Below are 111,311 nucleotides of genomic sequence, written 5' to 3'. Positions count from 1 at the left end.
CACGTGGGCAGCTCGCCGGCCGGCAGGTCCTTCGCGAGACCGTGGGCGACGTCGATGCGGAAGCCGTCGACCCCGCGGTCGGACCAGAAGCGCAGGGTGTGCAGGAAGTCGTCGCGGACCTCGCGGTTCGCCCAGTTCAGGTCGGGCTGCTCCTTCGCGAAGTTGTGCAGGTACCACTGGCCGTCGCCCACCGCGGTCCACGCCGGGCCGCCGAAGATCGACACCCAGTCGGCCGGCGGCTCCTGCCCGTCCGGGCCGGTGCCGTCGCGGAAGACGTAGCGGTCCCGCTCCGGGCTGCCCTTCGGTGCCGCGAGGGCCTCGCGGAACCAGGCGTGCCGGTCGCTCGTGTGGTTCGGCACGATGTCCACGATCACGCGGATGCCGGCGCCGTGCAGCGCCGCGACCATGTCGTCGAAGTCGGCGAGCGTGCCGAGCCGCGGGTCGACGTCGCGGTAGTCGTCGACGTCGTAGCCGCCGTCGGCGAGGGCGGACGGGTAGAACGGGCTGAGCCAGACCGCTTCGATGCCGAGCGAGGCCAGGTACGGCACGCGGCTCGTCACACCGGGCAGGTCGCCGGTGCCGTCGCCGTCCGCGTCGGCGAACGAGCGCGGGTAGACCTGGTAGACGCTCGCCTGACGCCACCACGTCTCGTCGGTGGTGGTCGCAGCGGGCTGGGCGAGGGTGTCGGTCACGTCGGGCCTTCCGTCGTACGTGGGAGTGGGAGTGGGAGTGGGAGTGGGGGTGGGGGTCGTGGTCGTGGCGGTCTTCGGCTCGGTCACTTGATGGCGCCCTGCGTCACCCCGGCCATCACCCACCGCTGGGTGACGAGGTAGACGATGATCGCCGGGGCCATCGCCATCAGGTACGAGGCGAAGGACACGTTGTAGTTGTTGCTGAACTGGGTCTGGAACATCTGCTGCAGCACCGGCAGGGTCTGCAGCGCCGGGTCGGAGGTGATCAGCGACGGCATCACGAAGTCGTTCCAGGACGCGAGGAACGCGAAGATGCCGACGGTGGCGCTCATCGGTGCGAGGAGCGGGAACACCAGTCGCCAGAACACCTGTCCCGTGCTCGCACCGTCGATGCGTGCACTCTCCTCCAGTTCGGCCGGGATCGACCGCAGGAACGCGGTGAACAGCAGCACGCTGAAGGACAGTTGGAACATGACGTGCAGGATCGCGACGCCGAGCGGGTTGTCCAGGTGCGCCAGGCCGGTGAGCTTCACCTGCGAGAGTGCGAGGACCGGGAACGGCAGGAACATCGCGGCGAGCAGGTAGAAGAACGACCAGCGGAACAGCCGGCGCTCCCAGTTCCGGGCGATGGCGTACGCGGTGAACGACGCGAGCAGGATCGTCCCGGCGACGGTGATCGCGGCGATGAGCACCGAGACGCCGAACGCCCGCGGGAAGTCGGTGAGCTCCCACGCCTGGACGAACCCGTCGACGCTGAACGGCGCCGGCAGCGAGAACGCGTCGCCGTCGACGGCCTGGCTCGTGGTCTTGAACGCCATCGTCACCGTGACGTACAGCGGGACGAGGACGGAGAGCGCGCACAGCACGAGGACGATCGTCACCGGCCAGTTGGCGCGGTCGCCACGGCCGCCGCCGCGTCGTCCGGCGGTGCGGTCGGCGTCCACGGAGCGGATCGACCCGGTCGCGGTGGTGCCCGGTCGGAGGGGTGCCTGCATGGTCATCAGAGCGCTGCCTTCCCGCGGGTCGCCCGCAGCTGGATCACGGCGATCACGACCGCGATGACGAAGAAGATCGTCGCGTTCGCCATCTGGTAGGCGTAGTCGCCACTGCTGAAGCCCTTGAAGATCGACATCGCGACGCTGGTCGTCGCGGTACCGGGGCCGCCGTCGGTCAGGCCGACGATGATGTCGTACGAGTTGAGGAAGTTCTTGAACCCGATCACCAGGTTGATCAGGATGTAGCCCGCCGTCAGCGGGGCCGTGATCGACACGAGCTGCCGCCAGGAGCTCGCGCCGTCCAGGGCGGCGGCCTCGTACACCTCGCCGGGGATCGACAGGACCCCGGCGATGTAGATGAGGAGCGTCGACGGGATCGCCTGCCACGCGGTGACGACCACGATCGCGACCCACGCCAGGTCCGGGTTCGCGAGGATGCTCTGCTCGAGCGGCGCGAAGCCCAGTGCGGTGGCGAGCGCCGGCAGCGAGTTCGCGAACAGGAACGAGAACACGTAGGCGATGACGATGCCCGAGATCACCATCGGCAGGACGAACACCGCCCGGAGCGCGATCTTCCCGCGCACCTTCGACGTCAGCGCGATGGCGAGCAGGAACGCGATCGCGTTCACGACGAGGACGGTGGCGAGCGAGAACCCGATCGTGAACAGGTACGCCTGCAGGATCGCCGGGTCGGAGAACACGGCGACGTAGTTGGTGAGCCCGGTGAACCGGAACTCGCCGAACCCGACGGAGTCCGTGAAGCTCAGCACGATGCCCATCACCGCCGGCAGCGTGATGGCGAGCGTGAAGAGCACCAGTGTCGGGACGAGGAAGACGAGGAAGAGCGGTTCGACGCGCTTCCGGCGTCCGCGGCTGCCGGCCTGGAGGCGCGGTGCGGCTCCGCCCCGTCGGCGGCGGTCCGCCGTCGTGATCGCTTCGGTGGTCGTGGTGGCCAAGGTCGTCTCCTTACGCGGCCGTGCGGAGCGCGAGCCGCGCCCAGTCGCCGTCGAGGGTGCGGAGTTGCGGAGCGGGGGCACCGCCGAAGGCGATGGACTGCAGGTAGTTCGCCACCGGGATCTCGGCGGGTATGAGCTGCGAGGCGCCGAGGGAGAAGGCGGCGCGGTCGTACGAGTCCTGCATGCCACGGAGAGCGGGGTTCGACACCGGTGGGGAGTCCTTGCGGACGCCGAAGCCGTTGTTGTCGGCGTTGTACCGGTCGCTGACCGCCGGGCTCATCAGGAACGACAGGAACTCGCGCGCGGCCTCTTGCTTGCGCGACGCCTCCGGGATCCAGAGCCCCAGGTCGACGTTCACGCGCACCTTGTTGTCCGCGGCGTCGTCGGTCGCGGGGAACGGGAAGGTGCCGAGCGCGACGTCCTTGTTCGACTTCGCGATCTCGCCGAGCGCCCACGGTCCCTGCAGGTACATCGCGGCCTTCCCCTGCGCGAACGCCAGGTTCCCGTCACCGTACCCGCGGCTCGCGGCGCCCTTCTGGTGCCACTGGAGCAGGTCCACCATGCGGTCCACGGGCGCCGCGAAGTCCTTCTCGAACGAGACACGGGAGCCCTTGCCGACCCGGGTTCCCTCGCGGTCGAGCGCGGCGAAGGTCTGCTGCAGGTCGAGCATGCCGCCGACCGAGTAGTCGAACATGCCCTGGGCGATCGTCCAGTTGTCCTTGTACGTGCCGTACATCGGGGTGATGCCGGCGCGGACGAGCCGCTCGCACACGTCGCGGAACGCCGACCACGTGGTCGGCACCTCGAGCCCCTGGTCGGCGAAGATCCGCTTGTTGTAGATCACGGACGCCGCCGTCACCGAGTAGGGCAGCACGCTGGTGCGGCCCGGGTAGTCGGCCGTCTGCTGCATGAGCGGCCACAGGTCCGGGTTGATCGTGTCCTTCTCGGGCAGGTCCGACAGGTCCGTCAGGGCGCCGTGCTCGACGAACGAGACCATCGCGTAGTTGTAGTTCAGGCACCCGAGGTCCGGCGGCCGGTTCCGGACGAAGTTCGCGGACATGTTCGACGTCGAGTCGCGGACCACGCGGATCTTCGACTGGCTGTCGTGGAACTTCGCGATGACGTCGTCGAAGTAGCCGATGACCTCGGGCTTCGACACGTAGAAGGTGATCGTCTCGGGTCGGCTGCTCGAACCGCCGAGCCGGGCGCACCCGGCGAGTGCCAGGCCCGCGCCGATGCCGCCGGCCCCGAGGAGGAACCCGCGGCGGCTGAGTGCGGCGGTGTCCCTGGTGGTGGCGTGTGGTCGCACGTCGTCTCCGTCCGTCCGGACCCGGCGTCCCTGCCGTCCCGGTCAGCGAACCGGCGTCGGTGCCGGCTCGCGACACTTAATCTACTCAGAAAATCTAATCGCGCAAGCAATGTTCCCCGCGGTAGGGTCAGCGCATGTCCCGACGCCGTGAGCCCGCTCGTGCGACCAGCGCCGAGACGGTCCTGGCGTCCGCGTTCGACGCCGCCGCGTTCACCGCGACCGAAGCCATCGACGCCACCGGCCTGACCCGCTCGACCGTCCTCGCCGCGTGCGCCGAGCTCGTCCGGCTCGGGTGGCTCCGCGACCTCGACGACGCCCGGGCTGCGGGGGAGGAGTACCGGAAGGGCCGACCCGCCCGCCGCTACGAACTCGACGCGGGAGCCGGGGTGGTCGTCGGGGTCGACGCCGGGCAGCACCGCGTCACGGCGCTCGTCGCAGACCTGCGCGGGACGGTGCTCGCACGGGCCGAGGGCGCACTCGGCGACGCCGGTCTCGAGGTCCCGGTGCGCCTCGGCGTCACGGCCGACACCGTGTCCAGGGCGCTCGCCGACGCCGGGGTCGACCCGACGCGCGTGCTCGTGACCGTCATCGGCATCCCCGCGCCCGTCGACGCCTCGGGTGCGTCGCCGGACGACGGCGGGTTCTGGAACCGGATGAACCCGGGCTTCGCCGACGTCGTGCCGCACGGTGTCGTGGTCGTCGAGAACGACGCGAACGCGGCGGCCCTCGCCGAACGGCCGTCCTCCGGGGACGCCTCGTTCGCGGCGCTGCTGTCCGGTGAGCGCTTCGGCGCCGGGCTCGTCGTCGACGGGGTCCTGCTGCGCGGGGCGCGCGGTGGTGCCGGCGAGCTCCGGGTGCTCGACCTGGTCGACGGTGTGGCGTCCTCCGACGGCATCGGTCGCACCGCACGCACGCTCGTCCGGCAGGCGCGGGCGGCGGGCCGTGTCGGCGCGTCCTCGCTCCTCGGCGGCGACGAGGAGCCCGACGCCGCGGCCGTCCTGACCGCCGCCGCACTCGGCGACGCGGTCGCGGTCGGGATCGTCGACGCGCTGGGGGATCGTCTGGCGCGGGTCTGCGTGCTGCTCGCGAGCCTGCTCGACATCGACCGCGTGGTCGTCGCCGGGGCGATCGCGGACGCGGTCGAGCCGGTGATCGACCGGGCACGGGCGCACCTCGCGGCGTGGGAGTACGACCCGACGCCGGAGGTCGTGGCCTCCCGGCTGGGTGGCGACGTCGTCGTGCTCGGGGCGCTGGCGCTGGCGCTCGACACCGTCCGCGCCGACCCGATGGCGTTCCCGCTGCCGGCCGCGCAGCCGGTCCCCGCAGCCTGACCGCCGCGCCGCCCGAGCACCCGTTGACACCGCGCCCGCGCAGTGCCACGCTGCTTGCGTGTTGACGTTGCCATGAGCGTGCCAGGGGGCACGCGGGAGCGCCGACGACCGGCACGACGACGTCGTCGTGCCGCTGCAACGATGCAGTCAGGGAGAACCCATGCACACCTCGACCACCCCACGCCGACGCCGCCTCGTCGGCACGCTCGCCGTCGTCGCCGGCGCCACCGCGCTCGCCCTCGCCGTCCCCGGCACCGCGACCGCCGCCCCGGCCGCGACCGCCGCGGCGCCGGCCCACAGCCGTCCGAACCCGGCGCCCGCCCTCGACCCGACGCAGTTCCACGGCGTCAACTGGGCCGACCCGCGGGACAACTACGTGAACGGGCCCGTCGTCCCCTCGGGGCTCTCGACGTCGGACGACTACCGCACCGTGTACAAGACCTCGGAGCGGATCGTCCGCGAGTTCCGGAAGGACCTCGGCGCCGACACCGTCCGCCTGCCCGTCAACCCGTACTCGGTCGGCACGACGTGGTGGACGTCCTACAAGGGGGCGATCGACGCTGCCCGGCACCAGGGCGTCAAGGTGGTCCTCGGCTACTGGGAGGGCAGCGACGCCAGCAAGGACGGCAAGGTCGACGACCCCGCCGCCTGGACTGTCATGTGGGACACCCTGACGAGCACCTACCGCGGTGACGCCGGCGTGTACTTCGAGCCGATGAACGAGCCGTTCGGCTACGCACCCGCCGACTGGATCCAGGTGGCCACCGACTGGGTCGACCGCTACACGGCCCGTGGGATCCCGCGCGACCGCGTGTTCGTCAGCGGCACCGGCTACAACGACCACGTCGACGCGGTCTGCGCCGCGCCGGCACTCGCCGGGACCTACGTGTCGCAGCACTTCTACGGGTTCTGGGGCACGCACGACGCCGCGGGCTGGGCCGCCGATTTCGAGAGCCGACTCGGCGACCAGGCGTGCAGCGCCCGCACCGTCCTCGACGAGTTCGGCGTGCCGATGACCACCGGGATCGACTACCGCGGCTCCGCGACGACCGGCAACGCCGACGCGGACAACTCGGTCGCCTTCCTGCAGACGGTCACGACGATCGTCCGCAAGCGGCACCTCGGCGCCGTGTACTGGCCGGGGCTGCGCACCGGTGACACCTACAGCCTCGAAGAACTGCAGGGCGCCGGGTCGCACGTGGAGCTCGCGGTGACGAACGAGTCCGGGCTCGCCCTGCTGCGGTGGGCCTGGGGCGAGGGCGAGCGCGCGCCCTTCGGGACCCGCTGACGCGACCACGGACCGGGACGCGCGACGCGACCACGGACCGGACGGGAGGCACGGTGCCAGCTGGCACCGTGCCTCCCGTCCGTGGGGTGGTCACGTCGGCGACGGATCAGCGCCGGACCGGCGCCAGTCGCTGCAGCTGGGTGACGTGTCCCGGCTCGAGCTCGTCGAGCGTGGCGACGCCGAGCAGGCGCATGGTCCGCTCGATCTGCTCGGAGAGGATCTGGATCATCCGGTCGACACCGGCCTCGCCGCCGGCCATGAGGCCGTAGAGGTAGGCGCGGCCGACCATCGTGAACCGGGCGCCGAGCGCGACCGCGGCGACGATGTCGGCGCCGGACATGATGCCGGTGTCGAGGTGCACCTCGGTGTCCGCACCCACCTCCCTGACGACCTCCGGGAGCAGGTGGAACGGGACAGGGGCGCGGTCGAGCTGCCGACCGCCGTGGTTCGACAGGGTGATGCCGTCGACCCCCATCGACGCCAGGCGCTTCGCGTCCGCGAGGGACTGCACGCCCTTCACGACGACCTTGCCGGGCCACTGGTCCCGGATCCACGCCAGGTCCTCGTAGGTGACCGTCGGGTCGAACATGTGGTCCAGCAGCTCGCCGACCGTGCCCGACCACCGGTCGAGTGACGCGAACGCGAGGGGTTCCGTGGTGAGGAAGTCGAACCACCACCACGGCCGGGGGATCGCGTTCACGATGGTCTTCACGCCGAGCTGTGGCGGGATCGAGAACCCGTTGCGCTTGTCTCGGAGGCGTGCGCCCGCGACCGGGACGTCGACCGTGACGAGCAGCGTGTCGAACCCGGCCTTCGCGGCCCGGTCGACCAGCGCCATGCTCTTGTCGCGGTCCTTCCACATGTAGAGCTGGAACCAGTTCCGGCCGTGCGGGTTCGCGTCACGGACGTCCTCGATCGCCGTGGTGCCCATCGTCGACAGCGAGAACGGGATCCCCGCCCGCCCCGCGGCCCGGGCGCCGGCACGCTCACCCTCGGTCTGCATCATCCGCGTGAAGCCCGTCGGCGCGATCCCGAACGGCAGGGCGGTCGGCGCGCCGAGCACCTCGCGGGAGGTGTCGACCTTCGAGACGTCGCGCAGGATCGCCGGGGTGAACTCGATGTCCTCGAACGCCTGCCGGGCACGGGCGAGCGAGATCTCCGCCTCCGCCGCGCCCTCGGTGTAGTCGAACGCCGCCTTCGGGGTGCGGCGCGCGGCGATCCGGCGGAGGTCCCAGATCGTCAGCGCGGACTCGAGCCGCTGCCGCCGACCCGGCAGCGCGGGCTTCTTGAACTGCATCAGCGGCGCCAGGTCGTGCACGGTCGGCAGCTGCCGCCGGACCCGGACCCGGTTCGTCGACGGGGTTCCCGGCGTCGGTGCCGGAGCCCCGGTCGCCGGGTCGACGCGGTGCTGGTCGTCGGTCGAGGTCATACAGACATCCTATGTCTGTGTGGGATCGTTGGCGAGGGTGATGCTGCAGGGGCGCGCTCTCGGGCAACGAGTGCGCTGCGCCAACGCGTCGACGGAGCCGGGGATGTCGCGAGACGTCCGATCAAGCTCCCTCCCGCAAGACGCAACGTCGGCGGGTTCTCGCAGCGAAGTACCGCTGCGAGAACCCGCCGACGTTGCGTTTCGCGATCGCCGGAGCCCGCGAGCGCCAGCGCCGGTCAGCGGGGGAGCGCGGCCAGGACCTCGGCGGCGCGGGCGGCGTCCTCGGCGCTGACGTCCAGGTGCGTCACGAGCCGGACGGCCCGCGGTCCGAGCTGCATCACCCGGACGCCCCGCTCCGCGGCCCCGGCGACGAACGCCCCCGGGTCGGCGACCTCCGCGAACACGATGTTCGTGTCGACGGTCGCCGGGTCGACGTCGAGCGCCGCGGCCAGCGCCCGGGCGTTCGCGTGGTCCTCGGCGAGCCGGTCGACGTGGTGCCGGACGGCGTACCGGCCCGCGGCGGCGAGGAACCCGGTCTGCCGCATCCCCGCGCCGTACCGCTTCCGCCAGACCCGCGCGGCTGCGACGTGCTCCCGGGAGCCGACGAGCACCGAGCCGACCGGGGCACCGAGGCCCTTCGACAGGCAGACCGACACCGTGTCGAAGCCGGCCGCGAGCTCGCGGAGCGGGGTGCCCGACGCCACGTGCGCGTTCCACAGCCGGGCGCCGTCGAGGTGCACCGCGATGCCGTGCTCCCGCGCGTACGCCTGCACGGCCCGGACCTGGTCGAGGGGCTGCACGGTGCCGCCACCGAAGTTGTGGGTGTTCTCGACCGCGATGGCCGTCGTCGACACCGAGTAGGCGCCGGCGTCCGGCTCCGCGATCGCCTCGACCGCCGCGGCCACGAGTCGTCCGCGCTCCGAGGCCCACGTTCGCGTCGTGATGCCGGAGAACACCGCGGCGGCACCGAGCTCGGCCCGCACGACGTGGGCGCGGACGTCGGCGAGCAGCTCCTCGCCCGGGGCGACGTGCAACCGCAGCCCGAGCTGGTTCGCCAGGGAGCCGGTCGGGGTGAAGAGCCCGGCCTGGTGCCCGAGCAGGTCGGCGACCTCGCGCTCGAGGGCGTTCGTCTCCGGGTCCTCGCCGAAGACGTCGTCGCCGACCTCGGCGCCGGCCATCGCGGAGCGCATCGCCGGGGTCGGTCGGGTGACGGTGTCGGAGCGCAGGTCGATCGGGGCGTCGGTCACCAGGCAACGCTAACGCGCCGTTCAGATCGTCGATGCGCGACGCCGCTAGCGTGGCGCCATGCAGCAGCCAGCCGCGGGGTCGCTCCGCATCCTCCACCTCTCCGACACGCACCTGACCGGCGACGGTGCACTCCACCAGGGGTCCGTCGACACCACCGCGGCGCTCGACGCCGTGCTCGCCCACGTGGACGGCGTCCCGGGCGTCGGGCTCGTCGTCGTGTCCGGCGACGTGTCCGAGGACGGCAGCCCGGAGTCCTACCGGACCGTCCGGGAGCGCGTCGGCGCCTGGGCGGAGCGGCACGGCGCGGCGTTCGTCGCGGTCCCGGGCAACCACGACCTGCGCGAGGGCTTCCGTCAGGTCCTGGCGAACGGGCACGTCCTCGGCGAGGGCGGCCGGCCGCTCGCGCACACGATGGAGCACACCCCGCCGGAGGTCCCGGTCTCCGGACAGTCCACCGTGCACGGCTTCCGCATCGTCACCGTCGACACGAGCGTCCCCGGCGCCGGCTACGGACACCTCGACGAAACGGCGCTCGAGCGGCTCCGGACCGCGCTGACCGGCGAGCCCACGGAGCACGGCACGGTCGTCGTGCTGCACCACCCGCCGGTGCCGTCGCCGACGCTCCTGCACGAGGCGCTCCGCCTGCAGAACCCGGAGGACCTCGCGGAGGTGCTCGACGGCTCGGACGTCCGGGTCGTCCTCGGCGGCCACCAGCACCACCACGCCGTCGGGTCGCTCGGCGGGATCCCCGTGCTCGTCGCCCCCGGGGTGGCGAACGACACCGACGTCGTCGGTCCGTACGACGAGGAGTCCGCCCACGTCGCCGCCGGTGCACTCATCGTGGACGTCGCGCCGGACGGCTCGGTGTGGTCCACCCCGGTGCGCGTCCCCCAGCCGGACGCGGATCCGCTCGCGTTCGCGCTGGACGCCGAGACGGTCGCGCGGATCGCGGAGCAGGCCGGCCCGCGCTGAGCGCGCGGCACGGGCCGGTCCGCGCAGGGCTGACGCAGGCTCGGTCGCGCGGGCCGGGCTGCGCGGGCCGGGTCGCGCAGGCCGAGTCGCGCAGTCCGGGCCACGCGGACCGGCCCGGCACGGACCGGACGGGAGGCACGGTGCCGGACCGGCGCCGTGCCTCCCGTCCGTCCCGTGCTCGCGTGGGGCGACCGCGCCCACGGGAGGGGACCCGTCGAGTACCCCGCGCTCCCGGACACCGTCCCGGCGGCGCGAGTACACCGGGGGTCATGCAGACGGAAGGAGTCCCTCATGCGCATCGGTAGTGCCGTGCAGTACGACCGGTACGGCGGGTTCGACGTCGTCGACCTCGTCCCGCAGGAACGTCCCGAACCCGGACCCGGCGAGGTCGTCGTCGAGGTCGTCGCCGCCGGCCTGAACCACGTCGAGCGGTTCCTCCGCGAGGGGAAGCTCCGCGACCACATCGACCTCGCGTTCCCGGCCCACCAAGGCGTCGACTTCGCCGGCATCGTCAGCGCACGCGGCGCCGAGGTCAAGGACCTCAAGGTCGGCGACGAGGTCATGGGACACGCCCCGGACGGCGGCGCGCACGCCACGTGGGTGCGCGTGCCGCGCGGCGCGGTCATCAAGAAGCCCGAACACGTCGGTTGGGAGGTCGCCGGTGGGCTGTACCTCGCCGGAGCGACCGCCGCGACGATCGTCCGCGGCCTGCGCCTCGGCCCCGAGGACACCGTCGTGATCAGCGCCGCCGCGGGTGGGGTCGGGCACATCGAGTGCCAGCTCGCCCACGACGCCGGCGCGACCGTGATCGCGCTCGGCAGCCCGCGGAACCACGACTACCTGCGCCAGATCGGGACGCTGCCCGTGGCCTACGGCGAGGGCGAGGAGGACCGCATCCGCCAGATGGCGGCCGGCCGACCGATCACCGCGTTCATCGACAACCACGGCGGGGGCGGTGCGGCGGACCTCGCGAAGCGTCTCGGCGTGCCGTCGGAGCGGCTCGTGACCTCCGAGCACCGCCGCGACGTCGAGCTCCGCTTCCTCCGCGCCCCCGCGGACGACGAGGAAGCGCGCGACCTGCTCGTCATGCTCGCCAAGGCCGTGCAGGACCGGCGCGTGCAGGTGCTCATCTCCGGCTTCTACCCGTTCGAGTTCATCGTGGACGCGTACGAGGACCTGGCCGAGATGCGCTCCCGCGGCAAGGTCGTGATCGGCATGCAGACCGTCGAGACCGGTGCACGCCTCGACTGGTACCGCTCAGAGAAGGCCCGGGACCTGCGCGACCGCTACGGCGAGCAGCGCGGTGCCGACACCGAGACGATGGCGGGCGGGAGCGCGTCACCCGCGTCCTGAGCGAGGTCCGTCCACGACGACGAGACGGTCCGGCCCCGCGGGGTCGGACCGTCTCGTCGTTCGACCGTCGCTAGCTCAGGACGTCCTTCGTCGCGAACCGGCCGTACGCCAGCGCGCCGAACACCGCGACGTACCCGAGCTGCAGCAGCGCGTTCTGCCCGAACGAGTCGAACGCGATCGGGTCGCGGAGCAGGTCTCCGAACCCGAGCCACAGGTGCGAGAACAGGAACGGGTGCAGCCAGTCGAGCTGGGGGAGCTGGTCGAGCACCTGCGACACCCCGGCGAGCACGACCGTCGCCGCCATCGCCCCGACCGGGACGGTCGTGAGCGTCGACGCGAACAGGCCGATCGCGGACAGGCCGAGCATCGACAGGGTCACGTAGAGCGCGAGGAGCACGGCCCGGCCGGCGTACGACCAGCCGTCGACCTGGGTCCCGGACAGCAGCGTGACCGGGCCGATCGGGAACAGCAGTGCGCCGATCGCCGCGCCGACGAGCACCACGAGGAGCGTCGCCGCCAGGCTGAACGCGACCGCCCCGACGTACTTCACGACGATGAACCGGAGCCGGCCGGTCGGTGCGACGAGCAGGTAGCGGATCGTGCCGTGGTTCGCCTCGCCGGCGACGGTGTCCCCGGACACCACCCCGACCGTGAGCGGCAGGAACAGCGGGATCGACACCGTCAGGGCCGTGAAGGCTACGAAGAGCCCGTTGTTCGTGATGTCGCCGAGGAACGCGGGGCCGCGGTCGCTCGGGTCCGTGGTCATCCGGACGGCGATCGCGATGAGTACCGGCACCAGTGCGAGCGCGCCGAGCATCGCCCACGTCCGACGTCGACGGAACAGCAGGGCGAGCTCAGACCCGAGCAGCGCGAAGGTGCGGGGACGGGCGCGCGGTGCCGGCGCCGGTGGCTCGGGCGCGGTCGTGGCGTGGTCGGCGGGTGCGGTGTCAGGCAGCGACATCGAAGCCCTCCCCGGTGAGTGCGACGAACAGGTCCTCGAGCGTGCCCCCGCCGACCGTCAGGCCGCGGAGCCGGACGTCCGCGCCGACGAGCTCGGCGGCGATGGTCTCGGGCAGGACCTCGGCGGGCAGGTCCGCGACGAGCACGTCGGCGCCGGTGTCCCGCCGCGGCACGAGCCCGAGGCGCGTGAGGACGGTACCGGCCTGCCCGACGTCCGGCGTCCGGACCGTGACGGTGCGTGCCCCCGCGGACCGCAGCTCGTCGAGGGTGCCCTGCGCCACGATGTGCCCGGTCCGCATCACCGCCGCGTGCGTGCAGACCTGCTCGATCTCGGCGAGCAGGTGGCTCGAGACGAACACGGTGGTGCCGTCGTCGGCGAGGGAGCGGATGAGGTTCCGGACCTCACGCGTGCCCTGGGGGTCGAGACCGTTCGTCGGCTCGTCGAGCACGAGCAGGTCCCGCGGCGCGAGCAGGGCGTTCGCGAGTCCGAGGCGCTGCTTCATGCCGAGGGAGTACGCGTGCGCCTTCTTGTCCGCGGCGTGCGTCAGACCGACCCGGTCGAGTGCTGCGGCGACGCGGTCCTTCCGGGTGCGCGGGTCCGTGGTGGGGTCGGCGGCGTCGAAGCGCACCAGGTTGGCGCGGCCGCTGAGGTACGGGTAGGACGCCGGCCCCTCCACCAGGGCGCCGACCCGGGGGAGTACCTGGGCCCGGGCGTCGGGCATCGGCTGCCCGAGCACCTCGATGCGCCCGCTCGTCGCCGAGGACAGCCCGAGCAGCATCCGGATCGTGGTGGTCTTGCCCGAGCCGTTCGGCCCGAGGAACCCGAACACGGCGCCGCGGGGCACCGCGAGGTCGATGCCGTCCACCGCGCGCTGGCGGCGGAACACCTTGACGAGCGACTCGGTGCGGATCGCGAGGTCGGCCGGGGTCACGTGGCCCGGGCTCACTTCGCCGCGGCCACCAGGGCGGACACCGGCACCGCGCCGGCGTAGACCCGGCCGTCGTCGGTCAGGTACACCGACACGAGCGAGGTCTGCAGCGCACGACCACCGTCGACCGGCTTCGTCAGCTGGTCGAGCAGCCCGGAGCCGTCCGCGCCGAGCTTCGTCCGGTCGGCGGTGCCGGCCGGCAGCTCGACGACGGCGTCCCACCCAGAGCCCGTGACGGTCGGCGCCGTCCCGGAGCGGTGGTCGCCAGACCCGTCCCGCTTCCCGTCCCCGTGCCGCGGCGCGTCGGAGAGGTCCTTCGTGGTGACGTCGACGCCGCTCGGCGGGGTGAAGTCGAACAGCCGTGCCGCGGGTGCACCGTAGTCGAGGCTCGTGAACCCGACCTGGAACGCCGGGTCCTGCTGCCCGGCGGCGAGGACCGTGGCGCGGAGGGGGAGCCCGGTCTGCTGGTCGACGGCGAGCCGGACGCTGCCGACCAGCGTGTCCGAGGACTTCGGCGTGAGCGTGACCTGCCAGGCGTCGTGCCCGGCGACCCGGACGGCCGTGGGCTTCGACACCGTGGTGGACGGGGTGATCGCGTCGATCGCCCGCTGCGCCACGTCCGCCGGGGTGGTGGCGCCGTCCGTCGGCGCCGCGGCTGCGGTCCGCTCCGGCAGGACGACGTGCGTCGCGGTGCGCTCCTTCGAGTCCCACGTCCAGACGTCCGAGCCGTTGCGGACGACGTCCTGCTCGGCGAGCTGCTGCGTGAGCTGGAAGCGCTGCTTGTCCGGGCCGTCGACGTACACCCGCGCGGTGTGCGAGGCGGTGAGCAGCCCGAGGACGTCCGAGGCGTCGCCCTGCAGCGAGGACCCGCCGCTGCCGGAGGGGAGCTCGGGCAGCCCGAGGTCGCTCGTCTGCGACAGGGCGCCGGAGTACTGGGCGTCCTTCGCGGCGGCCACGCTCGCGAGCACGGACGCCGCGGTCGGGTCCGTGCCCGCGACCGGGTCGTTCGCGGCGTTGGCGATCACGGGGGCGGCGACCGCGGCGGCGACGACGACCGGCGCGACGACGGCGGGCAGCCAGGCTGACTTCTTCATCGGGATCCCCTCGGGAGCGAGCACGAGCGCCGAGTCCACCACCGTGGAGCTCGGAGCGTGGGGGTACCGTACGTCCGGCAACCGACAGCCGGCTGGGGATCGTCAGCCGGCCGTCGGTCACGAGGACCGCGGTGGGGGATCGTCGATCAGGACCGCTCGTAGGCGCTGATCGCCGCGACCTTCTCCGCGCTCGGCGACCTCGGGTCGAAGCGGTGGCCGAGCCACTCCCGCACGAGCCGCCGTGCCAGCTCGATGCCGACCACACGCTGCCCGAGGCACAGGACCTGGGCGTCGTTCGAGCACACCGACCGCTCGACGCTGAACCCGTCGTGCGCGGTCACCGCCCGGATCCCGGGGACCTTGTTCGCGCTGATCGCCACACCGAGGCCGGTGCCGCACACGAGCAGCGCGCGGTCAGCAGCACCCGACGCGACGAGCCGAGCGGCCTCGACCGCGACGTGCGGGTACGCGGTGTGCCCGTCCGCGTCGACGCCGACGTCGACGACGCTGGCGACGCGGTCGTCCTGCTCGAGGTCCCGCTTGAGGACCTCCTTGTGCTCGAAGCCGGCGTCGTCCGAGCCGATCACGATGCGGAGCGTCACGCGCCCACCTCCTGCTGTCGGACGCGGTCGGCGAGGACCTCGCCGACCGCGGTGAGCACCATGCCCATCGAGGTCGCGCCGGCGTCGGGCGTCCCGAGACTCTTCGCGGCGAGCGGCCGCGCACGACCGACCCGCGGCTGCAGGTCGGCCGTCGCCGCCGCCCGCTCCACCGCCGTCTGTGCGGCTGACGTCCAAGCACTGGCGAGGGGAACGCCGGCCGTGACCTCGGTGCGGAGGTGCTCGACGAACGGGAGCAGTGCATCGAGCATGGTCTTGTCACCGACGGCGGCACCGCCCAGCTGCACGATCGCGTCCGCGAAGGCCTGGACCGCGTCGACGACGTCGGGCGGTGTGACGACCTCGGTGTCGTCGCCGAGCGCCCGGCCGAAGGCCTCGAGCGCTGCACCCCACAGGACGCCGGACGTGCCGCCGGCAGCTGCGGCCCAGGCCGTGCCCGCGGACCCGAGCACGAACGCGCCGCCGGCCTCCGGGCCGCACGCCTCGGCTGCGCGACGAGCGGCCCCGATGCCGCGCACCATGCCGCGACCGTGGTCGCCGTCACCCGCGACGGCGTCGATGCGGCCGAGCTCGTCCTCGTGCTCGCGCAGGACCTCGTCCATGGCCCGGACCGCCGTCGCGGCGACCGCGCCCGCGCGACGAGCGGCCGGGGTCGCGCAGGGGACGACGACCGTGTCGGTGCGGGTCTCGGTCTCCGAGGTGTGCGTCACGAGTCCGGCCACCGCCGCACGCACCTTCCGGAAGGCCGGCGTGTAGGCGTCGGCGCGCCAGAGCGGCTCGAGCTCGTCGTCGAGCCACTGCAGGGTGAGGGAGCAGCCGCCCATGTCCAGGCTCGTCACGAGCTCGCCGACCTCGGGCTCGACGACGTGGAGCCCCGCGCGCTCGAGCAGCGGGAGCACCCGGCCCCAGAGCAGGAACAGTTCCTCGTACTTGGTGTCGCCGAGTCCGTTGAGCACCGGGGCGACGCGCTCTCCTGCGCCCTCGGGACGCTCCGCGAGCAGCCGGTCGACGAGCATCGACGCGAGCTCGGACGCGGGCAGCAGCGGGACGTCCCGGATGCCGGGTTCGCCGTGGATGCCCAGACCGAGCGCGAGGTGGCCCGCCGGGAGGCTGAAGAGTGGGTGCCGCGCGCCGGGCAGCGTGCACCCGGAGAACGCGACGCCGATGGTCCGGGTCGCCGCGTTGCAGCGCCGGCCGAGGCGTTCGACCTCGTCGAGGTCCGAGCCGGCCGCCGCCGCCGCACCGAGGGCCTTGAACACCGCGAAGTCGCCCGCGATGCCCCGGCGTCGCTGGACGTCCGATGCGGATGCCACGTCGTCCGTCACCGCGACGATCCGGGTGTCGATGCCCTCGGCACGGAGTCGTTCTGCGGCCAGACCGAAGTTCATGGTGTCGCCGGCGTAGTTCCCGAACGCCAGGACGACGCCGCGACCCTGGTCTGCGGCCTTCGCGACCGAGTAGACCTGGGCGGCCGACGGGGACGTGAAGACGTTGCCGACCACGGCGCCGGAGGCGAGGCCGGGACCCACCAGCCCGCAGAAGGCGGGGTAGTGGCCGGAGCCGCCGCCGACGACCACCGCGACCAGTGGGTGGGCGTCGACCGGGCGGAGCGCGACCACGCCGCCGTGCACCGGGCGGACCCGGTCTGCGTACAGCGCGGTCCACCCCGCGAGTTGGTCCTCGGCGAAGTCGTCAGGAGCGTCGTGGATGGCGGTCATGGTGCGGGGAACTCCTCGCGTCGTCCGGAGCCCGACGGTCCGCGGGCCGTCGCCGACCGTAACCCACTGGTATCCACATCTACGACTCTGGATTCTGGTATGTTCCTCGACGGTCGGGAACCCGGCCGAGGACACGACGCACTGGAGCGACCATGACCGCCGACACCGCACGCACGCCCGACGCCCTCAGCTCGCTGCGACCCGGTCCGACCAAGGTCGACCTGACGAACGACCTCTCCGGACGGTCCGTCGTCGTCACCGGTGGCGCCTCGGGGATCGGCGCGGCGATCGCCACGGCCGCGGCGTGTCGCGGAGCCAGGGTGGCCGTGCTCGACGTCCGGGACGACGCCGCGTCGACCGCTGCGGCTGGACTGCCGCGGGTGTCGGACGGTGCGCACCTCGGGCTCGCGTGCGACGTCACGGACGACGCTGCGGTCGACGCCGCGGTCGAGGCGGTGGTGGCCACGCTCGGCGCACCCGACGTCCTCGTGAACTGCGCCGGGATCGTCGCGCTCGCACCGGCCGAGTGCCTGACGACCACGGACTGGGACCGCACCCTGGCCGTCAACCTGACCGGGGTGTTCCGGGTGACGCGGGCGGTCGGCCGGCACATGCTCGTCGCCGGCCACGGACGCATCGTGTCGATCGCGTCGCAGGCAGCCCACGTGGCGCTCGACCAGCACGCGGCCTACTGCGCCTCGAAGGCCGGGCTCCTCGGCCTCACCCGAGTGCTCGCCGCCGAGTGGGGTGGGCGCGGTGTCACGGTCAACACGGTCTCGCCGACGGTGGTCCTCACCGATCTCGGTCGCGCTGCCTGGGCGAACGAGCGCGGTGTCCGGCACCAGGCCGAGATCCCGACCGGCCGCTTCGCGACACCGGAGGAGATCGCGGCGACCGTGCTCTTCCTCGCGCGGGACACCGGCATGGTGAACGGAGCGGACGTGCGCGTCGACGGCGGCTACACCGTCCGCTGATCCGGGCTGGCTACGATCGTGGCGGCTCGACGACTCGCCGGGCCGCCGTCACCGGCACGACCGAGGGAACGAGCGCGCATGTCCTCCGAGAGCACCGCGGGCGCGGAGGGCACCCGGACCCGCTTCCCGCTCGACACCGTCTACCAGGCGGCCCGGATGTACTACCTCGAGGACGCCACGCAGGCCGAGATCGCCGACCGGCTCGGGGTGTCCCGCCCGACCGTCAGCCGGCTCGTGTCCGAGGCCCGGAAGGCCGGGCTCGTCAAGATCGAGGTCGTCGACCCCTTCCTCGACGACACCGCGGCCCTCGGCGAGCGGCTCCGCACCGCGCTGGGGCTGCAGGCCGTGCACCTCGCCCCGGTCACGCACGCCGCGACGCTCGGCGCCGACCTCGCCGCCCCGGTCGCCGCGGCCGTCGAGCGGATGGCCCTGCAGCCCGGTGACGCCGTGCTCGTGTCGTCCGGCAGTACCGTGCACGACATCGCGCACACCGGGATGCCGCCGATGCCCGGGGTGCAGCTCGTCCCGACGGTGGGCGGGCAGGCCGACCCGAACCGCCACTTCCAGACGAACGAGATCACCCGCGCCGCGGCCGAGCGGTCCGGGGCGATCCCGGCCTTCCTGTTCGCGCCGGCGCTCCCGGGTCCGGCGCTCCGGGCCTCCCTCGACGAGGACCCCGCCTTCCAGCACGTCGTCGGCCTCTGGGGACGGGCGAAGGGCGCGCTGCTCGGCATCGGCGCACCGGTCGTCACGCGGCACGCGCTGGCTCGCGGGCTCCCGGTGGACGACGCGGTGCTCGACCGGGCCGTCGGCGACGTCTGCCTCGACTTCTACGCGGCGGACGGCAGCAGCATCGTGTTCCCCGGGAGCGACCGCATGGTGCGGACCTCGCGCGCCGTCCTCGCCGCCGTCCCGCACGCGGTCGGCGTCGCGGTCGGTGCGGTGAAGGTCCCGAGCATCCTCGGCGCCGTGCGCGCCGGCCTGGTCAACGAGCTGGTCACCGACGCGGCGACCGCCCGGGCGCTGCTCGACGCGCGCGCCTGACCGTGCCCGCCGCGGTCGTGTCCGGCGCGACCCACCACCGGACGGGAGGCGCGGGGCGGGCCCGCACCGTGCCTCCCGTCCGTCAGACGGCCGCGTCCCGCGACGCGCGCCGCACGTCCCACAGGTGGTGCACCGGGTCGTGCGCGAAGTACGTGGCGAGCGTCGCGACCGTGAAGACGCTGCCGTCCGACCGTCGACCGGTCCGGCCGAGCGCCGTCTCCGGGACGGCCGCGAACGCGCTCGCGGCGCGCTCGCCCGCCGCGACGAGCTCGGCGGCGACCACTGCCGGGTCCTGCTGGTCGTATCGGTCCGCGACGGCCGTCGCGTCCTGGTCCCAGTCGGGGAACGCGGGGTCGTCCTCGGTGAGGAGCAGGCCGAGCCGCTCCGTCATCCTCCGGTGCACGTCGCGGACGTGCGCGCCGTACTCCAGGGGACTCCAGGTGCGGTCGTCGGGGCGGGTGCGGACGTCCTCGCGGGCGAGCTCGGCCGGCCAGGCGGCGGTGTTCTCCGCGAGGATCCGCGGGACCTCGCGGAACGCGACCGTGCTGCCGTCGAAGCCGCACTCGGGGCACGCGGCGTCGACGACCCACGTCCAGTTCTTCTGCTCGGGTTCGATGGGCACGAGCCCGACGTTACCGTCCCGTGACCTTCCGACACATCCGCACGAGCGCGGCGATCGGGCGTGACCCCCGTCCGGGTGACACGCCGCTGGCTGGGAATCCCCGCACAGTGACATGTCGGTCGCTCGGTAACGTCGGCCGCTGTCCTCCGGGCCGGTGCCGCCGGTCCCGGCCAGCACACCCCGATCCCCGAGGAGTTCCAGGATGGGTCCCGACCCCAGCAGTACCAGCACCCGACCACGTCGACGGCTGCGCGTGAGCGACGTCACCGTGGTCGACAAGAGCATGATGCGGCGGGCCGTCAGCGGCATGGTCGTCGGCAACACCATGGAGTGGTACGACGTCGGGGTCTACGGCTACCTCGCGGTGACGATGGGCCAGGTCTTCCTGCCCACCGCCGCGTCGTCGGTGCAGATCCTGTTCAGCCTCGGCGTCTTCGCCGCGACGTACGTCGCGCGGCCGCTCGGTGGCATCGTGTTCGGTCGGCTCGGCGACCGCCTCGGCCGGCAGAAGGTGCTCGCCACGACGCTGATCTTGATGGCGTCGTCGACGTTCCTCATCGGGGTGCTGCCCGCCTACGCCACGATCGGTGCCCTCGCCCCCGTGGTGCTCGTCGTGCTCAAGCTCGCGCAGGGGTTCTCGACGGGTGGTGAGTACGCCGGTGCCACGACCTTCGTGACGGAGTACGCCCCGGACCGCCGCCGGGGGTTCTTCGCGAGCATCCTCGACTTCGGCAGCTACATGGGCTTCGCGCTCGGCGCCTCAGTCGTCACCGTGCTGCAGCTCACGCTGGGCTCGGCGACCATGACCGCGTGGGGCTGGCGCGTGCCGTTCCTGCTCGCCGGGGTCATCGGGGTCGTCGCGATCTGGTTCCGCCTGCGCATCGAGGAGTCGCCGGTGTTCCAGGCGACGCAGGCCGCGCAGGAGGCCGCCGCCTCGTCCCGCGAGGCCGCGGCGGGCGGGCGTCCGACGAGCGTCCTGGCGATGGTGCGTGACCACTGGCGGCCCATCGTCATCGCGATCATGCTCGTCGGCGCCTCGAACACCGTCGGCTACGCGCTGACCTCGTACATGCCGACCTACCTGACCGACTCGCTCGGGTACTCCGCGATCGACGGGACGCTCCTGACGATCCCGGTGCTCGTCCTGCTCGCCGTGATGCTGCCCCTGGCCGGGCGGCTGTCCGACCGGATCGGCCGCCGCACCGTGATGTGGATCGGCGCCGGGACGACCGTCGTGCTCGTGGTGCCGGCGTTCCTGCTCATCGGGCACGGGGCGCAGTGGTCGACGCTCGCCGGGCTCGGGCTGCTCGCGCTGATGACCGCTCTGTGGGTGTCGAACCAGGCCGCCTCGCTCCCGGCGCTGTTCCCGACCGCGACCCGGTACGGCGGCATGGGCTTCGCGTACAACATCGCGATCGCGGTCTTCGGCGGGACGACACCGCTCATCGTGCAGGCGCTCCTGACCGTGACCGGGGACCAGCTCGCGCCGGCGTACTTCCTCATGGCGATGAGCATCGTCGGGGCCGTGGGGGTGCTCTGCATGCGGGAGTCGTCGCAGCGGCCCCTGCCCGGGTCGATGCCCGCGGTGGAGTCCGAGGCCGAGGCGCGCGAGCTCGTGCTGACGCAGGACACCAACCCGAACCTGGACCTGGGCGACCTGCCCTTCGCCGCACACGACGAGGTGGCGGCGGGCCGCGGCTGAGCTCTGCGCGGCGGTTCGCCCCGCCCCGCGCCCCGCGGCTGAGCCAGACGCGGGGCGCCGCTGTCAGTCGTGCGAGTGCGCGTCGAGCGCGGGCCAGATCGGGAACGGGTCGGCCCAGGAGCGCCACGACCCCGGGCCGGAGAGCAGCTCCTCGGGGGTGAGCAGGGCCCCGTCGAGGGCGCGTTCGATCCCGTGCACGTCCAGTCGTTCGCCGACGAACCAGATCGCCTGCCCGACCGGGGCGTCAACGTCCCACGACGGGTTCGCGGTCGGGTCGAGCGCGAGCATCGCCCCGAAGCTCGACCACGAGCCGACGTGGTCCGGACGGGACGCCAGCCGGAAGAAGCCCCGCGACCGGAGCACGCGCCCGTTCACCCCCGGCGCGAGGTCCTCGGCGATCACCTCGGCCAACCGCCCCGGGTGGAACGGCAGCGGCTCCCGGTAGCGCAGCGTCACGAGTCCGTCGCCCGGGCCCCGTCCGGTGTCGGCGCGTCCGGCGTCGCTCGAGAGTGCCCGCATCCACCCCGCGCCGGCCGCGAGCAACCGTGCGGCGCCGCCGTTCGACGCGGGCAGGTCCTCGGCCGAGCGGATCGTCTGCAGGGCGACGATGACGGCGTGCGGTGCGAGCCGGTGCAGGAGCGCGACCAGTGCTCGACGGCGGCGGCCGGACAGGGGGCCGAGCCGGTCGAGGGCGATCACGGTCGCGTACTCCACCGCGTCCGCGACCCGTTCCGCGGCGACGAACGCGTCGTCGACCTCCGACCAGAGCAGGTGCGCCACGTCGTCCGCGCGGAGCACCGTGACGACGTGACGGAGGACGCGGTCGTCGCCGGTCTCGGACCGGGCGGCGTTCGCGAGCAGCATCCCGACGGCGCGGACGTCGGTCCCGGGCGCCAGGGTGGCGACGAGACCGTGCTCGGCCGACGGTCCACAGACCCGGTCCAGCTGGTCGGCCCTGGCGGCGATCGACCGGGCGGCCGCGAAGGCGCTCCCCGCGACGTGCACGCGGTGGCCGACGGTGCGGTCGGTGACGAGCCGGTCGGCGACGAGGCGGAGGTCGTCGTCGTGGAGCGCGGTGACGAGGGTGATGGCGGCGGGTCGCATGACGGGTACCCTACATGACAACCGTTCTCAACAAGAGAACCCGACCAGGAGGCGCCATGAAGGTCCGCAACTCGCTCAAGGCACTGAAGAAGATCCCCGGCTCGCAGATCGTGCGCCGACGGGGGCGGGTGTACGTCATCAACAAGCGGGACCCGCGATGGAAGGCGCGGCAGGGCTGACGTCGGCGGCCCTCCCTAGGGTGGGTCCATGCGACTCCTGCTCATCCGTCACGGTCAGACCCCCGCCAACGTGGACGGCGTGCTCGATGCCGCCGTCCCCGGTCCGGGGTTGACGGACCTCGGGCAGCAGCAGGCCGCGGCGCTGCCGGGCGCCCTCGCCGACCGTGGGATCGAGCGGCTCTTCGTCTCGACCCTGGTCCGCACCCAGCAGACGGCTGCGCCCCTCGCCGCCGCGCTCGGGCTCGAGCCGGTCGTGCTCGACGGGCTGCGCGAGATCGAGGCCGGCGACACCCAGGGCAAGCGCGACCGGGTCTCGGTGCAGCTGTACATCTCGACCGTGCACGGCTGGTCGGCGGGCGACCGGGCCAGCCGGATGCCCGGCGGCGAGAGCGGCGAGGAGTTCTTCGCCCGATACGAGGGCGCGATCCGGCAGGTCGAGGCCACCGGCGTCGCGGTCGCCGCGGTCGTCAGCCACGGCGCGGCGATCCGGACGTGGGCGAGTGCCGTCGCGCAGAACACCCCGGACGAGTTCGGGACGAAGCGCAACCTCGAGAACACCGGCATCGTCGAGCTCGAGGGCTCGACCGCCGACGGGTGGCGCCTCGTCGACTGGGAGGGTGAGCCGGTCGGCGGCGACGAACTCGTCGACCGCACGGCGCAGGACCCGACCGGCGAGCGGTTCTAGCGCGGCGAGGCGCACTCGTCGCTGCGAGACGCCGCCGGATCCGGCGGCGTCTCGCGGGCGAGGCGGCGTCTCGGCGCCGGGCGCGGCGTCGCGCTGCAGCAGACGTGACCACACGACGGACGGGAGGCACGGTGCCAGCTGGCACCGTGCCTCCCGTCCGTGGGGTGGTCGCGACCGACTACGCGGGCTGCGCCGCCGACGTGTGCAGCGGCACGATCACACCGTGCGACTCGCGCAGGACGTCGAGCGTGCGCTGGACCTCGTCCGCGCGCTCCTCGGCCGTCCAGCCGAGCGCACCAGCGAGGACGTCGGCCAGCTCGTCGAGCAGGTCGATCGTGACGCCGCCGACGAACGCCAGGTTCGTGCGACGGAGCACCACGTCCACCAGGTGGACCGCCTGCTCGTGCTCGGCGAAGTACGCGACCTCGGCGCGGGTGAGCGACGGGTCGGACTCGAGCGGCTCGACCGGGCCGTCGGTCAGGACGTCCACGACCTCGGCCGCACGGGTGCCGTAGCGCTCGAGCAGGCCGTCGACGAGCTGCTCGTCGAGACCGTCCCGGTGCGACTTGATCCACAGCGCGCGCTGGGCGTCGGTCGTCGGGAAGTCCTTGCCGCCGCCGATCGGCATGCCCGTCGTGTCGACCTTCCGGTCCACACCGAGCTTCGTCGTGACGTCCGAGGACAGGTGCGCGGCGAGGGCGCGGAACGTGGTCCACTTCCCGCCGACGAGCGAGAGCACGGTCGTGCCGGGCAGGCCGGCGATCGGGGTGTCGACGATCCGGTAGTCGCGGGACACGAAGCCGGGTGCGGTGTCCTCGTGGCGGGGGAGCGGGCGGATGCCGGAGTAGCGGTACACGATGTGGTCGCGGTCGAGCGCGATCTGCGGGAAGACGTGCTTGACGAGCCCGAAGAAGTAGTCGACCTCCTCCTCGGTGCACACCGCCGGCTGCGACGGGTCGGCGTCGATGTCCGTCGTGCCGATGAGCACCCGGCCCTTCAGCGGGTAGATGAGGACGATGCGGCCGTCGTTGTTCTCGAAGAACAGCTCGCGGCCCTTCGTCGCCTCGAGGAGCTCGGGGTTGTCGACGACGATGTGCGAGCCCTTCGTGCCGCCCATGAACTTCGTCTCGCCGCCGAACGCCTGGTTCGTCAGGTCGGTCCAGGGGCCGGAGGCGTTCACGACGACCTCGGCCGAGAAGACGAACTCCTCGCCGGTCTCGCGGTCGCGGAGCACGACACCGCCGTCGCGGGTGCCGGCTGCCTCGACGTAGTTGACGGAGCGGGCGCTCGCGGCGCTGCCGGAGCCCTTCGCCGCGGCGAGGCCGTCCTTGAGCACGTCGAGCGCCAGGCGCTCCGGCTCGTGCACGGACGCGTCGTAGTAGGTGCCCGTGTACTTCAGGTCCTTGTTGAGCGCGGGCATGTCGGCCAGCGCGGCCTTCTTCGTGAGGAAGCGGTGCTTCGGCACCGAGCCGCCGTCGCGCGAGAAGGAGTCGTAGATCGTCATGCCGATCTTGATGAGCGCGGCGCCGCGCTCCTTGGTCGAGCGCTGCTTGTGCGTGAGCATGCGCAGCGGGGCGTTCATGATGCCGGAGAAGGTCGAGAAGATCGGCATCGTCGTCTGCAGCGGCTTCACGTAGTGCGGCGCGATGCGGATCAGGCCGTTGCGCTCCTGCACGCTCTCGCGCACCAGGCGGAACTCGCCGTTCTCCAGGTAGCGGATGCCGCCGTGGATCATGTGGCTGGACGCGGCCGAGGCGCCGCCGGCGTAGTCGCCGCGCTCGACGAGCACGACGTCGACGCCCTGCAGGGCGAGGTCGCGGAAGGTGGCGATGCCGTTGATGCCGCCACCGACGATGAGGACCTGGGCGTTGGGGCGCTCGGTGAGCGCGGTCACCGTGTTCCGGGGCTGCGTCTTCTTCGACATGGTGCGTCGCTTCCTTGGGTCGGTTCCGTGGGGTCGACTCCGATCGTGCGCCTCGGTGGGAGGTCGGGCAACCTGCGTGCACGAACGTGCAGCACACCTGTCGCTGCGGCCCGGCACGGGGCCGGGGAGCGGACGGGAGGCACGACAGGGGTTGCAGAGGCCGTGCACGTCCGTGCATGCTCGGTTCCCATGAGCGATGCTGCGCAGCCGATGCGGACCCAGCAGGCGCTGCGCGCCGCACACCTGTACTACCTGCAGGACCTGACGATGGACGCCATCGCGGACGAGCTCGGCACCTCGCGGTCGTCGGTCTCGCGGTTGCTGAAGTACGCCAGGGACACCGGGCTCGTGGACATCCAGATCCGCTCGCCGCTCGACCAGGCGGCAGCGCTCAGCCGGAACATCCGGGCGCGGTTCGGCGTGCACGCCCACGTCGTGCCGGTGCCGGACCACACGAGCGACGTCGACCGGCTCGAGCGTGTCGCCCTGTCCGCCGCGCGCATCCTGACGCAGTACGTCGAGTCGAACATGGTCGTCGGCATCTCGTGGGGCTCGACCGTGAGCGCGGTGAGCCGGTACCTCGTGCCGAAGACGACCCACGGCTCGACCGTCGTGCAGATCAACGGTGCGGCGAACACCCGGACGACCGGCATCGTCTACGCGTCCGAGATCCTGCGGCGGTTCGGCGAGGCGTACGGCGCGTTCGTGCAGCAGTTCCCCGTCCCGGCGTTCTTCGACGACCCGGCGACGAAGGAGATGCTCTTCCGCGAGCGCTCCATCCGCCGCGTGCTCGACCTGCACGAGCGGATGGACCTCGTCGTGTTCGGTGTCGGCGCGCCGCAGGCCCCGGTGCCCTCGCACGTGTACTCCGGCGGGTACCTCGACCCGGCCGACCGCGACGAGCTCGCGCAGGCCGAGGTCGTCGGCGACGTCTCGACGGTCTTCTACCGGGCGGACGGGTCGTGGAAGGACATCGGCGTGAACGCGCGCGCCGGCGGACCCGACCTCGACACGATCAAGCGGGCGCCCCGCCGTGTGTGCGTCGTCGCGGGCCGGGGGAAGGCGGCGTCGCTCAAGGGCGCCCTCGCCGCGGGGCTCGTGACCGACCTGATCCTGGACGAGAGTGTCGGGCAGGCGATCCTCCAGCCTTAGGTCAGTTCCTGACCGACTCGATGTCGGTGGTGCGCCCTAGGCTCCGGTGCATGGTGTTCTCTCGTGCGACCCAGCCGGCGACGGCGCCCGTTCCGGGTGTCCCGACGTCGCCGGACGTCTCCGACGCCAGCCGACAGGACGACGGTCGGCGCCGTGACGCCCGCTACTTCCGGCGCCTCGCCGGGACCGACATCGACGAAGCCCTCGCCTTCTTCACGGGCGACTACGACTTCCGGGCGCCCCGCGTCCGCCGGACGCACACGCAGCAGCACTGGGACTTCGCGGGCGTCGGTGACGCGCGGATGTCGCTCCGGTCCTCGCGGCTGCTGGTCGACCTGCAGACCGAGAGCATGGTCGACGACGAGTTCCTCGTCGCGTGGATGCGCTCGGGCACGAGCACGATCACGTTCCAGGGACGCGAGCACGCGCTCGAGCCCGGCGTCCCGGTCGTGCTGCCCTTCGCCGAGGCGTACGCGCTGCACCACCGGGACATCGGGCTGAACCTCGTGCACCTCGACCGCGACTTCGTGCGGTCGGTGGTCGGCGAGGACGACTTCGCGTTCGAGCCGATGCGCCGCCCGACGGCCGAGGGGCTGCGCGCCTGGCAGTCCGTCGTCCGTGCGCACTCCGGCACCTGGCTCGACGTCGAGCACGACCTGACGCCGATCGTGCAGCGGTCCATCGCCGAGTCGTTCGTCGCCGCCGCCGTGCAGGCGTTCCCGCGACGGGACCGCTGGCGATCGTCCGTCACCGGCTCGGGGCCCGAGCACGACCGGCTGCGACGCGCGCTCGAGTACGTGCACGCCCACGCCCGCGAACCCATCGGGACGACCGAGATCGCCGAGGCCGCCGGGCTCAGCCCCCGTGGCCTGCAGCAGTCGCTCCGGCGCCACCTGGACCAGACGCCGGGCGACCTGCTCCGGAGCGTCCGGCTCGACGGTGCCCGGGTGGACCTGCTCCGCGCGGACCGGGACGCCACGAACGTGGCGGAGATCGCCCGCGCGTGGGGCTTCGGGCACCTCGGACGGTTCTCGGCGACCTACCGGGCCCGGTTCGGCGAGCTCCCGAGCGAGTCGCTCCGCACCCGCTGATACCGGGCACGTGCTCGGTCGGCGGCGTGCGGCTCGGTAGCGTGGCGCGCATGGACACCGTCGTCACCGCCCTCCGCTCCGCCCTCGCGGACCCGGACGGCGCCGTCGTCCGCACCGACCCGGCAGTGCTCGACGCCGCACGGACCGACAAGTCCGGCTGGAGCGCACCCGACGGGCCGACCGCCGTGGTCGAGGCCCGGTCGGTCGCCGACGTCCAGGCCGTCCTCCGGACCTGCTCCGCGGCGCGGGTGCCGGTCGTTCCACGGGGCGCCGGCACCGGGCTGGCCGGCGGGGCGAACGGCACCGAGGGCTCCGTCGTGCTCAGCGTCGCCCGGATGGACCGCATCCTCGACATCTCGGTCGCCGACGAGTACGCCGTCGTCGAGCCGGGCGTCCTGAACGGCGCCCTCGACGCCGCGGTCGCCGAGCACGGGCTGCGCTTCGCCCCGGACCCGGCCAGCGCGGCGATCTCGACCGTCGGCGGCAACATCGCGACGAACGCCGGCGGCCTGCGCTGCGTCAAGTACGGCGTGACGCGCGAGGCTGTGCTCGGACTCGACGTGGTCCTGGCGGACGGCCGGCTCGTCTCCACCGGACGCCGCACGGTGAAGGGCGTCACCGGCCTCGACCTGACGGCGCTGTTCGTCGGCTCGGAGGGCACCCTCGGGGTGGTCGTCGGAGCGACCGTCCGGCTCGTGCCGCTGCCGGCCGGAGCGCCCGCGACGCTCGGGGCGGTGTTCCCGACCGTCGCCGACGCGGCCCGCGGTGCCGCGGCCGTCGTCACCGGCGCGAGCCGGCCGTCGACGGTGGAGCTGCTCGACGCGGCCGCCCTCGCGGGCATCGCCGCACACCTCGGACCGCAGGTGCTGACCGAGACGCTCGGGAGCAGCTCGGCGGACGGGGCGTTCCTGCTCGTCGAGTTCGACGGGCCGGACGCAGCGCAGGCCGCGCTGGGAGCCGCACCGCGCCTCCAGGCCGAGGGCGGCACCGTGCACCACGCGACGTCCGCCGTGGAACGCGAGCGCCTGCTGACCGTCCGACGGTCCTTCCACCCGGCCATGGAGGCGCGCGGCCGGGTGCTGATCGAGGACGTCGCGGTGCCGCGGAGCCGGCTCGCGGAGATGTTCGAGCGGGTCGAGGCGATCGGGCGCCGGCACGGCGTGGCGATCCCGACTGTGGCGCACGCGGGAGACGGCAACCTGCACCCGAACTTCGTCTTCGCGGGGGACGAGGTGCCCGCGCACGTCTGGGCCGCGGCCGACGAGTTGTTCCGCGCCGCGATCGACCTCGGCGGCACGCTGACGGGCGAGCACGGTGTCGGGGTGCTCAAGCGGCGGTGGCTCGGTGACGAGCTCGGTGACGACGTCCTCGATCTGCAGCGGGGCGTGAAGGCGGTGTTCGATCCGCTCGGGATCCTCAATCCGGGCAAGGCGATCTGACCGGTTCGTCGAATCTCGTCGTACCGAACGACCGCTCATCGCGCAGATGTTCGGCGGAAACGAGTCTGAAACGAACCAGAGCGCATCGTGGTCGTACCTGCACCGCCCACGAAGGAGTCCGTGATGCTGATCGGCGTCCCCACAGAGGTCAAGAACAACGAGTACCGCGTCGCGGCGACGCCGGCGGGGGTCGGTGAGCTGACGCTGCACGGCCACGAGGTCCTCGTGCAGTCCGGCGCCGGCACCGGGTCGTCCTTCGGTGACGACGAGTACCGCGCCGCCGGGGCCACGGTCGTCGACACCTCGGCCGAGGTCTGGGCCCGGGCCGAGCTCGTGCTCAAGGTGAAGGAGCCCGTGGCGTCGGAGTACGCCTCGATCCGCCCCGGACAGGTGCTCTTCACGTACCTGCACCTGGCCGCCGACCGCCCCCTCACCTCGGCGCTCGTCGAGTCCGGCGCGACCGCGATCGCCTACGAGACCGTGCAGCTGCCGGACCGGTCGCTGCCGCTGCTCTCGCCGATGTCCGAGATCGCCGGACGACTGTCGGTGCAGGTCGGCGCGGCGCAGCTCATGCGCACCGCGGGCGGCCGCGGCCTGCTGCTCGGCGGAGTCCCCGGGACGCCGAAGGGCCGGGTCGTCGTGATCGGCGGTGGCGTCGCGGGAGAGCACGCGGCGACGATGGCGCTCGGCCTGGGCGCCGAGGTCACCGTGTTCGACATCAGCCTGCCGCGGCTCCGTGCGCTCGACGCCCGGTTCGACGGCCGCATCACGACGCTGCGGTCCTCGTCGCACGCGATCGCCGAGGCGCTGCGGGACGCGGACCTGGTGATCGGGTCGGTGCTCATCCCCGGGGCCTCGGCGCCGAAGCTCGTGACCGACGCGATGGTCGCCGGCATGCGCGAGGGTTCGGTGCTCGTCGACATCGCCATCGACCAGGGCGGGTGCTTCGAGGGCTCGCGGCCGACCACCCACGACGACCCGACCTTCCGGGTGCACGACGCCGTGTACTACTGCGTGGCGAACATGCCCGGGGCGGTGCCGCGCACGAGCACGATCTCGCTGACGAACGCGACGCTGCCCTACGCCCTCGCCGTCGCCGACCAGGGGTGGGAGCGGGCGACCGAGGCGGACCCGGCGCTCGCGAAGGGGCTGAACGTGCACGCGGGCCGCGTCGTGAACGACGCGGTGGCCGCCGCGCACGGGCTGGCGGCCGCGCGGTAGCGCGCCGCGGCCGGTTCCCCGAAGCGACAGATGTCGCGCGGGCTTCGCCGTTCGTACCGCGGAAGCGACAGTTCCCTGCGGATCCTCGGCAGGGAACTGTCGCTTTCGCGACGCCCGGTCAGCCCGCCGGCCGCCGCGGCCGGCGCGGCCGCCGCGGCCCCGCCGCCCCCGCCTACGCCACCCGCGCGGCGCCCGCGCCGCGGCGCGCCCCGACCCACCCGACGCGGGTGCGCACCACGAGTGTGACGAGCACGACCGCCGCGATCGACACCACCGCCGCCACGGCCGTCGGCACGGACACGAGCGGCCCGTCGAGCCGCCCGACCGCGACCCACGACAGGCCCCACGCGAGCGACACCGTCGGGGCCAGTCGTCCGCCGCCCCACACCGCCAGGAGCACCCCGACGAGCCCGGCGACGAGCGCCACGACCACGCCCCAGACGTCTTGGCCGAGACCGAAGCCCTCGAACCCGGCCGCCGCGAGCACCGCCGCGGTGTTGGCCGCCGTCGCGACGCAGACCCACCCGAGGTACAGCCCGAACGTCCCGTCGGTCAGCACCTGCTCGACGACGCCCGACGCCGTGGTCCGCCGGAGCACCGCGAACGTCCACACGAGCACGACGAGCAGCGCGACGATGACCGGCTCGCTCAGCCACAGCGCCCCGAACTGCACGGACAGGATCCACGCCGCGTTGAGCAGCAGGGACAGCGTCGCCGGCAGCGCGAGCCGTGCGTGCCGCGCGTCGTCGGCGGTCCGGAAGCACTGCCGCACCGCGTACGCGAGCAGCCCGACGTAGATGACGCTCCAGATCGAGAACGCCGGACCGTCCGGCGCGATGGCGGTCGAGGACGCCGACAGCGCCCCGCCGGCCGCGTCCTGGATCGGGGTGCCCACCACCGCTCCGGACCCGACGAACGCGCCGATCACCGCGACGACCGCGCTCACCGCGACCACGATCCTCCAGGCCTTGCCCATGACCACTCCCTTCGTCAGCATGCTGATGACCTGCACGGTAGGCGCGTGGTCACCCCGCGCGCGCAGCGCGCGTCCAGCGGGCGGGGGACGGGCCACGGCCTGGAGGCACGCCCCGCGTCCGGTACGTCGGCCGTGCGTGGTGCGTACGGTTGCCTCGTGACCGTCGAGCTCAACACCGTCTACGTGGACCGGATCGCCCCGATCGTGTGCCCCTCGCTCGAGACGACCTTCCGGATGATCGGCGACCAGGGTGCGAGCGCGTGCATCGTGCTGCACCGCCCGGACGCCGAGGAGCTCGGGGACGTCGCGGTGGCACTGGGGCTGCACGAGCTCGCGGTGGAGGACGCCGCCGAGGGGCACCAACGCCCGAAGCTCGAGCGGTACGGGTCGACGCTCTTCGCCGTGCTGAAGCCCGCCGTCTACCACGACGGCCGAGAGGAAGTGGAGTTCGGCGAGGTGCACGCCTTCGTGGGGGAGTCGTTCTTCCTCGCGGTCGTGCCGGCCGACCCCCGCGGTCCCCAGGCCGTCCCGCGCGCGCTGCAGCGGATGAGCGGCAAGCCCGGTCTGGTCACGGTGGGGCCGCAGGCGCAGCTCTGGGCGCTGATGGACTCGATCGTGGACGGGTACGCGCCCGTGATCGACGGCCTCGAGGAGGACATCAACCAGATCGAGGACCAGCTGTTCTCCGGCGTCCCCGGGGTCTCGAAGCGCATCTACGAGCTGTTCGGCGAGGTCGTCGACTTCCAGCGGGCCGCCCGTCCGCTCATCGGCATGATCGAGAACCTGCACCGCGGCGCCGACAAGTACCACCTGCCGGTCGAGATGCAGCGGCGCTTCCGGGACGTGCTCGACCACGCGATCCGGACCGTCGAGCGCCTGGACACCTTCCGCTCCCTGCTGCAGAACGCCCTGACGGTCGACTCGACCCTGGCGGCGCAGAAGCAGAACGACGACACGAAGCGCATCTCCGGCTGGGCGGCGATCCTGTTCGCCCCGACGCTCATCGCCGCGATCTACGGCATGAACTTCACGCACATGCCCGAGCTGTCGTGGACGTGGGGCTACCCGCTGTCGATCGTCGCGATGGTGCTGTTCGCCGCCGTCCTGTACGTCGTGTTCAAGGTGAAGCGCTGGTTCTGACCCGAGCGCGCGCGTCGAGTTGCGGGAGCGCTCCCAGGCGGGAAGGCTCGTCCTGCCGACGACGCCGACCGGAGCAACGATGCCGACCCAGACCGCAGCGACCACGACCACCAGCTCCCCGACGCCGGGGATCGTCCACCTGACCGCAGGAGGCGTGTCCCTCGTGCTCGACTGCCGCGACGCCGCACTGCCGGCGATCGTGCACTGGGGGGCCGCGCTCGGCGCCCTCGACGAGGACTCCCTCGTCGCCCTGGCCGCCGCCTCGGTGCCGCCGGTGGCGCAGAACGAACCCGACGTGCCGGTCCGGCTCGCGGTCCTGCCCGAACCGCACCGCGGGTGGAGCGGGCGCCCCGGACTCGCCGGACACCGTGACGGCCGGGACTGGTCGCCCGCGTTCACCGTGACGGCCCTGGACGTGCGGCTGCACGGGGACGACGGAAGCGACGGTACAGGCACAGGCACAGGCACAGGCACAGGCACAGGCACAGGCACGGGCACGAGCACGGACACGCGCACGGGCACGAGCGCTGGCACGGACGCGGGCACGGACGCGGGCACGGGCGGCACCGTCACGGCCGACGCCGAGGATCGCACCGCCGGACTCGCCGTCCGCGTCACCGTCGAGATGCTCGCGTCCGGACTCGTCCGCGCCCGGGCCGCCGTCACGAACACCGCAGCGGGGACCTACATCGTCGACGACCTGACCGTCGCCTTCCCCGTCCCGTCCCGCGCCCGCGAGGTCCTCGACCTCGCCGGCCGCTGGGGCAAGGAGCGCACCCCGCAGCGCCGGGAGCTCGTCGTCGGCACGCACGAGCGCGACAGCCGCAAGGGGCGCACCGGTCCGGACGCCGCGACCGTGCTGAGCGTCGGCGTCCCCGGGTTCGGGTTCGCGTCGGGCGAGGTCTGGGGCGTGCACACGGCCTGGAGCGGCAACCACCGGCACTACGCCGAGCGCCTGTCGACCGGTCGCCAGGTGGCCGGCGGCTCGGAGCTCCTGCTGCCGGGCGAGGTCCGCCTCGGCACCGGGGAGACGTACGAGGGACCGTGGGTCTACGCCGCGTACGGCGACGGCCTCGACGACCAGGCGCGCCGCTTCCACCGCTGGCTCCGCAGCCGGCCGCAGCACCCGACGTCGCCGCGCCCGGTCACCATCAACGTGTGGGAGGCGGTCTACTTCGACCACGACCTCGCCAAGCTGACCGAGCTCGCCGAGCGGGCCGCGCGCCTCGGCGTCGAACGGTACGTGCTCGACGACGGCTGGTTCCGCCACCGCCGCGACGACCACGCCGGACTCGGCGATTGGTACGTCGACGAGGGCGTCTGGCCGGACGGCCTCGGCCCGATCGTCGACCGCGTCCGTGCCCTCGGCATGCAGTTCGGCCTGTGGTTCGAGCCCGAGATGGTGAACGAGGACAGCGACCTCGCCCGCGCGCACCCGGAGTGGATCATGCAGGCCGACGGGCGGCTGCCGGTGCGCTCCCGCGACCAGCAGGTCCTCAACCTCGCGATCCCCGAGGCCTTCGCACACGTCCTCGAACGGATGACCGCGATCATCGGCGAGTACGGCATCGACTACGTCAAGTGGGACCACAACCGCGACCTGGTCGAGGCCGGGCACCGCGGGGGCGGGGCCGCCGTGCACGAGCAGACCCTGGCTGCCTACCGGCTCATGGCGACGCTCAAGGAGCGCTTCCCCGCGCTCGAGATCGAGGCCTGCGCCTCCGGTGGGGCACGCGTCGACCTCGGCGTCCTCGAGCACACCGACCGCGTCTGGGTGTCCGACGACATCGACCCGCTCGAGCGGCAGCAGATGCACCGGTGGACGCAGCAGCTGCTGCCGCCGGAGCTCCTCGGCGCGCACGTCGCGAGCGGCACGAGCCACAGCACCGGACGCCGCCACGACGTGTCGTTCCGCGCGGGCACGGCGATGATCGGGCACTTCGGGATCGAGTGGGACCTCACCCAGGCCACCCCGGAGGAGGAGACCACGCTCGCCGAGTGGATCGCGCTCCACCAGGAGTGGCGCGGCCTGCTGCACGGCGGGGACCTCGTCCGGAACGACGAGGTCGACCCCACGCGCCTCGTGTACGGGGTCGTCGCGCCGGACCGTCGGGACGCACTGTTCTTCCTCGTCAGCACGGGCCGCTCCGAGGTGTCGGGCACCGGACCGATGCGCTTCCGCGACCTCGACCCCGGCGTCACCTACCGCGTCGACCCGGTGTTCCGCGGCCCGGACCACCTGCTGAACCCGCCGTCGTGGTGGTCGGGGGAGCGCCGGTTCCCCGGCCGCGTCCTCGGCACCGTCGGCCTCGAGGTCCCGCTGCTCCCCGCGGACTGCGTGGTCCCGTTCCGCGTGACGGCCGTCTGACCCGGGACGCACCGGCCCGACACGGGACGGCCTGGAGGATCGTGGCGGGCCCCGCCACGCGCCTCCAGGCCGGCAGTGGACCGCTCCGGCGGCCGCTAGGCTTCCGGACATGCCGCAGACCGGGAACGCGACACGAACGTCCACGCCGGTCGCCGGGAGTGCACGCTGGGCCGTCAAGCTCGCGGTGATCACCGCGCTCGTCGGCGTCGCCGGCGGCGTCGCGGGCATCAGCGTGTGGCTCGCGCTCCAGCTCATCCAGTTCGTCGCCTTCGGGTACCCCTTCGGCGGGCACCTCGAGGCGGCCGACGCGCCCTCCGGCTGGAACCGGTTCGCCGCGCTCGCCGCGGCCGGTGTGCTGACCGGCGTCGCGTGGTGGGCGCTCCGACGGTGGGCGAAGCCCGTCGTGTCGGTGCCGGCGGCCGTCGGCGGCAAGCGGATGCCCGCCCTGTCGACCGTCGCGAACGCGGGCGTGCAGATCCTCGCGGTCGGGCTCGGCGCCTCCATCGGGAAGGAGGTCGCGCCCCGCGAGATCGGGGCGTGGCTCGCGCAGCTCGTCACCGCGAAGGCCGGCCTGACCGCGCGCGAGACGAAGATCCTCGTCGCCTGCGGCGCGGCCGCCGGTCTCGCCGCGGTCTACGACGTGCCGCTCGGCGGGGCGCTGTTCGCGGTCGAGGTCCTGCTCGGGGAGCTCACGTTCGCGACGGCGCTGCCGGCGTTCGCGACGAGTGCCATCGCCGCGGTCACCGCACGGCTCGTGATCCCGGACGAGGTGCTCTACCACGTGCCGTCGATGCACCTCACGCCGTCGCTCCTGGTGTGGGCGGTCGTGGTGGGTCCGCTCCTCGGGTTCGCCGGCGTCGGGTTCGTGAAGCTGACGAACCGGCTGCAGGCCACCGCGCCGAAGGGCTGGCACCTGCTCGTCGTGCTGCCGGTCGTGTTCGCGATGGTCGGCCTGATCGCGGTGCCGTTCCCCGAGATCCTCGGCAACGGCCGGGCGCTAGGGCTCGTGGCGATGAACGCGACCTCGTCGTCCCCGGACTTCGCGGGACTGTCGCCCATCCTGTTCCTGCTGCTCCTCGGGGTCCTGCGCACCATCACCACCTCGGCGACGATCGGCGCCGGCGCGGTCGGCGGCACCCTGACGCCCTCGATCGCGATCGGCTCGGCGGTGGGCGGCGCGCTCGGCGGGGCGTGGATCCTGCTCTGGCCCGCCGACGGCCCGAGCCTGGCGGCCTTCGCCTTCGTCGGCGCGGCGGCGTTCCTCGCGACGACGATGCGGGCACCGTTCACCGCGCTCGTGCTCGTCGTCGAGTTCACCCAGCAGGGCACGGACATCCTCGTCCCGTCGCTCCTCGCGATCACCGGCTCCGTCGCCGTCGGGTACCTGCTCGCACGCCGTCGCAGCGCCCAGATGGCCTGAACCCGCACGACCCGACCGGGGCTGCGGACGCCTGGTCCGTCGGCCCCGGACACCGACCGCTGGCCCGGATTAGCATCGGCGGCACCGCGGGGCGAGGGGTCCCGCACGACCACGAGGAGACCGCCATGGCCGGGTTCGACGACATCACGAAGAAGGCACAGCAGTTCCTGCAGGACGGCAAGGTGCAGGACGCACTGAAGAGCGAGAAGGCCGAGGACGTCAGCGACAAGATCCTCGACGGCGTCGCGGACGCGGTGAAGAAGGCCACTGGAGGCAAGTACGACGACAAGATCGACGGCGCGCGGGACCAGGCCGACAAGCACATCGGCAACCAGTAGGACCGGCACGTCCGCTCGCAGCGATTGGACGCGGCGGCGGAGACGGACCACGATTGTGGGGTGACCGTCCCCGCCCCGAACCAGCCGCTGACCGACGCCGAGGTTGCCGCGATCAAGCGGGACTTCCCGATCCTCCAGCAACAGGTCAACGGCCACCCGCTCGCCTACCTGGACTCCGGGGCGACGGCCGAGCGACCCGTGCAGGTCCTCGACGCCGAGCGCCGGTTCCTCGAGACCGACAACGCGGCGGTGCACCGCGGCGCGCACACGCTCGCGGCGCTCAGCACCGACGCCTACGAGGACGCCCGGGCCACCGTCGCGCGCTTCGTCGGGGCGGAGTCGCCGTCGGAGGTCGTCTGGACGGCGAACGCCACCGACGCCCTCAACCTCGTGGCGTACGGCATCGCCAACGCGAGCCGCGGTCGAGGGGGAGCCGCCGCGGACCGCTTCCGCATCGGCCCTGGCGACGAGGTCCTCGTGACCGAGGCCGAGCACCACGCGAACCTCGTGCCCTGGCAGGAGCTCGCGGCCCTGACCGGTGCCACGCTCCGCTGGGTGCCGGTCGCCGACGACGGCACCTGGACCGCGGCGGACATGGTCGCGTTGATCGGGCCGCGCACCCGGGTGGTCGCGTTCGCGCACGTCTCGAACGTCACGGGCATGATCGCGCCGGTGGACGAGGTCGTGGCCGCCGCGTACGAGCACGGCGCCCTGGTCGTCCTGGACGCCTGCCAGTCCGCGCCGCACCGGCCCCTCGACCTCGGGGCGCTCGGCGTCGACTTCGCGGCGTTCTCCGGGCACAAGATGCTCGGACCGAACGGCGTCGGCGTGCTCTGGGGCCGCCAGGAGCTCCTCGACGCCCTGCCGCCGTTCCGCACCGGCGGCTCGATGATCACCACCGTCACGATGGAGTCGTCCGACTTCATGCCCGCGCCCGAGCGGTTCGAGGCGGGGACGCAGCCGGTGTCCCAGGCCGTCGCACTCGCCGAGGCCGTCCGGTACCTCGAGCGGATCGGCACGGACCGGGTGCGCGACCACGAGGAGACGCTCGCGCAGCGCATGCTCGAGGGGCTTGCCGCCGTCCCGGGCATCCGCGTCGTCGGACCGCCCGTCGGGGTCCCGCGCTCCGGGCTCGTGGCGTTCGACGTCGACGGGGTGCACGCCCACGACGTCTCCCAGTTCCTCGACGCGCAGGGGATCGCGGTCCGCTCCGGGCACCACTGCGCCCAGCCGCTGCACCGCCGGCTCGGCCTGACCGCCACGAGCCGCGCCAGCACGTACGTGTACACGACCGACGAGGACGTCGACCGGTTCCTCGCGGCCGTCGCCGAGGTCCGCGACTACTTCGGAGCATCCTCGTGAGCGGCCTCGACTCGCTCTACCAGCAGGTCATCCTCGACCACGCCAAGGCCCGGCACGGCGACCTCGTGCTCGACGACGCCGATGCGTCGCACTTCGAGCGGAACCCGACCTGCGGCGACGAGATCACCGTCAGCGTCCGCCTCGAGCCCGGCACGGATCGCATCGCGGCGATCGGGTGGCAGGGGGACGGGTGCTCGATCTCGATGGCGTCCGCCTCCGTCCTCGCCGACATGGCTCCCGGGCGGACCGTCCCCGAGCTGCTCGAGCTCACCGAGGCGTTCCGGGCGATGATGCGCTCGCGCGGGGCGGGGGAGCCCGACGAGGACGTGCTCGAGGACCTCGTGGCGTTCCACGGCGTCTCGAAGTTCGTGATGCGCGTGAAGTGCGGGATGCTCGCGTGGGTCGCCGCCGAGGCCGCCGTGCGCGAGGCGACCGCCGCCTGATCGTCGGGACCGGCAGCCGCCGGCAGCGTCACGCAACGTCACCGTCCGTGACGGACGGCGCTGCGCGACGTAGCTTCTCGACGTGACCTCGACGAACGACACCGAGCCCCGTGAGACCGCGACCCGGCAGATCCGCTTCAACGCGTTCGACATGAACTGCGTCGCGCACCAGTCCTCCGGACTGTGGCGGCACCCGCGCGACCGCTCGCGGCACTACAACGACCTGTCGTACTGGACCGAGCTCGCGAAGACGCTCGAGCGCGGGACGTTCGACGGCATCTTCATCGCGGACGTGCTCGGCACCTACGACGTGTACGGCGACTCGAACGAGGCCGCGCTCCGCACCGGGTCGCAGGTCCCGGTCAACGACCCGATCCTGCTCGTGTCCGCGATGGCCGCCGTCACCGAGCACCTCGGCTTCGGCATCACCGCCGGTACCGCGTACGAGCACCCGTACCCGTTCGCCCGCCGCATCTCGACGCTCGACCACCTGACGAAGGGCCGCATCGGCTGGAACGTCGTGACGGGCTACCTGCCGAGCGCCGCGCGGAACATGGGCCAGACGGACCAGCTGTCGCACGACGACCGCTACGACGTCGCCGACGAGTACCTCGAAGTCCTCTACAAGCTCTGGGAGGGCTCGTGGGAGGACGACGCCGTCGTCGAGGACCGCACGTCCGGGGTGTTCACCGACCCGGCGAAGGTCCACCCCATCGAGCACCACGGGCAGCACTTCGACGTCCCGGGCATCCACCTCTCCGAGCCCTCGGTGCAGCGGAGCCCCGTCGTGTACCAGGCCGGGGCGTCCCCGCGGGGCGTGCGCTTCGCGGCGGAGAACGCCGAGGCCGTGTTCGTCGGCGCGCCCACGCTCCCGCAGCTCGCCGCCACCGTCCGGAAGATCCGCGACGCGCTCGAGGCCGCCGGGCGGGACCGGTACGCCGCGAAGATCTACACGCTGCTGACGGTCATCACCGACGCGACCGACGAGGCCGCGCAGGCGAAGCACCGCGACTACCTGTCCTACGCGTCCGAGGAGGGCGCGCTCGTGCTCAACTCCGGGTGGATGGGCGTCGACCTGTCGCAGTACGACCTCGACGAGCCGCTCGGGAACATCGAGTCGAACGCGATCCAGTCGGCGGCCGCGAACCTGTCCGCCGCGACGGGCGAGGACGGCGCGAACTGGACCGTCCGGGACATCGCCCGCCAGACCGCGATCGGCGGACTCGGCCCGGTCGAGGTCGGCAGCGGAGCGACCATCGCGGACCGGCTCGTCGAGATCCAGCGGGAGACCGACGTCGACGGGTTCAACCTGGCGTACGCCGTGACCCCGGGGACCTGGGAGGACGTCATCGAGTTCGTCATCCCCGAGCTCCGCGCCCGCGGTGCCTACCCCGAGGCCTACGTCGAGGGGTCGCTGCGCCACAAGCTGCACGGCCGCGGCGACCGGCTGCCCGAGGAACACCGGGGCGCGCAGTACCGCGTCGGCGCACGGGCGACCGTCTGACCGACCCCGGCGGGTGCGACGTAGGGTGGTCCGGTGATCGGGTCGTCCTTCGTCGTGCGCACCGCGGAGGACGAGTCGACCGCGGCGGCCTGCGTCGCGCTCTGGGTCGCCGCCGTGGCGGATCGTGACGGCGTGCCGGCATCGGACGCCGTCCGTGCACGTGCGCGCGAGAAGTTCGCCGCGGAACGGGTCGCCCTGGTGGTGGCCGACGACGGCGGGACCCCCGTCGGCTTCGCCCTGGTCACCGCTCCCGGTAGCGGCGGCACCCCGAGCGACGCCGCGTACCTCAGCCTGCTCGCCGTGAACCCCGCGGCGCAGGGGCACGGGCTCGGCCGACGCCTGCTCGCGGCCGCCGTGTCCGCGGCCGCCCACGCCGGGCACCACCGCACGGAGCTGCACGCCCTCGACGACAACACCGCGGCCCTCGCGCTGTACCGGAGTGCCGGGTTCGCGCCGCTCGGGGAGGCCTTCCCGCACGCCCTCAGCGGCCGTCCGACCCGGGTCTGGAGCGCGGTCTCCGCCCAGGTCAGGTGAGGCTCACCTCACCAGGAAAGCCCCGGTCAGGGCAGCCTTCCCTTGCTGGCGGACCGGCCGAGACCGTGGTTCGATGGCCGACATGTCGACCGCATCGGACCTCGCCCTGCCCGTCTCCGAGCACGACGACGCCACCAGCGCCGCCCGGCTCAACTGGCTCCGAGCGGGCCTGCTCGGCGCGAACGACGGCATCGTGTCCGTCGCCGCCGTGCTCGTCGGCGTCGCGGGTGCGGGAGCCGGCACCGGTCCCGTCGTCGCCGCGGGCACCGCAGCCCTGGTCGGCGGGGCGATCTCGATGGCCCTCGGCGAGTACATCTCGGTGAGCGGTGCCCGCGACGCGCAGCGCACCGGGCAGGCGGCGCAGCAGGCCCAGCTCGAGGCCGACGCCGAGGACGCGCCGACCCTCGCTGCGCACTACCGCTCGCTCGGCGTGGACGACGACGTCGCCGAGGCCGTCGCCCGGCAGCTCGTCCGCCCCGAGGTCCGTCGTCGTCGGGCCGCGGCCGCGCTCCGGGACGCCGAGGACGAGGTCGTCAGCCCCTGGCGCGCGGCGTGGGTCTCCGCGGCGACCTTCACGACGGGTGCGCTGCTGCCGTTCCTCGCGATGCTGCTGGCGCCGGAGTCCTCCCGCATCGTCGTCACCGTCGTCGCGGTGCTCGTGGCCCTCGCGGCGACCGGCACGACCGGTGCGGTCCTGGGCGGTGCCCGCCGCGGGCGTGCGACGGTCCGGGTCGTGGTCGGCGGCGCGCTCGCCCTCGCCGCGACCTACGCGGCCGGTGCGCTGCTCGGCACGCACGCGTTCTGACCGCCGGGAAGGCCCACTCGGAACAGGCGTTCCAGGACGGTCGTCGCGTCACACGACCGTTACACGAGGGAAACGGGCGGCGCGAAGAGGCTCCCTAGCGTCGGGGAACACGGGGACCCACCCCCGTTCCCACTCCCACGGAGGACGCCTTGGTCACAGAGATCGCGACCCCGGTCGCCGCGCCCCACGCCCCCACCCCGCCGTCGACCGCCCGCGCGGGCGCCGGTGTCGTCAAGCCCGGGTACGACCCGGCGCTCACCAACGAGGACCTCGCCCCGCTCCGCGAGCAGCGCTGGACGAGCTACAACATCTTCGCGTTCTGGATGTCCGACGTGCACTCGGTCGGCGGCTACGTCACCGCCGGGTCGCTCTTCGCCCTGGGCATCGCGAGCTGGCAGGTCCTCGTCGCCCTGGTCGTCGGCATCCTGATCGTGCAGGTGTTCGCGAACCTCGTCGCGAAGCCGTCGCAGCGGACCGGGGTCCCGTACCCGGTGATCAACCGCGCGGTGTTCGGCGTCGTCGGCGCGAACGTCCCGGCGATCATCCGCGGGCTCATCGCGATGGCCTGGTACGGCGTGCAGACGTTCCTCGCCGCGCAGTCCCTCAACATCGTGTTCCTGAAGTTCGTGCCCGGATCGGCTGCGCTCCTGGACCACTCGTTCCTCGGCCTGTCCGCGCTCGGCTGGACCTCGTACGCGATCCTCTGGGTCGCCCAGGCGGCGCTGTTCTCGATGGGCATGGAGGCGATCCGGCGCTTCATCGACTGGGCCGGCCCCGCGGTGTACGTCGTGATGATCGCCCTCGCCGTGTACCTCGTCGCGAAGGCCGGCATCGGCAACATCTCGCTGACGCTGCACACCGGCGCACCGATGTCCTTCGGCGCGTCGATCCCGGTGATGCTCTCGGCGATCGCGATCGTCGTCAGCTACTTCTCGGGCCCGATGCTCAACTTCGGTGACTTCTCGCGCTACGGCCGCAGCTTCCGAGCCGTCAAGCGCGGGAATCTCTGGGGCCTGCCGGTCAACTTCCTGTTCTTCTCGATCCTCACCGTGCTGTGCGCGAGCGCCACGGTCCCGGTGTTCGGCAAGCTCATCACCGACCCGATCGAGACCGTGCAGGCGATCGACGCGCCGTTCGCGGTGCTGCTCGGCGGACTGACCTTCGTCACCGCGACGGTCGGCATCAACATCGTCGCGAACTTCATCAGCCCCGCGTTCGACTTCTCGAACGTCGCCCCGCGGAAGATCAGCTGGCGCGCAGGCGGCATGATCGCCGCCGTCGGCTCGGTCCTGCTGACCCCGTGGAACTGGTACGGCAACGACCAGGCGATCCTGTACACGCTCGGCATCCTCGGTGCGCTCATCGGCCCGCTGTTCGGCATCCTCATCGCCGGGTACTACCTCGTCGCGAAGCAGCGCGTCGCGGTCGACGACATGTACTCGAAGGAGCCGACCGCGCGCTACTGGTACCGCAACGGCTGGAACCCGAACGCGATCTGGACCCTCGTCGTCGCCGGTGCCGTGTCGGTCGCCAGCGCGGTGCTGCCGCCCGCCACCGGCGTCCTGCCGTGGCTGTCGAACTACAGCTGGTTCATCGGCTGCGGCCTCGGGCTCGTGCTCTTCCGCGCCCTCGAGCACCGGTCGCCTCGGATGCCCGCGCTGTCCGCCGACGACCCCACGGTCGACCACGGCGCCGCTCCCGGCCGCGACTGACCGCACCGGCCCGAGCCCGACGAGCACAGCCAGCACGACGAGCACGACGAGCACGACCCGCCCCAGCACCACCGGAAGGACCCCGATGCGCATCCGCGTCGTCAACCCGAACACCACCGTCGCCATGACCGAGACGATCGGCCGCGCAGCCGCCGCGGTCGCCGACCCCGGGACCCTCGTCGAGGCCGTCACGCCCACCATGGGCCCGGCGTCGATCGAGAGCCACTACGAGGAGGCCCTAGCGGTCCCCGGGCTCCTCGAGCAGGTCGCGCTCGGCGAGCAGGAGGGCGTCGACGCGTACGTCGTGGCGTGCTTCGGCGACCCGGGACTCGACGCCGCGCGGGAGATCGCCACGGGTCCGGTGATCGGCATCGCCGAGGCCGGGTTCCACGCCGCGGCGATGCTCGGTCGGCGGTTCGGCGTCGTGACGACCCTGGCGCGGACGACCGGTCGGGCGCACGAGCTCGCCGAGCGGTACGGCTTCGCGTCGCTCGTCACCGAGGTGCGGGCGTGCGAGGTCGCCGTGCTCGCGCTCGACGACCCCGCCTCCGGAGCACGGGAGCTGATCGTCGAGGAGTGCCGGGCGGTCGTCGCGGGCGGCGCGGACGCGGTCGTGCTCGGCTGCGCCGGGATGGCCGGGCTCTGCGCCGAGGTCTCGCGGGCCGTCGGCGTGCCCGTGGTCGACGGGGTCGCCGCGGCCACGGTCCTCGCCGAGTCGCTCGTCCGGCTCGGCCTCCGTACCGGCAAGCGCGGCGAGTACGCGCCGCCGCCGCCCAAGGCGGTGACGGGACTCCTCGCGGGGTTCCGACGTGACCAGCCGGCGGACGCGACGATCGGGGCGGCGGCGTGACGCGCCTCCCGGCCGACCTGGTGCTGCGCGCCCACCGGACGTGGGTCGACGGGGCGTTCCGGCCCGCAGCGGTCGTCGTCCGTGACGGCCTGGTCACCGAGGTGCTGCCGGTCGACGCGGACGTGCCCGCCGCCGCGGACCGGACGGTCCCGGCGGGTCAGGTGCTCCTGCCCGGCCTCGTCGACACGCACGTGCACGTGAACGAGCCCGGCCGGACCGAGTGGGAGGGTTTCGCGTCCGCCACCCGCGCCGCCGCGCTCGGCGGCGTGACGACCATCGTCGACATGCCGCTCAACTCGATCCCCGCGACCGTGGACGCCGAGGCGCTCGCGGTCAAGCGGGCGAGCGCCGACGGCCGCGTCGCGGTCGACGTCGGGTTCTGGGGCGGTGCGGTCCCGGCGAACGCCGGGGCGCTCGCGGACCTGCACGACGCCGGGGTGTTCGGGTTCAAGTGCTTCACGGCGCCGTCGGGCGTCGATGAGTTCCCGCACCTCGACCCCGGGCAGCTGCAGGCCGCGATCGCCGAGGTCGCCGCGATCGACGCGCTCCTGATCGTGCACGCCGAGGACCCCGCGCACCTCGTCGCGCACGACGCGCTCGGCGGTCGGTACGAGGACTTCCTGGCGACCCGACCGCCGGTGGCCGAGCGCTCCGCGATCGGACAGGTCGTCGACGGGGCCCGGGCGACCGGTGCCCGCGTCCACGTGCTGCACCTGTCCGACGCCGGGGCGCTGCCGATGATCCGGGCCGCGAAGGACGACGGCGTGCGGATCACCGTCGAGACGTGCCCGCACTACCTGTCGTTCGAGGCGGGGTCGATCCCGGACGGCGCCACCGAGTACAAGTGCTGCCCGCCGATCCGCGACGACGCGAACCGCGACGCGCTGTGGGCGGGGCTCCTCGACGGCACGATCGACTGCGTCGTTTCGGACCACTCGCCGTCCACCGCGGACCTGAAGACCGACGACTGGGGGCTCGCCTGGGGCGGGATCGCCGGGCTGCAGGTGGGGTTCCGGGCGGTCTGGACCGAGGCGGTCCGGCGGGGCATCGCGCTCGAGACGGTGCTGCCGTGGTTCACGACCGGACCGGCCGACCTGGTCGGACTCGACGACCGCGGGCGGATCGCGCCGGGTGCGGTCGCGCACCTCGCCGTGTTCGACCCGGACGCGCTGTCGGTGGTCGACGTGGCCGGGCTCGCGCACCGCAACCGGGTCTCCGCGTTCGCCGGCCTGGAGGCACGGGGTCGGGTCACCGAGACCTGGTTGCGCGGCGAGCTGGTCGCCACCGCCGACGGCGGGGTGACGGCCCTCCAGGGCCGACTGCTCGACCGACCGGCACGCGTTGCTCCGCAACACGCTCGAAACGAACGTTCCGGTAGCCTGCTCACCGGAACGACCGACGCACGAACGGACCTGTCATGACGCACCCGGTGAACCCGCCCGCCCGACTCCTCATGGGGCCGGGACCCATCGACGCCGACCCCCGGGTGCTCCGCGCGCTGTCGACCCCGCTCGTCGGGCAGTACGACCCGTGGATGACGCGGACGATGTCCGAGACGCAGGAGCTGTACCGGCAGGTGTTCGGCACCGGGAACGACGGGACCGTGCTCGTCGACGGGACCTCGCGCGCCGGCATCGAGGCGGCGCTCGTCTCCCTGCTGGCACCCGGTGACCGCGTGCTCGTGCCGGTGTTCGGCCGCTTCGGGCACCTGCTGGTCGAGATCGCGACCCGCGCCGGCGCCGAGGTGCACACCGTCGAGACCGCGTGGGGCCAGGTGTTCCCGGTCTCGGTCGTCGAGGAGGCCGTGCGGCGTGTGCGGCCGAAGCTCGTCGCCGTCGTGCAGGGCGACACCTCGACCACGATGAACCAGCCGCTCGACGAGCTCGGCGCGGTGTGCGACCGGTACGGGGCGCTGCTCTACACCGACGCGACCGCGACGATCGGCGGCAACCCGCTCGAGGTCGACGCGTGGGGGATCGACGCCGCGACCGCCGGCCTGCAGAAGTGCCTCGGCGGCCCGTCCGGCAGCGCGCCCCTCACGGTCTCGCCGCGCGCGGTCGAGGTGCTCGACGGTCGCCGGAGCGTCGAGGCCGGCATCCGCGAGGCCGACGACGTCGTGGCGGAGCAGCCGATCCGGTCGAACTACCTCGACCTCGCGATGATCCTCGACTACTGGGGTCCCCGCCGGCTGAACCACCACACCGAGGCCGCGTCGATGCTCTACGCGGCACACGAGTGCGCCCGGATCCTGCTCGACGAGGGCCGCGACGCCGTGGTCGCCCGGCACGCCACCGCCGGCCGCGCGATGACCGAGGGCGTGCAGGCACTCGGGCTGCGGGTGTTCGGCGACCTCGCGCACAAGATGCACAACGTCGTCGCCGTGGAGATCCCGGACGACGTCGTCGGGGACGCCGTGCGTGCGGCGATGCTCGAGGACCACGGCATCGAGATCGGGACCTCGTTCGGCCCGCTGCACGGTCGCGTCTGGCGCCTCGGGACGATGGGCTACAACGCCCGCAAGGACGCCGTCGTCACGACGCTCGCCGCGCTCGAGCACGCGCTGCGCCGGGCCGGGCACGCGGTGCCGCAGGGCGGCGGGGTCGACGCGGCGCTCGACGTGTACGCGGGAGCGTCGTCGACCGTCGGGACGCCGTCGCTCGTCGAGGTGTCGGCGTGACCGCGGCGGCCCCGACCGTGCCGGCCGCGAGCGGGCGGGCGCTCGCCGACGCCGCGACCGTCGTGCGCTGGTGCGACGAGCTCGCCGCCGTGTCGCAGGACGACGGTCGGATCACCCGGGTGTACCTGTCGCCGGAGCACGCCCGCGCGAACGCCGTCGTCGACGGGTGGATGCGCGACGCCGGGCTCGAGACGTGGCAGGACGCCGCCGGGAACCTGCACGGGCGGGTCGCCGGTGCCACCCCGGACGCCCCGGTGCTGCTGCTCGGATCGCACCTCGACACCGTGGTGGACGCCGGCCGGTACGACGGGGTCGTCGGGGTGCTCATGGCGATCCGGACCGTGGCGCGCGTGACGGCCGCCGGTCCGCTGCCCGTCGCACTCGAGGTCGTCGCGTTCTCCGACGAGGAGGGCACCCGGTTCGGCAAAGCCCTGCTCGGGTCCTCGGCGGTCGCCGGGGTCTGGGACGAGGGCTGGTGGGACCTCGAGGACGGCGACGGCGTGACGCTCCGCGACGCCTTCACCGCCTTCGGCCTCGACCCCGAGCGGGTCGGCGAGGCCGCCGTGCGCCCCGAGCGGCTCGTCGGGTACCTCGAGGCGCACATCGAGCAGGGGCCGTGGCTCGAACGGGCCGGCCAGGCGCTCGGCGTCGTCACGAGCATCGCCAGCGCCCGGCGGTTCGCCGTCGAGGCCGTGGGCGAGGCCCGGCACGCCGGTGGCACCCCCTACGAGCGGCGGCACGACGCCCTGCTCGCCGCCGCCGAGGCCGCCCTCGCGGTCGAGCGGATCTGCCGGGCCGAGCAGCACGTCGGGACGGTGGGCACCATGACGGTCGAACCCGGGGCCGTCAACGTCGTCCCCGGGCTCGCGCGCTTCAGCGTCGACCTGCGCGGTGAGTTCGACGAGGGCCGGGACCGGGTCTGGGAGACGATCGTCGCGGCCTTCGACGAGATCGCCGCCCGACGCGGGGTCACCGTCACGCCGACCGAGGTGCACCGGGCGCCGGCGGTGTTCTGCGCGCCCCGGCTGACGGCCGCCGTGCGGGCTGGGATCGTCGCCACGGGGGAGACCGACCCCACGGAGCTGTTCTCCCGCGCCGGCCACGACGCGATGTCGCTCGGGCTCGTGACCGACGTCGCGATGCTGTTCCTCCGCAACCCGGACGGCATCAGCCACCACCCGGACGAGTTCGTGTCCGAGGACGACGTCGCCCTCGGACTCGACGCCCTCGCCGTCGCGGTCGAACGCGTCGCCGACGACCTGGCGGCGCGGTCGTGAGCGCCACCGTGACCGACGTCCGCGCCCGGGTCGACGCCGTCTGGGACCGCCTGTCGCCCGCCGAGCGCCGGGTCGCCGCGATGGTCCGGCACGACCCGGAGCTGCTGCTCGTCGGGACCTCGGCCGAGCTCGCCGCCGAGTCCGGCACCTCGAAGGCCACCGTGTCCCGCCTGGTGCGGTCGCTCGGGTTCCAGGACGCGGCCCAGGTGCGGCAGGAGCTCATGTCGGCCCGGGGCAACGGTCTGCCGTGGGCCGCCGAGGACGCGGCGCACGTCGACCAGCGCGCGGTCGAGGCGCGGAACCTCGACGCCGCCTTCGCGTCCCTCGCCCGGGCCGACCGGGTCCGGCTCGCCCGCCGGATCGTCCGCGCGCACCGCGTGCTCGTGTTCGGGGAGCGGGCGGCGCACCCCGTCGCCATGCAGCTCCGGTCGCAGCTCGCGCAGGTCCGGCCGGACGTCCGGCTCGGTCCGGCGCCCGGGCAGCGGCTCGGGGAGGAGGTCGCCGACCTCGACCGCCGCGACCTCGTGGTGCTCATCACGGTCCGCCGGCACGCCGCCGGGGCCGAGGGGCTCGTCCGGCACTGCGTCGCGACCGGGGCGGACGTCGTCGTGCTCGGCGACCCGACCGCGGCCGTGATCGCCGCGCCGGCGTCGACCGCGGTGCTGTGCCCGGTGGACTCCCCGTCGGCGTTCGACTCGATGGCGGCGATGTTCGCGGTCGTCGCGGCGATCGCGAACGACGTGTACGAGGCGGCCGGGCCGGCCGGGCGTGCCCGGGTCGACGCGGTGGCCGCGGCCTACGACACGCTGGGGGAGCTCGCCGGGTCCTGACCGCCGCGCTCGAGCTCGGACCGGAGCGACGCGTTCCGGTCCGCGATCAGCCGGCGCATGTACCGGCCGAGCACGAGCCGTTCCGCCAGCCGCCCGAGCGGCCCGAAGGGCGCCGTCAGGGTGACCTCGTCGACCATCCGCGTGCCGTCGGCCGACGCCGTGAACCGGTGCTCGTGCCGGAAGCGGGCGAACGGCCCACGCACCTGTTCGTCGACGAAGCGACCAGGAGCCTCCAGGGCGGTGATCCGACTCGTCATCCGCCAGACGATCCCGAAGTGCCGTGCCCGCCACGTGACGGTCTCGCCGAGCCCGATCGTGCCGGTCGTCGTGCCCGCGACCGCCCGCTCGCCGGACGCGGCCATGGAGCGCTCGTGCGCACCGACGTCGAGCGACAGCGCGAAGGCGTGCTCGGGCGACGTGGCGAGGTCGGTGACCAGGCGGAACCTGACCGTCACCGGTCCGGCCACCCGGTGGCCGTGGTGCGGTCGTCCCAGCGCAGCACCGCGGCGGTGAGCTCGTCGTGCCGCTGCCCGCGGTGCAGCGAGCCGGACCGGCGGCGGCCCTCGTACGTCAGGCCGAGCCGCTGCGCGACCGCGGCCGAGGCGGCGTTCCCGGCGAGCGCGCGCCACTGCACCCGGACGAGTCCGAGACCCGCCGGCGCATCCGCGAACGCCCAGCGGAGCACGCGGTCGGCGGCCTCGGTGACGAAGCCGTGGCCGCGACCGTCGGGGTGCACCGCGTAGCCGATCTCGGCCGCACCGTCGGCGAGGCCGAACAGCCCGACCGTGCCGAGCAGGCGGAGGTCCTCGGCGCGACGGATGCCGAACTCGTACCGGACGTCGTCCCGCCACCCGGCGGCGACGACCTCGTCGAGGAAGTGCCGGGCCTCGGCGTGGCCGTACGGCACGGGCACCGGGGTGGAGGCGATGACGTCCGGGTCGTTCGCGTACGCGACCACGTCCTCGGCGTCCGCGGTCGTCGGCACGGAGAGCACCAGGCGGTCGGTGCGGAGCGTCACGGGCTGCACACCGCGAGCCTACTGACCGGGCGGTAGCGTCGACGGCATGACCCTCGACGCCCTCGCCTTCCCCGTCATCGACGGCCACAACGACCTGCCGTGGGAGCGCCGCGAGTCGCACGGCTCCGGCGTCGAGGGCATCGACACCGAGCAGGGGACGCTGCACACCGACCTGCCGAAGCTCCGCGCCGGCGGCGTCGTCGGGCAGTTCTGGTCGGTGTTCGTGCCGTCCGACGACCCGGACCCCGTCCGGACCACGCTCCAGCAGATCGACACCGCACACCGGATCATCGCCGCGTACCCGCAGGACCTGACCTTCGTGCGCACCGCGGCCGAGCTCCGTGGGGCGGTGGACGCCGGGCGTATCGGGTCGTTCCTCGGGGCCGAGGGCGGCCACTCGATCGGCGACGACCTGGCCGTGCTCCGGACCTTCGCGCGGCTCGGCGTGCGGTACATGACGCTGACGCACAACGACGACACCACGTGGGCCGACTCCGCCACCGGGGCCAGGGCGCACGGCGGCCTGACCGACCGCGGCCGCGAGGTCGTCGCCGAGATGGAGCGCACCGGCATGCTCGTCGACCTGTCGCACGTCGCGCCCTCGACCATGCGGGACACCCTCGACGTCGCGACACAGCCGGTGGTGTTCAGCCACTCGTCGACCGTCGCGGTCGACGACCACCCGCGGAACGTCCCCGACGACGTGCTCGGCCGGCTCGCGGACAACGGCGGCGTGGTCATGATCACGTTCGTGCCGAAGTTCGTCTCGCGTGCGTGGGCGGACTGGGAGGAGGCGGGCTCCGAGGGCGAGCCGCCCCTGGTCACCGTCGCGGACGTCGCGGACCACGTCGACCACGCCCGCCAGGTCGCCGGGGTCCGGCACCTCGGGCTCGGCGGCGACTACGACGGCACCCCGGTGCTGCCGCCGGACCTGCGGGACGTGTCGCGCTACCCCGTGCTCGCCGAGGAGCTGCGGCGCCGGGGCTGGGGCGACGAGGACCTGCGCGCGCTGGCCGGCGGCAACGTGCTGCGGGTGCTCGAGGCGACGGACGAGCGGTTCGCGCAGAGCGCGTTGCGCTGACGGGGCGGGGCTGGCGTCGGACCGTCGTGTGGCCGGGTCCGACACCCGGCCCGGAGGCGCGGCGCGCGCCCGGCGCGTCAGCGCGCGTCAGCGCACGTCACAGGACAGGGGAACGCCGGGTGCCGTCGCTAGGATCGCAGCGCACCACGCGCCTCCAGTGCAGGGGGTGCGCACCTGACCCGCAGAGGACGGACCGGATGAGCGGCACCATCTACGACAACATCTCGCAGGCGTTCGGGAACACCCCGCTCGTGCGACTGAACCGGCTGCCGCAGCCGGGCGGTGCCGAGGTCCTCGCGAAGCTCGAGTTCTACAACCCCGGGTCGAGCGTGAAGGACCGGCTGGGCGTCGCGATCATCGACGCGGCCGAGGAGTCCGGCGAGCTGCAGGCCGGCGGCACCATCGTCGAGGGGTCGTCCGGCAACACCGGCATCGCGCTCGCCCTGGTCGGAGCCGCCCGCGGGTACCGGGTCGTCATCACGATGCCCGAGACGATGAGCGTCGAGCGCCGCGCGCTGATCCGTGCGTTCGGTGCCGAGATCGTCCTCACCCCGGGACCGGAGGGCATGAAGGGTGCTGTCTCGCGTGCCGAGCAGATCGTCGCCGAGACGCCGGGAGCGATCCTCGCCCACCAGTTCGAGACCCCGGCGAACGCCGCGATCCACCGGAAGACCACGGCGGAGGAGATCCTCCGCGACACCGAGGGCCACGTCGACGTGTTCGTCGCGGGCGTCGGGACCGGCGGCACCATCACGGGCGTCGGCCAGGTCCTCAAGGAGCGCGTCCCCGGCGTGCAGATCGTCGCCGTCGAGCCGAAGGACTCCCCGCTCCTGACGGAGGGCAAGGCCGGGCCGCACAAGATCCAGGGCATCGGCGCGAACTTCGTCCCCGAGGTCCTCGACCGCTCCGTCATCGACGAGGTGTTCGACGTCGAACTCGACGACGCCCTGCGCGTGGCCCGGGCGCTCGGGACGGAGGAGGGCATCCTCGCGGGCATCTCCTCCGGCGCGATCATCCACGCGGCCGTGCAGATCGCCGCGCGCCCGGAGAACGCCGGCAAGCGGGTCGTCGCGATCGTGTGCGACACCGGAGAGCGCTACCTGTCGACGCCGCTGTTCGAGGGGCTCACTGCGTGACGCGTACCGCCCGACGCGGTGTGCTGCGGACGGTCCGCGAGGACCTGGCCGCAGCACGCCGCGGCGACCCCGCCGCCCGGGGTGACCTGGAGAACGCGGTGGTCTACTCCGGCCTGCACGCCGTCTGGACGTACCGGCTGACCCACCGGCTGTGGACCGCCGAGGACCTGCCCGGGTCGCGGTTCGCCGCGCGGGTGCTCGCCCAGCTGGCGCGGTCGGCGACCGGGATCGAGATCCACCCGGGTGCCCGCATCGGTCGACGGTTCTTCATCGACCACGGGATGGGCGTCGTGATCGGCGAGACGGCCGTGATCGGCGACGACGTCGTGGTGTTCCACGGCGTGACGCTCGGCGGCCGCGGGGGCGAGCACGGGCCGGGCGTCCGCCGGCACCCGGCGGTCGGGGACCGCGTCGTGCTCGGCGCCGGGTCGTCGCTGATCGGCGCGATCACGATCGGGTCGGACTCGGTGGTCGGCGCGAACACCGTCGTCACGAAGGACGTGCCGGCCGGGTCGGTCGTCACGGGCGTCGCCGGGACCGCGCGTCCCCGGTCCGGACACGAGGGCGTGCCCCCGCTCTGACGCGATGATCCGGGACCGGTGCGGCATGCTGGGGGCATGGACGGGGCGGCACTGCACGAGGTCACGGTCCGCACCGCGCTGGCGCTGCCCGCGGTCGGGGAGACCCAGCCCTTCGGCGAGGAGTCCGTGGTCTTCAAGGTCGTCGGGAAGATGTTCGTGCTCCTCACCGAGCTCCGCGGCGTCCCGATCGTCAACCTGAAGTGCGCACCCCCGCACGGCGCCGCGCTCGTCCGCGACCACGCCGAGGTGTCGCCCGGCTGGCACATGAGCAAGCGGCACTGGATCACCCTCGCGCCGGGCGACGGCATCGACGAGTCGATGGTCGAGGACCTCGTCGCGAACTCCTACGAACTCGTCGTCGCCGGGCTGCCGCGTGCGGCCCGCCCGCTCGACCCGGCACGCCGCGCCCGCCCCGAGGACGGCTGATCGCGGCGGCGCAGGCCCGATCGCGCGCCGCCCCCTCCGGCTCAGCGCACCCGACCCGGTGCCAGCACCTTCGACACGTCCCGCACGACCTTCGGCGCCAGGCGCTCGCCGGAGTCGAGCACCGCGCGGGCCTGTTCCGGGAGCAGCCCGGCCGAGATCTGCCCGATCGTCACGCCGTGCGCCGGTCGGTGCACGACGACCACCGGGTCCCCGGCCGCCACCGGCCCGGAGCGCACCACGCGGAGGTACGCGCCCGGACGGTTCTCGGCCGCGAACCGCTTCACCCACCCGTCGATGCGCATCCGACGGGCGAAGGTCCCGCAGGGCACCCGGGGGATCGTGACCTCGAGTTCGAGGGTGTCGCCGATCCGCCAGCGCTCACCCGTCACCGCCCCGGTGACGTCGACGCCGGTCGTCCGGAGGTTCTCGCCGAAGAGCCCGGGCGGGACGTCGCGTCCGAGCAGGTCGGCGAAGTACGCGGCGTCCTCGTCGGCGTAGGCGTACACGGCCTGGTCCTCGCCGCCGTGGTGCTTCCGGTCGGCCTGCACGTCGGCGTGCAGCCCGAGGGGCCGGACCCGGACGGGGCCGTCGACCGGACGCTTGTCGATGGCGGTGACGCCGATCGTCCCGGAGTCGCGGAGCAGCTGGTCGACGCGGCAGACGGCGGTGACGGAGGACATGTCCCCAGCCTGCCGTACGGATCGTGCCCGCGGTGTGACGATCCGGCGCTCCGACCCGTCACACCGGTGGAACACACAGGAGGACGACATGACCGGCACCGACACCCACCGCGGCACGCTGCGCAGCGGCGACACGCACCTGCTCGCCCAGGCCCGCGTCCGTGCGCTGGCCACCCGGCCGACCGGACCCTTCCGCGTGACGACCGCGGCGCCCGTCCCGGCACGCCCGGCGTCCCCGGCCCGCCCAGACTTCCCCCACCTGTGACCGGTAGAAGGAACCCGTGCCCCACCAGCCCCTCACGGACCTCGACGACGCCGTCCTCGCCGGCCGGTCCTCCGACGGTGACGTCCGGGCGTTCGAGGTCCTCATCCGGCGGTACACGCCGCTGCTCCGGGCCTACGCCAGACGCACCCTCGGTTCAACCGACGAGCTCGACGACGTCGTGCAGGAGACCTTCATCACGGCCTGGAGCCGTCTCGACGCGCTCGAGGACGGAGCCAAGGTCAAGTCCTGGCTCATGCGCATCCTCAGCCGGAAGTGCATCGACCGCATCAGGGCCCGTCGGGAGCACCTCGACGTCACCGAGCTCGAGGTCGCCGTACCCCGGGACGACGCCCCGGAACGGGTCGCCGAGGCGCGCTCCCGCGAAGAGGCCGCGGAGCGTGCGCTCGCCGAGCTCCCGGAGGCGCAGCGGCGGTGCTGGGTGATGAAGGAAGTGCTCGAGTACCGGTACGAGGACATCGCGGAGGAACTCGACCTGCCCGTGTCCACCGTCCGGGGCCTGCTGTCCCGGGCCCGGAAGAACATGATCCGTCTCATGGAGGCATGGCGATGACCCCGCACCCGGACGACCTCCGGCTCGACGCCCTCGAGCCGGACGACCTCGACGGCCACACGATCGACGAGCTCGCCGACTACCTCGACGACGGCATGCAGCCGGCGGACCCGACGATCGACGACTCCCCGGCCTGCCAGAACGCCCTCGCCGCGATCATCCGGCTGCGCCAGTCCTCGATGGGGTCGCTCGACGCAGCGGCCGCCGAGGAGCCGCCGGCGGACGAGTCCTGGATCGGCGGGGTCCTCGCGAACATCTCGCTCGAGGCTCGTGCCGGCCGCGACGTCCCCCTGATCCCCGAGGCCCCGACCGAACGCCCCGTGATGACCGAGGGCGCGATCCGCTCGCTGATCCGCAGCGCCGGCGACGTCGTCCCCGGCGTCGTGATCGCCCGGTGCTCGCTCGACGGCGACGTCACCACGCTCGGCGCCCCGGTCCGGGTGCTGGTCGAACTCGCCGTCCGCACCGGCGCGCCCATCCACGCCGCCGCCGAGCAGGTCCGCGAGGCCGTCGCCACGGTCCTCGCCGAGCAGACCGACCTGGTCGTCGACGCCGTCGACGTACACGTCCGCGACCTGCTGCCAGCCCTGCCGGCCGACGCCGACCACGAGGAGGACCGCGCATGACCTGGGACGACGAGACCGTCGCGGCCGTCGAGGCCGCTGTCCTCGCGGTGCCCGGCGTCGCCGAGCTCTACCGCGCGAAGCCCACGCTCGGGAGCGCGATCGCCTCGGCCCGCAGCCTCGCCTCGCGCACCGCCGTCGCCCGCGTCGTGCTCGACGACGACGTCCTGCGCGTGGTCATCGGGACCGACGGCTCCCGTCCCGCGCCCGCCACCGCCCGCGCCGCGCACGTCGCCGCCCTCGAGACCGCGACCGCCCACGGGGTCGCGCTGTCGCGCGTGGACGTCCGCATCGCACGCATCGGCTGACCGCCCGCGCGACCCGGCCACACGTCGGACTGGAGGCTCGTGGCGCGCCCGCCCCGTGCCTCCCGTCCGACGGTCGTCACCGCCCGCGGTCCGCGACCTCCAGGGCGACGACGGTCGCCGCGACGCACAGGGCCGTGAGCACGAGCGCGGCCGCCGGGACGGCGGTCGCGGCGAGGACGCCGAGGGCGAGCAGGACGACCGCGGCGTTGCCGCCGCGACCGAGGGACGGGCGCAGGGCGAGGGCCCAGATCGCCAGGACGAACAGCGCGACCGGGACCGTGACGGTCGCCGCGACCGTGGTGTGCGACAGGTCCGCGTCACCGGTGGCCGCTCCGACGGCGACCTCGATCCCGGCGGGCAGCGCGCCGGCGGCGGCGAAGACGACGTAGTGACCGTACCCGAACACGAGCGCGGTGCCGAGCGAGCGGATGTGGGCGTGCTGCTCGCGGGAGAAGTAGATCCACCAGAGCCCGGCGACGACGACGAGCCCGCAGCCGGCGAGCACGAGCAGGGGCCCGACGTGCTCGGCGTCGCGGAGGGCGTCGATCACCGCGCTCGCCGAGGCGACGAGCCCCTCGCCGAGGACGATCAGCGTGAAGAGCGAGTACCGCTCCGCGATGTGCCGGGTGTGCCACGGCGTCGTGCGGGTGCCCGACTCGGCGAACGGCGGCACGAGCACCTCGAGGAGCACGAGCACCGGGGCGACGAACGGGACTGCGGCGTGCGGGAGCAGGAGCATGCCGACCCAGAGCGCCTGCACGACGACGATCCCGCCGGCGTACCGGAGCGCGGTGCGCCGGTACGCCGGTGCCGACCCGGCGGCGCGGAGCCACTGCGCGACGAGCGCGAGCCGCATCACGACGTAGCCGGCGACCGCGGTCGTCCAGACGCCGTCGACCATGGCGTCCCGGACGCCAGCGGCCAGGACGAGCACGCCCGCCATCTGCACGAACGTCGTGACGCGGTACGCCCAGTCGTCGGTGTCGAAGGACGTCGCGAACCAGCTGAAGTTGATCCAGGCCCACCAGATGGCGAAGAACACGAGCGCGTAGGACAGCACCGCCGAGGTGATGTGCCCCTCGGCCTCGATCTCGTGCAGGTTCGACGCGGCGAACCCGACGGCGACGACGAAGACCAGGTCGAACAGCAGCTCGAGCGGGCTCGCGGCGCGGTGGTGCTGGTCGGGGTCACGGGGCGTCATCCGCCGGAGTCCGAGGGTCGTCACCCGGCCAGCCTGCACGACGCTCGGCCCCGGGTGGGAGACCCGGGGCCGAGCGTCGCGGGGGCGATCAGTAGAAGTTGTTCGCCTGCGAGTGGGCCCACGCTGCGCAGGGCGTGCCGTACGCGGAGCTGATGTACTGCAGGCCCCACTTCACCTGGGTGGTGGCGTTCGTGCGCCAGTCGGCGGCGATCGTCGCCATCTTCGAGCCGGGGAGCGCCTGCGGGATGCCGGTCGCGCCGCCGTTCGCGTTGACGGCCTGGTAGTTCCAGCCCGACTCCTTGGTCCACAGGCTGTCGAGGCACTGGAACTGCGCGGAGCCCCAGCCGTACTGGGACGACGCGAGCTGTGCTGCCGTGGCCTTGGCGCCGGCCGGGGTGTTCGCGGCGGCCTGGGCGCGGGCGGCCTCGGCGGCAGCTGCGGCCTGCTCGGCGGCGGCCTTGGCGGCTGCCGCGGCACGGGCCTGCTCGTCGGCGTCAGCCTTGTCCTGCGCGGCGCTGGCGTCGGCGACCTCGGTCGTGGCGTCCACCGTCGAGGCGATGTGCGACGTGATGGCGCCGCTCGACATGGACCGGTAGTCGGAGAGGGCCTGCACCTGCTGCTCGAGGGCCGCGGTGTCGGTCTTGTCGTTCGCGTCGGCCAGGACCGTCTGCGCCGTGACGATGGTCGCGGCCGCCTGTGCCTTGTCGAGCGACGCGCCGCGGAGGGCCGGTGCGGCACTGGCGCTCGCGCTCGGGGTGGCGATGCCGAACGCGTCGCCGATCGCGGGCTGCGTGCCGATGGTCGCGACGCCGCCGACGAGCGCGAGGGCCGCTGCGCCGCCGACGACGAGCGCGGTGCGGCTGCGGAGTGCCCGGCGGACCCGGCGGCTGCGGGTGTCGAGTGCCTGGCGGCGGGTGGTAGCGGTGGTCGTGGGGAGGGAGGGGGTGGTGCGTCCTGTCATCGGTTCCGGTGGTCGGCCGGCTGCTGGTGCGGTCCGCGACGGCTGGGGGTGGGCGCACGGGGTGTGGGGGAGTGCGCCCGCGACCATCGGGTGGTCGGTGCCGGGGTCCGCGAGCCGGGGGAGGACCGGACGGTGGTGTGGGGCCCGTCCGTCCGCCGCTGGGCGACCGGGGCGGCCGCCTGCTCGGGCGAAGCCGTCACGATGACGTGTCTCCCTGGACACCCCGTCCAGGAAGACTGGCAGAACGGTCCGTCCACCGTTGTGTAACGGTTCGGTAACGGCCCGCTCGGAGCCGGCTCAGTGGCCGGAGGTGTGCACTTCCTGGGAGCGGTCGCCCTGGGCCACGCGCTCGAGGGCGTCGAGTGCGCCGGCGATGGCCTGGACGTCAGCGGTGGGCAGGTCGGCGATGAGCTCGGCGACGATCCCGGTGCGATCGGAGCGGGCGCGTTCGACGGCGTCGACGCCCGCCGGGGTGATGCTCACCATGAAGGCGCGACCGTCGCTCGGGTCGGCCTCGCGCTCGATCAGGCCGCGCTGTTCGAGCTCGGTCAGGATGCGGGTCATCGTCGGCTTCGTGACGACCTCGATCCGCGACAGGTCGCCGGGGCGCAGGGGTCCCTCGCGTTGCACGGTGGCCAGGGCGGAGACGATCCCGTAGCCGAGCGAGGCGGCGTCCGAGCGGGCTCGGCGGTTGATCCGACCGACGGCGGCGGCCAGGCGCGCGGCGATCTCGGTGCGGTCCGGCGTGCGGTCGGTCATGCTGCGCTCTCGGTCGACGGGTCGGGCGGGGCTGCTCGGTCGGAGCGATGCTACCGGGGTCCGCAGGCGTGTGACCGCGAGCCACCCGTGCGCGTCCGTCGCGGCGCTCCGGACGCAGGACGCCCGCCCCGCGACGGCAGGACGGGCGTGTTCCTGTGCGGACGTACAGGTGGATTCAGGACTTCTCGCCCGGCAGCAGGTGGATGGCCTCGGTCGCGAGCTCGGCGGCGATGTTGTCGCCGGACTCGGTGGCGGCCCGGAGGCGTCGGAAGTCCTCGGTCATCCGGTCCCAGTCGATCAGCTCGTCCAGGTTCGGCAGGCGGAGCCGGAAGGCCAGGCCGTCCATCGTGTCGCGGCAGACGCGCTGCAGGTCGGGGTTGCCGCACGCGTCGACGTACAGGCCGAACACGTCGAGGGCGTCCCGGTTGACCGATGCGACGTCGTGGGACTCCAGCTCGGCGATCGTGCGGTCGAGCTGCGCCACGATCCGGCGCCGGGCCGCCGCCGTGAGCCGCGGGACCGCGAGCCGGACGACACCGCCGAACAGCACGCCGAGGGTCTGCATCGCCTCGACCACCTCGTCCGGCTTCGGGGTCGTGACCCGGGTGTACCGGTTCGGGGCCATCTCGATCAGGCCGGCGCGGGTGAGCTGGCTCAGGGCTTCGCGGATGGGGGTGCGGGAGACGCCGAGCCACGCGATGAGTTCGTCGTCGTTGAGCCGCTCACCGGGCTCGAGCGTGCCGTCCATGATCGCGGCGTGGATCTTGAGGCGGACGGTGTCACGGAGGAGCTGGTGTTCCGTGGGGGCGGTGCGGGGGACCGGCATGCGGTGTCCTCGGTTCTCGGGAAGGACGGATCGGGCTCGTGCCGCACGGGCACGTCGTCCACGGTACCTGATGTACCACCGGACGACGGCCGGACGCGGCGGCTCCGGTCAGTCGTCCTCGAGCAACCGCACCGTGAGCGGGTCCTCGGTCCCGTGGAACCAGCGGTCGAGGACGGCGCGGAACGGGGTCGGGTCGTCGGCCGCGCGGGCGAACAGGGTCGCCGACGAACGGGTCTTCATCGCGTCGACTCCGCCGAACAGGGCGTCGGCGCTCCGGGCGGGTGCTGCTGCGGCCACCGCGGCGGCCTCGACGATCCGCGGGCCGAGCACCGGGTGCGCGAGGTACGCGCGGGCCTCGGCGAGTCCCGCGATCCCGTACCGCTGCGCGGTCGCACTCCGGCCGAGGCCGACGAGCTGCGGGAACACGAACCACATCCAGTGCGAGCGCTTCGCACCGGCCCGGAGCTCGGCGAGCGCCTGCTCGTGCACCCCCTCCTGCGCCCGCACGAAGCGCTCGAGGTCGAACCGGTCGTCGCTCACCGGACCACGTCCCCCCACGCGTAGCGGACCGTCGTGCCGTCCACGACGAGGAGCGAGTCCGGCGCACGGTCGAACAGCCCGGGGAGGCCGACCGCGGCCGGCAGGTCCCCGTCGAGCCGCTCGAGCCGGGCGGACCGGATCGCCAACGGCGGGTGCTGCCGCTGCCAGAAGAGCGTCTGCGCGAGGTGCCGGGCGTGGATGCCGGCGCGCGTGGTGAGCTCGGCGGCCAGCGGGTCCTGCACCGCCTCACCGGCCACGACGCGGACGGTGGCGTCGAGGCGGGGGCGGGGCGTGCCTCCCGGCCGTCCGCCACCCGCGGTCCGGAGCTGCCGCACCCACCGGACCGGGTGCCGGGCGCGCGAGGGGTGCCGGACCGAGTGGTGCGCGATCGTGTCGCCCCGCCGTCGGGCCCTGGCGTGCGCGAACGTGTACGGCACGCCGAGCAGGGCGTGGGCGGCGACGATCGCCGGGACGTTCGCGGTGTCGACCGTGCGGTAGGCGACCCCGCGGCGGCCGTGGTCGTCGACGGTCAGGACCTCGATCGTGACCTCGGTCATCGAGCCGAGCCGACCGGAGGGCGGGAACGGCGGCACGCTCGTCTCGCGGAAGACGTACGCGGTCAGCCCCACCCAGGCGCTGCCGTCGACGACGTCCGGGCGGGTGCCCCGCGGGACGAGCCCGGCGAGCTCGTCGGGGTCGCGGCGCCAGTGGGCGAAGACGATGTCCTCCCAGGCGTGCACCGTCACCGGCCGGTGCAGCAGGGGCACCGCCGCGCGAGCACGCGGGGTGTCCGTCACCGGCGCGTGGCGTGCCGACCGACGCGGGCCGCCCACGCGACGAGGGGTGCCTGCAGGGGGAGCCGCAGGACCGAGACGAGCCGCACGGCGCGGGACGCCCGCGGGCTGTCGAGGGCGTCGCGTGCCATGGTGACGTTCGCGGGGAAGACCGCGAGGAACAGGGCTGCTGCTGCCCAGCCGGCCGAGCGGCGGGTGGCCGGGACGGCGAGTCCGACGGCCACGGCGAGTTCGGCGAGGCCGGAGCCCAGGGTCGTCAGGCGGGGCGGCAGGCCGTCCGGGACGATCCGGTCGTAGGTGCGCGGGCGGAGGAAGTGGGTCACGCCGGCGCCGGCCAGCAGGACGGCCAGGGCGCGGGCGGTCCGGTCGGCGCGCCGGGTGCGTTCACGTCGTCGCATGCGTCCATCGTGCTCGCCCGGGCCTGCGTGTGCACGGGACGTGCGGTCGGCCGCGGCGTGCGGCCGGCGTCGCTTGCGGAGTGCGGCCTGCGTCGGTCAGGTGAGGGCGGTCGCCACGAGGTCGAGCACCGCCGCCGCCACCTCGGCCTTCGTCCCCGAGGTCTCCCGCACCACGTGGCCGCCCGGGACGAGCACCTCGATGGCGTTCTCCTCGCGCTCGAAGCCCGACGACCACCCGACGTGGTTCACGACGAGCAGGTCCGCGGGCTTCCTGGCGATCTTCGCGCGGCCCAGGGCGAGCCGGGCCTCGCGGTCGGGCTCGGTCTCGGCCGCGAACCCGACGATGATCTGGCCGGTCCGCCGCGCGGCCACCAGATCGGCCAACACGTCCGGGTTCCGCACCAGCTCGAGCGTCAACCGGTCGCCCTGGTCGTCCTTCTTGAGCTTCGCCTCGCGGACCTCGGCCGGCCGGTAGTCCGCCACCGCGGCCGTCATCACGACGACGTCCGCCTCGGCCGCCGCCGCGTGCACGGCGTCGGCGAGCTCCTGCGCGGAGCCGACCGACACCACCGTCGCGTCCAGTCCGGCGGTGAGCCCGCCGTCCACGTTCGCGGCGACGAGGGTCACGACGGCGCCGCGGCGGGCCGCGTCCGCTGCGATCACGACGCCCTGGCGGCCGCTCGACCGGTTCCCGACGAAGCGGACGGGGTCGAAGGGCTCGCGCGTGCCGCCGGCGCTCACGACCACGCGGACGCCGGCGAGGTCGCCCTGCTCGCCGCGGGCGCCGGGACCGGCCTGGAGGCTCGCCCCACGCCCGGCGGGCCGGCTCGCGTCGGTCGTGTGGCCGGGCTCGGTGCTGGTTCCGGTCCTGCTCCCGGTTCCGTTGCTGGCTCCGGTTCCGGTCCCGCTCCCGGTTCCGTTGCTGGCTCCGGTTCCGGTGCTGGTTCCGCTCCCGGTTCCGGGCTCGGCGACGACCGCGAGCGCCGCGCGGACGATCTCGTCGGGCTCCGCCATCCGGCCGATGCCGGCGTCGTCGCCCGTGAGGGCCCCGACGACCGGTCCGACCAGGTGCACGCCGCGACCCTCGAGGGTCCGGACGTTCGCCACGGTCGCCGGGTGCTCCCACATCTGCGGGTGCATCGCGGGGGCGAGGACCACGGGGGCCTCGGTCGCGAGCAGGGTCGTGCCGAGCAGGTCCCCGGCGAGCCCGGCGGCCATCCGGGCGATCGAGTCCGCCGTGGCCGGTGCGACGACGACGAGGTCCGCGCGCCGGCCGAGGGCCACGTGGCGCACCTCGGACACGTCGTCCCACACGCTCGTGGTCACAGGGTTGCGGCTCAGGGCCTCGAGGGTGGGCAGGCCGACGAAGCGGAGCGCGCCCTCGGTCGGGACGACGTGCACGTCGTGCCCGCGCTTGACGAGGTCCCGCACGACCCCAACGGCCTTGTAGGCGGCGATCCCGCCCGTGATCCCGACGACGACGGTCAGACGGCGAGCTGCTGCAGCATCCACGCCGGTCACGCTACCCGGACGGTCGTGCGAGGATCGACCCCATGTGCACCGTCGTCGTCCGCGTCGACCCCGCGGGCGAGTGGCCCGTCACCGTGCTCGCCCTGCGGGACGAGTCCCCCGACCGGCCGTGGGACCCGCCGGCCGCGTGGTGGCCGGAGCGCGACCCCTCGGTACGCGGCGTGCGCGACCGATCGGCCGGAGGCGCGTGGCTCGCGGCGTCCGACACCGCCGGGCTCGCGGTCGTGCTCAACCGTGCGGAGCCCGTGCCGAGCACCGACGGCACGTGGACGACCCGGGGCGTCGTCCCGCTCGACGCCGTCGACGGGGTGCTGCCCGGCGCCGACGGGCAGCTGCCGACCACCCGGGCGTTCAACCTCGTCCGTGCCACGGCCGACGGGGTCACGGTGTCGACCTGGAACGGCGAGGCGGTCCGGACGACCGACCTCGGCCCCGGCGTGCACATGGTCACCCACGGAGCACCGGACGACCCCGCCGCGCCCCGGATCGGCCGGTGGCTCGACGCCTTCCGCGCCGCACCCGCACCCACCGCGCCGCCGGTGCTCGGCCCGTTCGACGAACTCCGCACCGCCGACGCCGGGACGGACGCCGGCGACGGGTGGAGCGGGTGGTTCGGGCTCCTCGCCGAGTCGGCCGCGCTGCCGTCGGACGACCCGGACGCGATCCTCCGCGACGCCGTCGAGCCGGACGGGCACGTCGCGACGCTGTCCATCGTGGCCGCTGCCGTCGGGCGGGACCGGACCGTGCTGCAGCACGCGCGGCTCGAGCGGCCGGGGCGGCTCGACGGCTCGGTGGAGCTGCACCGCGCCTGACCCGGGGCGGCCTGCCCCGCGCGTTCCTGCCCATCGCGCTTGCCATGGGAAGCCGATCCGCGCGTGGGGTGTCGGAAGGGGCGGTCTCCCATGCGCGGAACGGCCTTCGACGCGCGGAACGGCATCCCACGCGCGGAACGGGCACCCGGCGAGAGCGCGAACCCTGTGGGGACCGGCAGCGACCGGGGCGGTCCCGCCGCCCGGGGACGGCGTACGGTCACGGCTCGTGACCCGATCCGCACGCCCCGCTCCCGCACGACGCCGCACGGTGCTCGTCGCGCTGACCGCGGTGGTCGCCGCGGGCCTCCTCGCCGGGTGCACGGAGAGCACCTCGGCGGCAGCCCCGGCCACCCCGCACCCGAGTGCGACCACCCGGGCGTGGGACCACGCGCCGGGGGAGCGCATCGTCGTGATCGGCGACTCGATCACCGCCGGGCACGGCCTGACGCCGGAGCAGGCGTGGCCGTCGCTCCTCGCCCGGACCGAGCGGTGGCAGCTGACGAACTTCTCGTGCGACGGCGCCGGGGTCGTGGCCGAGGGCGACGCCGATGAGTGCGCGAGTGCCTACCCGACCCTCGTCCGACGTGCCGTGGACGAGCGGCCGCAGGTCGTGTTCATCCAGGCGAGCTCGAACGACCTCGGCGAGGACGACGCCGTCGTGAAGAGCCAGACCGACCAGCTCGTGGCCGAGGTGCACCGGCTGCTGCCCGCCGCCCGGGTCGTCGGGCTCAGCGCGATCTGGAACGAGCAGGCCCCGCCGGCGCAGCTCGCGAAGATCTCGCACGCGATGCACCGGGCCGCCCGGAAGGACGGCGGGACCTACGTCGACATCGGCGATCCCCTCCGCGGGCACGCCGACTGGATGCAGTCCGACGACGTGCACCCGACGGCGCGCGGGCAGCGGGCGATCGAGGCCTCGGTCATCGAGTCGTTCGCCCGCGACCGCCTGCGGTTCTGACGCCGGCGGGACGCAAGCGGCACCGCGCCTCCAGGCCGGCGACCCGACCACCCGCCGGACCGACGACCGGCCGCTCGACCAGCCGCCGGACCGGCGGCCCGGGGTCAGGCGGGCGCCTGCGTCCCGGTGAGGTCCTCGGCGACCGCCCACAGGGACCGCGCCAGGTCCGCGCTCCGCGCGCTCCGCGGCACGGTGACCGTCGTGGTCGGACCGGTCAGGCCCGCCGGTCCGTTCGGCCCGTAGTAGGCCCCGCCCACCGCTGCCGGTCCGACCGCGGCGTACAGCAGCGGCTCGGCGCCCTGCTCGACGGCCTGCGTGAACGGCAGCGCACGGTCGCTCGACCGCACCGGCCGGGAGCGCCCGAGCGACCGTCCCGCGGACTGCAGGTTCGTGCGCGTGTAGCCCGGGTGGGCGGCGGTGCTCACGAGCGACCAGTCGCGCTCGACCGTCAGGCGGTGCAGGTGCAGCGCGAGGAGCAGGTCGGCGAGCTTCGACTGGGCGTAGGCGCGCCACGGGTTGTAGCCGCGGTGCCACTGCAGGTCGTCGAAGCGGATGCGGCCGGGGATCGCGGCGAGGCTCGACATCGTCGCGACGCGGGGGACACCGCCGCCGGCGTCGCTCGCACCGCCTGCGCCTGCGCCTGCACCTGCGCCGCCGCCCGCGCGCAGCAAGGTCGGCAGGAGCAGGTTCGTGAGCGCGAACGGGCCGAGGAAGTTCGTGCCGAACTGCAGCTCGAACCCGTCCGACGTCTCGAAGCGCTCGGGCGGCGCCATCACCCCGGCGTTGTTGACGAGCACGTCGAGGGGCCGCTCGTCCGCGGCGATCCCGTCCGCGAAACGGCGGACGCTGGACAGGTCCGCCAGGTCGAGCTCGCGCACCTCGAGGTCGGCCGCGGGGTGCTCGCGGCGGATGTCGGCTGCTGCGTCCTCGCCCTTCGCGGGGGTCCGCACCGCCAGGACGACACTGGCGCCGGCGGCGGCCAGGCGCTTCGCGGTCTCCTTGCCGGTGCCGCTGTTCGCACCGGTCACGACGATGCGGCGGCCGGTCTGGTCGGGGATGTTCGGCATGCGCGGGACGGTACCCGCGGGGTCTGGCCGACGACCGAGCGCTGTGCTATATTCATGCAAACGCATCGATCAGGAGGCGCGCCATGAGCAACGCATTCGGAACCGACCGTCCCTCGGACGTCCCGCCGCCCGCACCCGAGCGCATCGGCCCGGTGCAGCTCGGCCTCGACACCTTCGGCGACGTCACCGAGCGGCTCGACGGGACCGTCCGGAGCCAGGCGCAGAGCCTCCGCGAGGTCGTGGACGAGGCCGTCCTCGCCGACCAGGTCGGCATCGACTTCATCGGCGTCGGGGAGCACCACCGCGAGGACTACGCGGTCAGCGCCCCCGAGGTCGTCCTCGCCGCGATCGCCGCGCGCACCGAGCGCATCCGCATGGGCAGCGCCGTGACCGTGCTGTCGAGCGACGACCCGGTGCGCGTCTACGAGCGCTTCGCCACCGTCGACGCGATCTCGGACGGTCGCGCCGAGGTAATCCTGGGCCGCGGCTCGTTCACCGAGTCGTTCCCGCTGTTCGGCTACGAGCTGAGCGACTACGAGGTCCTCTTCGAGGAGAAGCTCCAGCTCTGGAACGCCCTGCGCGGCGGCGACAAGGTCACCTGGAGCGGCACGAAGCGTGCGCCCCTGACCGACCAGGACGTCTTCCCGAAGCTCGAGCACGGTCCGATCCCGACGTGGATCGGCGTCGGTGGCTCCCCGCAGTCCGTCATCCGTGCGGCCTCGTACGGGCTGCCGCTGTTCCTCGCGATCATCGGCGGGCAGCCCGCACAGTTCGCACCGTTCTCCCGCCTGTACCGCCAGGCGCTCACGCAGCTCGAGCTCCCGCAGCAGCCGATCGCGATGCACTCGCCCGGGTTCGTCGCCGCGACCGACGAGGAGGCCGCCGAGCGCTACTGGCCGTACCACAAGGCCGTCACCGACCGCCTCGGTCGGGAGCGCGGCTGGCCGCCCCTCGACCTCGCGCAGTACCAGGCAGGGCTGTCCGCCGGCGGGTCGCTGTACGTCGGGTCGCCCGAGACGGTCGCGCGCAAGATCGCGCGGAACATGCGGATCCTCGGCGTCTCGCGTTTCGACATGCGGTACGCGACGGGTCGCCTGCCGCACGAGGACATGATGCGGTCCATCGAGCTCTACGGCACGCGGGTCGCCCCGCGGGTGCGCGAGCTCCTGGCGGAGCCCGTCCCGGTCCCGTAGGCACGCGGTCGCCGGCTGCGGACCGCGGCTGCGCCGGCCTGGAGGCACGGGGCACGTCCGTCACGTCGGCTCACGGTCGGCGCGGGTACGGTCGGCGCCATGCTGCGACCGAACGGGACCACCGAACGACGCTTCCGCGGCCGGATCCTCGGCGCCGGGACGACCTCCGGCGTGCGGATCGTGGTCGGCATGTGGGACCGCTCGCCGTTCGGGTCGTTCACGGACGTGTTCCTCGAGCTCGCCGACGGGTCGAGCGTGCTGCTCGCGCCGGACGAGATCGTCGCCGCGTACGTGTCCGGCACCTACCGGTTCGACACCGTCTCGGTCGTCGACGTCCGTGCCCGGCGGACGGCGCGCGGCCTCGAGCTCGACGCCGGACCGCTGCAGGCGACCATCGACGTCGGCGGGATCTCACCGCTCGGACGGGTCCTGCGCATCGTGCCGAAGCCGATCGCCCGCGACCCCCGGTGGCTCGCCCTGATCGACCCCGTCGCACGGCTCGTCTCGCCGGGGTCCGGCACGGCCGGCTCGGCGGGCAACGGCCGTCGCGAGTACTACGGCGTGACCGGGGCCCACGACGTGACCGCGGTGTCGGGGACCTGGGCGGGGGAGCCGCTCGGGACGCTCGCCCCGCTCGACCCGCCCGTGGCGTTCGGCTTCGCGTCCATGCCCCGCGTGCCGCAGGTCGTCGACGTCGAGACGACCATCCGCGAACCCGCCGTCTGAGCGTCGGCGCTGCCGCCGGTCGCGGTGGTGCGCGCCCGGGGACGCGAGTGTGCGGCGGGTGCTGCCACGTGCCTCCAGGCCGGGTCGGACGCGTCCAGCGTCGAGGGGCAGACTGGTCGGAACGGAACGCGCCCGGCACTGCCCGGCCGGACGTCGAGCACAACGGGGCGCACGACGAACAGGAGCATCATGACCGACACGCAGGCAGACCAGCGCGCCGCCATCTCGGACATCGTCCACGGAGCACGCACCGCCCTGCTCACGACCGTCAGTGACGACGGTCAGCTGCACGCACGGCCCCTCGCCGTGCAGGACAAGGCGTTCAACGGGACGCTGCGGTTCCTCGTGCAGGACGGCAGCGAGAAGGTGACCGACATCGCCCGCAACCCGCACGTCAACGTGGCGATCGAGTCGCAGGGCGGGTACCTCTCGATCGCCGGACGCGCCACGGTGACCCGCGACGTGAGCGTCATCGACGAGCTGTGGTCGCCCTTCGCCGAGGCCTGGTTCCCGGAGGGACGGCAGGACCCCACGATCCGGCTGCTCACCGTCGAGGGGGACTCGGTCGAGTACTGGACGCAGGACACCGGACCCGTGGGGAGCCTCGTGCAGACGCTGAAGGCCGCGCTCGGCAAGCAGAGCCAGCCGGACACGGGTGACCACGGGACGGTCGAACTCTAGGCAGGCGGGCGGGCTGGCGGGCTCGCGGAACGCAAACTGGGCGGTTCCTCGCAGCGGAATGTCACTGCGAGGAACCGCCCACGTTGCGTTTCGCGGTCGGGGTGGCCCGGCCCGGCCCGGCCCGACCGGCCCGGGTCAGGGCGGGCCGAGCAACCACAGCACGGCGACGAGCACCGGCTGCCCGAGGAGCGCGCAGCTCACGAAGGTCCACCGCATCCAGGGGCGCGCGACGAGCTCCGGCGAGCCGAACAACGGCGCGAGCGGCATGAGCAACCGGGGCGTCGAGGCCATCGGCAACGACACCGCGAAGATGTACAGCGCGTACGCCGCCGAGTACAGCACCGTCGTCTGCCCGAGCTTCCGGGTCGAGCGACGCAGGAGCCACACGGGGTACGCCACGAGCAGGAACACGACGATGAACACCCCGCCGACGCCGATCCAGCGCAGGGCGATGAGGAACCACGGCGTCATCGGCACGAAGTCGACCCGCCCGATGAAGTTCACCCACCAGGACATCTCGGTCTCGAGGTACGCGTCCGGCCGACCGGTCACGTGCGACGCGATCACGGGCCACGCGACCCCGGCTGCGGCCGTCACGGCCCCCGCTGCGACGACCCGGACCCGCTCCGCGACGGGGAACGCGTCGAGCGACCGCACCCCGGTGCCGGCGGCGGCCCGACGTGCGCGGATCCACCGCACCAGGGCGACGACCCCGAGCACGAGCGGGATCGCCAACGCCCCCGGCCGGGTGAACGCCGCGACGACCCCGAGCAGCGCGAGCAGCCCGTACCGCCGGCGCTCGAGCGCGAGCAGCGCCCCGAAGGTCAGCGCGAGGAACGTGCTCTCGGCGTAGCCGACCTGCAGCAGGAACGACAGCGGCCCGCACGTGAAGAAGAAGACGGCCCACATCCCGGCGGCGTGCCCGGCGTGGTCGGCGACGAGCCGGTGCAGCAGGAACGCAGCGACGAGCCCGGCGAGCAGGGCCACGAGCGGTGCCCCGACCTCGAACGGCAGCCCCGTCGAGGCGGTCAGCGCCCGGATCGCGAACGGGAACGCGGGCAGGAACGCCCACGAGTTCTGCGCGACGTGCCCACCGGCGTCGAGCGGCAGCGTCGTCGGGTACCCGTGCACCGAGATCTGCTCGTAGTACTGCCCGTCCCACGCGGTCAGGAACGCCAGGAACCCGTGCCCGTTGCCCCACACCGCGTTGTCCGGCATCGCCCGCCCCATCAACGGGTAGGCGAGCGCGAGCCAGAACGTGGAGACGACCCGGCCACCGGTCCACACGAGCAGGACCGCGGCCCAGGCGGGCAGCGCGGTGGCGAGGTCGACGAGACGACGTCGGCCGTTCGCGAGGGTGCCGGCGACGACGCCGTCGTACCGGCTCACCGGCCCGCTCCGCGATGTCCGGGCATCAGGGTGGGCACGTCCCGAGGGTAGCCGTCCGTTCCTGGACCCCTGCGTGCCACGCGCACGTCACGCGGGTGGTCGGTCGCCGGGCACGGCCGGGAGGCACGCCCCGCGTTGTGCGCACCGGAACGGCTCCGCCCCGTGGCCGGTCCCGGCGACGTCGGCACCCCTACCCTGGTGGCGACCCGCTGGACCGAACCGAGGAGGCCCCGTGCCGAAGACCGCCATCGTGACCGACAACGCCCCGGAGCCCGCCGGCCCGTACAGCCAGGGCATCGTCGCGAACGGCTTCCTGTACACCGCGGGCTTCGGCCCGCAGGACCCCGCCACCGGGGCGATGGCCGACGACGTCGCCGGGCAGACCGCGCAGGTGCTGGCGAACGTGGCCGCGGTCCTCGCCGAGCACGGCGCGACCCTGGACGACGTCGTGAAGTCCACCGTGCACCTCGAGCACTCGGACCGGGACTTCCCGGCCTTCAACGAGGAGTACGCGAAGCACTTCTCGGAGCCGTACCCGGTGCGGACCACCGTGCAGTCGCACCTCGCCGGGATCCTCGTCGAGATCGACGTCGTCGCCGTGCTGCCCGACCGCCAGGACTGAGCAGGTCCTCACCCACCATCCCCGGCGGCGGTCCGTTCCCCGCGCTCAGCGTGCGCGACGGAGCCCGACGCCGGGGGTCGCGTGCGTCGTGCGACCGGCGGCGAGCACCGGGACCCCGGCGACGAGGACGTCGTCGATGCCCTCGGCCCGCAGCGTCGGCGCCGCGTAGGTCGCCCGGGACGTGACCCGCTCGGGGTCGACCACGACGAGGTCCGCGACCGCGCCGGCGCGGACCACGCCGCGGTCGCCGAGCCCGTGCAGCCCGACCGCCGTCGTCGCGAGGTGCCGCTGCGCCTCGTCCCACGTGAGCAGCCCGGGCCGGGCGAAGTCGCCGAGGTACCGCGCGAACGTGCCGGCCGCGCGCGGGTGCGGGTGGGTGCCGACGTGGATGCCGTCCGACCCGGCCGTGTGCCCCGGGTGGCGGAAGAGCGGCGCGAGCTGCTCGGGCGTGCGGGGCTCCGGGACCCGCATCACCACGGTCACCTGCAGCGCGGAGGCGAGCAGCACGTCGAGCGCCAGGTCGACCGGGGCCGTCCCGGTGTCCGCTGCGGCCTGCGCGAGCGTCCGGCCCTGCAGTCCGTGGTGCGCGGCGGACGGCACGTGCGACAGCGTCACCTGCCCCGCCCACCCGGGGCCGAGGTCGGCGCGACCCGTCACCCGCTCGAGTGCGGCGGCCCGCACCCGCTCGCGGCCCTCGGGGTCGGCGACCGCGCGGGCGAGGTCCTCGCTGCCGGGACGGGCGAGGGCCGACGGCAGGAGCAGCATCGACAGGATCGTGCAGCCGCGCGAGTACGGGTAGGCGTCGAACGACAACGGCACGCCCGCGGCCGCCAGGTCGTCGAGCGCCCCGAGGACCGTCGGCACCGGCCCGTGCAGGTGCGACACGTGCGCCCGGACGCCGGAGGCCCGGACGATCGCGGCGACCTCGTCGAGCCCGGTCCGGACGTTCGCCTCGTACCCACCGCGCATGTGGGTCACGTAGAGCCCGTCCACCGCCGCGACTTCGGCGCACAGCGCGGCGAGCTCGTCGGCGTCGGCGGAGACCCCCGGCACGTAGTCGAGCCCGCTCGCGAGCCCGACCGCCCCCTCCGCGAGCCCGGTGCGCACGAGCGCCCGCATCCGTGCGGTCTCGTCGGGGGTCGCCGGGCGGTCCTCGTCGCCGATCACCTCGTGCCGGACCGTCCCGGCCGGCACGAGCGTCGCCACGTTCACGGGGGTGGTGCCGTCGTACGTCGACAGCAGCGCCGCCGTCCCGCCGCCCCGGTACCGCGGGTGCGGGCCGTCGATCGCCGCGAAGTACCGGTCCGCCCACGTCCCGTCGCCCGGTGCCGGGCCGACGCCGTCCTGGCCCGTGACGATCGTCGTGACGCCCTGGCGCAGCAGGGTCTCCTGGACGTCCTCGTCGAAGACGCGTGAACCGGCGTGGGAGTGCGCGTCGACGAAGCCGGGCAGGACAAGGCGCTCGCCGCAGTCCACCGTGACGGCGTCCGACGGTGGGCGCACCGCCGGCCCGACGGACGCGATCCGGCCGTCCCGGACGAGCACGTCCGCGCGGGCCGGGCCGTCCGGACCGACCACGGCGCCACCGCGGAGGAGCACCGGGGAAGCGCCCTGGGGTGCCGCGGTCACCGTGTCGTCTCCGCGACGAGCCGGGTCGCGCGCTCCCGCAGCGACGCCAGGTCGCCGGTGACGAGCGCGTCGCCGACGAGCGGGGACCCGAGCCCGACGGCGACCGCACCCGCCGCCAGGTATTCGCGGACGTCGTCGATGCCGATGCCGCCCGTCGGGACGACGTCGACGAAGTCGAGCGGGGCGAGCACCTGGCGCAGGAACGCCGGGCCGCCGAGCTGCGCCGCGGGGAAGACCTTCACCGCACGGGCGCCGAGCTGCCACGCGCGGACGATCTCGCTCGGCGTCGCGGCGCCCGGGTACCAGCCGAGTCCGAGTGCGTGGGCCCTCTCGCCGATCGCGGGGTCGGTGTGCGGGCTGACCGCGAAGGTCGCGCCGAGGGCGGCCGCCTCGTCGACCTGTCCGGGCTCCATCACGGTGCCGACGCCGACCGCGACGCCGCTGCCGTGGCGCTCGACGGTCCGGGCGATGCCCTCGCGCCAGCCCGGGGTGTTCGTCGTCAGCTCGACCGCGCGGACCCCGGCCTCGACGAGGGTCGTGACGACGGCCTCGACGTGCTCGCCCGTCCCGCCGCGGAGGATCGCGACGGCGGGACCCGCGGCGTGCCGGTGGCGGGGGTGCGGGGCGGTGTCGGTCATGCGGGCTCCTGGTGGTCGCGGCTCGTGGTCTGCGGTGCGGTGCGGTGCGGTCGTGTGGTGCGGTCGTGCGGTGTCAGCGGTCGACGCGGTCGTGGACGTCGGCGGTGTCCGGCGTGTCCGGGCGGTGCAGTGCGGCGGGGTCGGGTCGGCGCCAGTCGCCCGCGACCGTGCACGCGAGCGCCCCGGCGTCGGCGGCGCGGTCCAACGCGGTCTCCGGCGGTGCCCCGGTCAGCGTCGCGGCGAGCCAGGCGGCGACGAACGCGTCCCCGGCACCGACCGGGTCGACGACCCGCACGGGTGTGGCCGGGCGCCGCAGGGTCCGTCCGTCGACGACCGCGACGGCCCCGCGCGACCCGGCCTTCACGACCGCGGGGCCCCGCGACACGGCGGCGAGCGCGTGGGCGAGGTCCTCGTCGGTGCCCTCGTCGTCGCCGAGGCCCAGGAGCAGGCGGGCCTCGTCGTCACCGGCGAACAGGACGTCGGCGCGCTCGGCGACCGCGCGGTAGACCCCCCGGGCGGTCGCCGCGTCGACGAGCTTCGCCCGGTGGTTGACGTCGAACGACACCGGCACCCCGGCGGCGTCGGCGCGGTCGAGGACGGCCTGTACGGTCGCCCGCGCGGTGTCGGACAGGGCGAGCGTGATGCCGGTCAGGTGCACCGCGGCCGCACGTTCGACGAGTCCGGCGGGGACGTCCTCCGGCACGAGGGCCGACGCCGCGGAGTGCCGTCGGTGGTAGGTCACCCGCGTGCGGCCGTCGTGCAGGCGCTCCTTGACCATGAGGCCCGTCGAGCGGTCGGGGTCGACCACGGGGACGACGTCGACCCCGGCTGAGCGGACGTCGCGGAGCACGCGGTCGCCGGCCGGGTCCGCGCCGACCCGACCGACCCACGTCGCGGGGACGCCGGCCCGGACGAGCCCGATCGCGACGTTGCTCTCGGCGCCGCCGGTGTCGACCCGGAGGTGTTCGAGCTCGGCGACCTCGCCGGGCTCGGTCCCGCTGAGCAGGAGCATCGTCTCGCCGACGGTCAGCACGGCGCCGGTCGGCTCGGTCACCGGACGCCGCCGGAGCTCGCGGTGCGGGCGAGGGCCAGCCCGGCGGAGGACGACCCGAGCGCCACCGACACCTCGAGTGCGGTCCGGACGACGCCCTCGCCGAGCTCCCGGACGGCCGCGGCGGGGAAGCGGGAGGCCAGCCCGGAGATGCTCATCGCCCCGACGACCTGGTTCGCGTGGTCGAGCACGGGCGCGGCGACGCAGCGGATGCCCGGTTCGTTCTCGCGGTCGTCGATGCCGTAGCCGCGCGCGCGGGTCCGCTCGACCTCCTGCCGCCAGCGGTCGTCGTCCGTGATCGTCTGGTCGGTCATCGCGACGGCCGGTACGGCCAGGACCTGTGCCAGGAGCTCGGGCTCGCCGAACGCCACGATCGCCTTGCCCGAGGCCGTGTTCCGCATCGGCAGGCGGTTCCCGATCCGCGACCCCATCCGGACGGTGCCCCGGGTCTCGACCTTGTCGACGTAGACGATGTCGGTGCCGTCCGGGACGACCAGGTGGCAGGTGAGCCCGGTGGCCTCGGCCGTCCGGCGGAGGAACGGTGCCGCGGCGGCGCGCAGGTCGATGCCCTCCAGGTAGCTCTGCCCGAGCAGCAGCGCGCCGAGCCCGAGCGTGAAGCCGGCCTCGGGCGTCCGGCGGAGCAGGTCGGTCTCGAGCATCGGGGCCGTCAGTCGCAGCACGGTCGACTTCGCCGTGCCGAGCTCCGCCGCGAGCTCGGTCAGGGACACCGACGCGGCGCCGCCCCGGGTCCGGTCCGCGACGTGCTCGAGCAGCCGCAGCCCGCGGCGGAGCGACAGCGCGGCGTTCCGGGCCGGCACCTCCGCGGTCATCAGAACCACGTCCCGATCGTCTGCACGACGGTGTCGTCGTCGTCGAGGATCCGCACCTGACGCCACTTGTCGAACACCGTGCACGGGTGCGAGACCCCGAGCACGACGACGTCGCCCGGCGTGAGCCGGGGTGCGTCGTCCGTCAGCGCGAGGTAGCAGTGCTGGTCGTCCAGGCGCACCACGGTGACCGCCCCGGGTGGCGGGACGACCTGCGGGTCGTGCGCCGTGCCTCCAGGCCGGATCCCCCGCACGACGGGCAGGCCCTCGTCGAAGGAGACGTCGCGCTTGCCGATCGCGACGAAGGCGCGACCCGGTTCCGGGCACGAGGTGACGCGGCCCCAGACCTCGATCGCCGGGCGGAGGGAGCCCTCTTCGGGGCGGCGGCCGAAGGGCGTGCGCTCGGCGTAGAAGCCGTCGTCGTGGGTCAGGTACGCGCCGGAGCGGAGCAGCACGTCGACGTCGGCGGGCCGGTCCGCGAGCGCGTCGACCACGCCGTCGAACCAGGCGCTGCCGCCCATGCTGAGGAGCATCCGGTCAGCGGGGACGAGCGGACGGAGGTCGGCTGCGACGGCGGCGACGCCGGCGACCCAGCGTCGGGCGGTGTCGACGTCGGGCAGGCCGCCCTCGTACCCGGTGACGCCCCGGAGGACCAGGCCCGCGTCGACGGCCGCCTGTGCGACGGTGCGGGCCTCGGCGGGGGAGCGCACGCCGGTGCGGCCACCGGGGAAGCCGACCTCGACCAGGACGTGGACCGTGCCGCCGGTGCGCGCCTGCGCGGCGGAGGCGGCGGCGACGCCGGCGAGCGAGTCGACGTTGCAGAGGACGTCGACGGGTGTCGGTGCGGTCGCCGCCGGTGCTTCGGTGCTCGCGTCCGTGCCGGTGCTCGCGTCGGTGGCCTCGCCGCGGGTGGCGAGCCAGTCGAGGCCCGCCGGGTCGAGCACCTCGTTCGCGACGAGGACGCGGCGCACGCCGTGCGCCCACGCCACCATCGCCTGCTGGACGGAGGCGACCGTGACGCCCCACGCGCCGGCGCGGAGCTGCCGCTCGACCAGGGCTGGCGCCATGTGGGTCTTCATGTGCGGGGCGAGCAGCAGGCCGTGGCGGTCGACGTAGGCCTGCATGACGGCGGTGTTGTGCGCCAGGGCGGAGTCGCGGAGGGTCATGACGGGCAGGTGCGCGTGGTCGAGCACGTGGGGGCGTGCCGGTGCCGCCGGATCGGGTGCGCCCTTGTCGGTCACGGTGGCGGGGCGGTCGGCGGCGTCCTCGCGCTCCGGTGCGGCCGGGCGGTCGGGGGTGGTGGCCATCGGTCCTCCTGCTGGTCGCGGTGGTCCCACCGTCCACGGGGGAGGCGCCGCCGGGCAACGTCGTCGTCCTCCCCATTGTGCGGTGCAGAACCATCCCGGGTGTGGCGGAAACCGAGCGGGCATAGCATTCGAGGCGACATGACGACGATGACGACGACCCGACGGCGGGGGAGCACGGCGGTGGCGGTGCTCGTCGCCGGCACCTACTTCATGGAGCTCCTGGACGGGACGATCCTCGCGACCGCTGCGCCGGCGATGGGACGGGACCTCGGGGTCGACTCCGCGGCCGTCGGCGTCGCGATCACGGCGTACCTCGTCACCCTCGCGGTGTTCATCCCGGTCAGCGGGTGGCTCACGGACCGGATCGGTTCCCGCACGGTCTTCGCGGGCGCGATCGTGCTCTTCACGGTCGCCTCCGGGCTGTGCGCGATGGCGACGGGACTCGTCGACCTGACGATCTGGCGCATCGTGCAGGGCCTCGGTGGGGCGCTCATGGTGCCGGTCGGCCGCCTGGTGGTCCTGCGGAGCGCCGGGCGGGACCAGCTCGTCCGCGCCATCGCGATCCTGACCTGGCCGGCACTCGCGGCACCGATCGTCGCGCCCTTCGTCGGCGGGGTGCTCGTCGACACCCTGAGCTGGCACTGGATCTTCCTCGTCAACATCCCCCTCGGCGTCGTCGCGTTCGTCGCGGCGCTCGTCCTGGTCCCGCAGGAGCGCGCGCCGGAACGGGTGCCGTTCGACTGGTTCGGGTCGCTGCTGGCGTGCTTCGGCCTCGGTGCCCTCGTCGTGATGGCCTCGCTGCTCGCGCTCGACGACATCCCCGTGGTCGCGGTCGTCGTGTCCGGGATCGTCGGCGCGGTGTGCTCCTGGCAGGCCGTCCGGCACTTCCGCCGCGCGCCGCACCCGATCATGGGGCTGGAGTCCTTCCGGCTCGAGACCTTCCGGGTCTCGCACGCCGGCGGCAGCCTGTTCCGCCTGGCCGTCTCGGCGGTGCCGTTCGTCCTGCCGCTGCTGTTCCAGGACGCGTGGGGGTGGAGCGCCGTCCTCGCGGGTTCGGCCGTGCTCTGGGTCTTCGTCGGCAACCTCGGGATCAAGCCCATGACGACGCCGTTCCTGCGGTGGTTCGGGTACCGGCCGGTCATCGTCGTGTCGAGTGCCGTCGCCGCGCTGACGGTCGTCGCGATGGTGTTCATGACCGAGGACACCCCGTTCTGGCTCCTCGCGCTCCTGCTCGTGGTGAGCGGCGCCGCACGGTCAGTGGGCTTCACCGCGTACAACACGATCGCGTTCGCGGACGTCGAGCAGGCGGACATGACGCCGGCGAACACCCTGTCGTCGACGCTGCAGCAGGTCGCCGCCGGGTTCGGCGTCGCGGTCGCCGCCGTCGCGATCCGGGCAGCGGCCGGCCTCGGCGGGTCCGGGCCGTACCACGTGGCGTTCTGGGTGGTCGCGGCGCTGCTCGCGGTGGCCTGCCTGGAGGGCGTGCTCATGAGCCGGACCGCCGGCGAGACCGTCCGGCCCGTGCGGCGCGCGCGGGCCTGAGCGCGGCGCGGCGCGGGGCCGGGCCGCGCCGTCATCCGTTTCCGACACGGTCACACGCGCGAAACCCGGGGTGCGCTACGGTCACAGCAACTGTCCGCGACAGCCGAGTACGGTGACCGCGGCAGGGTGACCGAGACACCCAGGACGGAAGGCAGCATGGCCGGGCCACAGCAGCAGGGATCGATCGCAGCCGACGCGGCTGTGGAGCCGACGGCCCTGCGCGTCGTGAGCTACAACCTGCGCGAGCACACCGCCAACGGCGAGCTCGCCGCCCTCGCAGAGGCGTCCGACGCCGACGTCATCTGCGTCCAGGAGTGCGACAGCAACGACCTCGCGCCTCAGGTCGGTGGGCTCTCGCTCGCGGCCTCCACCAAGGCGAACCGACTCGGTCTGGCGATCTACAAGCGGGACGACCGGTTCGAGGTCGAGGACTTCAGCATCCACTCACTGCAGAAGTCCCTGCACGACCGGGTCCTCGCGCCCGCGCACGAGCGCCTCATCGCGATGCGCCTCCGCGACACCGAGGCAGACACCGAGGTCATCGTCGCCTCCTTCCACGCCTCGCCGCTCACCGCCACGAACTCCCTGCGCCGCAAGCAGATCGAGGCCGCGCACCAGTTCGTCCGCGACCTGTCGGACGAGGCTCCGGCGATCATGGTCGGCGACTTCAACTACCCGTGGTTCCAGACGAACCTGCGCCGGAAGATCGAGGAGCACGGCTTCGCGCTGTCGCTGTCCGACCAGCCCACCTACCTGCGCTACCGCAAGTTCACGGGCCACTTCGACTTCGCCACGAGCGTCGGCCTGCACATCGCGGGCGTGGAGACCCTGCCCGCGGGCATCTCCGACCACCGGCCGATCCTGGTCCGGGCGCACTACGAGCACCCGGGTGCGACCGGCGCGGTCCGCGTACCGGAGGCTCCCGCCGCCTGACGGGCAGGCCGCTCGCACGGGACGCTCGCACGGCGGAGCGCCGGAGCGGGTGCCAGCGGGCCGCCGAGCGTGCAGGACTCGCCGCGTGCGGGGCGCCGAGCGTGCACGGACGCCGAGTGGACGCGCCGAGCGCGACAGATGTGGCCCGCTCGGCGCGCGGCCGCCCGGCTCGGGCATCGACGCGCGAGCGTGCAGGACACGCCGCGTGCGGGGCGCCGAGCGTGCACGGAACGTCGGGAGGTCGCGCCGAGCGCGACAGATGTGGCCCGCTCGGCGCGCGGCCCGGCGGTCTGCCGCACCGACGACGGACGGGAGGCACGGTGCCAGCCGGCACCGTGCCTCCCGTCCGTGGGGTGGTCGCGTCGCGTCAGCGACGCAGCGTGGCGCGCGCCAACCGGTTGCCGACCAACTGTCCGAGCTGGACGATGACCACGATCGCCGCGACGGACACGTAGACGATCCACCAGTCGTACCGCTGCGACCCGTACACGATCGCGTACTCGCCGAGACCGCCGCCGCCGATGAGCGCCCCCTGCGCGGTCATGTCGACGATGCCCACGAAGATGAACGTGTACCCGAGGATGAGCGGCCCGATGCCCTCCGGGATGAGCACGGTCAGCAGGATCGACACCGGGTGTGCGCCCGAGGCCCGTGCGGCCTCGACGACACCCGGGTCGACAGCGAGCAGGTTCTGCTCGACGATCCGGGCGACCGCGAACGACGCCGCGAGGGAGATCGCGAAGGTCACCGCGGGGACCCCGATCGTGGTCTGCACGGCGACGCGGGACAGGGGCGCGATCGCCGCGAGGAAGATCACGAACGGGATCGGTCGGACGATGTTCACGACCACGTTGACGATCGTGTGGATCGTCCGGTTGCCGAGCAGGTTGCCCGGACGGGTGGCGTACAAGACGAGTCCGAGTGCCAGGCCGATGACCCCGGCGACGACGAGGGACACCAGCGTCATCACGAGGGTGTCGCGGATCGCGGCGAAGAACACGTCGGACGTGTCGATCACGCTCTGGAAGCCGTTGCCGTTCACGCTGCCACCTCCTCGTCCACGGTGATGCCCCCGGCGCGGAGAGCGCCGACCGCCCGGTCGACGGCCGCCGGGTCCGGCGCCGTCAGTTCGTAGGTCAGGGACCCGATCCGGCGCTCCCGGATCTCACCGACGCCGCCGAAGACGAGCTCGGCGCCGACGCCGGCATCGCGCCAGGCGGCGTCGATCCGGTTCTGCAGGCCGACCTCGTCGGTGATCCGCACCGTGACGAGCCGACCGCCGTGGTGCTCGCGGAGCCGGGCGAGCTGCTCGCCGGAGGGCCGGTCGTGCAGCGCGGTCCGGACGAACCGCTGGGCGGCGCCGGTCTGCGGGTCCGCGAACACGTCGTAGACGTCGCCGACCTCGACCACGCGGCCCTGCTCCATGACGGCCACCCGGTCTGCGATCTGGCGGACGGCGTCCATCTCGTGGGTGATGACGATGATCGTCACGCCGAGTTCCCGGTTGACGCGGCGCAGGAGCGCGAGGACCTCGGCCGTGGTCTCGGGGTCGAGGGCACTCGTGGCCTCGTCAGCGAGCAGCAGCTCGGGGTTCGAGGCCAGCGCCCGGGCGATGCCGACGCGCTGCTTCTGCCCGCCGGAGAGCTGCTCCGGGTAGGCGTGGGCACGCTCGAGCAGCCCGACGAAGTCGAGCAGCTCGGCCACGCGGCGGTCCCGCTCGGCCTTCGCGACGCCGGCGACCTTGAGCGGGTACGCGACGTTGCCGGCGATCGTGCGGGACCGGAACAGGTTGAACTGCTGGAAGATCATGCCGATCTTCCGACGCGCCAGACGGCGGTCCCGCTCGGGGATCGCCGTCAGCTCCTGTCCGCCGACCGTGACGCTGCCCGACGAGGGCAGCTCCAGGGCGTTGACGAGCCGGACCAGGGTGGACTTGCCGGCACCGGAGTACCCGATGACGCCGAGGACCTCTCCCTGGTGCACGTCCAGGGAGACGTCCTCGACGGCCACCACGGTCTCGCCGGTGTCGGCGCGGCGGTAGTGCTTCGAGACGCCGCGGAGTTCGACGAGGACCGGCACTACTGCTTGGCCGCCTTCGCGTCCTGCTCGACCTTCGCGAGCTCGTCCTGCAGCTTCGTGGCGCTCTCGTCGCGGGCGACCGCCTCGGGCAGGTCCTGCTTGAAGGCCTTCTGCACGGCCGAGTCCTGGAAGAGCTTGGCCAGGTCCAGGTAGGTCTTGTTGTCCTTGTCGGCGTCGCGCACGGCGAAGACGTTGACGTACGGGGCGGCGCTCGCGCTCGCGGGGTCGTCCTGGAAGATGATGTCGCTCGTCGGCAGCTTGGCCGCGGTGGCGAAGTTGTTGTTCACGACGGCCGCGGCGACCGAGCCCTGCTGCAGGGCGTTCGCGGTCTGCGAGGCGTCGAGCGGCTGGACGTCGACCTTCGACGACGTGATGTCGGTCGTCGTCGAGAACGCGGAGCCGCCGTCCTTCAGCTCGAGGAGCTTCGCGGACTGCAGGATGAGGAGCGCCCGCGCCTGGTTGATCGAGTCGTTCGGGATCGCGACCTTGGCGTCCTTCGGCAGCTCGCTCGTCTTCGTGTAGTCCGTCGCGTAGAGCGGCAGCGGGTACACGGCGGTCGAACCGATCGGCTGCAGGTCGTCGTCCGACGTGACGTTGTAGTCCGCCAGGTACTGGATGTGCTGGAACTGGTTGATGTCCAGCTGGCCGTCCTTCAGCGCGGGGTTCGGCAGCGAGTAGTCCGAGAAGTTGGTGAGCTTCACCGTGACACCGAGCTCGTCCTTCGCCAGCTTCGTGTACGTGCTCCAGTAGCCGAGCGACTTGTCGGCGACACCGATCGTCACGGTCTTCTTCGCGCCGCCGGCGGCGGTGCTTTCCGAACCGCCGGAACGGACGGCACCGACGATGACGGCGACGACGATCGCGACGACGACCACCGCGGCGGCGATGATCCAGCCGATCGGGCGCTTGCTCCTCGGCTTCTCGGGCAGGACGGGTGCTGCGGACATGGGTGCTCCTCGTGGGCCGTGCTGTGGGGTCGCGGTGGTCCGCGGTGTGCGATCGAGTGTGACGGGCGGTCGGGGCACCGGGCCAATCCCGTTCCGTCGTGTTACATCCCGTGGTTCTCCACAGGACGCCGTCCACGAGCCCGTCGGACGTGCCCGGTTGGTTGACTCGTCCCGTGCGCAGCATCGAACTCGTCCTCACCCCCGACGCCGACCGAGCCGTCCGAGCGGCGTGGGACGCCCTGGCCCTCGCCGACCTCCCGAGCCTCGGACGGTCCGGCACGAACGACCCGCACGTCACGGTCGTCGCCGGCGAGGGCGTCACCGTCCCGGACGCGATCGCGACCCCGCCCGTGCAGCTGCGGCTCGGCGGCGTTCTGCTCTTCCCCGCGGGGCCCGGGCGGTCGGTGCTCGCCCGGGCGGTCGTGGTCGGTCCGGCGCTCGCGGCGTTCCACGCGGCCGTGCACCGAGCCACGCGGGAAACGGTCGACACCTCGGCACCCGGGGCGTGGTCGCCGCACGTCACCTTCGCGCGTCGGGTCCGGGACGTCGACCTCGGGGCGGCGGTCGCCGCGCTGCGCTCGGCACCGCTGCCGGACGCGCTGGGCGTGGCGGGCGTGCGTCACTGGGACGGCGAGACGAAGACGGTCACCCGGCTCACGTGATCGGGATCGACGGCCGGACTGGAGGCACGGTTCAGGTCCGCAGCACTCGCTCGCCGAAGGCGGACGCGAACGTCCGCTGCGGGTCCGCCGCGGCCGCCAGCCGGCGGAAGTCGGGCAGCCGCGGCCAGAGGCGCTCGACGGTCTCCGCGTCCAGGGAACTCATCTTGCCCCAGTGCGGTCGGCCGTCGAACGGGGCGAGGAGCGCCTCGAGGTCCGGGAGCAGGGCCGCGACCGCCTCCGGGTGCTTCTGCCAGGTGAAGGCGATGCAGAGCACGTCCTCGCCCTGGGTCGGGCTGAGCCAGAACGGGTCGGCGGCCATCGTCCGGAGCTCGCACACGTGCAAGTGTGGCTGGATGCGGGCGGCCATCGTGCGGACGGCGTCCAGCGCGGGCGCCGCGAGCCGCAGCGGCACGAAGTGTTCGCTCTGCACCTCGGAGCCGTGGGACGGGACGGTGTCGATCGGGAAGTGCGGCAGCCGGTCCCACCACGGGCCGACGGATCCGTCCCGGGCGGTGTGGTGGCCGTCCGCGGGGCGACCGGGCAGCCGTGGGGCGCCGACGAGGTCGTCCGGGACCGGGACGTCGTCCGCACCGTCGGGGACGCGCGACTTCAGCAGGACCTCGCCGACCTCGTCACCGAAGACCGTGTAGGCGCACACCGAGTACGCACTCGCGTGGACCGCGGCGACGTTCGCGACGTAGACGTCCCACGGAAGCGGACCGTAGGAGTCCTGGCGCATCCGGTAGGTCGGTTCGACGTCGACCTCGAGCCGGGTGACGACGCCGAGGAGCCCGAGGTGCAGCACGGCGCCGTCGAAGTCGGGGTCACCACGGCGCAGGGTCCGCCGCGACCCGTCCGGACCGAGCAGCTCGAACGCCCGGACTGCGGTGCTCAGCGAGCCGAGGGCGGTGCCGGAGCCGTGCGTCCCGGTGGCGATGGCACCGCCGAGGGAGATGTGGGGGAGTGACCCGGTGTTGTGCAGGGCGACCCCGGCCCGGTCGAGCTCGGGCGCGACGACGCCGTACCGGGTGCCGGCGCCCATGGTCGCGGTGCCGGCGGCGGTGTCCACGACCAGGTCGGTGGGGACGTCCGACAGGTCGAGCAGCACGCCGGGGGCGTCGGCGACGTCGTTGAAGGAGTGCCGGGTGCCGAGACCGTGGACGCGGGACTCCCGGGCGACGATCTCGGCGGCCTCGTCGATCGAGCGCGGCCGCTCCACCCGCCGGGCCGAGTAGGTGACCGTGCCGGACCAGTTCAGCTCGCGCGCCGTCGACCGCATGCCCTCACGATGCCACGCGGGTGCCCGGCGCGGTAGCGGTGTCCGCGGACCACGACGTCGGGAACGTGGTTCGACCCGGGGCGCGGTGCGCGCCGACGGGCCTCAGTGCACGACGGGCGTGGGTGCGCCCTCCGGGGTGTCCGGCCGGCGCACGAGCGCCGAGGTCGCGATCCCGGCGAGCGAGATCACCGCCCCGACGAGGAACGCCGTGGCGACACCGGACGCCGTCGCGGAGCGCACGCCCTCGGCGTCCGCCCCGGCACCGGCCGACGCGGCGCCGATCGTCAGGAGCGTCACGAACAGGGCCGTCCCGGCTGCGCCGGCCAGCTGCTGCGTGGTGCCGAGCACCGCGCTGCCGTGCGAGTACAGGCGCTGCGGCAGCCCGCCGAGCGCCGCGGTGAACAGCGGCGTGAACGTCAGGGCGAGGCCGAGGCTCAGCACGACGTGCGCACCGAGGACGAACCACACGCTCGTGTCCGCGCCGACCGTCGCGAGCGCCCAGAGCACGGCGCTGATGATGATCGAGCCGGGGATCAGCAGAACGCGCGGACCGCGACGGTCGTAGATGCGCCCGACGACGGGGGACAGGAGGCCCATGAGCAGCCCGCCGGGGAGCAGGAGCAGCCCGACCTGCAGGACCTCGAGCCCGAGCACGCGCTCGAGGTAGATCGGCAGCAGGATGAGCGTCCCGAACATCGCCATGAAGCTCAGCCCCATCGCGACGATCGGGATCGTGAAGCCGCGCGTCCGGAAGGTCCGCAGGTCGAGCAGGGCGCTGTCGGTGCGCTGCAGACGGGTCTGCCGCAGGACGAACACCACGAGGGCGACGACCCCGACGACCAGGGCCGCGACGGGGACGAGCGGACCGGTCGACCCCGCCTCGCCGAGGCTCGACAGGCCGAACACGATGCCGCCGAACGCGAAGGCCGACAGCACCACGGAGAGCACGTCGAGCGGCGCCTTCCGCGGCGTCGAGACGTTCCGGACCCTCAGGGCGCCGAGGACGAGCGCGACGATCGCGATCGGCAGGACGAAGCCGAACAGCCAGCGCCACGAGAAGGCGTTGAGGATGAGCCCGGAGATCGTCGGTCCGACGGCGGGCGCCACCGAGATGACGATCGAGATGTTGCCCATGATGCGGCCGCGGTGCGCGGGCTCGACGAGGTTCAGGACCGTCGTCATGAGGAGCGGCATCATGATCGCCGTGCCGCTGGCCTGCACGATGCGGCCGACGAGCAGCATCGGGAAACCCGTCGCGACGAGGGCGATCAGCGTCCCGGCGGCGAACAGGCTCATCGCCCAGGTGAAGACCGGCCGGGTGTGGAACCGCTGGAGCAGGAAGCCCGTGACCGGGATCACCACGGCCATGGTGAGCAGGAAGCCCGTGGTGAGCCACTGGCCGGTCGCCGCACTGATGCCGAGGTCGTCCATGAGCCGGGGGAGGGCGACGCCCATGATCGTCTCGTTGAGGATCACCACGAACGCCGAGACGAGCAGCAGCCCGATCACGAGTCGGGTCTCGCCGGGGGACGGCTGCGCGACGCTCCCGGTACGGGGTGCGGAATCGACGGCCTGGGTCATGCTGGGCTCCTGACGGGGTCACGGCGTGGGCGGGGCGCCGAGGGCGCAGACGGGGCAACATCCTGAGCGGACGTCCACATTCCCGATCAGTGCAGGACCGTTCCCGATCAGTGCAGGACCGTTCCCGATCAGTGCAGGACCGTTCCCGATCAGTGCAGGATCGCGAACCCGTCCCCGTCGCCGTGCGGCACCACCGTCCGCAACGACACGTCCGTCACCGTGGCCGACGGCGGCCCGGTCCGGATGAACGCCATGAGCGCGTCCACCGCGGCCGACGGCCCCTCCGCCTCGACCTCCACCGTCCCGTCGAACAGGTTCCTGGCGTACCCGACGAGCTCGAGCCCGTCGGCCTTCCGTGCGGTCCAGTACCGGAACCCGACCCCCTGGACCGTGCCCGACACCACGGCGTGCATCCTCGTCACCGTCGTCATGGACCCGAACGTAGGCCGCGATGCGTCCTCCGGCATTTCCGCCGTGTTCCGATCGCGTGAACGGTGATAGTGTCACTGCAACCCGAACACTTCGAGTCGCCATGACACTATCTCCTGAACCCGCACCCACCGCCATCCGCGTCGCGGTCTCCACCGTGATCGTGGCGCTGCGCCCGCACCCGGACACCGGGGCGCCGGCGCTCTGGATGCCGCTCGTGCGCCGCGTCGCCGAGCCGTTCGAGGGGTCGTGGGCGTTGCCGGGCGGCTGGGTCGGTCCGGACGAGGGACTCGAGGACTCCGCCGCCGCCCGCCTCCGCGAGACGACGAACGTGCAGCCGCGGTACCTCGAGCAGCTCTACGCCTTCGGTGACGTCGAGCGCTCCCCGAGCCGGGTCGTGTCGATCGTGTACTGGGCCCTCGTGCACCCGGACGAGGCGAGCTCGGTGCCGGACGACTGGAACGTGCGGTGGTTCCTCGCCGACGAGCACCCGCCGCTCGCGTTCGACCACGACCGCATCGTCGAGTACGCCCTCTGGCGCCTGCGCACCAAGATGTCGTACTCGCGGATCGCCCAGGCGTTCCTCGGCGACCGCTTCACCCTGACCGAGCTCCGCGGTGTGTACGAGGCCGTGCTCGGCCGGGCGCTCGACCCCGCGAACTTCCGTCGGCAGGTGGCGCAGGGCGACGCCGTGCTCCCCACCGACGAGACGACGAGCGGCGGGCGGCACCGTCCGGCCCGGCTCTACCGCTCGAACCCCGACCTCGCGTACGCCGACAACGGCCCCCTCACGCCGAGAACCGCCGCGACGGCCGCGACGACCGCCGCGACGGCCGCGACGGCCGCGACGGCCGCCGCGACGACCGTCACCGCCGCGACCCACTAGCCACCCCGAACCGAAGGAAGCACCGTGTCCATCGCGACCACCATCGAGCTCATCTCCAACGGCCGGGCCGACGGCAGCACGTGCACGCCCGACCTCGCGGCGCCCACGTGGGACTTCGACGCGCGCCCCGGCTACGGCCCGGGCTCCTCGATGTCCGACGTCATCCCGACGGGTGCTCCGCGGCAGGGGCAGATCCCGGAGGAGTACAAGACCGCCAGCGGCGAGGAGCTGCACGCCCGCATCGAGCGCGCGAAGGCGACCCTGGGGGACCGCGTCGTGGTGCTCGGGCACTTCTACCAGCGCGACGAGGTCGTCCGGCACGCCGACTTCCTCGGCGACTCGTTCCAGCTCGCGAACGCTGCCCTGACCAAGCCCGACGCCGAGGCGATCGTCTTCTGCGGTGTGCACTTCATGGCGGAGACGGCGGACATCCTGGCGCGCGACGACCAGCGCGTGATCCTGCCGAACCTCGCCGCCGGGTGCTCGATGGCCGACATGGCCGACATCGACAGCGTCGAGCAGGCCTGGGCCGAGCTCGAGCAGGTCTACGGCACCGAACCGGACGCCGACGGCCGCGTCCCGGTCGTCCCCGTCACGTACATGAACTCCGCCGCGGACCTCAAGGCGTTCTGCGGTCGGCACGGCGGCATCGTCTGCACGAGCTCGAACGCGGCGACGGTGCTCGAGTGGGCGTTCGAGCGCGGGCAGCGCGTGCTCTTCTTCCCCGACCAGCACCTCGGCCGCAACACCGCGAAGGCCATGGGCGTCAGTACCGACCGCATGCCGATGTGGAACCCGCGCAAGCCCCTCGGCGGCAACACCGCCCAGGAGCTGCAGGACGCGCAGGTGGTCCTCTGGCACGGGTTCTGCTCGGTGCACCGTCGCTTCACGGTCGGCCAGATCGAGCAGGCACGACGGGACCACCCGGGCGTGCAGGTCATCGTGCACCCGGAGTGTCCGATGGCCGTCGTCGACGCCGCCGACGCCGCCGGCAGCACCGACCTGATCCGCCGGACCGTCGCCGCGGCGACCGAGCCGACGACGTTCGCGATCGGCACCGAGATCAACATGGTGAACCGGCTCGCCGCCGAGTTCCCGCAGCACACGATCTTCTGCCTGGACCCCGTCGTGTGCCCGTGCTCGACGATGTACCGCATCCACCCGGGCTACCTCGCGTGGGTCCTCGAGGCGCTCGTCCGCGGCGAGGTCCTCAACGAGATCGTCGTCCCCGCCGACGTCCAGGCCGACGCCCGGGTCGCCCTCGAGCGCATGCTCGCCGCGAAGCCGCGCGGCTGACGGACGGCTCCGCACCGTGCACGTCGTCATCGTCGGATCCGGGATCGCCGGACTCACCGCCGCCGTCCGCGCGAGCGCCCACCACGACGTCACCCTCGTGACGAAGGGTGCGCTCCGTGACGGCGCGACCGCGTACGCCCAGGGCGGCATCGCCGTCGCGCTCGGCGCCGACGACCGTGTCGCCCTGCACGAGCAGGACACCCGTGCCGCGGCCGCCGGCAGCGCCGACGAGCACGCCGTCGCGGTGCTCTGCGCCGACGGCCCCGCCCGCGTCCGCGACCTGCTCGCGCTCGGGGTGCCGTTCGACCGGACCACCGACCCCGCAAGCCTCGACCGGTACGGCGACGACCTCGCCCGCGGACGCGAGGCCGCCCACGGCCGCTGGCGCGTCCTGCACGCGGACGGCGACGCGACGGGAGCCGCCGTCGAGCGGACCCTGGTCGACGCGCTGCACCGCTGCCACGTCACGATCCTCGAGCGCACCTGCCTGACCGACCTCGTGCTGCGGGACGGCGCCGTGGTCGGGGTCGACGTCCTCGACCTGCTCGGCGAGCCCCGACGCATCGACGCCGACGCCGTCGTGCTCGCCGCCGGCGGGGCCGGACACCTGTACCGGGAGACCACGAACCCGCTCGTCGCGACGGGCGACGGGGTCGCCGCGGCGTGGCGTGCCGGCGCGGTGGTCGCGGACCTGGAGTTCGTCCAGTTCCACCCGACCCGCCTCGCCGTGCCGGACGGTGGTCTGGTCTCCGAGGCCGTCCGCGGCGAGGGTGCCGTCCTGCGGGACGCGGCCGGTCGCCGCTTCATGACCGCCGTGCACCCGGACGCCGAGCTCGCCCCGCGGGACGTCGTCGCCCGCGGCATCGCGGCCGCGGTCCGCGAGCAGGGTGGTGCGCCCGTCCTCCTCGACGCGACGGGCCTCGACCCCGACCACCTCGTCCGCCGTTTCCCCGGCCTGACCCGCGCGACACGGGCCGCCGGGTTCGACTGGACCCGCGAGGGCGTCCCGGTCGCGCCCGCCGCGCACTACGCGATGGGCGGTGTGGTCACGGACGCCGAGGGGCGCACGAGCCTGCCCGGCCTCCTCGCCGTCGGCGAGACCGCCTGCACAGGGGTGCACGGTGCGAACCGGCTCGCGTCGAACTCCCTGCTCGAGGGACTCGTCTTCGGGGTCCGCGCCGCCGACGCGGTCGCCGCGCCGCGCCCCGCGCACCTCCGGCTCCGCGGCGACGCCGACCTGCCCGTCGTGACCGTCCCGCCCGTGGTGACCGATGGGAACGACGGGACCGACGTGGCGGGCGCACACCGCGCCTCCCGTCCGGTGCACGGTGACCGGCCTGGAGGCGCGACCCACCCCCGCGACGTCACCGACGTCCGCCGGGCGGTCCAGACCGAGATGACCGAGCGGGTCGGGCTGCTGCGCGACGCCGCCGGGCTCGCCGCGGCGCGGCGGACGCTCGACGCCCTGCCGGACCCGGCCCCGACCGGGGTGCGGGCCGCCGAGGACCGCGCGCTGCTCGACCTGGCGCGCATCACGGCCCGCGCCGCCGAGGCGCGGCGCGAGTCCCGCGGCGCGCACGCCCGGACCGACCACCCCGACACCGACCCGACCGCGCCGGCCAGCACCGCGTGGGTCCGGACCCCCGTCACCGTCACCACGCCCGTCCAGCAGGGAGTCCCCGCATGACCACCACCGTCCCCGTCGATCCCGGCACCATCCCGCCGCACGCGCTGCGACGCGTGATCGAGACGGCGCTCGAGGAGGACGCGCCCTGGGGCGACGTGACCAGCGAGGCGCTCATCCCCGCCGACGCGACCGCCACGGCGACCCTGGCGGCGCGCGAGTCCGGCGTGTTCGCCGGCGGGACCGTCTTCGCCGCCGTCATGGTCGCGGTCGACCCGTCCGTCGAGACCGTCCTGCACGTGCGGGACGGTGCTCGGTTCGCGGCCGGTGACGTGCTCGCGACCGTGCACGGGGCGGCACGCTCGGTGCTCCGTGCCGAGCGCGTCGCCCTCAACCTGGCGCAGCGGATGTCCGGCATCGCCACCGTCACCGCCCGGTACGTCGCCGCGGTCGAGGGCACGCGCGCCCGCATCGCCGACACCCGGAAGACCACCCCGGGCCTCCGGGCACTCGAGCGCTACGCCGTGCGCTGCGGCGGCGGGCACAACCACCGGACCTCGCTGTCCGACGCGGTGCTCGCGAAGGACAACCACCTCGCCGTCCTCGCCGCACGCGGGGTGCCGATCGGCGACGCGATCACCGCGGCCCGGGAGCGGCTCGGGCACACCGTGCACGTCGAGGTCGAGGTGGACCGGCTCGACCAGGTGGAGCCCGTCGTCGCCGCCGGCGTGGACACGATCATGCTCGACAACTTCAGCCCGGAGCAGCTCGTCGCCGGCGTCGCGGCCGTGGCCGGGCGCGCGGTGGTCGAGGCCTCCGGCGGGGTGTCGCTCGAGACCGTCGCGGCGATCGCGGCGACCGGGGTCGACGTCGTGTCGGTCGGGGCGCTGACGCACTCGGCGAGGGCGCTCGACCTGGGCCTCGACATCGCGGTGTCCGACGGCGCCGTCGGTGTTCCGTCGCCGTCCGCGTCGCTCGCCGCCCCGGGTCGCGGCTGACGTGTTCTACCTGGACCGCGCCGCGACGACCCCGGTCCGCCGCGAGGTGCTCGAGGCGATGTGGCCGTACCTGACCGGGGTCTTCGGCAACCCGTCCTCCACGCACGGCGTCGGGGACGCGGCGTCGCGCGGGCTCGCCGACGCCCGGGCGACGGTGGCGCGGGTGCTCGGCTGCCGTCCGGGCGAGGTCGTCTTCACCACGGGCGGCACCGAGGGCGCGAACACCGCGGTCAAGGGCATCGCCCTCGCCGCACCGCGCGGTCGGCACGTCGTCACGAGCGCGATCGAGCACGAGGCGGTGCTCGAGAGCTGCCGGTACCTCGAGCGGCACCACGGCTTCACGGTCACGCTCGTGCCGGTGGACGCGGACGGGGTCGTCACGGTCGAGGCGCTCACCGCGGCCCTCCGGGCGGACACCACGCTCGTCTCGATCGCGCACGCCGACAACGAGATCGGGACCGTGCAGGACGTGCCGGCGCTCGCCGCGGCCGCACACGCCGTCGGCGCGCGGTTCCACACCGACGCCGTGCAGAGCGCGCCGTGGCTGGCGGTCGGGCTCGACCTGCTCGGCGTGGACGCGCTCTCGCTCTCTGGTCACAAGCTCGGCGCGCCGAAGGGCACCGGCGTCCTCGTGCTCCGCGCCGGGGTGCCGCTCGAGCCGCTCCTGCACGGCGGTGGGCAGGAACGTGGTCGGCGATCCGGCACCGAGGACGTCGCCGGAGCGGTGGCCGTGGCGACCGCGCTCGCCCTCGCGGCGGGGGAGCGGGTGGACGCGGCGGCCATGGCGGCGGCGACCCGGGACGCCGTGCTCGACGGGGTCACCGCGGCGGTCCCCGGGGCGGTCGTCACGGGGTCCCGGCGCTCGCGCCTGCCGGGGCACGCGTCGTTCTGCTTCCCGGGAGAGCCCGTCAACGGGGAGACCGTGCTGCTCGAGCTCGAGCAGCACGACGTGGTGTCCTCGTCGGGCAGCGCCTGCGCGGCCGGCAGCACCGAAGCCTCGCACGTCCTCACCGCGACCGGGCTGTCCGAGGACGTCGCGAGGACCGCGCTCCGCCTGACCTTCGACGCGTCCCTGACCGAGGACGACGCGGCCGCGGTGGTCCGGGCGGTGGCCGATGCGGTGTCGACCGTGCGGCGACTCGGAGTGAACTAGACGTTCTACTCCATGAATGGGGTGATGTCCCCCCTTCTGCGGACCGGCGTGGTCCGCCACGATGGGGGCATGGCCAACGCGATCACGACCCGTCTCCGGCAGGAGGACCGCTTCCGGGTGGTCCAGCTCCTCCCGGCTCCGGCCACCGTCGTCGCGCTCGCCATCGCCGCGCAGCACGACCTCGGGACCGCACCGCTCGGCGTGATCGCGTCCGTCGGTGCGCTCGCGACCCTCGGCAGCGCGCTGCTCCCGATGGTCCGCCCCGCGGCGGTCCGACGGTCGATGCCCGTCCCGCGGGAGGCCGACCGGTACGCCGCGGCCACGCTCACGGCGCTGACGCCGGCCGTCACCACCCCTGACCAGGGGGATGCCGAACAGCACTGAACCACCCGAACCCCGGACGCAGGACCCCTGACCGCGTCCGGAGCAGGGCACGACGTCCCCCCTGTCGTCGGACCCTGCAGCGCCGCCCCCGCCGTGGACGCGGCGCCGGACCCTGACCGGCGCCGCACCCCCTGTCAGTCCGCGGACGGGGGCGGCGTCGTCCCCGGCCAGACGTACTCCAGGTCGTCCGGCACGTCGGGGAACAGCGGGCGGTAGTGCTCCGGGGCCTTCTGCACGAGCTTCGACCGGTGCGACTCGTGCACCGCGGGGTCGTGGTTCCAGGCGGGCACCGGGAAGTCGCCGCGCTCGTACGCCGCGAGGTCCTCCGGGACACGGGCGAGGTCGACGAGCGTCTTGCCCAGGCACGTGTCGGCGTGCCCACGCTCGAGCCACACCCGGCACGTCGCGTCCTGGTACGCCATCAGCGCCGGCCGGTACCCGCGCCACATCGCGACGACGGGGTGGTGCTGCCAGCCGTAGTCCGGCAGCGTCAGGGCGCGCATGACCTGCAGCGTCTCGACCCGCTGCTTCCCGAGTCGCTTGTCGTCGAGCACCTCGGCGGAGGCCCGGAAGTCGGCGTAGGGCAGGAACGTCTGCATCCCCGCGACGGTACGCGCGGGGGCTGGAGCGCGACACAAGTCGTCACACCCGGGCGGGCGCGGAGCGGGCGTGTGAGCATCGACCGCATGAGCGGAGAACTCGTCGTCGGCGTCAGTGGCAGCCCCTCCGACCCGTCCCGGACGTCCACCCTGGTGGCCGCCACGGTCGCACGGCTCGGGGAGGAGATCGAGGACGCCCGGACCGAGACGGTGGAGATCGGGCCCCTGCTCGCCGACCTCGGCGCAGCGTCCTCGCGCGAGGCGATGTCGGACCGGACGCGTCGGGCGCTCGAGACGGTCGAGGCCGCGGACGTGCTCGTGGTCGGCAGCCCGGCGTTCCGCGCGGCGTACTCCGGGGCCTTCAAGCTCTTCTTCGACTGGGTCGGGCAGTACGACCTCGTCGACACCCCGGTGCTGCTCACGGCCACCGGCGGCAGCGACCGGCACGCGCTCCTCGTCGAGCACCAGATGCGGCCGCTGTTCGGCTTCTTCCAGTCCACGACCCTGCCGCTCGGCGTGTTCGGCAACGAGCGCGACTTCACCAAGCGCGAGGGTGGCTACGACATCAGCAGCGTCGACCTCGAGCTCCGCATCGACCAGGCCGTCCGGCGGGCGCTGCCGATCATCCGCGGCGGCTTCGCCACGGCGGGCCTGGCCGACGTCCGCCGCCCCGCCGACTTCTAGACACGCAGCGCGAGGCGCGACCGCGCCGACCTGCCCGGCTCGGCTTCGGCGAGGTGCCGCACCTCGCCGCTGACGCGGCGTCGAGGTGTCACAGAATCCCGGAACGTCCGTCGAGATGCCGAGATCTCGGCACCTCGGGGAAGCAGGCCGCGCGCGTCACGCGGCGCGCGGGCGGACGGGAGGTACGTGGCGGGCCCGCCACGAGCCTCCTGTCCGGTGCGGCTCAGCCGAGCAGGGACGCGACGTGCGCGACCGCGAGGCGGTAGCCGTCGGCGCCCGCGCCGGCGATCACGGCCGTCGCCGCGGTGGCCACGTGGTCGACGTGCCGGAAGGGTTCGCGCTTCCACGTGTTCGACAGGTGCACCTCGACGACGGGGACGTCGAGCGCCTCGACCGCGTCGTGCAGTGCGACGGAGGTGTGCGCGTAGGCGGCGGGGTTGATCACGACGCCGGCGAAGTCGTCGAGCGCCTCGTGCAGCCACTCGACCAGCTCGCCCTCACGGTTGGTCTGACGGAAGTCCGCCTCGAGCTCGTGCACGGACGCCTCGGTGTGCACGATCGCCTCGATCTCTGCGAGTGTCACGGTGCCGTACTGCGTCGCGTCCCGTCGCCCGAGGATGTCCAGGTTCGGCCCGTTCAGGACGAGGATCCGCCGCGGGCGTGTCGTGGTGTCGGTGGCCGGCTCGCTCATGGGGGAGAGCCTACCGAGCGGGACGCACGGCGACACGGCCTTGCATGCCCTGGCTGTGTGAACGGTCACATCGCGGTGTAACGTCTCCGTCCGGGTCGGCGCAGTTGCCGACTGCAACACATGGATGTGGAGATCGCATGGTCCTCGCTGCGGCGACCAACGGGATCCGGCTCGAACTGGGCTGGATCGACTACTTGATGATCATCGTGTACTTCGCGGTGGTGATCGGCATCGGGTTCACCGCCAGGCGGCAGGTGCGCACGAGCATGGACTTCTTCCTGTCGGGACGGTCCATGCCCGCGTGGATCACCGGTCTGGCCTTCGTGTCCGCGAACCTCGGCGCGACCGAGATCCTGGGCATGGCCGCGAACGGTGCCCAGATCGGCATGGCGACGCTGCACTACTACCTCATCGGTGCGGTGCCGGCGATGGTGTTCCTCGGCCTCGTGATGATGCCCTTCTACTACGGCTCGAAGGTCCGCAGCGTCCCGGAGTTCATGCTCCGCCGCTTCGGCAAGGCCCCGCACCTCGTCAACGCCATCGCCTTCGCGGTGTCGAACGTCCTGATCGCCGGCATCAACCTCTACGCGATGGCCATCGTCATCGAGGCGATGCTCGGCTGGCCGGAGTGGCTCGCCATCCTGGTGTCCGCCGCGTTCGTGCTCGCCTACATCACCCTCGGTGGCCTGAGCAGCGCCATCTACAACGAGGTCATGCAGTTCTTCGTGATCATCGCCGGCCTCGTGCCGCTGACGATCGTCGGTCTGCACCGCGTCGGCGGGTGGAGCGGCCTGACCGAGGCCATCAAGCAGACCCAGGGCGTGCAGCACCTGCAGACCTGGGCCGGGACCGGCATCGGCGACGTCACCAACCCGATCGGCGCGAACTGGCTCGCGATCGTGCTCGGCCTGGGCTTCGTCCTGTCCTTCGGCTACTGGACGACGAACTTCACCGAGGTGCAGCGCGCGTTCTCGGCGAAGAACATGTCGGCCGCCCGTCGGACGCCGCTCATCGCCGCGATCCCGAAGCTCTTCATCCCGTTCATCGTCGTCGTCCCGGGCCTCATCGCCGCGGCGGTCGTCGGCAACCAGTTCGCCTCCGGGGAGCTGACGTACAACGACGCGATCCCGAAGCTCATCCAGATGTACCTGCCGACGGGCGTGCTCGGCATCGCGGTGACGGGCCTCCTCGCCTCGTTCATGGCGGGCATGGCGGCCAACGTGTCGTCCTTCAACACCGTCTTCACGTACGACATCTGGCAGCGCTACATCAAGCCGAACATGCCCGACCTGCACTACCTGCAGACCGGCCGCTGGGTCACGGTCGTCGGCGTGGTCGTCGGCATCGGCACGGCGTTCCTCGCAGCGCAGGCCGGCAACATCATGACGTACATGCAGACGCTGTTCTCGTTCTTCAACGCACCGCTGTTCGGCGTCTTCATCCTCGGCCTGCTGTGGAAGCGGATGACCACGCAGGGCGCACTGTGGGGCTACGTCCTCGGCATCGTCACGCCGACCATCACCTGGATCGCGTACCTGGTGAACCCGGAGCTGTTCTCCACCGCGACCGCGGAGACGATGTACGGCGCGATCATCTCGTTCGTCACGGTGCTCGTCGTCGGCGTGCTCGTCTCGCTCGCGACGAAGCCGAAGGACGTCTCGGAGCTCGGCGGCCTGGTCTACGGCGTCGGCAAGATCGACATGACCGCCGGGGCCGTCGCGACCGACACCGCCTGGTACCGCTCGCCCGCCCTGCTCGGCACCGTCGCCCTGGTGCTCTGCGTCGCCCTCTACCTGCCGTTCCTCTAGGCCCTGACCCGAAGGAGTACCACCATGCGTGACGACACCACCACGCTGACCGAGGAGCAGGTCGCCCTCGTCCGCTCCACCCGTCGACTCGACCTGCGCCGCATCCTCGGCGGACTGTTCGTGCTCTACGGCGTGATCACCACGATCGTCGGGATCGTGCACTGGGACACCGACCCGCAGAAGACCGGCGGCATCCACATCAACCTGTGGGTGGGCCTGTCGCTGCTCGTCGGCGGCCTGCTGTTCTTCCTCTGGGACCGCCTCAACCCGGTGCCCGCGGAGGACATCATCGGCCAGGCCGAGTCCGAGGCGGACCAGCGCGCCGCCGGCGAGGGCCGCGACGCGGTCTGACCCATGGGGGCGCCACGGCGCACCAGGCAGGAACGGGCGTGCCCGGTCGGATCACCCGACCGGGCACGCCCGTCCTCGCTCGGTCCAGCGGGTCGGACTGCGTCGCGTCGCGGAGATGGTTGCGGCGACGGCCTGGAGGCACGGTGCGGTTCCGGCGCGCGGGCCACGTCGTGCTTCGCGCGATTGACGCACGCTGCGCTCCGCGCCTGACATTGACATGTCGGTCGGGTGCTCTCGGCCGGAAGCGATCCCCGGATGTCCTGCAGCCAGCGCGGGCCCGGGGATCTGCGCTGTTCAGGGGCTGCGCTGTTCGGGTGTGGCGCTGTTCGGGTGCTGCGCAGTTCAGGATCCCCGCTGTTCAGGATCCCGCCATCGAGATCGGTCTTCACGGGATGACGACGGTCGCGCTCGGCCTCCCATGATCGAGTCCCGCGCTGTAGCATATTGCGTTCCACGTTGGTACCGGTCGTGAAGGATGGTTGCGCGTGGTCCGGGACTGCGAGAGGTTCGACCTCGACGAAGGAGTCCCCATGCCCACGATGGTGTTCATCAACCTGCCCGTGACCGACCTCGCCCGGGCGACCGGGTTCTACGAGGCGCTCGGCTACCCGATCAACCCGGACTTCACGGACGAGACGGCCGCGTGCGTCGTGGTGAGCGACACCGTGTACGTGATGCTCCTCACGCACGCGAAGTTCCAGGAGTTCACCGACAAGACGATCGCGGACCCGGGGACGATCGAGGTGATCAACTCCCTGAGCGCCGCGTCGAAGGACGAGGTGCACCGCATCGTCGACGCGGCCGTGATGAGCGGCGGGAACGAGGACCGGGCGGAGACGGACCTGGGCTTCATGTACCAGCGGAGCTTCACGGACCCGGACGGGCACCGCTGGGAGTACGTCTGGATGGACGAGCAGGCGATGACGGACGGCCCGCCGGCCGAGTAGTCGCGACGTCGTCGGTGCCGGCCGCCAAGATGGCAGGGTGACCGACGAACCCGTGGCCCCGCCCGCCGACGAACGCACGACCGCGACGACCGACCTCGTCACGGGGGAGGACGGTCTCGCCCGCCCGGTGTGGGCCGCCACCGACGCGATGCTCCGCGACTACTACGACACCGAGTGGGGGATGCCCGTGCACGACGAGCGCGGGGTGTTCGAGCGCCTCTCGCTCGAGGCGTTCCAGTCCGGGCTCTCCTGGCGCACGATCCTGGCGAAGCGTCCGGCGTTCCGCGCAGCCTTCGCGGACTTCGACCCGGACACGGTCGCGCGCTTCGACGAGGACGACGTCGCACGACTGATGGCCGACGCCGGCATCGTGCGGAACCAGGCGAAGATCCGGGCGACCATCACCAACGCGAACGCCACGGTCGCCCTCCGTGCGGACGGCGGTCTGGCGGACCTCGTGTGGTCCTTCCGCCCCGACACCACCCCGGCGCCCCGGACCGCCGCCGAGGTGCCGACCACGAGCCCGGAGTCCGTCGCCCTGTCGAAGGCCCTGCGGAAGCGCGGGTTCGCGTTCGTCGGACCGACCACGATGCACGCCCTGATGGAGGCGCTCGGCATCGTCGACACGCACCTGCTCGGCAGCCACCGCCGCGGGACCTCGGGCGTCTGGGCCTGAGCGAGACCGGTACCGGGCGGAACGACCCGACCCGACCCGACCCGCCGGGGCTAGGGTCGCGGCATGGACGCCGACACGACACCGGACGCCGAGCGCGGGCACGACCCGGCCGAGGTACGGATCGCGTTCCTGCTGTTCCCCGCGGTGACGCAGCTCGACCTGACCGGTCCGGCGCAGGTCCTCACGCGCGTGCCGGGTGCCCGGGCCGAGTACGTCGCCGCGACGCTCGACCCGGTCGCCACCGACTGCGGGTTCGCCGTCATCCCGACCCGGACCCTCGAGACCGCCGCCGACGCCGACGTGCTCGTCGTCCCGGGCGGGGACGGCGCCTTCGACGCGATGCTCGACCCCGCGGTGGTGGCGTTCGTCCGACGGCAGGCCGAGCGTGCCACCTGGGTGGTCTCGGTGTGCACGGGAGCGTTCGTGCTCGGGGCCGCCGGGCTCCTCGCGGGGAAGCGGGCGACGACGCACTGGGCGTCGGCGCCCCTGCTCGAGGCGTTCGGCGCCGAGCCGATGCCGGAGCGGGTCGTGACCGACGGCTCCGTCGTGACCGCGGCCGGGGTGAGCGCCGGGATCGACATGGCGCTGTGGCTCGCGGCGGAGCTCGCCGGGCAGCCCGTCGCCGAGCGGATCCAGCTGCAGCTCGAGTACGACCCGCAGCCGCCGTTCGACGCCGGATCGGCCCTCCGCGCGGACGCCCTGGTGGTCACCGCGGCCCGCGCCGACACCGAGGCACGTCGGGGTGCCCGCGTCGCGCAGGCTGCCGCAGCGGTGCTGCCCTGACGGTTCAGTCCAGCGGGAGCTGCATCTGCGTCGCGGTGACGCGGTACCCGAGCTGCGCGTACAGGTCCTGCGCCCCGGTGTTGTAGCCGAAGACGTTCAGGCCGATCGACGTCGCGCCGTGCTCACGGGCGACCCGCTGCCCGGCCTCGAGCGCCCGTCGGGCGTGCCCGCGCCGCCGGTGCTCCTCGTCGACCTCGACGTCGAACACCCACCACTCCGCGCTGCCGACCGAGAACGGTCCGATCCAGAGGTACCCGACCACGTCCCCGGCGTCGTCGACCACGTCCCACACGAAGTGCTCCGGCAGGGGAGCGCCGCCCGGGAACCACTGGTCGAGCGACTTCTGCTTGTTCGCCTCGGCCTGCTCGCGGGTCTCGCCGGAACGCATGCGGGACGCGACGTACTCGGCCATCGTGCGGCCCAGCCACCCCGGGATCCGGTCCGGCGGCATCGGGACGAGCTGCGTCCCGGTCACCGGTTCCCCTTGGAGCCGCGCTTCGGCTTGCCGTTCCCGAGCCGCTGCGTGCCCGGTCGGCCGGTCCCGCGGGGCTTCCGCGCGCCCTTGCCCCCGGCCTTGCCGCCGGACGCCTGCTTCGCGGTGGCCTTGCCGCCGCCGCTCCCGGTGCCCGAGCCGCGCCCTCCGCCGCGCCCACCCGTGCCGGACCGACCCGTGCCGGAGCCACCCCGCGACCCACGCGAGCCGTCGTCGTCGGCGTCCGGAGTGCCTCCTGGCCGGTCCTGCGCAGCACGCGAACTGTTGGCGGTCCGCCCACGCACCACGCCGATGAACTCCTCCGTCGTCTCGGACGCGTCTGCGTCCCGCCAGACGAGCGCGATCCGGGTCCCCGCGGCGTCCGCCAGCGGGCGAGCGACCAGGTCCTTCCGGCTCGCAGCGCGGAAGAGCGACTGCGGGAGCACCGCGACGCCGACGTTCGCCTCGACCAGGTCGAGCACCGCGGCGACGTCGGCGGGGACCGGGCCAGCGTCGACGACGTGCACGTCGGCCAGGTCGGTGTCGGAGACGACGTCGGAGGCGGCGAGGGGCGCGTCCTTCGGCATCGCGACGACGGCCGTCTCGGTCCAGAGCGGGATGGCGTTCAGGTGTACGCCGACGGGCATGCGCGCGAAGGCCATGTCGGCCTCGCCGGCGAGGGCCTCGTCGACCCCGTCGTGGCCGATCGGGAGCAGGCCGAGGGTGGCGTCCGGGAAGCGTTCCCGCCAGACCCGGACCCACTTCGCGGGGGAGACCCCCGGGACGAAGGCGATGGTGAGGGCCGCGGTCATGCAACCGAGCATAGGGGCCGTACCCTAGACCCATGGCGCAGGAACAGACGATGAAGGCCGAGACGGCTGCGAAGAAGCTCGGCATCCTGCTGGCGGCCGCCCCGGAGTCCTTCCGCGAGGGTCCCGTCACGCGGACCGCCTTCGACGAGCTCCGCACGCAGCCGCCGGCGTGGCTCGAGGACCTCCGTCGCGACGGCCCGCACCCGCGCCCCGTCGTCGCCCAGAAGCTCGGCGTCTCGATCTCCGGCCTGAACCGTGCCGGCATCGACGAGCCGCTCACGACCGCCCAGGTCAAGGAGTTGCTGCAGGAGATGCCCGAGTGGCTCGTCCGTGAGCGCGCGACCCAGGCCGAGGTGCACGCCGAGAACGCCCGCGTGAAGCAGCAGCGCGCCGAGAAGGCCGCGGCCCGCGCCGCCCAGGACTGACCACCCGGCCCCACCCCGACCACCGCACGCCATGACCGCCGCGCACGAGACCGTCGCCGACGCGATGCTCGTCGTGCCGCAGTTCGCGTCGGTGTGCTGCATCGTCGGCGACCGCTACCGTCCCCGGCCCGGCGTGATCGTGCCCGCGACGGTCATGCTCGTCGCGATGGTGCTGCCCGTGGCGCAGGTCGGTTCCGTCTGGACGCTCCTGGCCGCCACGGCGCTGCTCCTCCTCGCCCCGCTGCCGGTGATGCGCCGTCGCCGCCCCGACGGGCGACGGGCGGAGCCCATGGACGTGCACCGGGCGCTGTCGTCGGTCGTGATGGCCGGCATGCTCCTGATGGGGCACGCGACCGGCCTGGCCGACGACCATGCTGGGCACGGCGTGGCCCTGTCCGCCGTGCTCGGCGCCGGGGTGATCGGCTACTGCGCGTTCAGCGGCTGGCTGCTCCGGTACGAGTGGGGCCGGGCGGACCGTCGCGCGGTCCGCAGCGGCGAGGTCTTCGCGATGACGGTCGCCGTCATCGGCATGACGCTCGCCATGTGACCCACCGGCCTGGAGGCACGACCCGCCTCCGCCCGTCGGCCCGCCCCGTTCCGATCGCCGGGTCCGGCGGTCGGCCCCGTGCTCCGGTGCGCGGGCGGACCGGCTCGCGGTAGCGTCGGGGCGTGTCCGACCGACCAGCACGCCGCCCCGATCCCGCGCCGCGCCTCGACGAGGTCGACGAGCGCATCCTCTGGACCCTTGCCGCCGACGCCCGGATCCCGAACAACCGGCTCGCGGCCGCCGTGGGGGTGGCACCGTCGACGTGCCTCGCCCGGGTGCGGGCGCTCGAGGACGCCGGGCTGATCCGGGGCTACCGGGCGGACGTGGACGTCGCGGGGCTCGGGTTCGCGATCGAGGCGATGGTGTCCGTCCGCGTGCACGCCGCCGCCCGGCACGAGCTGCGCGAGTTCGCGAAGCGCCTGCTGCGGGTGCCGGTCGTGCAGGACGTGTCGTTCCTCGCCGGCGACAAGGACTTCCTCGTGCACATCGCGTGCACGTCCACCGAGCAGCTGCGGGACTTCGTCGCCGACGAGTTGAGCGGGGACCCCTCGGTCGCGACGACGCAGACGAACATCGTGTTCGAGCGGCTCGTGGCCGACCGGGCGCAGCAGGGCCGGTCGTTCGACGAGCTGCGGCGCTGGCGGGCCTGAGCGGGGAGCCCCTGCCGGTGAGCGCTGCCGGTCAGCCCCTGCCGGGTCAGCGCTGCCGCGTCATCGGGACGTGCGGGATGGCGTCCTCGAGGAAGTCCTCGCCGGAGCGCACGAAACCGAACCGTGCGTACCACTGCTCGAGGTGCGCCTGGGCGTTGATCGCGATCGAGCCGGAGCGCGACTCGGCGATCGCAGCCTCCATGAGCCGGGCACCGAGGCCCTGTCCGCGGGCGTGCCGGGCGGTGGCGACGCGACCGATCCGCTGCGTGCCGTCGGGCTCGCGGAGCAGGCGCAGGGTGGCGTCGACCGAGCCCTGACCGGCCCAGAACTGCAGCGTGCCCGGCTCGAGGTCGCGGCCGTCGATGTCCGGGTAGGCGCACTCCTGCTCGACGACGAAGACGTCCTGCCGCAGGCGCAGCAGCTCGTGCAGCGTGACGACGTCCAGGTTGCGCGTGGGGGCGTGGAAGATCGAGGTCACGACCGGCCTTTCTCGAAGAATGCTCCAGAAAGGGTTCCGATCCGGAGCGGGACGGCGTACCGTACCGGCCAACCACTCTACGTGCGCAGCCGAGATCAGGAGGTGAGCGCATGGACCAGCCGTTGCGCGACCCCTGGCGCGCGCTGCTCCGGATCGTCCTCGCGGGCGTCGGGGTCGCCGCTGCCCTCGTGCTGCTCTCGCTCGTGCTCGGAGCCCGGCCGGCAGCCGCCGCCGAGGGTGCGCCGCAGCAGCGGGGCATCGTCGGTGGACTCATGCAGGACCTCGGTGGAACCGTCCAGGGCGTCACCGGCGAGGTCGGCTCCGTGGTCGACCAGGCCGTCGCGCCCGTCCGGAAGGCCGTGCCGGCTCCGGCTCCGGCGCCCGCTCCGGCCGCACCTGCCCCGGCTCCGGTCCCTGCCGCACCCGTTCCCGCTGCTCCCGCTCCCGTTCCTGCCGCGCCGGCGCCGGCCCCCGCCGCGCCGCCTGCTGCGGCCCCGGCTCCTGCCGCACCCGCTCCCGCCGCGCCCGTTCCAGCGACACCCGCCGCTCCCGCTCCCGCATCCGCGGCCGGCGCTCCCGCTCCCGCTCCCGCTCCCGCTGCTGCTGGAGTCGGGACGACGACGGGGGCACCGGACGCGACCGGGACGAGCACCGCCTCCCGGCCGCTCTCCGGCACGCTCGAGTCCGTCCTCGAGCCCGTCACCGGCACCGTGCAGTCGGTGACCGACGCCCGGCCGGTGACCGCGGTCGTCGAGGCCGTCGACACCGTCGTCGGCGCGCTCCCGCTGACGGGCACGCTGCTCGGGGACGACACCGTGGGGACGGTCATCGGTCCGGTCACCGGTGTGGTCGACGACACCCTCGGCGTCGTCGGCGGAACGGTCGGCACGCTCCCCGAGACCGTCGGCGAGGTCGTCGGACCGGTCGAGGCCGTCCTGCCCCTGCCCCTGCCCGCGCCGGTGCTGCCCGTGCCGTCCCTCCCGGTCCCGGCCCTGCCGACGCCCGGCGTCCCCGTGCCCGGCCAGACCGTGCCGACGTCCCCGGCACTCCCCGGCGGCAGCACCGTCGCGGTGCCGGCACCGGCGTCCGCAGGGGACCCGACCGGTCCGGTCGTCCTCGCGGCGGCCGCGCCGTCCGCGAGCGCCGGACCCGCGAGCGACGACCAGCTGGTCGCGAGCACGACGTCGATCGTCACCGTTCGCGGGGTCGCCGCCGAGCACGCCACGACGGGCGCCGCGGGATCGGTCACGGTCGACGGCACCGCACTCCGCGTGCCCGCGGACGGCGACCGTGTCGTCCCGCTGCCGGTCGGTGGCGGATCGACGGGCTCCGGCTCCGGCAGTGGTTCCGGTTCCGCCGGGGCTGCACCGGTCGGTGTCGACGGCACCGTCGGCACCCAGGTCTCCCTCGCCGCGGGGTCACGCGGCACGCTCGACGACGACGTGGTCCCCGCGTCGGTCGTCGGCGACCACGACGTCGCTCCTGACTGAGGTCGGTGCGCCTGTCCAGCCCGGCAGGCACGCACCTCCCGACCGCACCTGCGGTCGGTGACGATCTCGATCAGGAAGTGACACGACCATGAACAAGCACGTCTCCAGGGGGCTGTGGTTCGCCCTCTGCCTCGGAGGCCTGACGCTCGGAGGGGCAGCGGCCGCGAACGCCGCGACGACCTCCGGCGCGGACGGCATCCTGTCCGGCACCCAGGTCGCGCCGTCCGTGAGCGCCCCGGTGTCCGTCGCCGGGAACGCCCTCGGGGTGCTCGGCGACGCCGTCTCCGCACCCGCTCCGGCAGCGCCCGCTCCGACCCCGGCGGCGCCCGCTCCCGCGGCTCCGGCCCCCGCTCCTGCGGCTTCGGCCCCCGCTCCTGCGCCAGTCACGTCGGGCGCGGACGGCGTGGCCTCGGGGACCCAGGTGGCCCCGGTGGTCACCGCCCCGGTCGCCGTCTCCGGCACCGCGGTCGCAGTCGGCGGCGACGCCACCACGAGGACGCCGGCCCCGGCCGCCGCTCCCGCCCCGGCTGCTCCGGCTCCGGCTCCCGCTCCGGCCGCTCCGGCACCCGTGACGTCCGGCGAGGACGGCATCGGCTCCGGCACCCAGGTCGTCGGTGACGTCACCGCTCCGGTCACGGTCGGCGGCAACGCGGTCGGTGTCCTCGGGGACGCCACCGCGACGGCGCCGACCCCGGCACCCGCAGCACCGGCGACGCCCGCCGCACCCGCGGCGCCCGCTGCCGAGCCGACGACGTCGGGTCAGGACGGCGTCGCCTCGGGCACGCAGGTCGCCCCGGTCGTCTCGGTCCCGGTGACCGTGACCGGCAACGGGATCGGACTCCTCGGGGACGGCACGTCGACCGCCACGGGCCCGGCGGCTCCCGCCGGTCCGGCGGCGCCGTCGGCGGGTGGTACGACCTCGGGTCAGGACGGCATCGGTTCGGGCACGCAGGTGTCGCCGGTGGTGAGCCTGCCGGTGACGATCGGTGGCAACGGGATCGGTGTCGTCGGTGACGGCACGTCGACCTCCACGGGTGGCACCGGCTCGGGCACGGGCTCCGCGACCCCGACGGCGGGTGGCACGACCTCGGGTGAGGACGGCATCGGTTCGGGCACGCAGGTGTCGCCGGTGGTGAGCCTGCCGGTGACGATCGGTGGCAACGGGATCGGCATCGTCGGTGACGGCACGTCGACCTCGACCGGTGGGACCGGCTCGGGCACGGGTTCCACGACCCCGACGGCCGGTGGCACGACCTCCGGCGCCGGCGGCCTGCTCTCCGGGACGCAGATCGTCCCCGTGATCAGCATCCCGGTCACCATCGGCGGGAACGGCATCGGCATCGTCGGCGACGGCACGAGCACGACCCCCGGTACCGGGACCGACCCGGGTACCCCCGGCACGCCCGGCACCCCGGGCACTCCTGGTGAGCCCGGCACCCCCGGAACGCCCGGCACCCCCGGTACGCCCGGCACCCCCGGTACGCCCGGCACACCGGGTACGCCTGGCACCCCGGGTACGCCTGGCACCCCGGGAACGCCTGGCACCCCGGGAACGCCCGGTGAGCCCGGCACCCCGGGTGCGCCCGGCAACGGGACCGACGGCACGACGCCCGTCGTGACCACCCTGCCGGTCGCGACCACGACCACCACGGTCGCCGCCGCGACCGAGGTGACCACCGCCTCCCGTCCGACCGTCGCGACCACGTCGACGACGCAGGCCGGACAGCCGCAGCTCGCGTACACCGGAGCCGCGTCGCAGACGCTGCCCGCGGCGGTCGCGCTGCTGCTCCTGATGGCGGGAGCCGGGGCGCTGGTCCTGCGCAAGCGGCTCGGCTGACACCACCACGGCGAGGAGGGGCACCGTCCGCGGTGCCCCTCCGACCCATGCGCCGTCGAAGCGCCGGCTTGGACGACACCGAACGTTCGCTGGGAGCACTCGGTACCGAACCTGTGCGCAGTAGAAGCGCTTGCGCGGCCCCACGGCAGCAGGGGAGCGCCACGATGAGAGCGTGCTCCACGAACTCCTGCGCATCCCGATCACCGGCCGGGCGGTCCTCGTCCCGGTCTACGTCATCACGGCCGTCCTGGCGGCCTGGGTCCTCGTCGGACCGGCGCGGGAACGGCACCGCGGACGGCGGCTCGCGTTCCGCGTCGGAGCGGGTGTGCTCGGTGCCGTGGTCGGCCTCGTCGCGGTGTGGTGGACGGGCGACGTGCAGGACCTGTTCGGCGTCGCCTTCACGCCGATCACCCGGATGTGGGTCGCGTTCGCCTTCGCCGGGGTCGCCCTGCTCCTGGTCGTCCTCGTCCAGGGTGGATGGCGTCGCCGGGGTCTGGCCGTGGCCGCCGCGGCCGCGGTCGTCCTGTCCGCCGGGCTCGGCGTGAACGTCGACTTCGGCTTCTACAAGAACGTCCAGCAGGCCATCGCGACGAGCCCGTACAAGACCGTGAAGCTGCCGGAGCGCTCCGGCAACGCGACGCCGGCGACGGACCTCTCCGGGTGGCAGGCCCCGGCGGGCATGCCGAAGACCGGCGAGACCATCAGCGTGGCGATCCCCGGCACGGTGTCGCACTTCCGCGCCCGCAAGGCCGTGGTGTGGCTGCCGCCGGCGGCCCGGGTCGCGAACCCGCCGAAGCTCCCCGTCATCATCGCCTTCTCGGGGCAGCCCGGACAGCCCGCCGACCTGTTCCAGACCGGCAACATGGGGCAGTACCTCGACCACTACGCCGCGGCACACCAGGGCCTCGGGCCGATCGTCGTGTCGCCGGACCAGCTCGGGGCGCCGAACCGCAACCCGATGTGCCTGGACTCGCGCCGACTCGGCCGGAGCGAGACGTACGTCATGACCGACACCGTGGACTGGATCCAGTCGCACCTGCCGGTCGAGAGCGGCCCGTCGCACTGGGCCGTCGCCGGCTTCTCCGAGGGCGCGACCTGTGCGATGCAGCTCTCCGCCGCGCACCCGGACGTGTTCGGTACCGCCCTGGCGATCTCGAGCGAGATCGGCCCGAAGAACGGCAGCGTGCAGCAGACCATCGCGCTCGGGTTCGGCGGGGACGCCGCCGCCTACCGCGCCGCGATGCCCGTCGCCCTGATGGCGGCACACGCGCCGTACCGCGACCACCTCACGGTCTTCGGCTACGGTCAGGACGACGCCCCGTACACGGCGTCGACCGAGACGCTCCGGACCGCCGCGGAGCGGGCCGGGATGCAGACGCAGACCTTCGTCTCGCCCGGGTCCGCCCACGACTGGAACACCGTGCGGTACGTGCTCGCGCACGGACTGCCCCCGGTGCTGGCGCACCTCGGTCTCCCGGCAGCGGAAGGCACCCTGTGAACGACCAGACGGCGACGGCGCCGTCGGAGTCCGGTACCGGACCGGGCGCTTCCCCCGAGAGCGCCCCCGGACCACGAGAGCCGCGCACGCCCGGCAAGGTCCGGGCGGCCGTCGTCGCGGCCGGCCGGACCGTCGGCCGGACGGCCCGGCGGTACCCCGTCACCACCGTCGTCGTGCTGCTCGTGCTCGTGACCTCGGTGGTCGGCGTGGTCCTCCGCGTCTCCCACGGCACCACGCCGTCGCACTTCGGCCCGCTCCGGGTCTTCGCCGCGTCGACCGGCCTGCTCGCCCTCGTCGCCACGATCGTCGGCGTCGTCGTGCTGCTCGGCGCGTCCGAACGCCTGATGGGGCCGTGGCGCACGGTCACCGCCTTCGTCGTCACGACGGTCGTCGGCACCGGGCTCGGCGCGCTCACCGCGTTCCTCGACCCGGACGGCCGTCCGATCGGGTCGCTCCTGCTCGGCCGGGCGACGAGCTTCGACCCGTGGACCGCGATGGTCGGGACGATCGTCACCGCGAGCGCGTTCGCCGGGCCGCTCTGGCGTCGCCGCATCCGGGTCAACGCCTTCGCGGTCGTCGCCGCGCTCCTGCTCTACGCCGGGCACGTCTCGGACCTGTACGCAGCGTTCGCCGCCCTCGTCGGCTGGGGCCTCGGGACGATGCTCCGGAGCGGTCCGGCCCGCATCGGCTGGGTGCGCAGCTCGCACCGCGAGACCCGTGTGCTCCTCGGGACCGTCGTGCTCGTGTCCGCGGTCGGCCCGGTCATCGCGCTCGTGTCGCGTGCCCGCGTCGGACTCCTCGCGCCGCTCGCCGCGGTCGTCGGGGCCGGTCCGGTGACCCCGGTCCGCGGCTGCCACGCCGACGGCGCCGTGGACACGTGCCTCCGCGGGCTCCTCGACTACCGGGCGACCGACCCCTGGACCCTCCTGCTCGCCGTCGCACCGCTGCTCGTCCTGGTCGTGGGCGGTCTCGGGCTGTTCCGGGGGAGCCGCTTCGCGGTCTGGCTCGTCGTCGCCGTCGACCTGGTCACCGCGATCGCCGCAGCGGTCACCTACAGTGCCGTCCCCGGTCGGGTCCAGCAGCTGCACGCATCGGAGAACCTGGTCGTGGTGGACCTGTCGATCGCCGCGTCCATCGTCGTGCCGCTCGCGACCGCGCTCGTGCTCGTCGTCCTGCGCCGGTCGTTCACGGTGCTGCCGTCCCGCCGTCGCATCGCCACCTTCGCGGTCGTCGTGCTCGCGGCCGCCGCGGTCATCGTCGTGGTCGTGCTCGTCACCGCGGCCTCGTCGCCCCAGCGGGTCCCCGACCCCTTCCGCCTGGTGATCGCCGTGCTCGGCCCGCTGTCCCCGGTGACGTTCTGGGACCGGCTGCCCGCGATGGACCCCGCGCTCCGGTTCGTGCTCGGCGTCTCCGGCCCCCTGCTGTGGACCGTCATCGCGCTCGCCGCGATCCGGCCGACCGGCGCCGCGCCGCACGCGCTCGACACCGACGAGGTCGGCATGGACCGCGCCCGCGCCCGCGCACTCCTGGAGGCCGCGGGCGGCGACACCTTCGGGTGGATGACGACGTGGCAGGGCAACGCCTACTGGTTCGCCGCCGACGGCCGCGCCGGGGTCGCGTTCCGGCGCAACGGCCGGGTCGCGGTGACGGTCGGCGGGCCGTTCGGGTGGCCGGACGCCCGCGACCGGGCGATGACCGAGTTCGCCCGGTACTGCGACGACAACGGGTGGACGGCGGTGTTCTACGGCATCGAAGCCACCGCGGCCGAGCACCTCACGGGGCAGGGCTGGGCGACGCTCCCCGTCGCCGAGGACGCCGACTTCGACCCCCGCACGTGGACGACCACCGGCAAGAAGAAGCAGGACGTCCGCACCTCGGTGAACAAGGCGAAGCGCGAGGGCATCACCGCGCTGTGGTCGTCGTGGCAGGACCTGCCCGTGGCCACCACCCGGCAGATCGAGGCGATCTCCGAGGAGTGGGTCTCCGAGCGGGAGCTGCCGGAGATGGGCTTCACGCTCGGCGGGATCGACGAGATGCGCGACCCGGCCGTCCGCACCCTCGTCGCGCTCGACGCAGCGGGCACGGTCCTCGCGGTGACGAGCTGGCTGCCCACGTTCCGCGAGGGACGCGTCGTCGGCTGGACCCTCGACGTGATGCGTCGCACCGCCGCGGCCCCGAACGGCGTGATGGAGTTCCTGGTCGCCAGCGCCGCGGACCGGATGCGCGAGGACGGCGTCGAGCGGCTCAGCCTGTCCGCGGCGCCGCTCGCGTCGTCGGGGGACGCACCGCCGTCGAGCGACGGCGTGCAGAACCTGCTCGACCTGGTCGGCGGGGTGCTCGAGCCGGTCTACGGGTTCCGGTCGCTCCTGCGGTTCAAGGCGAAGTTCGGTCCGGACCTGCACCCGCTCGTGCTCGCCTACCCGGACCCGGTCGCGCTGCCGTCGATCGGCATCGCGGTCGTGCGGGCCTACCTGCCCGACCTGTCGCTCCGGCAGGCGGTCGCCCTGGTGCGCGGCCGCGGCTGACGGGCGGTCCGCGACGACGCACGGGAGGATCGTGGCGGGTCCCGCCTCGATCCTCCCGTCCGCCCCCCCGGGCGGAACGGTCCCGCCCTGTCGAGGCGCCGCCGAGCTGTCGAGGCGCCGCCGTGTGCGCGAGACGCCGCCGTGTGCGCGAGACGCCGCCGTGTGCGCGAGACGCCGCCTCGTGCGCGAGACGCCGCCGGATCCGGGGGCGTCTCGGTGACTCCGAGCCGTCTGGCGCCCGCGCTCCCCGGCCCACCCCGCCCCCGACGCGTCACACCGCGCAACCGGCCGGACGTCGTGCCGGTGGGGTGGGGTATGGTTCGGGGTACGCAAGCGCTCCGGGGTCGGTGCAATTCCGAACCGGTGGTGACAGTCCACGAGCTGACGTCGGGTACGCCCGACCGAGGTTGACCCGGTGGGACTCCGGGACCGACGGTGAGAGTCCGGATGGGAGGAAGCGCTGGCGGGCAGGGCGATCCGTCGTCCCCGTCCGCCGATGCCGACATCCGTCGAGCACACCCGGAGTCCCGTTGAGAGGACACCAGTGTTCACCGGCATCATCGAGGAACTCGGCACCGTCACCGCCGTCGAGCAGCACGGCGACTCCGTCGCGCTCACCGTCCGCGGGCCGATCGTGGTCGCGGACGCCCGGCACGGCGACTCCATCGCCACGAGCGGCGTCTGCCTGACCGTGGTCGAGCGGACCGACGACACCTTCACGGCCTTCGTCATGGCGCAGACGCTCGACATGAGCGCGCACGGCTCGCTCGCCGTCGGGGACCGCCTGAACCTGGAGCGCGCGGCCTCGGTCGGCGACCGGCTCGGCGGCCACATCGTGCAGGGACACGTCGACGGCACTGCGACCGTCCTGTCGACGAGCGACGGCGACGGGTGGCGGCGCGTGCGGTTCTCGCTCGCACCGGACCTCAGCCCGCTCGTCGTCGACAAGGGCTCTGTCGCGATCGACGGCGTCTCGCTCACCGTCAGCGCCGTCTCCGACGAGACCACCGACCCGGAGTCCGCCTGGTTCGAGGTCAGCCTGATCCCCGAGACGCTCACCGCGACGACCCTCGGGGAGCGCGTCCCCGGCGACCGCGTGAACATCGAGACCGACGTCCTCGCCCGCCACGTCCGGCGCATGCTCCGGCTCGACGCGGCGGTCGCCGCGGAACCCGCCCTGGAGGCACGGTGAGCGCCCTCGACGCCGCCCACGTCGTGCCCGCGGTCAGCTCCGGCGACTCCGCGGCCGGATCCGACGCGGCCGCTGCAGGCTCCGGCCCGGCCGCAGCACTCGGGCTCTCGTCGGTCGAGGACGCCGTCGCGGCCATCGCGTCGGGTCGGCCCGTGATCGTGGCGGACGACGAGCACCGTGAGAACGAGGGCGACGTCGTCCTCGCCGCGGAGCTCGCGACGCCGGAGTGGATCGCCTGGACCGTGGCGCACTCGTCCGGGTTCATCTGCGCCCCGATCAGCGCCGACATCGCGGACGCGCTCGACCTGCCGCCGATGGTCGCGCACAACGAGGACGTCCGGGGCACCGCCTACACGGTCACCGTCGACGCCGCGGTCGGGGTCACGACCGGCATCAGCGCGCACGACCGCGCCAGGACGCTCCGGGTGCTCGCGGACCCGACGTCCGTGCGCGACGACCTGCACCGTCCGGGGCACGTCGTCCCGCTGCGCGCGCGACCAGGCGGGGTCCGGGAGCGCGCCGGGCACACCGAGGCCTCGATCGAGCTCGTCACCGCGGCAGGGCTCCGGCCCGCCGCGGCGATCTGCGAGATCGTCGGAGACGACGGCGAGATGATGCGGTTGCCGCAGCTCGTCGAACTCGGGGCACGCGAGGGCGTGCCCGTCATCACCATCGCCGCACTCGTCGACTGGCTCGACGCGGCCGACCGGGCGGCGACGGACGTCGCGCCCACCGAAGGGACCACACGATGAGCGGAGCAGGAGCCGCGGAGCGCGACCACGTCGACGGGACGGGCGTCCGGGTGGCGATCGTCGCCGGGCAGTGGCACGAGACCATCGCTGGCGGGTTGCTCGCCGGTGCCCAGCGCGAGGTGCAGCGGCTCGGCGCGACGGCGCAGGTCGTCCCGGTGCCGGGCAGCTTCGAGCTGCCGGTCGTCGCGAAGGCGGCGCTCGAGTCCGGCTTCGACGCGGTCGTCGCCCTCGGGGTGATCATCCGCGGCGGGACCCCGCACTTCGAGTTCGTCTCGGACGCGGCGACGAGCGGCCTGACCCGGGTGGCGATCGACACCGGCAAGCCCGTCGGCTTCGGTGTGCTGACGCTCGAGGACGAACAGCAGGGCCTCGACCGCGCCGGCCTGCCCGGGTCGAAGGAGGACAAGGGAGCCGAGGCCGCGCACGCCGCGATCGCCACGGCCGTGTCCCTCCGGAGCCTGCGCCAGATGGCCGGCTGACCTCCGCCCCACCCGACGAGCACTCCGCACACCTCGTGCGGGGTGCTCGTCGTCGTTGTGCCCCGGAGTGGTCCGGGGTGTAGTTTTTGAACATGTTCGAAAACGATGCGGTGCCGATGACGAAGCGCGACCGCACCCGCGCCAGGATCCGAGAGGTGGCGATCCGGTCCCTCCGCGAGCACGGGTACGACGGCACGACCATGCGGGGGATCGCGGACGAGGCGGGGCTGTCGGTCGGCAACGCCTACTACCACTTCCCGACGAAGGACCACCTGGTCCAGGAGCTCTACGTCGAGGTGCAGCACGAGCACGTCGCCCGAGCCACCCCGGAGCTCGAGGGCGTCGACGAGCTCCCCGACCGCGTGGGCGTCGTCGTGCGGACGGGCCTGGCGAACCTCCGGTCCTGGCACGGGATCGCGCCGCAGTTCCTGACGACCGCGATCGCGCCCGGGTCCCCGAACAACCCGATGTCGCCGGAGTCCGCGCCGGCGCGCGACGTCGTGCTCGGGCTCTTCCGTCAGGCCGTCGACGGGTCGCGCACGAAGCTCCCGGCGCCGCTCGGCGACGACCTGCCGCGGGCGCTGTGGACCGCCTACCTGCTCGTCACGCTGTTCTGGGTGTACGACACCTCGCCCGACCAACGTCGGACGGACCGGCTCGTCGACACGGCTCTCGGGGTGCTCCGCTTCGCCCTGCCGATGCTCCGCGTCCGGCCCTTCCGCCGCACGGTCACCGAGATCGTCGGCATCGTCGCCGGGCGGGACGCGTGACCGCCGGACCGCATCGCGGCTGGACCGTCGCCGAGTCCGTCGAGCTCGAGGCCCGCGCGTTCGGCTGGCTGGTCCTCGTGACGCTGCCGGCCGTCACCCTCGCTGCGATGCAGGTCGTCGTGCTCGGGCCCGGGAACGGAGGCCTCGACTGGTCGGTCCTGTGGTGGGCGGTCGCCGTCCCGCTCAC

The 111,311-nt window shown here is 73.7% G+C and carries 112 protein-coding genes, 1 pseudogene and 1 riboswitch (2 of these 114 only partly in view); of the genes and pseudogenes, 69 read left to right on the top strand and 44 right to left on the bottom strand.

All coding sequences use genetic code 11. The features are described from left to right. The 4 genes from LQK89_RS12235 to LQK89_RS12220 form a co-directional block, all read right to left on the bottom strand. Nucleotides 1-692 carry the beginning of a glycoside hydrolase family 13 protein gene (locus tag LQK89_RS12235; protein WP_231049243.1) on the bottom strand. It extends 970 nt beyond the left edge of the window, so 692 of the gene's 1,662 nt are visible here — the first part of the coding sequence; it begins with the start codon at nucleotides 690-692; the stop codon falls past the left edge of the window. An 83-nt stretch (nucleotides 693-775) separates the two neighbouring features. After that, nucleotides 776-1,693 (bottom strand): carbohydrate ABC transporter permease, encoded by a 918-nt coding sequence (locus LQK89_RS12230; protein ID WP_175325083.1) that lies wholly within the window; start codon nucleotides 1,691-1,693, stop codon nucleotides 776-778. Further along, a complete protein-coding gene (locus LQK89_RS12225) occupies nucleotides 1,693-2,643 on the bottom strand; it encodes a carbohydrate ABC transporter permease (RefSeq protein WP_231049242.1) in 951 nt (316 codons plus the stop codon). Before LQK89_RS12225 ends, LQK89_RS12230 begins: the two co-directional genes overlap by 1 nt. 10 nt (nucleotides 2,644-2,653) lie before the next feature. Beyond that, a complete protein-coding gene (locus LQK89_RS12220; RefSeq protein WP_231049241.1) occupies nucleotides 2,654-3,952 on the bottom strand; it encodes an ABC transporter substrate-binding protein in 1,299 nt (432 codons plus the stop codon). Between the two features lie 134 nt (nucleotides 3,953-4,086). Between LQK89_RS12220 and LQK89_RS12215 the strand changes: the two genes are divergently transcribed. Both LQK89_RS12215 and LQK89_RS12210 read left to right on the top strand, forming a co-directional pair. Further along, nucleotides 4,087-5,283: an ROK family protein gene (locus LQK89_RS12215; protein ID WP_114849812.1), complete on the top strand. Its 1,197-nt coding sequence runs from the start codon at nucleotides 4,087-4,089 to the stop codon at nucleotides 5,281-5,283. A gap of 160 nt (nucleotides 5,284-5,443) precedes the next feature. Beyond that, entirely contained in the window at nucleotides 5,444-6,571 is a 1,128-nt protein-coding gene (locus LQK89_RS12210) for a glycoside hydrolase family 5 protein (RefSeq protein ID WP_231049240.1), read from the top strand. 106 nt (nucleotides 6,572-6,677) lie between these two features. Here the strand turns inward: LQK89_RS12210 and LQK89_RS12205 are convergent, their stop codons facing one another. Next, nucleotides 6,678-7,868 (bottom strand): alpha-hydroxy acid oxidase, encoded by a 1,191-nt coding sequence (locus tag LQK89_RS12205; protein ID WP_231050797.1) that lies wholly within the window; start codon nucleotides 7,866-7,868, stop codon nucleotides 6,678-6,680. 368 nt (nucleotides 7,869-8,236) lie between these two features. Next, nucleotides 8,237-9,247: a threonine aldolase family protein gene (locus LQK89_RS12200; RefSeq protein ID WP_231049239.1), complete on the bottom strand. Its 1,011-nt coding sequence runs from the start codon at nucleotides 9,245-9,247 to the stop codon at nucleotides 8,237-8,239. 58 nt (nucleotides 9,248-9,305) lie between these two features. Between LQK89_RS12200 and LQK89_RS12195 the strand changes: the two genes are divergently transcribed. Beyond that, the gene (locus LQK89_RS12195; protein WP_058742306.1) at nucleotides 9,306-10,220 is read left to right on the top strand and encodes a metallophosphoesterase; all 915 of its coding nucleotides are present in this window, start codon (nucleotides 9,306-9,308) and stop codon (nucleotides 10,218-10,220) included. Nucleotides 10,221-10,511: 291 nt separating this feature from the next. Next, the gene (locus LQK89_RS12190; protein WP_231049238.1) at nucleotides 10,512-11,573 is read left to right on the top strand and encodes an NADP-dependent oxidoreductase; all 1,062 of its coding nucleotides are present in this window, start codon (nucleotides 10,512-10,514) and stop codon (nucleotides 11,571-11,573) included. 70 nt (nucleotides 11,574-11,643) lie between these two features. On the opposite strand, the gene LQK89_RS12185 is transcribed toward LQK89_RS12190, so the two are convergent. From LQK89_RS12185 to LQK89_RS12165, 5 genes are all read right to left on the bottom strand, one after another. Continuing rightward, entirely contained in the window at nucleotides 11,644-12,534 is an 891-nt protein-coding gene (locus LQK89_RS12185; RefSeq protein WP_269145898.1) for an ABC transporter permease, read from the bottom strand. Then, a complete protein-coding gene (locus LQK89_RS12180; protein WP_231049237.1) occupies nucleotides 12,521-13,465 on the bottom strand; it encodes an ABC transporter ATP-binding protein in 945 nt (314 codons plus the stop codon). The genes LQK89_RS12185 and LQK89_RS12180 overlap by 14 nt, the downstream gene beginning before the upstream one ends. An 11-nt stretch (nucleotides 13,466-13,476) precedes the next feature. Then, nucleotides 13,477-14,556, bottom strand: a complete 1,080-nt coding sequence (locus tag LQK89_RS12175; RefSeq protein ID WP_231049236.1) for a LolA family protein — start codon at nucleotides 14,554-14,556, stop codon at nucleotides 13,477-13,479. 146 nt (nucleotides 14,557-14,702) lie between these two features. Next, nucleotides 14,703-15,158, bottom strand: coding sequence for a ribose-5-phosphate isomerase (locus LQK89_RS12170; protein ID WP_175325989.1), 456 nt, complete (start codon nucleotides 15,156-15,158; stop codon nucleotides 14,703-14,705). After that, nucleotides 15,155-16,894: a dihydroxyacetone kinase family protein gene (locus LQK89_RS12165; protein WP_231049235.1), complete on the bottom strand. Its 1,740-nt coding sequence runs from the start codon at nucleotides 16,892-16,894 to the stop codon at nucleotides 15,155-15,157. The genes LQK89_RS12170 and LQK89_RS12165 overlap by 4 nt, the downstream gene beginning before the upstream one ends. Nucleotides 16,895-17,046: 152 nt before the next feature. Here LQK89_RS12165 and LQK89_RS12160 point away from each other — a divergent pair, with 152 nt between their 5' ends. Together LQK89_RS12160 and LQK89_RS12155 are read left to right on the top strand one after the other, a co-directional pair. Further along, nucleotides 17,047-17,868, top strand: coding sequence for a GolD/DthD family dehydrogenase (locus LQK89_RS12160; RefSeq protein ID WP_231049234.1), 822 nt, complete (start codon nucleotides 17,047-17,049; stop codon nucleotides 17,866-17,868). A 78-nt stretch (nucleotides 17,869-17,946) separates the two neighbouring features. Continuing rightward, complete coding sequence (locus LQK89_RS12155) at nucleotides 17,947-18,912, top strand: sugar-binding transcriptional regulator (RefSeq protein WP_175325986.1); 966 nt, start codon at nucleotides 17,947-17,949, stop codon at nucleotides 18,910-18,912. An 82-nt stretch (nucleotides 18,913-18,994) separates the two neighbouring features. Here LQK89_RS12155 and LQK89_RS12150 read toward each other — a convergent pair whose 3' ends face one another. After that, a complete protein-coding gene (locus LQK89_RS12150; protein WP_231049233.1) occupies nucleotides 18,995-19,534 on the bottom strand; it encodes a DinB family protein in 540 nt (179 codons plus the stop codon). A 202-nt stretch (nucleotides 19,535-19,736) separates the two neighbouring features. On the opposite strand from LQK89_RS12150, the gene LQK89_RS12145 reads away from it, so the two are divergent. Further along, nucleotides 19,737-21,236 carry an MFS transporter gene (locus LQK89_RS12145; RefSeq protein ID WP_144804480.1) on the top strand — a complete coding sequence of 500 codons (1,500 nt, stop codon included), beginning with the start codon at nucleotides 19,737-19,739 and terminating at the stop codon, nucleotides 21,234-21,236. A 63-nt stretch (nucleotides 21,237-21,299) separates the two neighbouring features. Here the strand turns inward: LQK89_RS12145 and LQK89_RS12140 are convergent, their stop codons facing one another. Next, the gene (locus tag LQK89_RS12140) at nucleotides 21,300-22,340 is read right to left on the bottom strand and encodes a GTP-binding protein (RefSeq protein WP_231049232.1); all 1,041 of its coding nucleotides are present in this window, start codon (nucleotides 22,338-22,340) and stop codon (nucleotides 21,300-21,302) included. 56 nt (nucleotides 22,341-22,396) lie between these two features. Here LQK89_RS12140 and ykgO point away from each other — a divergent pair, with 56 nt between their 5' ends. Next, nucleotides 22,397-22,519 (top strand): type B 50S ribosomal protein L36, encoded by a 123-nt coding sequence (gene ykgO / locus LQK89_RS12135; protein ID WP_058743312.1) that lies wholly within the window; start codon nucleotides 22,397-22,399, stop codon nucleotides 22,517-22,519. A 28-nt stretch (nucleotides 22,520-22,547) separates the two neighbouring features. Then, nucleotides 22,548-23,204, top strand: coding sequence for a histidine phosphatase family protein (locus tag LQK89_RS12130; RefSeq protein WP_058743311.1), 657 nt, complete (start codon nucleotides 22,548-22,550; stop codon nucleotides 23,202-23,204). A gap of 178 nt (nucleotides 23,205-23,382) precedes the next feature. Here LQK89_RS12130 and LQK89_RS12125 read toward each other — a convergent pair whose 3' ends face one another. Then, the gene (locus tag LQK89_RS12125) at nucleotides 23,383-25,128 is read right to left on the bottom strand and encodes a glycerol-3-phosphate dehydrogenase/oxidase (RefSeq protein WP_175325982.1); all 1,746 of its coding nucleotides are present in this window, start codon (nucleotides 25,126-25,128) and stop codon (nucleotides 23,383-23,385) included. 189 nt (nucleotides 25,129-25,317) lie between these two features. Here LQK89_RS12125 and LQK89_RS12120 point away from each other — a divergent pair, with 189 nt between their 5' ends. The 4 genes from LQK89_RS12120 (at nucleotide 25,318) to ald (ending at nucleotide 30,031) form a co-directional block, all read left to right on the top strand. After that, nucleotides 25,318-26,280, top strand: a complete 963-nt coding sequence (locus LQK89_RS12120; protein WP_058743281.1) for a sugar-binding transcriptional regulator — start codon at nucleotides 25,318-25,320, stop codon at nucleotides 26,278-26,280. Nucleotides 26,281-26,330: 50 nt separating this feature from the next. Further along, a complete protein-coding gene (locus LQK89_RS12115; RefSeq protein ID WP_231049231.1) occupies nucleotides 26,331-27,371 on the top strand; it encodes a helix-turn-helix transcriptional regulator in 1,041 nt (346 codons plus the stop codon). Between the two features lie 50 nt (nucleotides 27,372-27,421). After that, nucleotides 27,422-28,810 carry an FAD-binding oxidoreductase gene (locus tag LQK89_RS12110; protein WP_231049230.1) on the top strand — a complete coding sequence of 463 codons (1,389 nt, stop codon included), beginning with the start codon at nucleotides 27,422-27,424 and terminating at the stop codon, nucleotides 28,808-28,810. Between the two features lie 123 nt (nucleotides 28,811-28,933). After that, the gene (gene ald / locus LQK89_RS12105) at nucleotides 28,934-30,031 is read left to right on the top strand and encodes an alanine dehydrogenase (RefSeq protein WP_231049229.1); all 1,098 of its coding nucleotides are present in this window, start codon (nucleotides 28,934-28,936) and stop codon (nucleotides 30,029-30,031) included. Between the two features lie 172 nt (nucleotides 30,032-30,203). Here ald and LQK89_RS12100 read toward each other — a convergent pair whose 3' ends face one another. After that, a complete protein-coding gene (locus tag LQK89_RS12100; protein WP_231049228.1) occupies nucleotides 30,204-31,028 on the bottom strand; it encodes a tryptophan-rich sensory protein in 825 nt (274 codons plus the stop codon). 135 nt (nucleotides 31,029-31,163) lie between these two features. On the opposite strand from LQK89_RS12100, the gene LQK89_RS12095 reads away from it, so the two are divergent. From LQK89_RS12095 to LQK89_RS12025, 15 genes are all read left to right on the top strand, one after another. Continuing rightward, entirely contained in the window at nucleotides 31,164-32,147 is a 984-nt protein-coding gene (locus LQK89_RS12095; protein ID WP_058742680.1) for a magnesium and cobalt transport protein CorA, read from the top strand. A 79-nt stretch (nucleotides 32,148-32,226) separates the two neighbouring features. Continuing rightward, on the top strand, nucleotides 32,227-34,515 hold the full coding sequence (locus LQK89_RS12090) for an alpha-galactosidase (RefSeq protein WP_231049227.1): 2,289 nt from the start codon (nucleotides 32,227-32,229) through the stop codon (nucleotides 34,513-34,515). Between the two features lie 109 nt (nucleotides 34,516-34,624). Further along, on the top strand, nucleotides 34,625-35,935 hold the full coding sequence (locus LQK89_RS12085) for a chloride channel protein (RefSeq protein WP_174777857.1): 1,311 nt from the start codon (nucleotides 34,625-34,627) through the stop codon (nucleotides 35,933-35,935). Nucleotides 35,936-36,060: 125 nt separating this feature from the next. Beyond that, nucleotides 36,061-36,273, top strand: a complete 213-nt coding sequence (locus LQK89_RS12080; protein ID WP_058742677.1) for an antitoxin — start codon at nucleotides 36,061-36,063, stop codon at nucleotides 36,271-36,273. A gap of 60 nt (nucleotides 36,274-36,333) precedes the next feature. Next, nucleotides 36,334-37,635 carry an aminotransferase class V-fold PLP-dependent enzyme gene (locus LQK89_RS12075; protein WP_231049226.1) on the top strand — a complete coding sequence of 434 codons (1,302 nt, stop codon included), beginning with the start codon at nucleotides 36,334-36,336 and terminating at the stop codon, nucleotides 37,633-37,635. Continuing rightward, the gene (sufU, locus tag LQK89_RS12070) at nucleotides 37,632-38,078 is read left to right on the top strand and encodes a Fe-S cluster assembly sulfur transfer protein SufU (RefSeq protein ID WP_231049225.1); all 447 of its coding nucleotides are present in this window, start codon (nucleotides 37,632-37,634) and stop codon (nucleotides 38,076-38,078) included. Before LQK89_RS12075 ends, sufU begins: the two co-directional genes overlap by 4 nt. 82 nt (nucleotides 38,079-38,160) lie before the next feature. Next, nucleotides 38,161-39,582 (top strand): LLM class flavin-dependent oxidoreductase, encoded by a 1,422-nt coding sequence (locus tag LQK89_RS12065; protein ID WP_058742675.1) that lies wholly within the window; start codon nucleotides 38,161-38,163, stop codon nucleotides 39,580-39,582. A gap of 33 nt (nucleotides 39,583-39,615) precedes the next feature. Continuing rightward, nucleotides 39,616-40,116 (top strand): GNAT family N-acetyltransferase, encoded by a 501-nt coding sequence (locus LQK89_RS12060; protein WP_231049224.1) that lies wholly within the window; start codon nucleotides 39,616-39,618, stop codon nucleotides 40,114-40,116. 82 nt (nucleotides 40,117-40,198) lie between these two features. Next, a complete protein-coding gene (locus tag LQK89_RS12055; protein WP_058742685.1) occupies nucleotides 40,199-40,921 on the top strand; it encodes a VIT1/CCC1 transporter family protein in 723 nt (240 codons plus the stop codon). Between the two features lie 149 nt (nucleotides 40,922-41,070). Further along, nucleotides 41,071-42,633 (top strand): NCS1 family nucleobase:cation symporter-1, encoded by a 1,563-nt coding sequence (locus LQK89_RS12050; RefSeq protein WP_231049223.1) that lies wholly within the window; start codon nucleotides 41,071-41,073, stop codon nucleotides 42,631-42,633. A gap of 85 nt (nucleotides 42,634-42,718) precedes the next feature. Next, a complete protein-coding gene (locus LQK89_RS12045; RefSeq protein WP_231049222.1) occupies nucleotides 42,719-43,483 on the top strand; it encodes an aspartate/glutamate racemase family protein in 765 nt (254 codons plus the stop codon). Continuing rightward, nucleotides 43,480-44,904, top strand: a complete 1,425-nt coding sequence (allB, locus tag LQK89_RS12040; RefSeq protein ID WP_231049221.1) for an allantoinase AllB — start codon at nucleotides 43,480-43,482, stop codon at nucleotides 44,902-44,904. The genes LQK89_RS12045 and allB overlap by 4 nt, the downstream gene beginning before the upstream one ends. Next, nucleotides 44,901-46,160, top strand: a complete 1,260-nt coding sequence (locus LQK89_RS12035; RefSeq protein WP_231049220.1) for a pyridoxal-phosphate-dependent aminotransferase family protein — start codon at nucleotides 44,901-44,903, stop codon at nucleotides 46,158-46,160. The genes allB and LQK89_RS12035 overlap by 4 nt, the downstream gene beginning before the upstream one ends. Further along, a complete protein-coding gene (locus LQK89_RS12030) occupies nucleotides 46,157-47,437 on the top strand; it encodes an allantoate amidohydrolase (protein WP_231049219.1) in 1,281 nt (426 codons plus the stop codon). Before LQK89_RS12035 ends, LQK89_RS12030 begins: the two co-directional genes overlap by 4 nt. Continuing rightward, nucleotides 47,434-48,267: a MurR/RpiR family transcriptional regulator gene (locus tag LQK89_RS12025; RefSeq protein WP_231049218.1), complete on the top strand. Its 834-nt coding sequence runs from the start codon at nucleotides 47,434-47,436 to the stop codon at nucleotides 48,265-48,267. The genes LQK89_RS12030 and LQK89_RS12025 overlap by 4 nt, the downstream gene beginning before the upstream one ends. Here the strand turns inward: LQK89_RS12025 and LQK89_RS12020 are convergent. Next, a complete protein-coding gene (locus LQK89_RS12020) occupies nucleotides 48,234-48,722 on the bottom strand; it encodes an SRPBCC family protein (RefSeq protein ID WP_058742682.1) in 489 nt (162 codons plus the stop codon). The genes LQK89_RS12025 and LQK89_RS12020 overlap by 34 nt on opposite strands. Then, on the bottom strand, nucleotides 48,719-49,294 hold the full coding sequence (locus LQK89_RS12015) for a GNAT family N-acetyltransferase (RefSeq protein ID WP_058742670.1): 576 nt from the start codon (nucleotides 49,292-49,294) through the stop codon (nucleotides 48,719-48,721). The genes LQK89_RS12020 and LQK89_RS12015 overlap by 4 nt, the downstream gene beginning before the upstream one ends. 37 nt (nucleotides 49,295-49,331) lie before the next feature. Here LQK89_RS12015 and LQK89_RS12010 point away from each other — a divergent pair, with 37 nt between their 5' ends. The 4 genes from LQK89_RS12010 to LQK89_RS11995 all read left to right on the top strand — a co-directional run bounded on the left by LQK89_RS12010 (nucleotide 49,332) and on the right by LQK89_RS11995 (nucleotide 52,509). Next, nucleotides 49,332-50,366, top strand: coding sequence for a dipeptidase (locus LQK89_RS12010; RefSeq protein WP_174777865.1), 1,035 nt, complete (start codon nucleotides 49,332-49,334; stop codon nucleotides 50,364-50,366). A 197-nt stretch (nucleotides 50,367-50,563) separates the two neighbouring features. Then, nucleotides 50,564-51,502, top strand: a complete 939-nt coding sequence (gene cysK / locus LQK89_RS12005; protein ID WP_058742668.1) for a cysteine synthase A — start codon at nucleotides 50,564-50,566, stop codon at nucleotides 51,500-51,502. Further along, nucleotides 51,499-52,083: a serine O-acetyltransferase EpsC gene (epsC, locus tag LQK89_RS12000; RefSeq protein WP_231049217.1), complete on the top strand. Its 585-nt coding sequence runs from the start codon at nucleotides 51,499-51,501 to the stop codon at nucleotides 52,081-52,083. Before cysK ends, epsC begins: the two co-directional genes overlap by 4 nt. 36 nt (nucleotides 52,084-52,119) lie before the next feature. Further along, the gene (locus LQK89_RS11995) at nucleotides 52,120-52,509 is read left to right on the top strand and encodes an MmcQ/YjbR family DNA-binding protein (RefSeq protein WP_231049216.1); all 390 of its coding nucleotides are present in this window, start codon (nucleotides 52,120-52,122) and stop codon (nucleotides 52,507-52,509) included. Between the two features lie 41 nt (nucleotides 52,510-52,550). Here LQK89_RS11995 and LQK89_RS11990 read toward each other — a convergent pair whose 3' ends face one another. Next, on the bottom strand, nucleotides 52,551-53,189 hold the full coding sequence (locus tag LQK89_RS11990) for an MOSC domain-containing protein (RefSeq protein ID WP_231049215.1): 639 nt from the start codon (nucleotides 53,187-53,189) through the stop codon (nucleotides 52,551-52,553). An 88-nt stretch (nucleotides 53,190-53,277) separates the two neighbouring features. On the opposite strand from LQK89_RS11990, the gene LQK89_RS11985 reads away from it, so the two are divergent. The 4 genes from LQK89_RS11985 to LQK89_RS11970 are packed head-to-tail and all read left to right on the top strand — an operon-like array spanning nucleotide 53,278 to nucleotide 54,956. Next, nucleotides 53,278-53,454 carry a hypothetical protein gene (locus tag LQK89_RS11985; protein ID WP_167510115.1) on the top strand — a complete coding sequence of 59 codons (177 nt, stop codon included), beginning with the start codon at nucleotides 53,278-53,280 and terminating at the stop codon, nucleotides 53,452-53,454. A 16-nt stretch (nucleotides 53,455-53,470) separates the two neighbouring features. Then, nucleotides 53,471-54,025, top strand: a complete 555-nt coding sequence (locus tag LQK89_RS11980; RefSeq protein WP_231049214.1) for an RNA polymerase sigma factor — start codon at nucleotides 53,471-53,473, stop codon at nucleotides 54,023-54,025. Then, a complete protein-coding gene (locus tag LQK89_RS11975) occupies nucleotides 54,016-54,651 on the top strand; it encodes an Asp23/Gls24 family envelope stress response protein (protein ID WP_141862374.1) in 636 nt (211 codons plus the stop codon). The genes LQK89_RS11980 and LQK89_RS11975 overlap by 10 nt, the downstream gene beginning before the upstream one ends. Continuing rightward, nucleotides 54,648-54,956 carry a hypothetical protein gene (locus LQK89_RS11970; RefSeq protein ID WP_114849781.1) on the top strand — a complete coding sequence of 103 codons (309 nt, stop codon included), beginning with the start codon at nucleotides 54,648-54,650 and terminating at the stop codon, nucleotides 54,954-54,956. The genes LQK89_RS11975 and LQK89_RS11970 overlap by 4 nt, the downstream gene beginning before the upstream one ends. Before the next feature lie 76 nt (nucleotides 54,957-55,032). Here LQK89_RS11970 and LQK89_RS11965 read toward each other — a convergent pair whose 3' ends face one another. The 8 genes from LQK89_RS11965 to LQK89_RS11930 all read right to left on the bottom strand — a co-directional run bounded on the left by LQK89_RS11965 (nucleotide 55,033) and on the right by LQK89_RS11930 (nucleotide 61,947). Continuing rightward, nucleotides 55,033-56,181: a low temperature requirement protein A gene (locus tag LQK89_RS11965; protein ID WP_231049213.1), complete on the bottom strand. Its 1,149-nt coding sequence runs from the start codon at nucleotides 56,179-56,181 to the stop codon at nucleotides 55,033-55,035. Nucleotides 56,182-56,245: 64 nt separating this feature from the next. Beyond that, nucleotides 56,246-57,118 carry a phospholipase gene (locus LQK89_RS11960; RefSeq protein ID WP_231049212.1) on the bottom strand — a complete coding sequence of 291 codons (873 nt, stop codon included), beginning with the start codon at nucleotides 57,116-57,118 and terminating at the stop codon, nucleotides 56,246-56,248. Nucleotides 57,119-57,415: 297 nt separating this feature from the next. Then, nucleotides 57,416-57,877, bottom strand: coding sequence for a MarR family winged helix-turn-helix transcriptional regulator (locus LQK89_RS18040; RefSeq protein WP_269145897.1), 462 nt, complete (start codon nucleotides 57,875-57,877; stop codon nucleotides 57,416-57,418). Nucleotides 57,878-58,052: 175 nt separating this feature from the next. After that, a complete protein-coding gene (locus LQK89_RS11950; protein ID WP_114849778.1) occupies nucleotides 58,053-58,703 on the bottom strand; it encodes a GntR family transcriptional regulator in 651 nt (216 codons plus the stop codon). Nucleotides 58,704-58,811: 108 nt separating this feature from the next. Beyond that, a complete protein-coding gene (locus tag LQK89_RS11945) occupies nucleotides 58,812-59,243 on the bottom strand; it encodes a DUF1810 domain-containing protein (protein WP_231049211.1) in 432 nt (143 codons plus the stop codon). After that, the gene (locus tag LQK89_RS11940) at nucleotides 59,240-60,040 is read right to left on the bottom strand and encodes a YqjF family protein (RefSeq protein ID WP_231049210.1); all 801 of its coding nucleotides are present in this window, start codon (nucleotides 60,038-60,040) and stop codon (nucleotides 59,240-59,242) included. Before LQK89_RS11940 ends, LQK89_RS11945 begins: the two co-directional genes overlap by 4 nt. Then, nucleotides 60,037-60,435 carry a DoxX family protein gene (locus LQK89_RS11935; protein WP_174777872.1) on the bottom strand — a complete coding sequence of 133 codons (399 nt, stop codon included), beginning with the start codon at nucleotides 60,433-60,435 and terminating at the stop codon, nucleotides 60,037-60,039. Before LQK89_RS11935 ends, LQK89_RS11940 begins: the two co-directional genes overlap by 4 nt. A gap of 96 nt (nucleotides 60,436-60,531) precedes the next feature. Beyond that, on the bottom strand, nucleotides 60,532-61,947 hold the full coding sequence (locus LQK89_RS11930) for a bifunctional phosphopantothenoylcysteine decarboxylase/phosphopantothenate synthase (RefSeq protein ID WP_442874047.1): 1,416 nt from the start codon (nucleotides 61,945-61,947) through the stop codon (nucleotides 60,532-60,534). A 41-nt stretch (nucleotides 61,948-61,988) separates the two neighbouring features. Between LQK89_RS11930 and LQK89_RS11925 the strand changes: the two genes are divergently transcribed. Continuing rightward, nucleotides 61,989-62,777, top strand: a complete 789-nt coding sequence (locus tag LQK89_RS11925; RefSeq protein ID WP_231049209.1) for an NRDE family protein — start codon at nucleotides 61,989-61,991, stop codon at nucleotides 62,775-62,777. A 226-nt stretch (nucleotides 62,778-63,003) separates the two neighbouring features. Then, nucleotides 63,004-63,735, top strand: coding sequence for an SGNH/GDSL hydrolase family protein (locus LQK89_RS11920; RefSeq protein WP_231049208.1), 732 nt, complete (start codon nucleotides 63,004-63,006; stop codon nucleotides 63,733-63,735). A gap of 104 nt (nucleotides 63,736-63,839) precedes the next feature. On the opposite strand, the gene LQK89_RS11915 is transcribed toward LQK89_RS11920, so the two are convergent. Beyond that, on the bottom strand, nucleotides 63,840-64,802 hold the full coding sequence (locus LQK89_RS11915; RefSeq protein ID WP_231049207.1) for an SDR family oxidoreductase: 963 nt from the start codon (nucleotides 64,800-64,802) through the stop codon (nucleotides 63,840-63,842). A gap of 83 nt (nucleotides 64,803-64,885) precedes the next feature. Between LQK89_RS11915 and LQK89_RS11910 the strand changes: the two genes are divergently transcribed. The 3 genes from LQK89_RS11910 to LQK89_RS11900 all read left to right on the top strand — a co-directional run bounded on the left by LQK89_RS11910 (nucleotide 64,886) and on the right by LQK89_RS11900 (nucleotide 67,402). After that, on the top strand, nucleotides 64,886-65,995 hold the full coding sequence (locus tag LQK89_RS11910; RefSeq protein ID WP_114849773.1) for an LLM class flavin-dependent oxidoreductase: 1,110 nt from the start codon (nucleotides 64,886-64,888) through the stop codon (nucleotides 65,993-65,995). A gap of 99 nt (nucleotides 65,996-66,094) precedes the next feature. Next, complete coding sequence (locus tag LQK89_RS11905; RefSeq protein ID WP_058741406.1) at nucleotides 66,095-66,721, top strand: hypothetical protein; 627 nt, start codon at nucleotides 66,095-66,097, stop codon at nucleotides 66,719-66,721. A gap of 189 nt (nucleotides 66,722-66,910) precedes the next feature. Beyond that, nucleotides 66,911-67,402: a pyridoxamine 5'-phosphate oxidase family protein gene (locus LQK89_RS11900; RefSeq protein ID WP_231049206.1), complete on the top strand. Its 492-nt coding sequence runs from the start codon at nucleotides 66,911-66,913 to the stop codon at nucleotides 67,400-67,402. Nucleotides 67,403-67,537: 135 nt separating this feature from the next. Here LQK89_RS11900 and LQK89_RS11895 read toward each other — a convergent pair whose 3' ends face one another. Continuing rightward, on the bottom strand, nucleotides 67,538-68,791 hold the full coding sequence (locus tag LQK89_RS11895; RefSeq protein WP_231049205.1) for a hypothetical protein: 1,254 nt from the start codon (nucleotides 68,789-68,791) through the stop codon (nucleotides 67,538-67,540). A 232-nt stretch (nucleotides 68,792-69,023) separates the two neighbouring features. On the opposite strand from LQK89_RS11895, the gene LQK89_RS11890 reads away from it, so the two are divergent. Then, entirely contained in the window at nucleotides 69,024-69,413 is a 390-nt protein-coding gene (locus LQK89_RS11890; RefSeq protein WP_231049204.1) for a RidA family protein, read from the top strand. A 45-nt stretch (nucleotides 69,414-69,458) separates the two neighbouring features. Here the strand turns inward: LQK89_RS11890 and LQK89_RS11885 are convergent, their stop codons facing one another. The 5 genes from LQK89_RS11885 to LQK89_RS11865 form a co-directional block, all read right to left on the bottom strand. After that, nucleotides 69,459-71,042, bottom strand: a complete 1,584-nt coding sequence (locus LQK89_RS11885) for an N-acyl-D-amino-acid deacylase family protein (protein ID WP_231049203.1) — start codon at nucleotides 71,040-71,042, stop codon at nucleotides 69,459-69,461. After that, nucleotides 71,039-71,680, bottom strand: coding sequence for a bifunctional 4-hydroxy-2-oxoglutarate aldolase/2-dehydro-3-deoxy-phosphogluconate aldolase (locus LQK89_RS11880; RefSeq protein ID WP_231049202.1), 642 nt, complete (start codon nucleotides 71,678-71,680; stop codon nucleotides 71,039-71,041). Before LQK89_RS11880 ends, LQK89_RS11885 begins: the two co-directional genes overlap by 4 nt. A gap of 73 nt (nucleotides 71,681-71,753) precedes the next feature. Continuing rightward, nucleotides 71,754-72,734 (bottom strand): sugar kinase, encoded by a 981-nt coding sequence (locus tag LQK89_RS11875; RefSeq protein ID WP_231049201.1) that lies wholly within the window; start codon nucleotides 72,732-72,734, stop codon nucleotides 71,754-71,756. Beyond that, nucleotides 72,731-73,561: an IclR family transcriptional regulator gene (locus LQK89_RS11870; protein ID WP_174779400.1), complete on the bottom strand. Its 831-nt coding sequence runs from the start codon at nucleotides 73,559-73,561 to the stop codon at nucleotides 72,731-72,733. Before LQK89_RS11870 ends, LQK89_RS11875 begins: the two co-directional genes overlap by 4 nt. Further along, entirely contained in the window at nucleotides 73,561-74,865 is a 1,305-nt protein-coding gene (locus LQK89_RS11865; RefSeq protein WP_231049200.1) for an alanine racemase, read from the bottom strand. The genes LQK89_RS11870 and LQK89_RS11865 overlap by 1 nt, the downstream gene beginning before the upstream one ends. Nucleotides 74,866-75,003: 138 nt before the next feature. Here LQK89_RS11865 and LQK89_RS11860 point away from each other — a divergent pair, with 138 nt between their 5' ends. Then, on the top strand, nucleotides 75,004-76,407 hold the full coding sequence (locus LQK89_RS11860) for an MFS transporter (protein WP_217507704.1): 1,404 nt from the start codon (nucleotides 75,004-75,006) through the stop codon (nucleotides 76,405-76,407). A 156-nt stretch (nucleotides 76,408-76,563) separates the two neighbouring features. Continuing rightward, on the top strand, nucleotides 76,564-77,340 hold the full coding sequence (locus tag LQK89_RS11855) for an endonuclease/exonuclease/phosphatase family protein (protein WP_083519868.1): 777 nt from the start codon (nucleotides 76,564-76,566) through the stop codon (nucleotides 77,338-77,340). A gap of 367 nt (nucleotides 77,341-77,707) precedes the next feature. On the opposite strand, the gene LQK89_RS11850 is transcribed toward LQK89_RS11855, so the two are convergent. The 3 genes from LQK89_RS11850 to LQK89_RS11840 are packed head-to-tail and all read right to left on the bottom strand — an operon-like array spanning nucleotide 77,708 to nucleotide 80,366. After that, complete coding sequence (locus LQK89_RS11850) at nucleotides 77,708-78,382, bottom strand: methionine ABC transporter permease (RefSeq protein ID WP_231049199.1); 675 nt, start codon at nucleotides 78,380-78,382, stop codon at nucleotides 77,708-77,710. Then, nucleotides 78,379-79,419 carry a methionine ABC transporter ATP-binding protein gene (locus LQK89_RS11845; protein WP_180224882.1) on the bottom strand — a complete coding sequence of 347 codons (1,041 nt, stop codon included), beginning with the start codon at nucleotides 79,417-79,419 and terminating at the stop codon, nucleotides 78,379-78,381. Before LQK89_RS11845 ends, LQK89_RS11850 begins: the two co-directional genes overlap by 4 nt. After that, a complete protein-coding gene (locus LQK89_RS11840; RefSeq protein ID WP_231049198.1) occupies nucleotides 79,419-80,366 on the bottom strand; it encodes a MetQ/NlpA family ABC transporter substrate-binding protein in 948 nt (315 codons plus the stop codon). Before LQK89_RS11840 ends, LQK89_RS11845 begins: the two co-directional genes overlap by 1 nt. 173 nt (nucleotides 80,367-80,539) lie before the next feature. Between LQK89_RS11840 and LQK89_RS11835 the strand changes: the two genes are divergently transcribed. Continuing rightward, nucleotides 80,540-81,028 carry a 2'-5' RNA ligase family protein gene (locus LQK89_RS11835; RefSeq protein ID WP_175325399.1) on the top strand — a complete coding sequence of 163 codons (489 nt, stop codon included), beginning with the start codon at nucleotides 80,540-80,542 and terminating at the stop codon, nucleotides 81,026-81,028. 31 nt (nucleotides 81,029-81,059) lie between these two features. Here LQK89_RS11835 and LQK89_RS11830 read toward each other — a convergent pair whose 3' ends face one another. From LQK89_RS11830 to LQK89_RS11820, 3 genes are all read right to left on the bottom strand, one after another. Then, nucleotides 81,060-82,307, bottom strand: coding sequence for a D-arabinono-1,4-lactone oxidase (locus tag LQK89_RS11830; protein ID WP_231049197.1), 1,248 nt, complete (start codon nucleotides 82,305-82,307; stop codon nucleotides 81,060-81,062). Between the two features lie 102 nt (nucleotides 82,308-82,409). Then, the gene (locus LQK89_RS11825; protein WP_231049196.1) at nucleotides 82,410-83,888 is read right to left on the bottom strand and encodes an MDR family MFS transporter; all 1,479 of its coding nucleotides are present in this window, start codon (nucleotides 83,886-83,888) and stop codon (nucleotides 82,410-82,412) included. Nucleotides 83,889-84,037: 149 nt separating this feature from the next. Continuing rightward, complete coding sequence (locus tag LQK89_RS11820; RefSeq protein WP_058741392.1) at nucleotides 84,038-84,319, bottom strand: acylphosphatase; 282 nt, start codon at nucleotides 84,317-84,319, stop codon at nucleotides 84,038-84,040. Nucleotides 84,320-84,420: 101 nt separating this feature from the next. Between LQK89_RS11820 and LQK89_RS11815 the strand changes: the two genes are divergently transcribed. The 6 genes from LQK89_RS11815 to LQK89_RS11790 all read left to right on the top strand — a co-directional run bounded on the left by LQK89_RS11815 (nucleotide 84,421) and on the right by LQK89_RS11790 (nucleotide 90,658). Continuing rightward, complete coding sequence (locus LQK89_RS11815; RefSeq protein WP_231049195.1) at nucleotides 84,421-85,203, top strand: NUDIX hydrolase; 783 nt, start codon at nucleotides 84,421-84,423, stop codon at nucleotides 85,201-85,203. 24 nt (nucleotides 85,204-85,227) lie between these two features. Continuing rightward, nucleotides 85,228-86,499: a quinolinate synthase NadA gene (gene nadA / locus LQK89_RS11810; RefSeq protein ID WP_231049194.1), complete on the top strand. Its 1,272-nt coding sequence runs from the start codon at nucleotides 85,228-85,230 to the stop codon at nucleotides 86,497-86,499. Between the two features lie 16 nt (nucleotides 86,500-86,515). Then, nucleotides 86,516-88,186, top strand: coding sequence for an L-aspartate oxidase (locus LQK89_RS11805; protein ID WP_231049193.1), 1,671 nt, complete (start codon nucleotides 86,516-86,518; stop codon nucleotides 88,184-88,186). Beyond that, the gene (nadC, locus tag LQK89_RS11800; RefSeq protein WP_231049192.1) at nucleotides 88,183-89,121 is read left to right on the top strand and encodes a carboxylating nicotinate-nucleotide diphosphorylase; all 939 of its coding nucleotides are present in this window, start codon (nucleotides 88,183-88,185) and stop codon (nucleotides 89,119-89,121) included. Before LQK89_RS11805 ends, nadC begins: the two co-directional genes overlap by 4 nt. Before the next feature lies 1 nt (nucleotide 89,122). Then, entirely contained in the window at nucleotides 89,123-90,274 is a 1,152-nt protein-coding gene (locus tag LQK89_RS11795) for a cysteine desulfurase family protein (protein WP_231049191.1), read from the top strand. Nucleotides 90,275-90,343: 69 nt separating this feature from the next. Continuing rightward, nucleotides 90,344-90,658 carry a hypothetical protein gene (locus LQK89_RS11790; RefSeq protein WP_114849754.1) on the top strand — a complete coding sequence of 105 codons (315 nt, stop codon included), beginning with the start codon at nucleotides 90,344-90,346 and terminating at the stop codon, nucleotides 90,656-90,658. A gap of 134 nt (nucleotides 90,659-90,792) precedes the next feature. On the opposite strand, the gene LQK89_RS11785 is transcribed toward LQK89_RS11790, so the two are convergent. Continuing rightward, complete coding sequence (locus LQK89_RS11785; RefSeq protein ID WP_058741387.1) at nucleotides 90,793-91,257, bottom strand: MSMEG_6728 family protein; 465 nt, start codon at nucleotides 91,255-91,257, stop codon at nucleotides 90,793-90,795. 87 nt (nucleotides 91,258-91,344) lie between these two features. On the opposite strand from LQK89_RS11785, the gene LQK89_RS11780 reads away from it, so the two are divergent. Next, on the top strand, nucleotides 91,345-91,941 hold the full coding sequence (locus LQK89_RS11780; protein WP_114849880.1) for an NAD(P)H-dependent oxidoreductase: 597 nt from the start codon (nucleotides 91,345-91,347) through the stop codon (nucleotides 91,939-91,941). Between the two features lie 223 nt (nucleotides 91,942-92,164). On the opposite strand, the gene aroQ is transcribed toward LQK89_RS11780, so the two are convergent. Continuing rightward, nucleotides 92,165-92,632, bottom strand: coding sequence for a type II 3-dehydroquinate dehydratase (gene aroQ, locus LQK89_RS11775; protein WP_174777890.1), 468 nt, complete (start codon nucleotides 92,630-92,632; stop codon nucleotides 92,165-92,167). A 137-nt stretch (nucleotides 92,633-92,769) separates the two neighbouring features. Here aroQ and LQK89_RS11770 point away from each other — a divergent pair, with 137 nt between their 5' ends. The 5 genes from LQK89_RS11770 to LQK89_RS11750 all read left to right on the top strand — a co-directional run bounded on the left by LQK89_RS11770 (nucleotide 92,770) and on the right by LQK89_RS11750 (nucleotide 97,197). Then, nucleotides 92,770-94,440, top strand: a complete 1,671-nt coding sequence (locus tag LQK89_RS11770) for a sodium:solute symporter family protein (RefSeq protein ID WP_231049190.1) — start codon at nucleotides 92,770-92,772, stop codon at nucleotides 94,438-94,440. 24 nt (nucleotides 94,441-94,464) lie between these two features. Continuing rightward, entirely contained in the window at nucleotides 94,465-94,791 is a 327-nt protein-coding gene (locus tag LQK89_RS11765) for a hypothetical protein (protein WP_114849753.1), read from the top strand. 530 nt (nucleotides 94,792-95,321) lie between these two features. Continuing rightward, nucleotides 95,322-95,738: a VOC family protein gene (locus LQK89_RS11760; protein WP_231049189.1), complete on the top strand. Its 417-nt coding sequence runs from the start codon at nucleotides 95,322-95,324 to the stop codon at nucleotides 95,736-95,738. 37 nt (nucleotides 95,739-95,775) lie between these two features. Continuing rightward, the gene (locus tag LQK89_RS11755; RefSeq protein ID WP_174777893.1) at nucleotides 95,776-96,414 is read left to right on the top strand and encodes a DNA-3-methyladenine glycosylase I; all 639 of its coding nucleotides are present in this window, start codon (nucleotides 95,776-95,778) and stop codon (nucleotides 96,412-96,414) included. A gap of 63 nt (nucleotides 96,415-96,477) precedes the next feature. Further along, nucleotides 96,478-97,197 carry a DJ-1/PfpI family protein gene (locus tag LQK89_RS11750; protein ID WP_231049188.1) on the top strand — a complete coding sequence of 240 codons (720 nt, stop codon included), beginning with the start codon at nucleotides 96,478-96,480 and terminating at the stop codon, nucleotides 97,195-97,197. A gap of 4 nt (nucleotides 97,198-97,201) precedes the next feature. On the opposite strand, the gene LQK89_RS11745 is transcribed toward LQK89_RS11750, so the two are convergent. Beyond that, complete coding sequence (locus LQK89_RS11745; RefSeq protein ID WP_231049187.1) at nucleotides 97,202-97,672, bottom strand: GNAT family N-acetyltransferase; 471 nt, start codon at nucleotides 97,670-97,672, stop codon at nucleotides 97,202-97,204. Continuing rightward, nucleotides 97,669-98,481 carry a LysR family transcriptional regulator substrate-binding protein gene (locus LQK89_RS11740; protein ID WP_175325388.1) on the bottom strand — a complete coding sequence of 271 codons (813 nt, stop codon included), beginning with the start codon at nucleotides 98,479-98,481 and terminating at the stop codon, nucleotides 97,669-97,671. Before LQK89_RS11740 ends, LQK89_RS11745 begins: the two co-directional genes overlap by 4 nt. Nucleotides 98,482-98,513: 32 nt before the next feature. Between LQK89_RS11740 and LQK89_RS11735 the strand changes: the two genes are divergently transcribed. The 3 genes from LQK89_RS11735 to LQK89_RS11725 all read left to right on the top strand — a co-directional run bounded on the left by LQK89_RS11735 (nucleotide 98,514) and on the right by LQK89_RS11725 (nucleotide 100,103). Next, a complete protein-coding gene (locus LQK89_RS11735; RefSeq protein WP_114849749.1) occupies nucleotides 98,514-98,906 on the top strand; it encodes a DUF5997 family protein in 393 nt (130 codons plus the stop codon). A 31-nt stretch (nucleotides 98,907-98,937) separates the two neighbouring features. Further along, nucleotides 98,938-99,453 carry a hypothetical protein gene (locus tag LQK89_RS11730; protein ID WP_174777896.1) on the top strand — a complete coding sequence of 172 codons (516 nt, stop codon included), beginning with the start codon at nucleotides 98,938-98,940 and terminating at the stop codon, nucleotides 99,451-99,453. Nucleotides 99,454-99,575: 122 nt separating this feature from the next. Continuing rightward, a complete protein-coding gene (locus LQK89_RS11725; RefSeq protein ID WP_058741376.1) occupies nucleotides 99,576-100,103 on the top strand; it encodes an Lrp/AsnC family transcriptional regulator in 528 nt (175 codons plus the stop codon). A gap of 46 nt (nucleotides 100,104-100,149) precedes the next feature. On the opposite strand, the gene LQK89_RS11720 is transcribed toward LQK89_RS11725, so the two are convergent. Continuing rightward, nucleotides 100,150-100,581 carry a GNAT family N-acetyltransferase gene (locus LQK89_RS11720; protein WP_231049186.1) on the bottom strand — a complete coding sequence of 144 codons (432 nt, stop codon included), beginning with the start codon at nucleotides 100,579-100,581 and terminating at the stop codon, nucleotides 100,150-100,152. Between the two features lie 110 nt (nucleotides 100,582-100,691). Here LQK89_RS11720 and LQK89_RS11715 point away from each other — a divergent pair, with 110 nt between their 5' ends. From LQK89_RS11715 to LQK89_RS11675, 9 genes and pseudogenes are all read left to right on the top strand, one after another. Next, on the top strand, nucleotides 100,692-102,071 hold the full coding sequence (locus tag LQK89_RS11715) for a hypothetical protein (RefSeq protein ID WP_231049185.1): 1,380 nt from the start codon (nucleotides 100,692-100,694) through the stop codon (nucleotides 102,069-102,071). A gap of 88 nt (nucleotides 102,072-102,159) precedes the next feature. Then, the gene (locus tag LQK89_RS18035) at nucleotides 102,160-103,908 is read left to right on the top strand and encodes an LPXTG cell wall anchor domain-containing protein (RefSeq protein ID WP_269145896.1); all 1,749 of its coding nucleotides are present in this window, start codon (nucleotides 102,160-102,162) and stop codon (nucleotides 103,906-103,908) included. A gap of 172 nt (nucleotides 103,909-104,080) precedes the next feature. Next, complete coding sequence (locus LQK89_RS11705) at nucleotides 104,081-105,406, top strand: alpha/beta hydrolase (RefSeq protein ID WP_231049184.1); 1,326 nt, start codon at nucleotides 104,081-104,083, stop codon at nucleotides 105,404-105,406. Then, a complete protein-coding gene (locus LQK89_RS11700; protein ID WP_231049183.1) occupies nucleotides 105,403-107,931 on the top strand; it encodes a bifunctional lysylphosphatidylglycerol flippase/synthetase MprF in 2,529 nt (842 codons plus the stop codon). Before LQK89_RS11705 ends, LQK89_RS11700 begins: the two co-directional genes overlap by 4 nt. Before the next feature lie 331 nt (nucleotides 107,932-108,262). Then, nucleotides 108,263-108,394, top strand: a riboswitch (FMN riboswitch). A gap of 81 nt (nucleotides 108,395-108,475) precedes the next feature. Continuing rightward, complete coding sequence (locus tag LQK89_RS11695) at nucleotides 108,476-109,123, top strand: riboflavin synthase (RefSeq protein WP_231049182.1); 648 nt, start codon at nucleotides 108,476-108,478, stop codon at nucleotides 109,121-109,123. Nucleotides 109,124-109,257: 134 nt separating this feature from the next. After that, a pseudogene (gene ribB, locus LQK89_RS11690) lies at nucleotides 109,258-109,830 on the top strand (3,4-dihydroxy-2-butanone-4-phosphate synthase); the annotation flags it as partial. A 41-nt stretch (nucleotides 109,831-109,871) separates the two neighbouring features. After that, the gene (gene ribH / locus LQK89_RS11685) at nucleotides 109,872-110,354 is read left to right on the top strand and encodes a 6,7-dimethyl-8-ribityllumazine synthase (RefSeq protein WP_114849743.1); all 483 of its coding nucleotides are present in this window, start codon (nucleotides 109,872-109,874) and stop codon (nucleotides 110,352-110,354) included. A gap of 92 nt (nucleotides 110,355-110,446) precedes the next feature. After that, the gene (locus tag LQK89_RS11680; RefSeq protein WP_231049181.1) at nucleotides 110,447-111,124 is read left to right on the top strand and encodes a TetR/AcrR family transcriptional regulator; all 678 of its coding nucleotides are present in this window, start codon (nucleotides 110,447-110,449) and stop codon (nucleotides 111,122-111,124) included. Continuing rightward, nucleotides 111,121-111,311 carry the 5' portion of a hypothetical protein gene (locus LQK89_RS11675; RefSeq protein ID WP_231049180.1) on the top strand. Its footprint extends 340 nt past the window's final position, so the window shows 191 of its 531 coding nt (coding positions 1-191); its start codon is at nucleotides 111,121-111,123; the stop codon falls past the right edge of the window. Before LQK89_RS11680 ends, LQK89_RS11675 begins: the two co-directional genes overlap by 4 nt.

The organism is Curtobacterium sp. C1, assembly GCF_021049325.1.
GTDB lineage: Bacteria > Actinomycetota > Actinomycetes > Actinomycetales > Microbacteriaceae > Curtobacterium > Curtobacterium citreum.
The sequence above is the reverse complement of the archived record's forward strand: the minus strand, read 5'-3'. Positions and strand labels throughout refer to the sequence as shown.

What these genes read in the sequence shown, in the direction of transcription:
- LQK89_RS12230 (WP_175325083.1), bottom strand. Translation starts at nt 1,693, where the DNA reads ATGACCATGCAGGCACCCCTCCGACCGGGCACCACCGCGACCGGGTCG.
- LQK89_RS12215 (WP_114849812.1), top strand. Translation starts at nt 4,087, where the DNA reads ATGTCCCGACGCCGTGAGCCCGCTCGTGCGACCAGCGCCGAGACGGTC.
- LQK89_RS12210 (WP_231049240.1), top strand. Translation starts at nt 5,444, where the DNA reads ATGCACACCTCGACCACCCCACGCCGACGCCGCCTCGTCGGCACGCTC.
- LQK89_RS12205 (WP_231050797.1), bottom strand. Translation starts at nt 7,868, where the DNA reads ATGCAGTTCAAGAAGCCCGCGCTGCCGGGTCGGCGGCAGCGGCTCGAG.
- LQK89_RS12195 (WP_058742306.1), top strand. Translation starts at nt 9,306, where the DNA reads ATGCAGCAGCCAGCCGCGGGGTCGCTCCGCATCCTCCACCTCTCCGAC.
- LQK89_RS12190 (WP_231049238.1), top strand. Translation starts at nt 10,512, where the DNA reads ATGCGCATCGGTAGTGCCGTGCAGTACGACCGGTACGGCGGGTTCGAC.
- LQK89_RS12185 (WP_269145898.1), bottom strand. Translation starts at nt 12,534, where the DNA reads ATGTCGCTGCCTGACACCGCACCCGCCGACCACGCCACGACCGCGCCC.
- LQK89_RS12175 (WP_231049236.1), bottom strand. Translation starts at nt 14,556, where the DNA reads ATGAAGAAGTCAGCCTGGCTGCCCGCCGTCGTCGCGCCGGTCGTCGTC.
- LQK89_RS12165 (WP_231049235.1), bottom strand. Translation starts at nt 16,894, where the DNA reads ATGACCGCCATCCACGACGCTCCTGACGACTTCGCCGAGGACCAACTC.
- LQK89_RS12160 (WP_231049234.1), top strand. Translation starts at nt 17,047, where the DNA reads ATGACCGCCGACACCGCACGCACGCCCGACGCCCTCAGCTCGCTGCGA.
- LQK89_RS12155 (WP_175325986.1), top strand. Translation starts at nt 17,947, where the DNA reads ATGTCCTCCGAGAGCACCGCGGGCGCGGAGGGCACCCGGACCCGCTTC.
- LQK89_RS12145 (WP_144804480.1), top strand. Translation starts at nt 19,737, where the DNA reads ATGGGTCCCGACCCCAGCAGTACCAGCACCCGACCACGTCGACGGCTG.
- LQK89_RS12140 (WP_231049232.1), bottom strand. Translation starts at nt 22,340, where the DNA reads ATGCGACCCGCCGCCATCACCCTCGTCACCGCGCTCCACGACGACGAC.
- ykgO (WP_058743312.1), top strand. Translation starts at nt 22,397, where the DNA reads ATGAAGGTCCGCAACTCGCTCAAGGCACTGAAGAAGATCCCCGGCTCG.
- LQK89_RS12130 (WP_058743311.1), top strand. Translation starts at nt 22,548, where the DNA reads ATGCGACTCCTGCTCATCCGTCACGGTCAGACCCCCGCCAACGTGGAC.
- LQK89_RS12125 (WP_175325982.1), bottom strand. Translation starts at nt 25,128, where the DNA reads ATGTCGAAGAAGACGCAGCCCCGGAACACGGTGACCGCGCTCACCGAG.
- LQK89_RS12120 (WP_058743281.1), top strand. Translation starts at nt 25,318, where the DNA reads ATGAGCGATGCTGCGCAGCCGATGCGGACCCAGCAGGCGCTGCGCGCC.
- LQK89_RS12115 (WP_231049231.1), top strand. Translation starts at nt 26,331, where the DNA reads ATGGTGTTCTCTCGTGCGACCCAGCCGGCGACGGCGCCCGTTCCGGGT.
- LQK89_RS12110 (WP_231049230.1), top strand. Translation starts at nt 27,422, where the DNA reads ATGGACACCGTCGTCACCGCCCTCCGCTCCGCCCTCGCGGACCCGGAC.
- ald (WP_231049229.1), top strand. Translation starts at nt 28,934, where the DNA reads ATGCTGATCGGCGTCCCCACAGAGGTCAAGAACAACGAGTACCGCGTC.
- LQK89_RS12100 (WP_231049228.1), bottom strand. Translation starts at nt 31,028, where the DNA reads ATGCTGACGAAGGGAGTGGTCATGGGCAAGGCCTGGAGGATCGTGGTC.
- LQK89_RS12090 (WP_231049227.1), top strand. Translation starts at nt 32,227, where the DNA reads ATGCCGACCCAGACCGCAGCGACCACGACCACCAGCTCCCCGACGCCG.
- LQK89_RS12085 (WP_174777857.1), top strand. Translation starts at nt 34,625, where the DNA reads ATGCCGCAGACCGGGAACGCGACACGAACGTCCACGCCGGTCGCCGGG.
- LQK89_RS12080 (WP_058742677.1), top strand. Translation starts at nt 36,061, where the DNA reads ATGGCCGGGTTCGACGACATCACGAAGAAGGCACAGCAGTTCCTGCAG.
- LQK89_RS12055 (WP_058742685.1), top strand. Translation starts at nt 40,199, where the DNA reads ATGTCGACCGCATCGGACCTCGCCCTGCCCGTCTCCGAGCACGACGAC.
- LQK89_RS12045 (WP_231049222.1), top strand. Translation starts at nt 42,719, where the DNA reads ATGCGCATCCGCGTCGTCAACCCGAACACCACCGTCGCCATGACCGAG.
- LQK89_RS12035 (WP_231049220.1), top strand. Translation starts at nt 44,901, where the DNA reads ATGACGCACCCGGTGAACCCGCCCGCCCGACTCCTCATGGGGCCGGGA.
- LQK89_RS12010 (WP_174777865.1), top strand. Translation starts at nt 49,332, where the DNA reads ATGACCCTCGACGCCCTCGCCTTCCCCGTCATCGACGGCCACAACGAC.
- cysK (WP_058742668.1), top strand. Translation starts at nt 50,564, where the DNA reads ATGAGCGGCACCATCTACGACAACATCTCGCAGGCGTTCGGGAACACC.
- LQK89_RS11995 (WP_231049216.1), top strand. Translation starts at nt 52,120, where the DNA reads ATGGACGGGGCGGCACTGCACGAGGTCACGGTCCGCACCGCGCTGGCG.
- LQK89_RS11990 (WP_231049215.1), bottom strand. Translation starts at nt 53,189, where the DNA reads ATGTCCTCCGTCACCGCCGTCTGCCGCGTCGACCAGCTGCTCCGCGAC.
- LQK89_RS11985 (WP_167510115.1), top strand. Translation starts at nt 53,278, where the DNA reads ATGACCGGCACCGACACCCACCGCGGCACGCTGCGCAGCGGCGACACG.
- LQK89_RS11975 (WP_141862374.1), top strand. Translation starts at nt 54,016, where the DNA reads ATGGCGATGACCCCGCACCCGGACGACCTCCGGCTCGACGCCCTCGAG.
- LQK89_RS11970 (WP_114849781.1), top strand. Translation starts at nt 54,648, where the DNA reads ATGACCTGGGACGACGAGACCGTCGCGGCCGTCGAGGCCGCTGTCCTC.
- LQK89_RS11960 (WP_231049212.1), bottom strand. Translation starts at nt 57,118, where the DNA reads ATGACAGGACGCACCACCCCCTCCCTCCCCACGACCACCGCTACCACC.
- LQK89_RS18040 (WP_269145897.1), bottom strand. Translation starts at nt 57,877, where the DNA reads ATGACCGACCGCACGCCGGACCGCACCGAGATCGCCGCGCGCCTGGCC.
- LQK89_RS11950 (WP_114849778.1), bottom strand. Translation starts at nt 58,703, where the DNA reads ATGCCGGTCCCCCGCACCGCCCCCACGGAACACCAGCTCCTCCGTGAC.
- LQK89_RS11935 (WP_174777872.1), bottom strand. Translation starts at nt 60,435, where the DNA reads ATGCGACGACGTGAACGCACCCGGCGCGCCGACCGGACCGCCCGCGCC.
- LQK89_RS11925 (WP_231049209.1), top strand. Translation starts at nt 61,989, where the DNA reads ATGTGCACCGTCGTCGTCCGCGTCGACCCCGCGGGCGAGTGGCCCGTC.
- LQK89_RS11915 (WP_231049207.1), bottom strand. Translation starts at nt 64,802, where the DNA reads ATGCCGAACATCCCCGACCAGACCGGCCGCCGCATCGTCGTGACCGGT.
- LQK89_RS11910 (WP_114849773.1), top strand. Translation starts at nt 64,886, where the DNA reads ATGAGCAACGCATTCGGAACCGACCGTCCCTCGGACGTCCCGCCGCCC.
- LQK89_RS11905 (WP_058741406.1), top strand. Translation starts at nt 66,095, where the DNA reads ATGCTGCGACCGAACGGGACCACCGAACGACGCTTCCGCGGCCGGATC.
- LQK89_RS11900 (WP_231049206.1), top strand. Translation starts at nt 66,911, where the DNA reads ATGACCGACACGCAGGCAGACCAGCGCGCCGCCATCTCGGACATCGTC.
- LQK89_RS11880 (WP_231049202.1), bottom strand. Translation starts at nt 71,680, where the DNA reads ATGACCGACACCGCCCCGCACCCCCGCCACCGGCACGCCGCGGGTCCC.
- LQK89_RS11870 (WP_174779400.1), bottom strand. Translation starts at nt 73,561, where the DNA reads ATGACCGCGGAGGTGCCGGCCCGGAACGCCGCGCTGTCGCTCCGCCGC.
- LQK89_RS11865 (WP_231049200.1), bottom strand. Translation starts at nt 74,865, where the DNA reads ATGGCCACCACCCCCGACCGCCCGGCCGCACCGGAGCGCGAGGACGCC.
- LQK89_RS11860 (WP_217507704.1), top strand. Translation starts at nt 75,004, where the DNA reads ATGACGACGATGACGACGACCCGACGGCGGGGGAGCACGGCGGTGGCG.
- LQK89_RS11855 (WP_083519868.1), top strand. Translation starts at nt 76,564, where the DNA reads ATGGCCGGGCCACAGCAGCAGGGATCGATCGCAGCCGACGCGGCTGTG.
- LQK89_RS11840 (WP_231049198.1), bottom strand. Translation starts at nt 80,366, where the DNA reads ATGTCCGCAGCACCCGTCCTGCCCGAGAAGCCGAGGAGCAAGCGCCCG.
- LQK89_RS11830 (WP_231049197.1), bottom strand. Translation starts at nt 82,307, where the DNA reads ATGCGGTCGACGGCGCGCGAGCTGAACTGGTCCGGCACGGTCACCTAC.
- LQK89_RS11825 (WP_231049196.1), bottom strand. Translation starts at nt 83,888, where the DNA reads ATGACCCAGGCCGTCGATTCCGCACCCCGTACCGGGAGCGTCGCGCAG.
- LQK89_RS11820 (WP_058741392.1), bottom strand. Translation starts at nt 84,319, where the DNA reads ATGACGACGGTGACGAGGATGCACGCCGTGGTGTCGGGCACGGTCCAG.
- LQK89_RS11815 (WP_231049195.1), top strand. Translation starts at nt 84,421, where the DNA reads ATGACACTATCTCCTGAACCCGCACCCACCGCCATCCGCGTCGCGGTC.
- nadC (WP_231049192.1), top strand. Translation starts at nt 88,183, where the DNA reads ATGACCACCACCGTCCCCGTCGATCCCGGCACCATCCCGCCGCACGCG.
- LQK89_RS11790 (WP_114849754.1), top strand. Translation starts at nt 90,344, where the DNA reads ATGGCCAACGCGATCACGACCCGTCTCCGGCAGGAGGACCGCTTCCGG.
- LQK89_RS11785 (WP_058741387.1), bottom strand. Translation starts at nt 91,257, where the DNA reads ATGCAGACGTTCCTGCCCTACGCCGACTTCCGGGCCTCCGCCGAGGTG.
- LQK89_RS11780 (WP_114849880.1), top strand. Translation starts at nt 91,345, where the DNA reads ATGAGCGGAGAACTCGTCGTCGGCGTCAGTGGCAGCCCCTCCGACCCG.
- aroQ (WP_174777890.1), bottom strand. Translation starts at nt 92,632, where the DNA reads ATGAGCGAGCCGGCCACCGACACCACGACACGCCCGCGGCGGATCCTC.
- LQK89_RS11770 (WP_231049190.1), top strand. Translation starts at nt 92,770, where the DNA reads ATGGTCCTCGCTGCGGCGACCAACGGGATCCGGCTCGAACTGGGCTGG.
- LQK89_RS11765 (WP_114849753.1), top strand. Translation starts at nt 94,465, where the DNA reads ATGCGTGACGACACCACCACGCTGACCGAGGAGCAGGTCGCCCTCGTC.
- LQK89_RS11760 (WP_231049189.1), top strand. Translation starts at nt 95,322, where the DNA reads ATGCCCACGATGGTGTTCATCAACCTGCCCGTGACCGACCTCGCCCGG.
- LQK89_RS11750 (WP_231049188.1), top strand. Translation starts at nt 96,478, where the DNA reads ATGGACGCCGACACGACACCGGACGCCGAGCGCGGGCACGACCCGGCC.
- LQK89_RS11740 (WP_175325388.1), bottom strand. Translation starts at nt 98,481, where the DNA reads ATGACCGCGGCCCTCACCATCGCCTTCGTCCCGGGGGTCTCCCCCGCG.
- LQK89_RS11735 (WP_114849749.1), top strand. Translation starts at nt 98,514, where the DNA reads ATGGCGCAGGAACAGACGATGAAGGCCGAGACGGCTGCGAAGAAGCTC.
- LQK89_RS11730 (WP_174777896.1), top strand. Translation starts at nt 98,938, where the DNA reads ATGACCGCCGCGCACGAGACCGTCGCCGACGCGATGCTCGTCGTGCCG.
- LQK89_RS11715 (WP_231049185.1), top strand. Translation starts at nt 100,692, where the DNA reads ATGGACCAGCCGTTGCGCGACCCCTGGCGCGCGCTGCTCCGGATCGTC.
- LQK89_RS18035 (WP_269145896.1), top strand. Translation starts at nt 102,160, where the DNA reads ATGAACAAGCACGTCTCCAGGGGGCTGTGGTTCGCCCTCTGCCTCGGA.
- ribH (WP_114849743.1), top strand. Translation starts at nt 109,872, where the DNA reads ATGAGCGGAGCAGGAGCCGCGGAGCGCGACCACGTCGACGGGACGGGC.
- LQK89_RS11680 (WP_231049181.1), top strand. Translation starts at nt 110,447, where the DNA reads ATGTTCGAAAACGATGCGGTGCCGATGACGAAGCGCGACCGCACCCGC.